The sequence below is a fragment of the Pseudoalteromonas sp. bablab_jr010 genome (assembly GCF_016464105.1).
Classification (GTDB): domain Bacteria; phylum Pseudomonadota; class Gammaproteobacteria; order Enterobacterales; family Alteromonadaceae; genus Pseudoalteromonas; species Pseudoalteromonas simplex.
Map to the genome: position 1 here is coordinate 230,687 of NZ_JACDWV010000148.1, position 115,343 is coordinate 346,029.

General features: G+C 40.3%; 95 protein-coding genes and 2 tRNA genes (2 of these 97 running past the window's edge). 33 read left to right on the forward strand and 64 right to left on the reverse strand.

Going from position 1 to position 115,343, the window contains the following annotated elements; all coding sequences use genetic code 11:
* The 19 genes from JIG37_RS14490 to JIG37_RS14580 all read right to left on the reverse strand — a co-directional run.
* Positions 1–121 carry the 5' portion of a glutaredoxin family protein gene (locus tag JIG37_RS14490; RefSeq protein WP_054551385.1) on the reverse strand. It extends 113 nt beyond the left edge of the window, so the window shows 121 of its 234 coding nt (coding positions 1–121); its start codon is at positions 119–121; the stop codon falls past the left edge of the window.
* The gene (rlmKL, locus tag JIG37_RS14495) at positions 114–2,231 is read right to left on the reverse strand and encodes a bifunctional 23S rRNA (guanine(2069)-N(7))-methyltransferase RlmK/23S rRNA (guanine(2445)-N(2))-methyltransferase RlmL (protein WP_166340263.1); all 2,118 of its coding nucleotides are present in this window, start codon (positions 2,229–2,231) and stop codon (positions 114–116) included. The genes JIG37_RS14490 and rlmKL overlap by 8 nt, the downstream gene beginning before the upstream one ends.
* 178 nt (positions 2,232–2,409) lie before the next feature.
* Positions 2,410–2,940 carry a cell division protein ZapC domain-containing protein gene (locus tag JIG37_RS14500; protein WP_138600650.1) on the reverse strand — a complete coding sequence of 177 codons (531 nt, stop codon included), beginning with the start codon at positions 2,938–2,940 and terminating at the stop codon, positions 2,410–2,412.
* A gap of 120 nt (positions 2,941–3,060) precedes the next feature.
* Positions 3,061–4,071: a quinone-dependent dihydroorotate dehydrogenase gene (pyrD, locus tag JIG37_RS14505; RefSeq protein WP_199529676.1), complete on the reverse strand. Its 1,011-nt coding sequence runs from the start codon at positions 4,069–4,071 to the stop codon at positions 3,061–3,063.
* Positions 4,072–4,185: 114 nt separating this feature from the next.
* Positions 4,186–9,024, reverse strand: a complete 4,839-nt coding sequence (locus JIG37_RS14510) for an NAD-glutamate dehydrogenase (protein ID WP_187489256.1) — start codon at positions 9,022–9,024, stop codon at positions 4,186–4,188.
* Between the two features lie 212 nt (positions 9,025–9,236).
* Positions 9,237–11,561 carry an MMPL family transporter gene (locus JIG37_RS14515; protein ID WP_166340267.1) on the reverse strand — a complete coding sequence of 775 codons (2,325 nt, stop codon included), beginning with the start codon at positions 11,559–11,561 and terminating at the stop codon, positions 9,237–9,239.
* A complete protein-coding gene (locus JIG37_RS14520; protein WP_199529677.1) occupies positions 11,561–12,565 on the reverse strand; it encodes a YCF48-related protein in 1,005 nt (334 codons plus the stop codon). Before JIG37_RS14520 ends, JIG37_RS14515 begins: the two co-directional genes overlap by 1 nt.
* A gap of 123 nt (positions 12,566–12,688) precedes the next feature.
* Positions 12,689–14,053 carry a DUF1329 domain-containing protein gene (locus JIG37_RS14525; protein WP_138600718.1) on the reverse strand — a complete coding sequence of 455 codons (1,365 nt, stop codon included), beginning with the start codon at positions 14,051–14,053 and terminating at the stop codon, positions 12,689–12,691.
* A gap of 12 nt (positions 14,054–14,065) precedes the next feature.
* Complete coding sequence (locus tag JIG37_RS14530; RefSeq protein ID WP_054551392.1) at positions 14,066–16,150, reverse strand: DUF1302 domain-containing protein; 2,085 nt, start codon at positions 16,148–16,150, stop codon at positions 14,066–14,068.
* A gap of 298 nt (positions 16,151–16,448) precedes the next feature.
* Positions 16,449–16,670 carry a DUF2835 domain-containing protein gene (locus JIG37_RS14535; RefSeq protein WP_082389168.1) on the reverse strand — a complete coding sequence of 74 codons (222 nt, stop codon included), beginning with the start codon at positions 16,668–16,670 and terminating at the stop codon, positions 16,449–16,451.
* Positions 16,670–19,264, reverse strand: coding sequence for an aminopeptidase N (gene pepN / locus JIG37_RS14540; RefSeq protein ID WP_199529678.1), 2,595 nt, complete (start codon positions 19,262–19,264; stop codon positions 16,670–16,672). Before pepN ends, JIG37_RS14535 begins: the two co-directional genes overlap by 1 nt.
* Before the next feature lie 41 nt (positions 19,265–19,305).
* A complete protein-coding gene (gene nhaC / locus JIG37_RS14545; protein WP_054551394.1) occupies positions 19,306–20,787 on the reverse strand; it encodes a Na+/H+ antiporter NhaC in 1,482 nt (493 codons plus the stop codon).
* Positions 20,788–20,965: 178 nt separating this feature from the next.
* Positions 20,966–22,990: a carboxy terminal-processing peptidase gene (gene prc, locus JIG37_RS14550; RefSeq protein ID WP_199529679.1), complete on the reverse strand. Its 2,025-nt coding sequence runs from the start codon at positions 22,988–22,990 to the stop codon at positions 20,966–20,968.
* Positions 22,991–23,017: 27 nt separating this feature from the next.
* Positions 23,018–23,668 carry an RNA chaperone ProQ gene (gene proQ, locus JIG37_RS14555; RefSeq protein WP_054551396.1) on the reverse strand — a complete coding sequence of 217 codons (651 nt, stop codon included), beginning with the start codon at positions 23,666–23,668 and terminating at the stop codon, positions 23,018–23,020.
* Positions 23,669–23,682: 14 nt separating this feature from the next.
* Positions 23,683–23,961: a hypothetical protein gene (locus tag JIG37_RS14560; RefSeq protein WP_054551397.1), complete on the reverse strand. Its 279-nt coding sequence runs from the start codon at positions 23,959–23,961 to the stop codon at positions 23,683–23,685.
* Positions 23,958–24,419: a GAF domain-containing protein gene (locus JIG37_RS14565; protein ID WP_138600640.1), complete on the reverse strand. Its 462-nt coding sequence runs from the start codon at positions 24,417–24,419 to the stop codon at positions 23,958–23,960. The genes JIG37_RS14560 and JIG37_RS14565 overlap by 4 nt, the downstream gene beginning before the upstream one ends.
* A gap of 125 nt (positions 24,420–24,544) precedes the next feature.
* On the reverse strand, positions 24,545–24,940 hold the full coding sequence (locus JIG37_RS14570) for a hypothetical protein (RefSeq protein WP_054551399.1): 396 nt from the start codon (positions 24,938–24,940) through the stop codon (positions 24,545–24,547).
* A 152-nt stretch (positions 24,941–25,092) separates the two neighbouring features.
* Positions 25,093–25,183 (reverse strand) — tRNA-Ser (locus JIG37_RS14575).
* 41 nt (positions 25,184–25,224) lie between these two features.
* Positions 25,225–25,315, reverse strand: a tRNA-Ser gene (locus JIG37_RS14580).
* 259 nt (positions 25,316–25,574) lie between these two features.
* On the opposite strand from JIG37_RS14580, the gene JIG37_RS14585 reads away from it, so the two are divergent.
* From JIG37_RS14585 to JIG37_RS14640, 12 genes are all read left to right on the forward strand, one after another.
* Complete coding sequence (locus tag JIG37_RS14585) at positions 25,575–26,240, forward strand: Bax inhibitor-1/YccA family protein (RefSeq protein ID WP_199529680.1); 666 nt, start codon at positions 25,575–25,577, stop codon at positions 26,238–26,240.
* Positions 26,241–26,295: 55 nt separating this feature from the next.
* Positions 26,296–26,649 carry a sulfurtransferase complex subunit TusD gene (gene tusD, locus JIG37_RS14590; protein WP_199529681.1) on the forward strand — a complete coding sequence of 118 codons (354 nt, stop codon included), beginning with the start codon at positions 26,296–26,298 and terminating at the stop codon, positions 26,647–26,649.
* Positions 26,646–27,002, forward strand: coding sequence for a sulfurtransferase complex subunit TusC (gene tusC, locus JIG37_RS14595; RefSeq protein WP_138600636.1), 357 nt, complete (start codon positions 26,646–26,648; stop codon positions 27,000–27,002). The genes tusD and tusC overlap by 4 nt, the downstream gene beginning before the upstream one ends.
* Positions 26,999–27,265, forward strand: a complete 267-nt coding sequence (locus JIG37_RS14600; protein WP_199529682.1) for a DsrH/TusB family sulfur metabolism protein — start codon at positions 26,999–27,001, stop codon at positions 27,263–27,265. The genes tusC and JIG37_RS14600 overlap by 4 nt, the downstream gene beginning before the upstream one ends.
* Positions 27,266–27,268: 3 nt before the next feature.
* A complete protein-coding gene (locus JIG37_RS14605) occupies positions 27,269–27,598 on the forward strand; it encodes a TusE/DsrC/DsvC family sulfur relay protein (protein ID WP_054561599.1) in 330 nt (109 codons plus the stop codon).
* Positions 27,598–28,245 (forward strand): rRNA large subunit pseudouridine synthase E, encoded by a 648-nt coding sequence (locus JIG37_RS14610; RefSeq protein ID WP_199529683.1) that lies wholly within the window; start codon positions 27,598–27,600, stop codon positions 28,243–28,245. The genes JIG37_RS14605 and JIG37_RS14610 overlap by 1 nt, the downstream gene beginning before the upstream one ends.
* Positions 28,238–28,672: an NUDIX hydrolase gene (locus tag JIG37_RS14615; protein ID WP_199529684.1), complete on the forward strand. Its 435-nt coding sequence runs from the start codon at positions 28,238–28,240 to the stop codon at positions 28,670–28,672. Before JIG37_RS14610 ends, JIG37_RS14615 begins: the two co-directional genes overlap by 8 nt.
* An 87-nt stretch (positions 28,673–28,759) precedes the next feature.
* A complete protein-coding gene (mnmA, locus tag JIG37_RS14620) occupies positions 28,760–29,860 on the forward strand; it encodes a tRNA 2-thiouridine(34) synthase MnmA (protein ID WP_058585134.1) in 1,101 nt (366 codons plus the stop codon).
* Complete coding sequence (hflD, locus tag JIG37_RS14625; RefSeq protein WP_054561602.1) at positions 29,860–30,462, forward strand: high frequency lysogenization protein HflD; 603 nt, start codon at positions 29,860–29,862, stop codon at positions 30,460–30,462. Before mnmA ends, hflD begins: the two co-directional genes overlap by 1 nt.
* Positions 30,463–30,495: 33 nt before the next feature.
* Positions 30,496–31,866: an adenylosuccinate lyase gene (purB, locus tag JIG37_RS14630; RefSeq protein WP_054561603.1), complete on the forward strand. Its 1,371-nt coding sequence runs from the start codon at positions 30,496–30,498 to the stop codon at positions 31,864–31,866.
* Positions 31,867–31,939: 73 nt separating this feature from the next.
* Complete coding sequence (locus JIG37_RS14635) at positions 31,940–33,085, forward strand: cupin domain-containing protein (RefSeq protein WP_199529685.1); 1,146 nt, start codon at positions 31,940–31,942, stop codon at positions 33,083–33,085.
* Between the two features lie 12 nt (positions 33,086–33,097).
* A complete protein-coding gene (locus tag JIG37_RS14640) occupies positions 33,098–33,556 on the forward strand; it encodes a GNAT family N-acetyltransferase (protein ID WP_199529686.1) in 459 nt (152 codons plus the stop codon).
* Positions 33,557–33,623: 67 nt separating this feature from the next.
* Here JIG37_RS14640 and JIG37_RS14645 read toward each other — a convergent pair whose 3' ends face one another.
* The 6 genes from JIG37_RS14645 to JIG37_RS14670 all read right to left on the reverse strand — a co-directional run bounded on the left by JIG37_RS14645 (position 33,624) and on the right by JIG37_RS14670 (position 38,837).
* The gene (locus JIG37_RS14645; RefSeq protein ID WP_054551411.1) at positions 33,624–34,070 is read right to left on the reverse strand and encodes a DUF4826 family protein; all 447 of its coding nucleotides are present in this window, start codon (positions 34,068–34,070) and stop codon (positions 33,624–33,626) included.
* Positions 34,071–34,183: 113 nt separating this feature from the next.
* Positions 34,184–34,714: a DUF924 family protein gene (locus JIG37_RS14650; protein WP_199529687.1), complete on the reverse strand. Its 531-nt coding sequence runs from the start codon at positions 34,712–34,714 to the stop codon at positions 34,184–34,186.
* Positions 34,715–34,723: 9 nt separating this feature from the next.
* Entirely contained in the window at positions 34,724–35,968 is a 1,245-nt protein-coding gene (locus tag JIG37_RS14655; protein WP_199529688.1) for a lipoprotein-releasing ABC transporter permease subunit, read from the reverse strand.
* On the reverse strand, positions 35,958–36,656 hold the full coding sequence (lolD, locus tag JIG37_RS14660) for a lipoprotein-releasing ABC transporter ATP-binding protein LolD (RefSeq protein ID WP_199529689.1): 699 nt from the start codon (positions 36,654–36,656) through the stop codon (positions 35,958–35,960). The genes JIG37_RS14655 and lolD overlap by 11 nt, the downstream gene beginning before the upstream one ends.
* Positions 36,649–37,866: a lipoprotein-releasing ABC transporter permease subunit gene (locus JIG37_RS14665; RefSeq protein WP_199529690.1), complete on the reverse strand. Its 1,218-nt coding sequence runs from the start codon at positions 37,864–37,866 to the stop codon at positions 36,649–36,651. The genes lolD and JIG37_RS14665 overlap by 8 nt, the downstream gene beginning before the upstream one ends.
* An 89-nt stretch (positions 37,867–37,955) precedes the next feature.
* On the reverse strand, positions 37,956–38,837 hold the full coding sequence (locus JIG37_RS14670) for a LysR family transcriptional regulator (protein ID WP_082389169.1): 882 nt from the start codon (positions 38,835–38,837) through the stop codon (positions 37,956–37,958).
* A 110-nt stretch (positions 38,838–38,947) separates the two neighbouring features.
* Between JIG37_RS14670 and JIG37_RS14675 the strand changes: the two genes are divergently transcribed.
* Both JIG37_RS14675 and fghA read left to right on the forward strand, forming a co-directional pair.
* Positions 38,948–40,069, forward strand: a complete 1,122-nt coding sequence (locus tag JIG37_RS14675; RefSeq protein ID WP_054561612.1) for an S-(hydroxymethyl)glutathione dehydrogenase/class III alcohol dehydrogenase — start codon at positions 38,948–38,950, stop codon at positions 40,067–40,069.
* 54 nt (positions 40,070–40,123) lie between these two features.
* Positions 40,124–40,960, forward strand: coding sequence for an S-formylglutathione hydrolase (gene fghA, locus JIG37_RS14680; RefSeq protein WP_199529691.1), 837 nt, complete (start codon positions 40,124–40,126; stop codon positions 40,958–40,960).
* An 8-nt stretch (positions 40,961–40,968) separates the two neighbouring features.
* On the opposite strand, the gene JIG37_RS14685 is transcribed toward fghA, so the two are convergent.
* The 3 genes from JIG37_RS14685 to JIG37_RS14695 form a co-directional block, all read right to left on the reverse strand.
* Positions 40,969–41,283: a hypothetical protein gene (locus tag JIG37_RS14685; RefSeq protein WP_199529692.1), complete on the reverse strand. Its 315-nt coding sequence runs from the start codon at positions 41,281–41,283 to the stop codon at positions 40,969–40,971.
* Positions 41,273–41,614 (reverse strand): hypothetical protein, encoded by a 342-nt coding sequence (locus JIG37_RS14690; RefSeq protein ID WP_138600610.1) that lies wholly within the window; start codon positions 41,612–41,614, stop codon positions 41,273–41,275. The genes JIG37_RS14685 and JIG37_RS14690 overlap by 11 nt, the downstream gene beginning before the upstream one ends.
* A 74-nt stretch (positions 41,615–41,688) precedes the next feature.
* A complete protein-coding gene (locus tag JIG37_RS14695; protein ID WP_244664393.1) occupies positions 41,689–43,182 on the reverse strand; it encodes a BCCT family transporter in 1,494 nt (497 codons plus the stop codon).
* A 227-nt stretch (positions 43,183–43,409) separates the two neighbouring features.
* Between JIG37_RS14695 and JIG37_RS14700 the strand changes: the two genes are divergently transcribed.
* On the forward strand, positions 43,410–43,826 hold the full coding sequence (locus tag JIG37_RS14700) for an MgtC/SapB family protein (RefSeq protein WP_199529693.1): 417 nt from the start codon (positions 43,410–43,412) through the stop codon (positions 43,824–43,826).
* Positions 43,827–43,830: 4 nt separating this feature from the next.
* On the opposite strand, the gene JIG37_RS14705 is transcribed toward JIG37_RS14700, so the two are convergent.
* Both JIG37_RS14705 and JIG37_RS14710 read right to left on the reverse strand, forming a co-directional pair.
* Complete coding sequence (locus JIG37_RS14705; protein ID WP_199529694.1) at positions 43,831–44,907, reverse strand: energy transducer TonB; 1,077 nt, start codon at positions 44,905–44,907, stop codon at positions 43,831–43,833.
* Between the two features lie 101 nt (positions 44,908–45,008).
* Positions 45,009–46,907, reverse strand: a complete 1,899-nt coding sequence (locus JIG37_RS14710; RefSeq protein WP_199529695.1) for a beta-ketoacyl synthase — start codon at positions 46,905–46,907, stop codon at positions 45,009–45,011.
* Between the two features lie 127 nt (positions 46,908–47,034).
* Between JIG37_RS14710 and JIG37_RS14715 the strand changes: the two genes are divergently transcribed.
* Positions 47,035–48,045, forward strand: a complete 1,011-nt coding sequence (locus JIG37_RS14715) for a helix-turn-helix domain-containing protein (protein ID WP_166340305.1) — start codon at positions 47,035–47,037, stop codon at positions 48,043–48,045.
* Between the two features lie 117 nt (positions 48,046–48,162).
* Positions 48,163–49,362 (forward strand): ATP-binding protein, encoded by a 1,200-nt coding sequence (locus tag JIG37_RS14720; protein WP_194441537.1) that lies wholly within the window; start codon positions 48,163–48,165, stop codon positions 49,360–49,362.
* Positions 49,363–49,372: 10 nt separating this feature from the next.
* On the opposite strand, the gene JIG37_RS14725 is transcribed toward JIG37_RS14720, so the two are convergent.
* The 9 genes from JIG37_RS14725 to JIG37_RS14765 all read right to left on the reverse strand — a co-directional run bounded on the left by JIG37_RS14725 (position 49,373) and on the right by JIG37_RS14765 (position 58,076).
* Positions 49,373–49,813 (reverse strand): GNAT family N-acetyltransferase, encoded by a 441-nt coding sequence (locus tag JIG37_RS14725; RefSeq protein ID WP_138600714.1) that lies wholly within the window; start codon positions 49,811–49,813, stop codon positions 49,373–49,375.
* Positions 49,814–49,839: 26 nt separating this feature from the next.
* Positions 49,840–50,334, reverse strand: a complete 495-nt coding sequence (locus JIG37_RS14730) for an MgtC/SapB family protein (RefSeq protein WP_054551426.1) — start codon at positions 50,332–50,334, stop codon at positions 49,840–49,842.
* Positions 50,335–50,364: 30 nt separating this feature from the next.
* Complete coding sequence (locus JIG37_RS14735; protein ID WP_199529696.1) at positions 50,365–51,468, reverse strand: GNAT family N-acetyltransferase/peptidase C39 family protein; 1,104 nt, start codon at positions 51,466–51,468, stop codon at positions 50,365–50,367.
* Positions 51,468–52,862, reverse strand: coding sequence for a RimK family protein (locus tag JIG37_RS14740; protein ID WP_199529697.1), 1,395 nt, complete (start codon positions 52,860–52,862; stop codon positions 51,468–51,470). The genes JIG37_RS14735 and JIG37_RS14740 overlap by 1 nt, the downstream gene beginning before the upstream one ends.
* A gap of 240 nt (positions 52,863–53,102) precedes the next feature.
* Positions 53,103–53,579: a transcription elongation factor GreAB gene (locus JIG37_RS14745; protein WP_199529698.1), complete on the reverse strand. Its 477-nt coding sequence runs from the start codon at positions 53,577–53,579 to the stop codon at positions 53,103–53,105.
* Positions 53,580–53,655: 76 nt separating this feature from the next.
* Positions 53,656–54,576, reverse strand: coding sequence for a protein translocase subunit SecF (secF, locus tag JIG37_RS14750; RefSeq protein ID WP_199529699.1), 921 nt, complete (start codon positions 54,574–54,576; stop codon positions 53,656–53,658).
* A complete protein-coding gene (gene secD / locus JIG37_RS14755; RefSeq protein ID WP_199529700.1) occupies positions 54,573–56,384 on the reverse strand; it encodes a protein translocase subunit SecD in 1,812 nt (603 codons plus the stop codon). Before secD ends, secF begins: the two co-directional genes overlap by 4 nt.
* Positions 56,385–56,458: 74 nt before the next feature.
* Complete coding sequence (locus JIG37_RS14760) at positions 56,459–56,836, reverse strand: hypothetical protein (RefSeq protein ID WP_199529701.1); 378 nt, start codon at positions 56,834–56,836, stop codon at positions 56,459–56,461.
* 193 nt (positions 56,837–57,029) lie between these two features.
* Positions 57,030–58,076 (reverse strand): NAD(P)-dependent alcohol dehydrogenase, encoded by a 1,047-nt coding sequence (locus tag JIG37_RS14765; protein ID WP_199529702.1) that lies wholly within the window; start codon positions 58,074–58,076, stop codon positions 57,030–57,032.
* Positions 58,077–58,247: 171 nt separating this feature from the next.
* Between JIG37_RS14765 and JIG37_RS14770 the strand changes: the two genes are divergently transcribed.
* The 3 genes from JIG37_RS14770 (at position 58,248) to JIG37_RS14780 (ending at position 62,151) form a co-directional block, all read left to right on the forward strand.
* Positions 58,248–60,029 (forward strand): ABC transporter ATP-binding protein/permease, encoded by a 1,782-nt coding sequence (locus JIG37_RS14770; RefSeq protein WP_244664394.1) that lies wholly within the window; start codon positions 58,248–58,250, stop codon positions 60,027–60,029.
* Between the two features lie 74 nt (positions 60,030–60,103).
* Entirely contained in the window at positions 60,104–60,817 is a 714-nt protein-coding gene (locus JIG37_RS14775; protein WP_054561631.1) for a YebC/PmpR family DNA-binding transcriptional regulator, read from the forward strand.
* Between the two features lie 53 nt (positions 60,818–60,870).
* A complete protein-coding gene (locus JIG37_RS14780; RefSeq protein WP_199529703.1) occupies positions 60,871–62,151 on the forward strand; it encodes a leucine-rich repeat-containing protein kinase family protein in 1,281 nt (426 codons plus the stop codon).
* A gap of 29 nt (positions 62,152–62,180) precedes the next feature.
* Here JIG37_RS14780 and JIG37_RS14785 read toward each other — a convergent pair whose 3' ends face one another.
* On the reverse strand, positions 62,181–63,302 hold the full coding sequence (locus JIG37_RS14785) for a sterol desaturase family protein (RefSeq protein WP_199529704.1): 1,122 nt from the start codon (positions 63,300–63,302) through the stop codon (positions 62,181–62,183).
* 662 nt (positions 63,303–63,964) lie between these two features.
* Between JIG37_RS14785 and JIG37_RS14790 the strand changes: the two genes are divergently transcribed.
* The 3 genes from JIG37_RS14790 to JIG37_RS14800 are packed head-to-tail and all read left to right on the forward strand — an operon-like array spanning position 63,965 to position 65,885.
* Positions 63,965–64,531, forward strand: a complete 567-nt coding sequence (locus JIG37_RS14790) for a sulfotransferase family 2 domain-containing protein (protein WP_199529705.1) — start codon at positions 63,965–63,967, stop codon at positions 64,529–64,531.
* Positions 64,532–64,549: 18 nt separating this feature from the next.
* Positions 64,550–65,188: a hypothetical protein gene (locus JIG37_RS14795; RefSeq protein WP_119851923.1), complete on the forward strand. Its 639-nt coding sequence runs from the start codon at positions 64,550–64,552 to the stop codon at positions 65,186–65,188.
* The gene (locus JIG37_RS14800) at positions 65,178–65,885 is read left to right on the forward strand and encodes a class I SAM-dependent methyltransferase (RefSeq protein WP_175079559.1); all 708 of its coding nucleotides are present in this window, start codon (positions 65,178–65,180) and stop codon (positions 65,883–65,885) included. The genes JIG37_RS14795 and JIG37_RS14800 overlap by 11 nt, the downstream gene beginning before the upstream one ends.
* Positions 65,886–66,002: 117 nt before the next feature.
* Here JIG37_RS14800 and JIG37_RS14805 read toward each other — a convergent pair whose 3' ends face one another.
* From JIG37_RS14805 to glk, 6 genes are all read right to left on the reverse strand, one after another.
* Positions 66,003–66,452 (reverse strand): hypothetical protein, encoded by a 450-nt coding sequence (locus JIG37_RS14805; protein ID WP_199529706.1) that lies wholly within the window; start codon positions 66,450–66,452, stop codon positions 66,003–66,005.
* A 125-nt stretch (positions 66,453–66,577) separates the two neighbouring features.
* Entirely contained in the window at positions 66,578–67,582 is a 1,005-nt protein-coding gene (gap, locus tag JIG37_RS14810) for a type I glyceraldehyde-3-phosphate dehydrogenase (protein WP_054551438.1), read from the reverse strand.
* An 18-nt stretch (positions 67,583–67,600) separates the two neighbouring features.
* Positions 67,601–68,221 (reverse strand): bifunctional 4-hydroxy-2-oxoglutarate aldolase/2-dehydro-3-deoxy-phosphogluconate aldolase, encoded by a 621-nt coding sequence (locus JIG37_RS14815; protein ID WP_054551439.1) that lies wholly within the window; start codon positions 68,219–68,221, stop codon positions 67,601–67,603.
* A 34-nt stretch (positions 68,222–68,255) separates the two neighbouring features.
* Positions 68,256–70,106: a phosphogluconate dehydratase gene (gene edd, locus JIG37_RS14820; RefSeq protein WP_138600580.1), complete on the reverse strand. Its 1,851-nt coding sequence runs from the start codon at positions 70,104–70,106 to the stop codon at positions 68,256–68,258.
* Positions 70,107–70,538: 432 nt separating this feature from the next.
* On the reverse strand, positions 70,539–71,552 hold the full coding sequence (locus JIG37_RS14825; protein ID WP_054551441.1) for a LacI family DNA-binding transcriptional regulator: 1,014 nt from the start codon (positions 71,550–71,552) through the stop codon (positions 70,539–70,541).
* Positions 71,553–71,574: 22 nt separating this feature from the next.
* Entirely contained in the window at positions 71,575–72,573 is a 999-nt protein-coding gene (gene glk, locus JIG37_RS14830; protein ID WP_199529707.1) for a glucokinase, read from the reverse strand.
* 415 nt (positions 72,574–72,988) lie between these two features.
* On the opposite strand from glk, the gene JIG37_RS14835 reads away from it, so the two are divergent.
* Positions 72,989–74,008, forward strand: a complete 1,020-nt coding sequence (locus tag JIG37_RS14835; RefSeq protein WP_138600573.1) for a LacI family DNA-binding transcriptional regulator — start codon at positions 72,989–72,991, stop codon at positions 74,006–74,008.
* 193 nt (positions 74,009–74,201) lie between these two features.
* A complete protein-coding gene (locus JIG37_RS14840; protein WP_199529708.1) occupies positions 74,202–76,388 on the forward strand; it encodes an OsmC domain/YcaO domain-containing protein in 2,187 nt (728 codons plus the stop codon).
* A gap of 66 nt (positions 76,389–76,454) precedes the next feature.
* Here the strand turns inward: JIG37_RS14840 and JIG37_RS14845 are convergent, their stop codons facing one another.
* The 11 genes from JIG37_RS14845 to JIG37_RS14895 form a co-directional block, all read right to left on the reverse strand.
* Positions 76,455–77,375 (reverse strand): hypothetical protein, encoded by a 921-nt coding sequence (locus tag JIG37_RS14845; protein ID WP_199529709.1) that lies wholly within the window; start codon positions 77,373–77,375, stop codon positions 76,455–76,457.
* A 101-nt stretch (positions 77,376–77,476) separates the two neighbouring features.
* Positions 77,477–78,058, reverse strand: coding sequence for a DUF1287 domain-containing protein (locus JIG37_RS14850; RefSeq protein WP_138600565.1), 582 nt, complete (start codon positions 78,056–78,058; stop codon positions 77,477–77,479).
* Positions 78,059–78,129: 71 nt separating this feature from the next.
* Positions 78,130–78,567, reverse strand: a complete 438-nt coding sequence (locus JIG37_RS14855) for a hypothetical protein (protein ID WP_206769752.1) — start codon at positions 78,565–78,567, stop codon at positions 78,130–78,132.
* 95 nt (positions 78,568–78,662) lie between these two features.
* A complete protein-coding gene (locus JIG37_RS14860; protein WP_199529710.1) occupies positions 78,663–79,556 on the reverse strand; it encodes a sialate O-acetylesterase in 894 nt (297 codons plus the stop codon).
* A 149-nt stretch (positions 79,557–79,705) separates the two neighbouring features.
* Positions 79,706–80,644, reverse strand: a complete 939-nt coding sequence (locus tag JIG37_RS14865; protein WP_194441549.1) for an alpha/beta hydrolase-fold protein — start codon at positions 80,642–80,644, stop codon at positions 79,706–79,708.
* A gap of 60 nt (positions 80,645–80,704) precedes the next feature.
* Positions 80,705–83,104 (reverse strand): glucan 1,4-alpha-glucosidase, encoded by a 2,400-nt coding sequence (locus tag JIG37_RS14870; protein WP_194441550.1) that lies wholly within the window; start codon positions 83,102–83,104, stop codon positions 80,705–80,707.
* A gap of 12 nt (positions 83,105–83,116) precedes the next feature.
* A complete protein-coding gene (locus JIG37_RS14875) occupies positions 83,117–84,601 on the reverse strand; it encodes an MFS transporter (RefSeq protein ID WP_194441551.1) in 1,485 nt (494 codons plus the stop codon).
* On the reverse strand, positions 84,594–86,471 hold the full coding sequence (locus JIG37_RS14880; RefSeq protein ID WP_199529711.1) for an alpha-amylase family glycosyl hydrolase: 1,878 nt from the start codon (positions 86,469–86,471) through the stop codon (positions 84,594–84,596). Before JIG37_RS14880 ends, JIG37_RS14875 begins: the two co-directional genes overlap by 8 nt.
* A gap of 91 nt (positions 86,472–86,562) precedes the next feature.
* Complete coding sequence (locus JIG37_RS14885; protein ID WP_199529712.1) at positions 86,563–88,413, reverse strand: glycoside hydrolase family 13 protein; 1,851 nt, start codon at positions 88,411–88,413, stop codon at positions 86,563–86,565.
* Between the two features lie 2 nt (positions 88,414–88,415).
* The gene (locus JIG37_RS14890) at positions 88,416–89,912 is read right to left on the reverse strand and encodes a tryptophan halogenase family protein (protein WP_199529713.1); all 1,497 of its coding nucleotides are present in this window, start codon (positions 89,910–89,912) and stop codon (positions 88,416–88,418) included.
* A 105-nt stretch (positions 89,913–90,017) separates the two neighbouring features.
* Positions 90,018–92,825, reverse strand: coding sequence for a TonB-dependent receptor (locus JIG37_RS14895; RefSeq protein WP_199529714.1), 2,808 nt, complete (start codon positions 92,823–92,825; stop codon positions 90,018–90,020).
* 683 nt (positions 92,826–93,508) lie between these two features.
* On the opposite strand from JIG37_RS14895, the gene JIG37_RS14900 reads away from it, so the two are divergent.
* Positions 93,509–95,134 (forward strand): alpha-glucosidase family protein, encoded by a 1,626-nt coding sequence (locus JIG37_RS14900; protein WP_199529715.1) that lies wholly within the window; start codon positions 93,509–93,511, stop codon positions 95,132–95,134.
* A gap of 59 nt (positions 95,135–95,193) precedes the next feature.
* Here the strand turns inward: JIG37_RS14900 and JIG37_RS14905 are convergent, their stop codons facing one another.
* Positions 95,194–95,742, reverse strand: coding sequence for a TIGR00645 family protein (locus tag JIG37_RS14905; RefSeq protein ID WP_054551457.1), 549 nt, complete (start codon positions 95,740–95,742; stop codon positions 95,194–95,196).
* Positions 95,743–95,978: 236 nt separating this feature from the next.
* On the opposite strand from JIG37_RS14905, the gene JIG37_RS14910 reads away from it, so the two are divergent.
* Positions 95,979–96,221: a hypothetical protein gene (locus tag JIG37_RS14910; protein WP_054551458.1), complete on the forward strand. Its 243-nt coding sequence runs from the start codon at positions 95,979–95,981 to the stop codon at positions 96,219–96,221.
* A gap of 133 nt (positions 96,222–96,354) precedes the next feature.
* Here the strand turns inward: JIG37_RS14910 and topA are convergent, their stop codons facing one another.
* Together topA and JIG37_RS14920 are read right to left on the reverse strand one after the other, a co-directional pair.
* Complete coding sequence (gene topA, locus JIG37_RS14915; protein ID WP_199529716.1) at positions 96,355–99,015, reverse strand: type I DNA topoisomerase; 2,661 nt, start codon at positions 99,013–99,015, stop codon at positions 96,355–96,357.
* 296 nt (positions 99,016–99,311) lie between these two features.
* The gene (locus JIG37_RS14920; RefSeq protein ID WP_199529717.1) at positions 99,312–103,289 is read right to left on the reverse strand and encodes an Ig-like domain-containing protein; all 3,978 of its coding nucleotides are present in this window, start codon (positions 103,287–103,289) and stop codon (positions 99,312–99,314) included.
* A gap of 192 nt (positions 103,290–103,481) precedes the next feature.
* On the opposite strand from JIG37_RS14920, the gene JIG37_RS14925 reads away from it, so the two are divergent.
* Complete coding sequence (locus tag JIG37_RS14925) at positions 103,482–104,813, forward strand: dicarboxylate/amino acid:cation symporter (protein WP_199529718.1); 1,332 nt, start codon at positions 103,482–103,484, stop codon at positions 104,811–104,813.
* A gap of 76 nt (positions 104,814–104,889) precedes the next feature.
* Here JIG37_RS14925 and sohB read toward each other — a convergent pair whose 3' ends face one another.
* On the reverse strand, positions 104,890–105,906 hold the full coding sequence (gene sohB, locus JIG37_RS14930) for a protease SohB (protein ID WP_199529719.1): 1,017 nt from the start codon (positions 105,904–105,906) through the stop codon (positions 104,890–104,892).
* A 114-nt stretch (positions 105,907–106,020) separates the two neighbouring features.
* Positions 106,021–108,453 (reverse strand): VolA/Pla-1 family phospholipase, encoded by a 2,433-nt coding sequence (locus JIG37_RS14935; RefSeq protein WP_199529720.1) that lies wholly within the window; start codon positions 108,451–108,453, stop codon positions 106,021–106,023.
* Positions 108,454–108,681: 228 nt separating this feature from the next.
* Between JIG37_RS14935 and JIG37_RS14940 the strand changes: the two genes are divergently transcribed.
* Positions 108,682–109,425 (forward strand): YciK family oxidoreductase, encoded by a 744-nt coding sequence (locus JIG37_RS14940; RefSeq protein ID WP_054562005.1) that lies wholly within the window; start codon positions 108,682–108,684, stop codon positions 109,423–109,425.
* A 60-nt stretch (positions 109,426–109,485) separates the two neighbouring features.
* On the opposite strand, the gene pssA is transcribed toward JIG37_RS14940, so the two are convergent.
* The gene (gene pssA / locus JIG37_RS14945; protein WP_199529721.1) at positions 109,486–110,811 is read right to left on the reverse strand and encodes a CDP-diacylglycerol--serine O-phosphatidyltransferase; all 1,326 of its coding nucleotides are present in this window, start codon (positions 110,809–110,811) and stop codon (positions 109,486–109,488) included.
* Positions 110,812–111,099: 288 nt separating this feature from the next.
* On the opposite strand from pssA, the gene trxB reads away from it, so the two are divergent.
* The 4 genes from trxB to infA all read left to right on the forward strand — a co-directional run bounded on the left by trxB (position 111,100) and on the right by infA (position 113,878).
* Complete coding sequence (trxB, locus tag JIG37_RS14950) at positions 111,100–112,050, forward strand: thioredoxin-disulfide reductase (protein ID WP_054551466.1); 951 nt, start codon at positions 111,100–111,102, stop codon at positions 112,048–112,050.
* A 105-nt stretch (positions 112,051–112,155) separates the two neighbouring features.
* A complete protein-coding gene (aat, locus tag JIG37_RS14955) occupies positions 112,156–112,872 on the forward strand; it encodes a leucyl/phenylalanyl-tRNA--protein transferase (protein ID WP_199529722.1) in 717 nt (238 codons plus the stop codon).
* The gene (locus JIG37_RS14960) at positions 112,865–113,569 is read left to right on the forward strand and encodes an arginyltransferase (protein WP_054551468.1); all 705 of its coding nucleotides are present in this window, start codon (positions 112,865–112,867) and stop codon (positions 113,567–113,569) included. Before aat ends, JIG37_RS14960 begins: the two co-directional genes overlap by 8 nt.
* Positions 113,570–113,659: 90 nt before the next feature.
* Complete coding sequence (gene infA, locus JIG37_RS14965) at positions 113,660–113,878, forward strand: translation initiation factor IF-1 (protein ID WP_002962494.1); 219 nt, start codon at positions 113,660–113,662, stop codon at positions 113,876–113,878.
* A 171-nt stretch (positions 113,879–114,049) separates the two neighbouring features.
* Here the strand turns inward: infA and clpA are convergent, their stop codons facing one another.
* On the reverse strand, positions 114,050–115,343 hold the 3' portion of the coding sequence (clpA, locus tag JIG37_RS14970) for an ATP-dependent Clp protease ATP-binding subunit ClpA (protein ID WP_054561665.1). 971 nt of this gene lie beyond the right edge of the window; the window shows 1,294 of its 2,265 coding nt (coding positions 972–2,265); its start codon lies beyond the right edge, outside the window — the gene reads right to left on this strand; its stop codon occupies positions 114,050–114,052.

A 115,343-nucleotide genomic window follows, 5' to 3' on the forward strand; every position in this document is an offset into this window, starting at 1 on the left:
TCAGCTGTTCACTGTCCATAATGTCTTTTGCTACAAACGAAGCGTTTGCAGCAATTAATAATTCATCGGCCATTTCACACAGATGACAGCCATCAGTGTGGTACAGGGTAAAATTAGCCATGAGTAATAAGCCAGCTATTATGAATTTGCTTATTACGTTTAAAATCTGGTGATAAAGTCTTGTCAGAAATGTTTTCTGCTTTTAAACCCAGACCCATTAGCCCTACTTCATCCATGTTAAAGCCACGCTTATTGTTTGAGAATATAAGCGTACCGTTCGGGCTTAAAATCTTCTTAACCCAGGTAAGAAGTTTGATGTGGTCGCGCTGAACATCAAACGCATCTTTCATACGTTTTGAGTTTGAGAACGTCGGTGGATCTAAGAAAATTAAATCATATTGGCCTTGTGCATACTCAAGCCACTTCAAGCAATCTGCTTGCTCAAAACGATAGCGTGTATTACTGATATCATTCAGGGCAAAGTTTTCTTGCGCCCACTTTAAGTAGGTTTTTGACATATCAACGGTGGTAATGGCTTTAGCACCACCCACAGCAGCATGCACAGATGCACTGCCCGTATAAGCAAACAAGTTTAAGAAACGTTTACCTTGTGCGTTTTGTTGGATATAACGACGAGCTAAACGGTGATCTAAGAACAAACCAGTGTCTAGATAATCAAATAGATTTACTTTGAATTTAGCGCCAAACTCTTCAACGACTTGCGTACGATTTTGTTTTGCTACCTTGGTATATTGTTCTTCACCTTTTTGTTTTTTACGAACTTTAACTGCGATATTTTCTGGTGCGATATTTAACTGCTCTGCAGTCAGGCTGATCACATCTTGCAAACGTTTTTGAGCCGTATTATCGTCGATTTCTTTCGGTGCAGCATATTCAAAAATAACCGCTGAATCATCGTATACATCAACAGCTACGTTATATTCTGGAATATCCGCATCATAAACACGGTAGCAGCTCACTTCATTTTGCTTTAACCAGTTCTTTAAATTTTGCTTATTTTTCTTTAAACGGTTTGCAAAGGCGGTTGAACCTTCAAAGTTAAGAGCTGGCTTATCTTCTTTGCTAAGTTCTACTTGTTTATCGTCTAGTTGGTAAAGATTTAATACAACATCTAACGGGCCATTTTTAAACTTATAGCGTTTTAACTTAACTAACTTTAATAACTTAAATAAGCTTTCGTCAGTGCCAAGTAAAGCAAGTTTCCAATGATTAAAGTGCTTTTTGAAGCCAACACCTAAGCTACGGTGTAAGTTAACCAGCTCAGCCATTGAGCCTAAACGTTCACCATAAGGTAAGTTTGAAATCACCACACCAGGTAGTTTCGCAACGGAGGTTAACTTAGTGGCATCGCTTTGTTTAAACTTAATCACATTAGCAAGGTCTGCACGCTCTGCGTTTTCTTGCGCTTTTGCAATCACACTTCCGTCAATATCATGGCCAATAAGCCAAAGTTTAGGATCTGTAATTTGTGCAGTTAGTTCTGCTTTTAATTCTTTGTACTTTTGAATACGGAAACTAGGCAGGCGCTCAAAGGCAAAACCTTCACGGAATAAGCCCGGTGCTTCATTGCGAGCCATGCTTGCGGCTTCAATTAAAATGGTACCCGAACCACAACATGGATCGAATAAAGGTTGTTGCACGTTTTCAAGCCAACCACTTCTTTTTACAAGAGCAGCAGCTAAATGCTCCTTAATCGGCGCTTTACCTTGATCTTGACGATAACCACGCTCAGATAAACGCGGGCCAGAATAATCGATATAAAGCGCAACACCTTGACGGTTCAATCTTGCTACAACTCGAACGTTGGCATTGTATTTATCAACATCTGGACGTTGTTCGAATAAATCCGCGAAGTAATCAACAATCGCATCTTTTACAACTAGACCTGAAAATTGCGTATTTTTTAAATCGTTATTTGTACCACTAAAATCAACAGCAAAGGTTTGCTTAGGGCCAAACCACTCCTGCCAAGGCTGTAAGCGTGCAAATTGATAAAGGCTGTCTTTGTCTTTTACGCCTTCTTTTTCTTCTATCAGCATCATGATACGAGTCGCAAAACGGCTCGATAAACAAATCTTTTGTGCTAATAAGCTATCTGCTTCAAAACGTACAGAGCCCACGGTTTGTTTTGAGACTTCGGCACCGAGTGCTGTAAGCTCATCAACAAGTAAATTTTCTATTCCGATAGAAGTAAGTGCGATAAATTGCAAAGTAAAAACCCTTAAATGCTAATTGCGCAGGATTATAGCATAGCTTGGCGAACAAAAACGCCAACATTTGCAGGGATATTAGCTGGATTTTTACTTAGCCCACTAGGTTACAAATCTCGCGCCGCGATTAAATCGCCCCTAGAGTGAACAAATTTTAATTCACAAAGGTCAACACGCCCTAGGCTGATTTGAACTGTTTTTGTTGAATATAAACAGGATGGATACGGTTATTTAAAACCTTAATAGCTTCAAACTGTTCAAGAGAAAGGTTTTCGTCTAATTGAAAGTGTTGGCTTAGGTTAATACACACTGAGGCTTCGCTCGAGTGGTCAACAATTAAAAACTCACCTTCTTGTGCCTGCGAGCACAATTTAACCACTGCTTCAACACTTGGCTGGCTGCCATGATACTCATGAAAGAACCAACTTTTTGCAAGTACAGGCTTTAAATGAAATTTGACCGCAGTGGCATTTAGCGCGATTTGGCAAAGCTGTGCAGGGTTCCACAGTGAGAATGTTTCGAGGTATTGATAAACTTGCTGATAAAATGCAGCATCTTCAAGGCTAAAGTTTGGCTCTTGTAAAACAGCATCAGTAAGTTGGCGAAGTTTGTAAGGCGTGCACAGTTGCATATCTTGGTCAAGGTCAACCAAAAGACGATTATTTTTCGCACAAGCAAGCCATTTCCATTGCTTAGATGCTTGTAACATGTCTCCTCCCTAACGAATAAATACTGTGCGCTTAATCATAAATTATAACTAAAGCAGACCATTAATAAAATGATTTCTTAGAACATTTTATTAATGATCAATTGCTTAGATAACTGATCCTTATAAGCTATTTAGGATCGTTTTTACCAATTCTGGGCCTTTATAAATGAATCCAGTGTAAACTTGTACAAGGTCTGCACCAGCTGCAAATTTCTCTTTTGCAGAATCCGCATCATCAATACCACCCACACCAATGATAGGTAGTTTACCTTCGGTTAAACGCTTAAGCTCACTAACCACGTGGGTTGAACGCTGACGAACTGGTTGGCCAGATAAACCGCCCGCTTCGTTTGCGTATTGTTGACCTTGTACCATCGCGCGCTCAAGCGTGGTATTTGTAGCAATAACACCATCGATCTTATTGTTGATCAATGACTCACTAACTTGGCCAATTTGTACTTCATCAAGATCAGGGGCGATCTTAACTAGCATAGGTACTTGTTTGTTATGTTTAGCAACTAGATCAAGTTGTTCATTCTTTAAGCTTTGCAATAAGTCATCAAGCGCTTCACCATATTGTAAGTCACGAAGACCCGGGGTATTCGGTGAAGAAATATTTACTGTGATATACGATGCATGCTCAAATACTTTACGCATACAGTGAATGTAATCATCTTTACCCTGCTCGTTTGGTGTATCTTTATTTTTACCAATATTAATACCTAGAATACCGTCGTATTTCGCTGCTTTAACATTGTTAACTAGGTTATCAACGCCCTTATTGTTAAAGCCCATGCGGTTAATAATCGCATTTGATTCAGGTAAGCGGAAAATACGTGGCTTGTCATTACCCGCTTGAGCACGTGGTGTAACAGTACCTACTTCAACAAAACCAAAACCCATTTGCGAAAATGCATCAATACACTCGGCATTTTTATCTAAGCCTGCCGCTAAACCTACTGGGTTTTTAAACTCTAAACCTAAAAAGTTAACGGGTTTATTAGGGACAGATTGAGACCACGCAGCACTCAATGGCGTATGAGCAAATCGGCGTAAATTATTAAGTGCAAATTCATGAGCCCACTCCGCATCACGGGTAAACATAAAACGGCGAGCTAGATCATAAAACATGGTTTGTTCCTTAGGTAAAAATAAACAAGGTAGCCGTTTATAAACGGACCATTGCAAATTAAGGGCAAAAAAATACCCCAGCGAGCTGGGGTATGTATTTTAACGACTTTTCACTTATTTGGAAGTGTCACAGTTGTGGCTTAACAACATTAGTTCACGAAGTGCCACTGAGAACTTCGCAAAATCATGGCTTTGCGATGTTTTGAACTCAGATAGCATCTGCTTCCAACGTTGTAATAGTAGATCTTGGTTATCCATCCACTCATCAATTTGTGCATCAATGTCTTTGCTGTCTGCAGCAAAGCTATTAAGTACCACAGCTGATAATGTGCGTTGTTGCCAATCCAACTCTTCACGGTATGAAGCACGAGCAAGTGCTTGCCAGTGGTTTGCAACTGGTTGGTTGGTGATTTGGTCAAGGAACCAATGTAAGCCCATACGCGCACCAAGCTTAAAGTAGGTATTAGAAACCATATCAATACTACGCTCTGAATTATCTGCGATTTCAGCTAAGTCCATTACAGAGAATAGGCTTGATAGTGACACAATACGTGTTGCAAGTGCTTTTGGTACATTGCTGTCAATTAGCTTCTCAGCCGCTTTAACTAGGCGATCGCTTTCTTTTTCAACCATGTAGCTGTTTAAGTTTTCACTTAAATCAGCAAATGTTGGTGCAAAGAATTCAATTGCTTGCTCAATCGTTTGAGCTTTATTGCGATGACGTAAGAACCAACGTGTTGCACGACGAACCGTACGACGTAATTGATATAGCATTTCTGTTTGTACAGCTGCTGGGATCTTATTATCAAGTGCAACAATTGATGACCATGTTTCTGGCATCTGGAACACTTCTTTTGCAATTGAGTAGCAAAGTGCGATTTCAGCTTCGTTAGCACCTGTTTCTTCGTGCATACGAATCATGAAGTTAAGACCCATATCGTTAACGATGTTATTTGCAAGTTTCGTTGCGATAATCTCTTTACGAAGTGGGTGGTTATCCATTGCATCGTTGAACTTCTCACGAAGTGGCACTGGGAACGACTTAACTAATAACTGACGGTAATAAGGGTTTTCAGTGATTTCATCAACCACTAGAGACTCTTTTAATACCATCTTCGCGTAAGAAACAAGTACAGAAAGCTCTGGACGAGTTAAATCTTTACCCGCTGCTGCGCGCTCTGCAAGTTCTTCATCCGTTGGGATGAACTCGATTGCACGGTTAAGCTTGCCATCTTTTTCAAGGGCATGGATGAAACGTACTTTTTCTTTAAGCGTTGACGTACCTTTTGATTGAGTAATCGATAAGGTATGCGTTTGACGGTAACAGTCTTTTAATACTAACTCAGACACTTCATCTGTCATTGAATAAAGTAACTCATCACGCTGTTTACGTGTTAAGTCACCTTCAGCAACTAGGCCATTAAGTAAGATTTTGATGTTTACTTCGTTATCTGAACACGCAACACCACCTACGTTATCGATGAAGTCAGTGTTAACACGACCGCCTTTAGCCGCAAATTCGATACGACCTAATTGAGTTGCACCTAAGTTACCGCCCTCACCTAAGATCTTCGCACCAAGCTCAGAACCGTTAATACGTAGCGCATCATTCGCGCGGTCACCCACATCAGCATCAGTCTCTTTAGAGTTCTTGATGTAAGTACCGATACCACCATTCCAAAGTAAATCAAACTCCATCATTAGAGCCGCTTTGATTAACTCGTTAGGTGTCATGCTTGCTTTCTTAGTGCCAAGCATTTTCTTCATTTCTGGGCTTAAGCTAATTGATTTAGCCGCACGAGAGAAAATGCCACCACCTTGTGAAATAAGGTCTTTGTTGTAATCTTCCCAAGAAGAACGCGGTAGATTAAATAAACGCTCACGCTCTGGGTAAGATGTCGCTGCATCTGGGTTTGGATCAACAAAGATATGCATGTGGTTAAACGCTACTTGTAAGCGAATGTGCTTAGAAAGCAACATACCATTACCAAATACGTCACCCGCCATATCGCCGATTGCTACAACAGTGAAATCAGTTGTTTGACAGTCAATATCCATTTCACGGAAATGACGTTTAACAGATTCCCACGCACCTTTAGCAGTGATACCCATTTTCTTGTGGTCGTAACCTACTGAGCCACCTGATGCGAATGCATCACCTAGCCAGAAGTTATATTCATTTGCGATGCCGTTTGCGATATCAGAGAAAGTCGCAGTACCCTTATCGGCAGCAACAACTAAGTACGGGTCATCTTCATCATGACGAACAACATCAACTGGTGGCACAATCTCACCACGTTCAATGTTATCTGTGATATCTAATAAACCACGGATGAAAATCTTGTAGCACTCTTGGCCTTCTTTGAAGAATGCTTCACGGTCTGTCGGTAGCTGTTTACATACGAAGCCACCTTTCGAACCGACTGGCACGATAACCGTATTTTTAACTTGTTGCGCTTTAACAAGACCCAGTACTTCAGTACGGAAGTCTTCACGACGGTCTGACCAACGTAAACCACCACGAGCAACTTTACCACCACGTAAATGCACACCTTCAACGCGCGGCGAGTATACAAAGATCTCAAACGCAGGCAGTGGTAATGGCATTTCAGGGATCATAGAAGGCTGAACCTTGAACGATACATATGACTTAAATTGGCCATCCGCTTCTTTTTGGAAGAAGTTCGTTCTAAGAGTTGCATTGATCATATCAACGTATAAACGAATGATACGGTCATCATCTAGGTTTGCTACGTTTTCAAGCTCAAGATTAACTTGTGCAACTAGCTTCTCAAGTGTCTTTTCACTACCTGGGTTCTTAACTGAGAACTTTTTAGTGAATAAGTTAACGATTTGCGATGCAATGTGTGGGTAATTTGCAAATGTGCTTTCGATGTAAGTTTGCGAGAAAGTTACACCAATTTGACGCATGTATTTAGCGTAGGCACGAAGAATAGACGCTTCACGACCTGTTAAGCCACCCATTAATACTAAACGGTTGAAACCATCGTTTTCTAAACGGTTATTCCACACGTTCGTTAACGCTGCACGGAAACGCGCTGACACTTTATCAAAATCAGCAATGCCCTTGTTGTCAATTAGCATGGTGAAATCCATGATCCAATTAACTTTACCGTCAGTCGTTTTCACTGAGTAAGGTGTTTCACCAACTACGCGTAAACCAAAGTTTTCTAACATTGGCATAACGTCAGACAGGTGGATTGGCTCATCTTTATGGAATAAGCTTAAACGAACAACATTAGTGTTTGCTTCTTCTTGTGGACGGTAGAACAACATTTCTAGTTTGTTCTCGTCATTCAGAAGTTCTAGCTTTTCAATATCAACAACCGCTGCACTTGGTAAAACCTGATCTTTATACGCACTTGCAAACGCTTGTGCATATTTACGGTTTAATTCTTTACCGCGTGCTTCACCTGCGCTTTCAAGTAGTGCAGATTGGAGTCTATCTTCCCAAGTACGGGCTGCTTCAATTAGGTTGTTTTCGATGTCTTTCACGTTATATTCAATATTATTGTCAGTCACACGCACCGTGTAATGTGTACGGGCTAATGTTGACTCAGAGAAGAAAGTAGTAAATTCGACTTTATCGTCAGAATTAAATGCATTGGCTAAGATACGTTGCGTTTCACGACGTAGTGCTGTGTTATAGCGTTCACGCGGTACATAAACCATGCAAGAGAAGAAACGGCCATATGCGTCTTTACGCACAAAAATACGGCACATATCACGCTCTTGTACTTGTAATACGCCCATGGCAACTTCAAGTAGTTCAGCTTCACGTGCTTGCACAAGTTCATCACGTGGATACGTTTCTAAAATATTTAATACCGCTTTGTATGCATGGGTGCCTTTTGCAAAGTCACACATTTCCATAATGCGGTTAATCTTACTTTTCAGTACAGGTACATCAGCGGCGCTGTTGTTGTAAAAGCTTGATGAGAATAAACCAAGGAAGCGGTCTTCACCAATTACATTGCCCTCATCATCAAAACGCTTAATACCTACATAATCGATATACGCTGGACGATGTACACGAGACACTGAATTTGTTTTCGTTAAAATTAATAAGTTACTGCTACGCGCTTCTTGGCGCGCTACTTCAGGTAACTCAGAAAGTAAACGGCTATGCTCTTCGTCTGTGTTTTTCATCAGACCAAGGCTAGTACCTTTTTTACCTTTTAACTGGTAATCACCCTGCACTGGCGAAAGTTCATACTCACGGTAACCCATTAGCGTAAAGTTATCTTTAGCTAACCAGTCTAAAAACTCTACCGTTTCTGCAACTTCGCTTTCGTTATTGTTATGGTGGCGTTTAGGTAAGTCTTTCGTTACCGCAATAAGCTTTTCACGAATTGGCTGCCAATCTTCTACAGCGATAGATACGTCAACTAACACAGACTCAAGTTCTTTTTTGAAAGACTCAATTACTTTTGCATCTGTTTGACGATCAATCTCGATAAAGAACACAGTTTTTGTCGACGTTGATTCTTGCTCTGCTTTTAAGCTTGAAATACCGGTGATTTTAGCATTTTTATCACGTTGGATTTTCAGCGGAGAGTGAAGTAATAAGTGAGAAGCGATGTTTGCGCGGGTCATGGCCATACGCACAGAATCAACGAGGAAAGGCATGTCTTTCGCGATGATTTCAACAATGGTGTGCGATGACTGCCAGCCATCTTTTGCCACTTCAGGATTGAAAACACGGACAACCGCGTCATCAGAATTATTTTTTTCTAGCGAGTTCCATAGGCTTAGTGCAGCGCCATATAAGTCACTATCGTTGCGATGAGCCAAATCCTCTTTAGACATATTGCTGTACAAGGCTTTGGCGAATTTCTCAACGAGTAACACATTATCAGCGTGAACTTTTTTCTGGATCAGCTTACAGACATTATCTAAGATAACCGAGGCTTGCCCTTCATTTCGTGTCATTGTATGTTCCTTAATCTATACTACTTATCGATTAGTAGAATATTTGTACAGCCATTTATTAGCGTGGAGTCAGGTAAATTCTAACTCTTTTACAGCTAATAAACAGCCTTTTCGATGAAATCATTTTAAGCTTTTCAGCTATTTGGTCATCTATTCACAAAATATAGATATAAATGGCCATTACTGGCCATATCGGAGCACAATTATTCACATTATTTTTTCTGGTCAGTCCAGAGGAAGCTACCAATTGCAGGTAAAAGTAGTACTGCACCCAACATGTTAACCAAAAACATGAAGGTTAAAAGAATACCCATATCCACTTGGAACTTCAGATCAGAGAAAATCCATGTGCTAACACCAATGGCTAAGGTAATACCTGTGAACAGCACTGCACTACCTCGCTCTGCTAATGCATTACGATAAGCGACTTCCAGTGCCACACCTTGTTTTAGCTGCCCCATCATTGATGAAAGTATGTAAATCCCGTAATCGACACCAATACCAACACCTAAAGCGATAACTGGTAATGTCGACACTGTTAAACCTATTTCAAGTTGTACCATCAACGCTTGTGCTAAGGTTGATACGATGTACAGAGGTAATACAACCGCGACCGTTGCCTTCACACTTCTAAAGCTAATTAAGCATAGCAGGATTACGGCGCCGTAAACGTAAAGCATCATAGGTAGCTGTGCAGCTGATACCGATTCGTTCGTTGCGGCCATAACACCGACAGGGCCTGACGCTAGCTTAAACTTTAATTCATCGGTTTCTTCTGCCTTAGCAAACTCTTTAACTTTCGCTACCACATGATCAATCGTTTCTGCTTTGTGGTCATTTAAGAAAATAATCACTGGCATTACTGAGCAGTTACCATCGAGTAAACCTGAGCTTGTTTCAACCCGTGAAGTAGCTTGCACTAAACTTGCCGTATTGCGCGGCAGGCTTTGCCATTTTAAGTTCCCTTCGTTAAAGCCGGCATTAACTGACTGTGCAACTGAGCTTAAGCTCACAGCCGATTGTACCCCGGCAACGTTTTCCATCTGCCATTGGAAACGACTAATACGCTCCATAACATCATGCTCCGTACACGCAGCAGGATACGCTTCTACAATCACTTTTAGGATATCTGAAGAAATAGTGTATTTATCAGAAATCAAAAAGGTGTCTTGGTTATAGCGGGCATCTTGGTGCAAAGATGGCGCACCAGCATGTAAGTCACCAATACGCATTTTGTCAGCTTGCCAGTATCCCACTGCAAATAACACAGCCGTAAAGGCGATAATAAAACCCGCCGTTTTACGGTCTGTCGCTTTTACTAATAGCTCGCGTAACTTGTCTAGTAGATTTGGTTTGTCTGTGTGAGTACCTGCTTGAATATGCACAGAGCCTTCAAAGCGCATGTACGATGCCCATACAGGTAATAAAATTAAATTAGTGAAAATAATTACCGCTACACCCAAACTTGCTGTGATAGCAAGTTCACGAATAATACCAATATCAATGGTGAGTAAAGTTAAAAAACCAATTGTGTCTGATAGCAGTGCAATACCACCCGGGATCAGAAGTGCTCTAAAGCTTGCCTGACAGCAAACCCGAGTTGAACTACCCGTAGACACTTTTTTGCCGATGTCATTGATCATTTGCACGCCATGGCTTACACCAATCGCAAACACTAAAAACGGCACTAAAATTGACATAGGATCTAAACCGAAGCCTAAGCTTGAAAGCAAGCCTAACTGCCAAACAACGGCAATGATTGAACAGGCAATCGGTAAAATTGTCAGTTTTAAAGAGTGGCAGAACAGCCAAACCATCACAAATGTGAAAGCAATGGCAATAGCAAAGAATAGCAGTACGCCCTTAGCGCCCTCTGCGACATCCCCTGCCATTTTGGCAAAACCGATAATATGAATACTAACCTTGTCCGTACTGAGCGGTTCACGAACTTGCGTTTCTAGCTTTTCTGCAAATGCTAAAGTGTCGAGTTTTTCTTGCGTTTGTGGATCAGTCTCAAGTAGCTGAGCGGTTACCATTGCACACGAATAGTCACTGGCAATCATACGGCCAACGACTTTTGCTTTTTCGATGTTTTCTTTTACAACCGCAAGACCACGTTTATCAGCAGTGAAGTTTGCCGGAATAATTGGACCGCCAGCAAAACCATCTTCAACTACTTCAACAAAACGCGCACTCGGTGCAAAGATTGAATTAACTAACGGGCGATTTACACCTGGAATAAAGTAAAGCTGATCATGAACTGCTTTAAGTTGGGTGAAAAATTCCTCATTAAAAATATCACCATCTGCATCACAGACTGAAATTAAAATGCTGTTAGCTCCGCCAAACTGTTTTTCATGTTTGGTGTAAACTTTCATGTAGTCATGATTAAGCGGAATATTTTTATTAAACGACGCGTCTAATTGAATTTGTGTTGCTTTGAATAATAAGAAACAAGTGATCAAAGCAAAGGAAATAATTGCGAATAAGCGATGACGAAACACCGCTCTTTCTAAAATATCTAAAAAACCACGCATTACGGATTCAACTCCTTCACTTTAATGCCATTTTCTGAAGCCATAATTAGTTTGTCTTGAAACACAACACCATCAAGTAACGATTTACCATCGGCCATTTGTTGTTCTGATAATTGGCCATCCTCAATTTGGAATATCACCCCGCTATTGGCAAATAATAACCACTGGTTGTTGTATTTAATCGCGCTATTTACGGTTGCATAATTGTCGTGTGGTATTTGTTGCCACTGTTCGCTGCCTGCTTGGCGAGTGAAAATGTTGCCTCGAAGGCCTGCAACTAGGTCTTCCCCACCTTGATCCGCAGTTGACGCAAACGTAAAGAAAGAGCCCATATATATCTCCTCAAGACGCTGCCAGGTTTGACCATTGTCGACACTTTGTGCCATTAAACCCATTTCACCGGCTAGAAATAGACTCTCATCGGTTTTAACGATGCGATTAAAGTGCGGCAGTATTGAAGCAGTTTCAATTTCATAGCCTTCTGGGTCACTGTCTTTTAAATCATTGAGGTATTCACGGTCTTCTTCAAATAACAGGCTATCTAAAAAACGTTTCTGCCAAGTTTGGCCACCATCGTTAGTTTCATAAAACATTCCATATGCACCGACTGCATACCCTTGTTTGTCTGTAGTAAATAAAATGTCTAAACATGGCTTATCCATGTTTGGTAATGATTGCTGTAATTGCCACGTTTTACCTGCATCTACGGTATTGATGATGGTAGCATCATGGCCGCATGCCCAACCTAAATCGCTATTATAAAAATCAACGGCTGTTAGCAGCACTTGAGTAGGCACACTGGCTTGTTGCCAGGTTTGAGCGTCTGTACTTGTGATAACCACACCGTGTTTGCCAACTGCAATGAGATTTGGGCCAGCTAGTTCAATGTCGGTGAGAAGAGTTTTGTTTGCGTTAACAGCGCTAATGGCTTGTTGTGGCATAGGCATGTCTTGAGCAAAACATGAAGCACTATAAGCAAGACAGGCATAAAGCAAATACTTCATAAAGATAAATCGCCTTCGAAAAAATAAAAAGAGAAGTCAAAAAAGTCACTGGGAAACCTAATGCGTGTACTGATGACTTACGCGAATTGCAAAAGGCACCTGGAGTCAGGTGCCTTAAATGGATTAACGACCTTCGCGGCGTAATGCGCTTGAAGTAAACTCGTTATCGTTGAATGATTGTGAGAAATCATACATTTTTTCTTGGTTGTCTAAACCAATTGCTAAATAACGACGAGAGTTAAGGTCATGATAAACTTCTAACGTACTCCAATGAGTTGGTACTTCATAGTAGTTAAGACCATGCGCCATCGCTACACGATACATTTGATCACGGTTATCATAGATATCCGCTACATGTACTTGCCAGCTATCCTCGTCAATATAAAAGACACGTTTCTTATAAATATGACGCGTGCCCTCTTTTAGGTTCGCTTCAACCACCCAAACACGGTGTTTTTCATAACGAACATGCTCAGGGTTGATATGACCTGCTTGTAGAATATCATCGTAGCTTAGTTTGTCGCTGTGAAGCTTGTAGCTGTTATAAGGAATATAAAGCTCTTGCTTACCTTTTAATGTCCAGTTGTAACGATTCGGAGAACCATTGAACATATCAAAGTCATCAGTCGTACGTAAGCTATCAGCGGCTGTTCCCGGTGCATCGTAGGCAACATTTGGAGCACGACGAACACGACGCTGGCCTGAATTGTATGTCCATGCTTGGCGTGGTGTTAAAATTTGGTCCATCGTTTCATGTACTAATAACGCAGTACCGGCAAGACGAGCAGGCTCAGTTACCTTTTGCTTAAACTTAAACAAGATATTAGATTCTTGAAGCTTCTCAGGTGTTGCTTCAGGTGATGAGTACTCAACTAAAAGTTGCTCATCAAAACCTACATAGTTATATGAACCAGAGGCTGTCGGTGCAGCTTGACCACCAGAACGTTCAATTGATAGGCCACGGAATCGCAACAAGTGGTTCCAAATAGCTTCTAAACCATCTTTAGGAATTGGGAAAGGTACACCCACAGCGGTATTTTTAATACCGTTACCACCTTCAACTAATTCAGCTGTCGTCGCATATTTTTTAGTTGCATCATATACAAACTGTGGATATGACGCACTACGACGGGTTGGGTAAATGTTCATTTTGAACGTATCAGGATAGGTATTGAATAATTCAATTTGACCTGGGCTCAAGTAGTCTTTGTACTGGGCAACGTTCGATTTATCAATCGTGAATAAAATTTTATCATCAGCATATGGATCTGGATGGTGCATACCCGGTTTGTAACCTGCTGGCGGTGTTGTGATACCACCATCCCAAGCTGGAATAGAACCGTCTTTATTCGCTGCTTTTTCAGCGCCAATTGGCGTTAAATCACTGCCTAAACGTGCCGCTTCATCAGCGGTAATTTTTGCAAGTACACTTGAGCTTGCGAAAACGCCGCAAAACGCTGCAGCAATGAGGGTAGGTTTTCTAATAATCATAATTTACCCTTAGATTGAATATTTAATATTAAATGAAACATAATCGCGATCAGAGAAAGTATTCGTCGCGCCACCACCCCAGAATGAGTTGTAGCTAAAGTCGAATGACCACGCATTTTGATAATTGAAGTTCATAGTAACACCGAGTGATTTACGGTCTTCAATAAATAAATACATTGGATCTGGTGTAATACCATTCACATCGTGTGAGAAAACAAAACGAGGTGAGAAGTTTACGCCACTAAAAATATTGTAGTAATCACCCTTAGCGATAAGGCGATAGCCCCATGCAGACGCTGTTGGGAATGGGTTTGTTTCAGGACCATTAGACAGACCTAGGTGAAGTGTTGAATAATCATCACTTAATGGGCCTTGCATAATGCCGCTTCGACCAGTACCGGAAACGTTTAAACGGAGCTCGTCATAATCCGGCATATCGTTAATTCTAACGCCACCAACTTCACCAACTACCGCCCAGCTATCAGCACCTAATGATGGACCAAATAAGTGTGTTGCAGTAAATTGTAATTGAGCAGTGTTACGAAGAATAAATCCTTGTGCTACTTCACCAGGACCTACAACGCTAGTTGCATCACCCGGACTCATTTGCGAAATACCTGCAAAATCAGGGCGAATACCTGCAACAGCCAATTGCTCTGGCATACCCGCGTAAAGTAACTCTACGTCATCAATTTGCAGAGGCTCATCTTGACGGAAAGCAAATTCACCAGAAAAAGCCGTTTCACCAATTGATGTATTGAAGCTCAAGCCATAAAGCTTAATGTCTTCTGGGTATTCTAGCTGGCCTTTGGTAAATGCTTGTAAACTAGTTACATTATCTTCAGTGATATCTGTTGTTAATAACATACCGATATCAGCAGCGATTGCCGCATCAGTGAAGTTTGATACCTGGCCTGAAATCACAGGACGACGGCTATGGTAGTTAATGTGGTATAACGCTACTTCAGTATCGTTTAACTCAGGTAAAAACATACCCAAGCGTAAACCGTATTGACCACCATCATCAGGTTCATTTTTACCTGCACCGCCCTTACCTTTCAACGCAACTTTGGTTGGGTAAGCGAGATACATTTGCGACATCATCGCTATGCCTTGTGCTGATGTAGGGTCAACACCTTGCGAGCGAACAATATCATCTAAATTATTTAAGCTTTCTGTTAAGAATGCTAAATCGATATCTGGGTTAGACGTGAAGCCTAATTGAATATTCTGCTGATAGCCATTTTCCGACGCGAAATCGTTCGTCGAAAAGTAAGTACCAGCCGCTGGAAGGCGTGTTTCATGCCATTCATATTGGTAGAAACCTTCTAGCGTTAAGTTATCTGTGATGCCTAGTGATGCCCAAAGCATACCAACAGGTATGAAAGCTTCTTTTAACTCTGCACCTGGCGCTTTTAATCGATCGATATCAACAGGGTTAACGTTAATACCATGAGAAATCAAAGTACTCTCACCCCAGTTCACAACTTGTTGGCCTAAACGAATAGACAGCGGGTTACGGCCTTCATTTAAATCAAAATTTGCCCAAACATAAGCGTCAAGTAAACGTAAATCAGCACATACTTGTTCTTTAGTGTCGTCATCATCACAAGGGTCAACTTTTTTACCCGACGTTGGATTGGTATAAGCAAAGTCACCATCCATTAAGGCAAAATCATAAAAATACATAAAGCGAGTGAAGAAACCAAAGTTATCTTTACTGATAGAAAGCTCATGAGTGCCTTTTAATAACTTTGAAAATGAATCTCCACTATCAAAGTTTAAGTTTCCGGCATCACCATTATTTGAGTAAGCACCTGGTTGGTTCCAAACATCAGCTGAAGAATAAATAGGGTTTAGAGCTGAGTGATAACCCGTCCAATCAAATGATGGATTATTACTTTTACCTATGTGTTGAAAGTCTCGGTCTTCAACACGAATGCTTTGACCATAAGAGAAGTTAGAGTCAAAACGTATGTCAAAGTCACCTAACTCGAAATTAGCCGCGTGCAAAGATGTGCTTGAGAGACCTAGAGTTGCTGCTGCAAGCCCCAAAGCTATTTTGTTTTTAACAAAAAGCGATCGTTTTATCATTGTGTTCATCCCCCTGTAACGGGTTGTTTTGTGATCAAATTGTTGTTTTTAGTATCTTTCTAACGATAGAAGCGAAACAGTAAAATTACAATATAGAACGCGTCTAATCGGTTAATATTTATTTAAAAATGTGACGTTTACGTATTGGTAAGACGTCATACCAGATAATTTATACACGTAAATTAACAATAGAACAAATCGAATTAACAAAAATATAATAAATTTAGCGAATTGGGGATAGATAAAATTAGTGTTTTTTATGAAAAATCATCAAAAAAAAGCAGCCGTAGCTGCTTTTTTAACTAATTTTCTCGAGTTTTAAAAACTGATTTTCAGACGTTAATGTCAGCCTAAAGCGCCCTCTTATTCCTAGCGAAGAAATAAAAGGACGCAAATGGTGAGCATCAAAGCGAACTGTCTTGCCACCATCCTCTGTGACTTGCACTGATTTATATTTACCATGGTAATAATCAAGACATTCCGAGTAACTCAGATACAAGGCAAAATAATATTCTGTCATTAACTTTCGAGTGCTTTCTCTACTTTTTCAAACAGATCATCACTAAGGCCATCTAAATCAGCTAAACGTTGCAATTGTGCTTTCATTGCCGCTGAACGATTTTCATCATAGCGTTTCCATGACATAAAAGGTGTCAGCATGCGCGATGCATTTTGCGGGTTAATATCATTTAGTTTCACTAATAAGTCACCTAATAGCTGGTACCCTTCACCATCAGCTCGGTGGAACTGAGTGATATTAAAGTGACTAAAGCTACCAACCAAAGCACGCACACGGTTAGGGTTACCAAAGTCAAAACTTGGATGATCATAAAGCGCTTTGATATCACTGATACTCGTTGCTGAATCTTTCATCGCTTGCAGTGCAAACCATTTATCCATAACGAGTACATCATGACGCCATTTAGCATCAAACTCTGTTAAAAGCGTATCACATAGTGAGTGATTTGCTTTTACAACAGCACTTAATGCAGCAAGGGCATTGGTCATATTATTACTGTGGACTGACTCTCTGATGCGGCTATTAACATCGCTGTGATTTGTTTTCGCTAAATAGTATAAACAAAGTTGCTTAAGAGCACGTACTGCAACGGCTGTAGCGGATGTTGAACCATCATCTTCAAGCACGTTATAACAATTAACCAATGATTCTGTTAGGAAGTTGGCAATTTGCGATTCAAATGCATTTTGTACAGCAATAATGTCATCAACAGGGATGACAGCATATTCTGCTGCAAGAGTATCGTAGCTAGGCAGTTTTAACAGCTCCGCAATCAATGCAAGGTCACCTTCACGATTATCAACTAGTAGCTTTAATGCCGACAAGATATCATCAGATAAGCAAGCTTCACCACTGGCAATCGCTGCTTTCATTTCATTAGTAAATAAACGCTGCTGAGCATCCCAACGTGAAAAGTCACTGCGAGCAAAACGCATAATATGTAACAGATCAGCGGCAGATGTATTTTGATTAACAATGCATGGCGCAGAGAAATCTTCGAGTAGCACTGCTACTGGGCGCTGTTTAATACCTTCGAAAACAAACTGCTGCGTTTTTTCAGTGACATTCAATACAGAATCTTGCGGCTGATTATCAATCACAAGAGGTAATGACTGCCCTTCACTATCTAAAAGCTCAATAGCAAAAGGAATGTGCAGTAAGGCATTGTTAGGCTGATTATCAGGTGCAAACTGCTCAATGCTTAATGTGAAAGTCTGGTTTTGTTCATCATACGCCTGCTCTACATTGAGCTTAGGTGTACCCGCTTGACTATACCAACGCTTAAATTGTGTTAAATCAATGCCAGACGCATCACTCATGGCTGCAACAAAATCATCACAAGTAACTGCTTGTCCGTCATGGCGCTCGAAATACAATGCCATGCCTTGTTGGAACTTTTCTTCTCCAAGTAAGGTGTGCATCATACGAATAACTTCAGCTCCTTTGTCATACACAGTCACTGTATAAAAGTTATTCATTTCAATGACTTTTTCTGGGCGAATTGGGTGCGCCATCGGCCCTGCATCTTCACTAAACTGGTGAGTACGCATGACTTTAACGGCATCAATACGATTAAGCGCACGTGAACCTAAGTCGCTACTAAACTCTTGGTCACGGAAAACCGTTAAGCCTTCTTTTAACGACAGTTGGAACCAGTCACGGCAAGTCACACGGTTGCCGGTCCAGTTATGGAAGTACTCGTGCCCTACAATAGATTCAATCGTATGGTAATCTTTGTCTGTGGCTGTTTCTTGATTCGCCAGAACACATTTAGAGTTAAAGATATTCAGGCCTTTATTTTCCATTGCGCCCATGTTGAAGAAATCAACGGCAACAATCATGTAAATATCTAAATCGTATTCAAGGTTAAAGCGCTCTTCATCCCATTGCATTGATTTCTTTAAAGAGGTCATGGCATGAGGCGTTTTTGATAAATTACCTTTATCAACAAACAAAGCTAATTCAACTTTTCGTCCAGACTGCGTCGTGTAATGGTCACGTAATACGTCAAAATCACCGGCGACTAATGCAAATAAGTAGCTAGGCTTTTTAAATGGGTCTTGCCATTTTACAAAATGACGACCGTCATCTAAGTTACCTGATTCAATTTGGTTACCATTAGACAGCAAGTGAGTGTACTTTTTGTCGGCAATAATTGTGACATCAAAGCTGGCAAGTACGTCTGGGCGGTCAAGGTAGTAAGTAATCTTTCTAAACCCTTCAGCCTCACATTGTGTACAGTAAGCACCACCCGACAAGTACAAACCTTCTAACGAAGTATTCGTTTGGGGAACAATATGGTTTTCAATTTTCAGAATAAAGCTTTCAGGTAAGTTATGAATGATCAGCTTTTCATCTTCAAGCGTGTAATCATCATACGCTTTGTCATCAACCATCAATGAAATTAGCGTTAAATCAACACCATCAAGCAAAAGATCTGCATTGCTTTCATCGGTACGATTGATTGTCATGGTTGACTGCACTGATGTTTTTAAAGGGGCTAATTCGAAGCGTAAATCGATGTGTTTGATTGAGAATTGTGGGGCTTGGTAATCTTTTAAATATTGAGCTTGAGGTTTACTCGTAGCAGACATTACTGACTCCAAATGGCCCTGCTTAGCAGGGCCTAAATAGTTTATTCGGCGTTAGCTTCTTGTTTAAGATGTTTTGGGGTAATACGTAAAATTTTAATACCAAAATAGGCATAAACAACCGCTAAGAATGGATTAATTAAATTAAAGAACGCGTACATTGCATAGTCAAATGGATTGATTAGTAAAACACTTTGCATATAGGCACCACAGGTATTCCAAGGAATAAGTGGGCTAGTAATTGTGCCACCATCTTCTAATGTGCGAGATAAATTTACAGGCTTTAAACCACGTTTTTCATATTCGTCTTTAAACATACGTCCAGGAACAACAATCGCGATATATTGGTCAGCTGCAACCGCATTGGTACCAATACACGTTGCAATCGTTGCTGTGATAAGAGAGCCCGTGCTTTTAGCAATTTTTAAGATGCTCTTAACGAACATATCAAGTAAGCCAGTTTTTTCCATGATAGCGCCAAACATCAAGGCCGTCATAATCAGCCAAGTGGTTGTTAACATGCCAGCCATACCACCACCGCTCAATAATGAATCCATTTTTTCATCGCCAGTGTCGATGCTGAAACCATCAAAGAACGTTGTCCAAACTAATTTGAAGTAACCAATTGCTTGGCCTTGTGATGCATCAATTTGGCTATTGATTAAATCAGATTGAAATAACATAGCCCAAATCGCGCCTAGCACCGCACCAATTGAAATAGCTGGGAAAGCTGGCATCTTACGAATTGCTAAAAACAACAACACCACCAGTGGCACTAGCATTTCAAAACCAATATTAAAGTTTTGCTCTAATAAATTAACGATTTCATCAATACGGCCCGCTTCTGTTGAACCACCGGCATTAAAGCCCATAAAGATAAAAATAATTAACGCAATAATGAAGCTTGGCACCGTAGTCCAAAGCATGTGATGAATATGCTCAAATAAATCAGCCCCAGCCACTGCTGGCGCTAGGTTTGTTGTTTCAGAAAGCGGGCTTAATTTATCACCAAAGTAGGCACCAGAAATGACCGCGCCTGCTGTAACAACTTGTTCAAGACCAAGACCAGTTGCAACACCTAATAACGCCACACCGATAGTCGCAGCTGTGGTCCAAGAGCTACCAATACTCATAGCCACAATGCCACAAATCAAGCAGCTAGCGGCATAGAACCAGCTAGGATTGATAATTTGTAAGCCATAGTAAATTAGAGTGGGTACAGTTCCTGATAACAGCCAAGTACCGATTAAGGCACCCACCATTAACAGTATAATGATTGCTCCAAGGGATAAGGTGATCCCCTCAATCATGGCTTGTTCTAGTTTCTTCCAGGTGTAACCATTTTTTAAGCCAATTAATGCCGCGGTAAATGTAGCGAATAATAAAGCGATTTGGTTAGGACCAGATGATGAGTTATCACCGAATAAATAAACAGCAGCGCCTAGTAGGCACACGAGCACAGTAATTGGGATTAAGGCATCTAAAAAACTGGCCTGTTTAATTGGCTTCTCTTCAATTGAATTCAAAAGATAGTCTCCTACACGTCTTATGTGGCGTGTTTAATTATTATTGTAAGCTTTGAAGCAAAACTTCAGTGGCCTTATGCAGCCAGATTTTGTGATTATACCAATCTAACCTGTTTTAGGTAGCAAAAAAGGCGCTTAAGCGCCTTTTTATTAATCAATATTGCTAATTAATTGCTAATTATTTCTTAGCGATACGACCATATTTTATATAATCTTGGGTGATTAATGCCGCTTCTTCTAAGAAAGGGTCTAGCTCGTCAAGGCTATCAGGTAAATCGTCAAGCTTCTCAACTGGCTTTTCACCAAGGCGAACAAGTCGTTCATTAGCACGTTCTAACGCGCGTTCTTCACCTTCGTCTTTCTCTTTTAGACGCGTCGCTTCAACCAATGAGATAGTCTTACGGTCTTTCTCTTCTTGATAGCGTTTAATGTCAGCAAATACATAGCCAAACTCAGGCTCGTCTGCAATACGGGCATCATGAAGCTTATTAACGTAAGCAATCGCTGGTTTGAGGTTATCAACAGAGTTGTACTTAGCACGTATGATGCTATCCCAAGGTAGCGCGTTGTCTTGTTGACTCTCACCCCACTCTGATGGCTCAATTGCCGATGGGAATGACACATCTGGGATCACGCCTTTGTGCTGTGTGCTTCCGCCGTTAATTCGGTAGAATTTTGCAATGGTATACTGCACGCTACCTAATGGGTGGTCGTATAGGTCATAAGCACGGCCAAGTGGTTTATGCTGCTGTACAGTTCCCTTACCAAAGGTTTGCTCACCAATCACAATTGCACGGCCATAATCTTGCATTGCTGCTGCAAAAATTTCTGAGGCAGACGCACTGTAGCGATCAACTAACACTGTCAGTGGGCCATCGTAAAAAGTGACACCATCACGGTCTTTTTGCTCTTCAATACGATTATTTAGCGTATGAATTTGTACTACAGGACCTTGATCGATAAATAAGCCAGAAAGTTGCGTCGCTTCGTAAAGTGAGCCACCGCCGTTTTGACGTAAATCAATGATGATACCGTCAACTTTGGCTTCTTTTAATTTTGCAATTTCAACTTTTACGTCTTGCGATAAATTGTTATAGAAACCAGGGATTTCAATCACACCAATTTTGCTGGTTAAGTCTGAATATTTTGCTTCAAATACTTCAGATTTTGCAGCACGGTCTTCTAAGCGAATTTTATCACGCGTGATTTCAACCACTTTTGGTGTACCGTGAGCATCCGCCCCTTTTAAGTATTGCAGGCGAACTTTTGTCCCTTTCGGGCCTTTGATTAAATCAACGACGTCATCTAAACGCCAGCCAATCACATCAACAAACTCTTCACCTTCTTGCGCAACACCAATAATACGGTCATCTGCCTTTATTTGTTCAGACTTATCAGCCGGTCCGCCTGGGACTAAGCTACGGATTACCGTGTAATCTTCGTCATAGCTAAGCACCGCACCAATACCTTCTAACTCAAGATCCATGTCCATCTTGAATTGCTCAGCGCGACGAGGTGATAAATAAGAGGTATGCGCTTCAATGCTTCGTGCGAATGAGTTCATCACAATTTGAAAAGCATCTTCACTGTTCGTTTGTACTAAACGCTTTTGCGCGTTGTGGTAGCGCTTGGTCAAGACTTCTTTAATGCCTTGCCAATCTTTACCAGTCATTTTTAATCGTAAAGCATCGTATTTAACGCGCTGACGCCAAAGTTCATCAAGCTCAGCTTGGCTTGTTGCCCACTCAGCGTCTTCACGGTCAAACAGGTACTCATCTTCTTTATCGAACTTCATTTCGTTTTCAAGTAACGATAAAGAATAGTCATAGCGTTCAAAACGACGTTTTAAACTTAAATTAAAAATATCAAAAGCAAATCCCAATTTACCTGTCGACAATGCATTATCAAACTGGTCTTTATATTGCTCAAACGAGGCAATATCAGAGGCTAAAAACACATTTTTATTGTAGTCGAGAGATTCAATGTAACGATCAAAAACCTTCTCAGATAATTCATCGTTAAATTTAATTGGTTTGTAGTGTGCACGAGTAAATAAGTTTGTCACCCGTTTGCTTGCCGTACTATGTTGGCTTTCTTGCTTGAGTACTGGCAGGTCTTTTTCAGTCAAATTGTCTGAAGATGCCAATAATGAACCTGAAAACAGGGCAGCGACTAACGGAATGAGCGTAAACTTTTTACTCATACACAACTCCTTTATTTTTTACAGCTATTAAATGATATACAGGCTGTCTGCTTTGGTCTTAACTTGCATCCCTGTTACTAACTCAACGTGAACTTCATCTTTATTCACTTCAGTAATAACCGCGTTTACAAGTGCTTGGCCAAGTTTAACTTTAACTTTGCTATTAACCTTGACCTCTGAGGCAGGTAAAGGTTCAACTTTTCCTGAACGTTTTGCAGGAGCAGCTTTAGCAGGCTTATTATTTACTTTAGCGCCTTTTTCGCCAGATTTAGCGTGGTGGCCACTATTCTTTTTGTAAGATTTTGTGTCACCGTCTTTACGTGGACGTTGTGGCTTCTTACGCTTTGCCATTTTAGCGCGGCTTTCTTCTAACGCTTTTTGTGCGTGCTCAATGTGCTCTTGTTCTACTTTTTCATCTTGATTACCATCAAGATCGATACGGAACTCAGACTTAGTCACAGCTTCTAAATAGCGCCAGTTTGAGGTGTACTTTCTTAGTGCTTGACGAACCTGAGTTTTACTTACTTTCTCAGAACCTTCAATACGCTCAGCGATATCTTTAAAGATACCTACTTTAAGCGGCTGAATACCGTCTTTTTGTTTAAAACATTGTGGAAATTCTTGGTATAAGAAATCCAATACTTCATTAATATCTTTTAGCTTGTTTGTGGTTTCCATGTTAGAACCTTTTGTTACATCTTTTCATCAAGTGATGAATCGACATAGTGTGTTACCCAGTCGGTCAACTCTTCGAAGTCCGCTTCAATAAGCGCTAAATCACCACGAAGGTGTTCCCAAATACCATTTATAATTTCATCAATTGATTCACAGTCAAGGTCATCTGGTAGACGCTCCCATGCCATGTGAATCAAGTCGTTGAGCCTTTCGGCAACAACTTCTTCTTCCCCTTCCCAATCACCAACATCATGGATTGCAAAGAGGTAATCTTGCACATTTAGCAGATCTTTCATTTTAGATTTGCCTCAAAGCATTTTACCAATGCTTCTAAACCAGCTTGATCATCAGTATCGAATCGCGCAATGCTTGGGCTGTCGATATCAAGTACAGCAAATACTTTACCGTCTTTGAAAATCGGCACAACTACTTCTGAGTTAGATGCAGCATCACAGGCAATATGACCAGCAAATGCATGCACGTCTTCAATGAGTTGTGTTTGTTGTGTTTGCGCGGCAGTTCCACATACCCCTTTACCTACTGGAATACGGATACATGCAGGATTACCTTGAAACGGCCCTAGCACTAATTCTTCAGGTGAATCCATTAAATAAAAGCCCGCCCAATTGATATCCTCTAAAGAGGTAAATAACAGCGCACTAATATTTGCCATGTTGGCAATAACATTTGATTCACCAGCGATTAGCGACTCAGTTTGTTTAACTAATGACTGGTAAAAATCTTGCTTTTGCATACCAAACTACTTCTTATTAAACATACAGTAGCTAAAGGTACTCTTTGTAGACGACAAATGAAACCTTTTAAGGGCAAAAAAAAACATTTTGCCCTCAATTTCAGTCAGCTTGATTAAATATTCTGCTATTGATGAGAAGATTGTGTTGTAAGGCCCTGTCTTAAACCAAATAAAAACAGTCCAGCTGCCAGAGCAGACATCATAGCATTGACTACAAAAGCCATACCTGTTGTAGCGCTCAGTAAGTAGCTAAAAATAGCGCCACCTAGTAAGCCAAGTGTCAGAACACCTGAATAATTAACCTTTGCATATTTAAACATAAGTAAATAACCAGGCACTACAAATGCTGCCATAGTTAAGCCTACTATGTGTGCATTGGCAATTGCGCTAACAAGTAAATTAAAGAAAATGCTAAAACCATTTCCTTCAAGTGTGAATGCATAATAAAGGCCTAAGATACAACCGATGATCACAGGCGATAATAAAGAAAGTCCTACACTCTTTGCTAAACGATGTTTCATAAATTCCCTAATGTCACAAAGATAATACGAGAAGTGTTAAGCATGGACTAACTAGTTAAAATGCGAAATATCGACAATAGTCGTAATTTGCAGAACAAATGAGAAGCTTAAGAAACAAAAAAGCCGCTGAATAAATTCAGCGGCTTCAATGATGGTGGAGAGATAGGGATTTGAACCCTAGAGGGGCTACAAACCCCTGCCGGTTTTCAAGACCGGTGCATTCGACCACTCTGCCATCTCTCCGAATGCGAGAACCTACCCGCTTACGCCAGTAGTAAAAATAATGGTGGAGAGATAGGGATTTGAACCCTAGAGGGGCTACAAACCCCTGCCGGTTTTCAAGACCGGTGCATTCGACCACTCTGCCATCTCTCCGACGGCGTGCATAATAGATAAGGCAGCCGTGTTTGTGAAGCTTTTTTTCAAAAAAACTGTTTAAGTGATTAAAAAACAATTAATTTGCTCAGCATTAGTACAATAATGTTTAGATTGTGCGCAACATTGAACTTTTCAATTATTTATCTTGTCTATTGATCCACAATAGTTTGCCCAAATATATAACTCTTGATAGGCTTAGTTCAGTTTAATAATTGGAACTAACGAACGTATAAGTTCATTTAAAGGAGCTCTAACAATGGCGTTTAATCAATCGTACAATACTGCAAGACCAGTAATGTCGACTATTGAAACCAATAAAGTTTTAAAAAATACCTATTTCTTACTGGCAATGACACTGGCATTTAGCGCAGTGACGGCAGGTATTTCAATGGCAATGAATCTACCTTATTTTATGGGGATAGTATTTAGTTTGATTGCATTCGGTGTACTTTTTGTTGTTAACAAAAAGGCTGACAGTGCATCAGGTGTTGCTTGGGTATTTGTTTTCACAGGTTTGATGGGCGCAGGACTCGGTCCAATGCTTAACTACTATGCTGCAATGCCAAATGGCCCTATGCTCATTATGCAAGCGTTAGGCTCTACTGCGTTAATCTTCTTTGGTTTGTCTGCTTATGCACTTACCACGAAAAAAGACTTCTCATTTATGGGTGGCTTTTTAACTGTGGGTTTAATCGTAGTGATTATTGCAAGCCTAGTTAACTTATTCATCGGCAGCTCAATCACCTTTATGGTTATTAATGCTGCAGTTGTACTTATTATGTCTGGTTTAATCTTATTTGACACTAGCCGTATTATTAATGGCGGTGAGACCAACTACATCCGCGCAACTGTTGCTTTATACCTTAACGTATATAATTTATTTACGTCTCTTCTTCACCTACTTGGTGCAAGTGATGACTAATTAAATAGTTCTGCTAAAATAGCCCCTTTCTAGGGGCTTTTTTATTGGATGCGTTTTGGCACAATTTGTACTTTCTCTTCATACCGCGCCGACCGATCACGACACAACTCAACGGCTAATTAAATTTGCACAGGCCTGTCTTGACTCTGGTCACTCAATTGCAGCTATCTTTCTTTATCAAGCAGGTGTATACCACGCAAGTAACCATTTAGAACTTGCCAGTGACGAGCTGCCAATTAATCGTTTGTGGCAGTCGTTGAGTCAGCAAGAGGTCCCCCTACTGCTATGTGTCACTGCTGCTGAAAAACGAGGCTTAGATATCGATAACGCAAGCGTGTTTACCGTCGCTGGGCTTGCAGAATTTGCGATGCTTGTCAGTGAAGCGGATAAATGGGTGCAATTTAAATGAAAAACATTTTAGTGATCAGCCAGCATGGCCCATTTGATGATCAACATATTCGTGAATCACTCGACACCACACTAATTTTTGCTGCTATTGAACAAAACATTAGTTGGCTACTCAGTGGTGAAGCTGTTTTAGCTTTGAAGAAAAACCAGCAGCCAGAGCAACTTGGCATTAAAAACTATTTTAAAACCATTAAAACGCTTGAATTATACGATGTTGAAAATATATATGTATGTGAAAAGTCGTTGATGGATTTTAACCTCACACAAGAAAGCTTAATTATTGATGTTAAAGTAGCTAACTTTGAGCAACAGCGTGAATTAATTAGCCAGCAACATCAGGTGGTGACACTATGAGTACCTTGCATATTTTTTCAAAACCTTTATCGCACTACTGCAATAATATGTTGGCCAATTTAATTTCTTCAGAAGATATAGTGCTACTTGTTAGTGATGCTTGTTATAACAACATGCAGTTTAAACAGTTCTCTTCAGCAATTCATTTACTTGAAGAAGATGCTGCAGCTCGTGATATTTCATTCAATCAAGGCGATATCGCAATAAACTACTCGCAGTTTGTAGAAATGACTTTAAACGCAAAAAACACGATTACTTGGTAAACCATGCTTGAATTTAATAACAAACAGATTGAAACAGACAAACAAGGCTATTTACTTGATTCAAATGATTGGTGTGAAGAGCTTGCACCCATTATTGCTGAGCAAGAGAACATTACCTTAAGTGAGCAGCACTGGGAAGTTGTGCATTTTGTGCGTGATTTTTACGTAGAGTACAACACCAGCCCTGCAATACGCATGCTGGTCAAAGCAATGGCCCAAAAGCTAGGTGAAGAAAAAGGTAATAGCATGTATTTGTATAAGCTATTCCCTAAAGGTCCAGCAAAGCAAGCGACTAAAATTGCAGGTTTACCTAAACCGGCTAGGTGTATTTAATGGTTAATAAAGCCAATAGCAAATCACGTCGCAGCAGCGGTCGAACTTATTCAAGGCCGACTCAAAAACGCCAAGTTAAAAAAGCAATTAGCCCTGAGCAGCGCAAAGTGGTGCTATTTAACAAACCATTTGATGTGCTTTGCCAATTTACCGATGACCAAAACCGCAAAACGCTTGCCGACTTTGTTACGATTAAAGACGTGTATGCAGCAGGACGCTTAGATAGAGATAGCGAAGGACTGTTGCTACTTACCAACTGCGGTAAATTACAACACACACTCACTGAACCCAATAAAAAAACAGCTAAAACTTATTGGGTGCAAGTAGAAGGTGATGTGACTGATGAGGCTATCTTTGCACTTAACAAAGGTGTAGAGCTTAAAGATGGCATGACCAAGCCTGCCAAAGTTAGACGTATTGACGAGCCGGCAATTTGGCCACGTACCCCGCCCGTTCGCGAGCGTAAAAACATACCAACCAGTTGGTTAGAAATATCTATCACTGAGGGGCGTAATCGCCAAGTTCGCCGTATGACAGCGCATGTTGGCTTCCCTACTTTGCGATTAATTCGTTACAGCATTGGTAACTATACCCTTGATGGATTAGAGAATGGCCAGTTTAAAGTAGTGAACAACCCTGATGCATAAACCCAATGTCACAGTGGCCGCCATCGTCACATGCCAAGACAAATTTTTACTTGTTAAAGAGCGCGATAAACACACAGGTGATATTTGCTATAACCAACCTGCCGGCCATTTAGAAGCCAATGAAACCTTAGCAGAAGCAGCTCACCGAGAACTTATTGAAGAAACAGGCATTAGCCTTCATGCCAATCACCTTGTAGGCATTTATAATTTGCATGCCGCAAATGGTGTTCACTACATGCGTTTTAGCTTTGCTTTTAATAGCCCAGAGCTATTTGAACCATCTCCCCAAGATGATGACATTCTCAGCGCAGATTGGTTTAGCCTTGAGCAAATTAAAAGCCTGCCGCTTAGAAGCCCTCTGGTTTTAAAATGCATTGAAGATCATTTAGCTGGTAAAGCCTACCCACTTAGTTTGATTTACCAATAACCGCTGTGATTTTGGCTGGTTTGGGCGTCTAAAAGCATGCTATAATATCGGCCTTTCCATAGCAGTTAAAAAATGACAGCGAATATTATGAGCGAAAATAGTCACATTAAAGTCATCGTGGGTATGTCCGGCGGTGTTGATTCTTCTGTATCAGCGTATTTATTAAAGCAACAAGGCTATCAAGTTGAAGGCCTGTTCATGAAAAACTGGGAAGAAGACGATAATGATGAATATTGCGCTGCAGCTGAAGACCTACAAGACGCACAAGCTGTGTGCGATAAGCTAGGTATTGAGCTTCACACTGTAAATTTTGCAGCCGAATACTGGGACAACGTGTTTGAATACTTTTTAGCAGAGTATAAAGCAGGTCGTACACCAAACCCAGACATCATGTGTAATAAAGAAATCAAATTCAAAGCATTTTTAGAATTTGCAGCACAAGCACTGGGTGCTGATTACATCGCGACTGGCCACTATGTTCGCCGTGAAAAGCGCGGTGATAAATTTGTAATGTGTCGTGGCCTTGATGACAACAAAGATCAAAGCTATTTCTTATACACTCTAAGCCATGAGCATATTGCGCAAACACTTTTCCCTGTTGGCGATATTGCTAAGCCTGAAGTACGCCGCATCGCTGAAGAGCAAGACTTAATCACTCACGATAAAAAAGACAGTACCGGTATCTGTTTTATTGGTGAGCGTAAATTTAAAGACTTCTTACAAAAATTCTTACCAGCACAGCCAGGTAAAATTGAAGATACCGATGGCAATGAAGTGGGTGAGCACGAAGGCTTGATGTACCACACACTTGGTCAACGTAAAGGTCTATTAATTGGTGGCATGAAAGAAGGTTCGGGTGAACCTTGGTATGTAGTTGATAAAGACGTTGATCGTAACGTATTAGTGGTTGGTCAAGGTAAAGACCACCCTCGCCTGTACAGCAATGGTTTAAATGCAAACCAGCTTCACTGGGTTGACCGCGAAGGCCCTAAAGGGACCACACGCTGTACTGTTAAAACTCGTTATCGCCAAGAAGATATCAGCTGTACTTTACTTGTTGGTGAAGATGGTATGGCACGCGTATTATTTGATGAGCCACAAAAAGCAGTGACACCGGGCCAATCAGCCGTATTCTACGCTGACGAAGTATGTTTAGGTGGTGGTATTATTGATTCGGTGATCAAATAATGACAGAGCACCAAGTCATGGCTTTAGCTGCCATGTGTCAAGTTGCTAAACAAGTACAAAAAGTTGCGCAATATGGCCAAGGCAGTGATCACGAATTAGAAAAATTACTAAACTGTATTGTCGAAACATCACCAAATAGCCCTGAAGACGTGTATCAGGGTAAACATAATTTACGTGAAGGCTATCGCATTTTGATTGCACAGCTTTCTGCCGGCGCAGACAAAGACGTCGAAATCGTAAAATATGTGGGTGGTTTAATGCAATTAGAACGTGCATTAAGTTCAAAACAAAACAGCTTAAATGAATTAGGTCGTCGCATTGATGATGTTAAACGTCGCCTCGACCACTTTGCTATCACAGATGATACTGTAGTAGCAGCGCTTGCTGATATTTACTCATCGGTGCTAAGCCCCCTTGGGCATCGTATTCAAGTGTATGGCAAGCCAGAGTTATTAAAACAGCAGCTCACGCAAAACAAAATTCGTGCCCTCTTATTGGCCGGAATTCGTAGTGCCGTGTTATGGCGACAAATGGGCGGTAAACGCCGTCACTTTTTCTTTGCAAAAAGAAAAATCCTCGCTATTGCTAAACAATCAATTTAATTATCGTTCAAACTAGACAATTTAGGAGTCATTATGGAGCTTTCAGCGTTAACCGCTATCTCTCCGGTAGATGGTCGCTATGGCAGCAAGACCACGGAACTACGCAGTATTTTCAGCGAATTTGGTTTAATCAAATACCGTGTAACTGTTGAAGTTCGTTGGTTACAAGCTTTATCTGCAGCTAGCGCAATCAAAGAAGTACCGGCATTTAGCGACGAGGCTAATGCTTTACTTAATGCCATTGTTGATAACTTTAGCGAAGCTGATGCAGCACGCGTTAAAGAGATCGAGCGCACAACTAACCATGACGTAAAAGCAGTTGAATACCTACTTAAAGAAAAAGTAGCTGATAACGCAGAGCTTAACGCAGTTAACGAATTCATTCACTTTGCATGTACTTCAGAAGACATCAATAACCTGTCTCACGGTTTAATGCTTACCGAAGCGCGTGACAAAGTATTACTTCCATACTGTGACCAACTTCTAAATGCATTAAAAGAAAAAGCAGTTGAGTACAAGTCAGTTGCAATGATGACACGTACCCACGGTCAACCAGCTACTCCTTCTACAATGGGTAAAGAGTTTGCAAACGTCTACATGCGCTTAAAGCGTCAACGTGACCAAATTGCTAACGTAGAAATGTTAGGTAAAATCAACGGTGCTGTAGGTAACTACAACGCTCACCTAAGTGCATACCCAGATTACGATTGGCACAGCCACGCTGAGCAGTTCGTAACGAGCCTAGGTTTAACATTCAACCCGTTCACAACACAAATCGAGCCACACGATTACATTGCTGAGTTATTCGATGCAGTTGCACGTTTCAACACTGTATTACTTGATTTTGACCGTGACGTTTGGGGCTACATTGCACTTAACCACTTCAAACAAAAAACAATCGCAGGTGAGATTGGTTCATCAACTATGCCTCACAAAGTAAACCCGATTGATTTTGAAAACTCTGAAGGTAACTTAGGTATTGCTAACGCTATCTTTACTCACCTTGCGCAAAAACTACCTGTTTCTCGCTGGCAACGTGACTTAACTGACTCAACAGTGTTACGTAACCTAGGTGTTGGTATGGGCTACACACTTATCGCTTACCAAGCGACATTAAAAGGTGTTAGCAAGCTTGAAGTAAACGAAGAGCGTTTATTAGCAGAACTAGACCAAAACTGGGAATTACTAGCAGAGCCAATCCAAACGGTTATGCGTAAATATGGTATCGAAAAGCCATATGAAAAACTTAAAGACCTTACTCGTGGTAAGCGCGTAAACCAAGAAATCATGGCTGATTTCATCGATGGTCTTGAGTTACCTGAAGAAGCAAAAGTAGAAATGAAAAAATTAACTCCGGCTAATTACATTGGTCGTGCTGTTGAGTTCATCGACAACTTAGCTTAAATTCAAATTAAGACTTAAAAAAGCGAAAGGCCTTCCTTTCGCTTTTTTTATATCAATTCGCTTAGGTCATGTTATGTATCAATTAACCATCAATTCATTAACCCAAGAGCAATTTTTAGCTGAGTATTGGCAGAAAAAACCATTACTTATAAAGCAAGGCTTCAAGGATTTTGCAGATCCGATCGAGCCCGAAGAATTGGCCGGTCTTGCCATGGAAGAAAGCATTGAATCACGTATTGTGACCAATCACTCAGATGATTGGCAAGCATACCATGGTCCTTTTGAAGGCTTTAGCTTGCTAACTGAAAAGCACTCAACATTACTGGTGCAAGCAGTTGACCATTGGCATAGCGATGCAGCGCAACTATTGGAGCCATTTCGCTTTATTCCCAACTGGCGTATCGATGACTTGATGATCAGCTACTCTACCCCGGGTGGTGGCGTGGGCCCGCATTTAGATCAATACGACGTGTTTATTATTCAAGGTGAAGGTAAACGCCACTGGCGAGTTGGTTTACCTGATGCGAACTTAAAGCAATTTGCACAAAATAAGAGCCTGTTACAAGTTGAGCAATTTCCTGCCGTGATCGACTGTGTGTTAGAGCCGGGAGATATTCTCTATATTCCACCAGGTTGCCCACATGAAGGTTACGCAGTTGAAAATGCACTTAATTACTCTGTGGGTTTTAGAGCGCCAAACCAACGCGATTTATTATCACAATTTGCCGATCACCTTATCGATACTGAGCTTGGTAATCAACGATACGGTGATGCAGAGCTTAAGTTGCGCTCATCTAAAGGTGAGCTTAACCAAACTGAAGCAGAAAAAGTAAAGCAACTTATGATTGCTGCAATTAATGATGACGCAGTATTCAAGACTTGGCTTGGTAACAGTATGAGTCAGCCAAAGCATGACATGGATTTAGCGCCTTTAGAAGAGCCATATACTTTAGATGAAGTAAATGACTTACTCAATGATGAAGACGTTGTTTTTGAGCGTTTAGGTGGTACCCGCGCTATCTATCAAGTAATTGACGATAAAATACTTTTAAGTATTAATGGTGTTAATTACATGCATGATTTAACTGACCTTGAATTAATAACAAAGCTCACCGATCAGACATGGGTGACCGCTGCTGACATAAATAGTTCAAAAAATAATCACATTTTCTTGAAAACCTTTACTACACTTTTAAATGAGGGTATTTGGTTTTGTTAGGAGTGTGTGTTTATGGGCTATAAAATAGATGAAGTTGAATGGAGTATCGACAAGGAACTCTTACAACAAATCCGAGAGCGGGTATTTGTATATGAACTACATATCCCAAGACACATTGAGTTTGACCATCTAGATAAAATAGCACATCACGTGCTCGTTACAGATGAAGGTAAACGCCCAGTTGCTACTGGGCGTTTATGTAATGATGGCCTTATCGGCCGTATTGCAGTTTTACCAGAACACCGTAATCGTTCGGTTTATAAATCATTATTGAATTACTTAGTTAATTTGGCTGAAAAGCAAGGCTGTGATTGTGTCAGCATTAATTGCATATTGAATGAAGTAGATAGATTCAAACAAAATGGTTTTTCGGCTGATGGTTTAGTGTTTATGGAAGCTGGTATTCCAAGGCAACGAATGCTCTGCCCGATTAAGCAATTTGATACGCGGCCATTCACTTTGGTGCATTAAGGTACATGTAAAACAAAAAAGCTGAATAACATTATTCAGCTTTTTCTTAGAAGGTATGCAGAGTTAGTTATGCTGGCTCATTTTGCCACATTTCTTCTTTTTCAAATAACTCATATAAGCCATGGGCACGGTTGATTAACAGATTAGCAAAATCAGCTTTGGTTTTATCTACCGCACCTGATTGCATTAGCTGATCAGCCTTCATTTGCCACTGCATTGAGAAATAACGTAATACTTCACGTGCATTGTTTGCTGCACTTGCTTCAGCGTGATCGGTTGGTAAACGACCTGTGATCACCCAATAGCTCTTACCGTTTTGTGCTTTAAATTTCCAAATAGCTACTAATGGCGCAATAAAACGGCTTTCTTTTTCTACAACAGTTTGCGGAATAACGCCTTTTTCAGCTAAATGCTTTTGTGCATTTTCGAAACATTCTCTTTGCCAAATAACACTTTGTTTTTGCGCTTCAGCTTGTTCTTCTGGTGTTAATGGTCTTGCTTGTTTTTGTTCCATGGTGGTTACTCTTTTACAACATTTCTGACACTTTAAGGTTTAAAATGGCGCTGTGCAAGTATTTACAGGCAATCAAAGAGCATTTAAATTTACTTGCGTACTATTCAATCAACCTAGAAAGAAGAGTTAGGCTCAGTTAAAAATTGCAGTTCTTCAGGAGTTGATTCGCGACCTAAAATCCTATTGCGATGTGGGTAGCGACCAAACCTATCAATAATCACTTTGTGCTTTAGTTCAAATTCAGAATTACTCATGCCTTTAAACAATTGCTCAGCCTGCTGGTGAATGATTTTAGATTCACTGTGCATAAACGGCATATAAATAAACGCAGCTTGATGGCTAGGTAATTTTTTATCAAATCCAAGTTCAATTGCTCTTTGCGCTAAGCTTAGTGCTTGTGGATCTTGGCTAAAAGCCTGCGCCGTATTACGGTAAATATTGCGTGAAAACTGATCTAACACGATAATTTCAGCTAAAGAGCCAAGGGCGTCAACTCGCCAATTAGCATGCTCGCCAGCGATAACCTGTAAAAGGCATTGTGAAAACTTAACCGTAATCAAGGCATCAACTTCATCAGATTGCTGATACCAAGCTTCTGGTCCTAATTCATTAAACCAAAAATCGATAATCCTTTGCTTATCCATAAACTTTCCTTAATTTCCAAGAACTTTTGCAGGATCGACACGGGTTGCTTGCCACGCAGGATATAAGGTTGCCAAAATAGCGAGAACAAATGTAACAATCACCGTTATAACAATATCTTGCCAAACTAGTTTACTGGGTAAAAACTCAATAAAATAAACCCCTTGTAACGGGTTATCGCCAAATAAGTTACTTGCCCAAGTGAACAGTTCACTGATGTTTAACGCTAGCATCACACCGATAACTGTGCCTAAGATCACACCAATTAAAGCTTGTGTAAAACCTTGCATTACGAAGGTTGCTAAAATGGTGCTATCTTGTGCGCCCATGGTTTTTAAAATTGCGATATTTGCCTGTTTTTCACGTACTTCCATCACTAATGACGAAACAATATTAAAACTCGCTACGGCAATTATTAAAAACACCACGATATACACAATAGTGCGAACCATTTGAATATCTTGATATAAGCTACCCTGGGTTCTAAACCAACTCGAGACATAGACATAATCAGGAATAACTTGCCCCACACGCATCGCCGTTTGATGGGCTGCGAACACATCAGCTACTTGTAATCGTAAGCCGGTTACTTGGTTTTGCTCAAAACTCAACACACTTTGCGCTTTATCAAGGCGAATGAAAGCCGCCGTTTCATCAATTGGGCCGCCCATTTTTATAATACCCGCCAAATTCAAACTCACGCGTTTAGGTGCAAGCAAGCTTGTACTTTGCTGGTTTATCTGTGGAATTAATAAGGTAACTGGGTCGCCAATTTTAAGACCTAATCGGTTGACTATTTGTTGTCCTAATAGCACATCTTCTTGTTGTAATTGACTAACTAAGCGCCCTTCTGTGAATTGGTTTAACGCTGACACTTGGTTTTCAAATTCAGGACTAACACCACGCACTTCAACTGCTTTTAACTCACTTTTATATTGCGCCATGCCGTTGACACTTATAAACGGCGCAGCACCTGTTACACCGGCTTGAGAGCGTAGTAGAGCAACTTTTGACTGCCAATTATTGATTGGTCTGTTAGGGGCAACATATTCAACCTGAGGTACAACCGATAAAAGCCGATGTACTAGCTGCTGCTCAAAACCATTAATAACTGATAAAGCAACAATTAGCACAGCGACACCTAAAAGTATGCCGATTGTCGATGCTTTAGCGATAAAACTAACAAAACCGTTTTGTCCGTCTTTTTGGCCACTATGGGCACGAAAGCGTTTTGAAATAAAGGCACTAAGCAACATGCTGAGACTCTTTTATTGCGAGCTTACCATCATCTAAATAGGCAATTTTGCCTAGTTTATCTGCAAGTTCTAAATCATGGGTTACCACAACAAAACTGGTTTTTAAGCTAGTATTTAATTCTTTAATTAAATCGTAAATCTTAATTGCGTTTTGTTTATCTAGGTTACCGGTTGGTTCATCGGCAAGCACCAAAGCAGGCTCAGTTACTAATGCACGTGCTATTGCAACCCGCTGCCTCTCACCACCTGATAACGCCGAAGGTTTATGTTCACTACGATGAGATAACCCTACTTTATCTAGCATGTTATGGGCTTTTTCGGTTGCCGCTTTTGCGCTTAAGCCTTTAATTAATAATGGCATTGCAACATTTTCAATGGCAGTAAATTCCATTAATAGATGATGGAATTGATATATGAAACCTAAATTTTCATTTCTGAAACTGGCTTGTTGTTTACGGTTTAATTTGGAAACTTGCTGACCTTTAATTTCAACCTTGCCTGAGCTTTCGTTATCTAAGGTACCTAATATATGCAATAAGGTACTTTTTCCTGATCCAGAGCTCCCTACAACAGCTAACATTTCGCCTTGATTAAGTGCTAAATCAACCCCTTTTAATACCGCAACCTCGTTATCGCCATCTTGATAGACTTTATTTAGCTGCTGACAATTGATAACTAAATCACTCATAACGTAATACCTCTGCTGGATTCACTTTTGCAGCTTTTCTGGCAGGATACAAGGTAGCTAAAAAGCTCATCGCAATACTCCCTGCGGCAATTAAACTCAAACTCATCACATCAAATTTAACGGGTAAACTCACGCCCGCTAGTAAATTGATGCCTAACATATTCAATAATTCATTAATGTAGCTACTCAATAGCACACCAAGTAACGCACCAATACTGGTACCGATAAGGCCGTTATATAAGCCTTGGATCATAAACACGTGCTGCACTTGTAACGGAGTTAAGCCCAGTGTTTGTAAAATAGCGACTTCACTTTGCTTCTCACTGACCATCATGGTTAATGCTGAAATGATATTAAACACTGCCACGAGCACGATTAAGCCAAGTAACATCGACATAATGCGCTTTTCCATTGCCACAGCTGCAAATAGTGTGCCTTGGCTAGCTCGCCAATCAGTCACTGTGTAATCGTTTAAAATAGCTAACTGAGATTGCAATACTTGCTCAACAGCAAATGGTTCATGCAGCGACACACTCAAATTGGGTGCTGCTGATTTTGCTAGTTTTAAAACTCTGCCTAACGAATAGCCACTGGTAAATGCCAATGACATATCAATTTCTGACTGTGTTTCATACAGTGCAGCAACAGTAAACAAGCGCTGACTAGGTACTCGACCAAGGGGAGTATACGAACTGGCATTAGGCATGATCACCCGTACTTTATCCCCAAGCGAAATACCCAATTTTCTGCTCAAATAGCGGCTAATCGCAATATGGTAGTTGCTGTCCATTACTTGTGACCAATTGCCGGCAACAATTTTATCTTTTACGTTATAGATGGAGCTTCCTTCATCATAAAGGCCTTGTAACAATACGCCGTGCAAATCTTGGTTAGTTTGTAAAATGGCTTCGCCATGGCGGTATAGGTTAACTTGTTTAACATCTTGAGAATTTGCTAGTTGCTGCTTTAACTGCAACATAGTTTCTTTCGAATTATCTTCGGCTGATACTTCAATATGGGGAATTAAACCAAGCATGTTGGTTTTAAGGTTATTTTCAAAGCCATTCATTACTGAACTAACTGTAAACAAGGCCATTAAACCAATAGCAATGCCCGCAATAGAGAAAAATGAAATAAATGAGATAAAGGCATTGCCCTTTGAGGAGCGACTATATCTCAGCCCTATAAAAAGGCTAACAGGTTGAAACATAATAAATTATGGGTATTCCAAGGGCTAAATATGCGCTCATGTTAGCATAGATTTAGCTAGCATGGGATGCGCGAAATTGTAAAAAATAATTATAAATCTGATACTTGAACAGTAGCAACCAAATGGTCAAGTAATGCTTTTACATTGGTTGCGATAAACTGCCTTGGTGGATACACCCCCCATACCCCTTCAGGTTCAGGAGCAACATTCGAAAGAACAGCAGTCAACCTGCCATCGGCTAAGTGTTCATTGACATAGTAATCTGGTAATTGCACGATGCCTAACCCTTTGATAGCAGCGTCAACCAATGCCCAACCACTGTTACAGGCCAAACGCCCTGCCACTTTGATGTGCTTGTCTTGGCCCTGCTCTTTTACCCGCCAGTAACTGTTATTACCAATCAGGCAATTGTGCTGATGTAATTCACTGACACTGTGTGGTTGGCCGAATTTATTGATATATTCAGGGCTACAACAAATAACAAGCCTGCGCTGACTGATGCGCCGTGCTTTTAATGATGAATCTTTTAAATGACCAAGGCGAATAGCGAGATCATACCCATCTTCTAGTAGATTGACTTGCTCATTGCTTAAATGGCTGATCACTTCAATATCTGGGTGCTTTTGCATAAACGAATGTACCGCAGGCATGATGAAACTTTCACCATACATCACAGGAGCTGTTAGTTTTATACTACCTTTTGGTGTCAGTTGCTGCTCTGCAAGCAGTGCCGTGGCATCATCCATGGCATGCTGTAATTGTTTAGTTTGATGCGCAAACACCTGCCCTTCTTGCGTTAGCACCACTTTACGGGTTGTTCGGGTTAACAATTGTGTGTTTAATCGCTCTTCTAATTGACTGACATAGCGGCTTACATGGGCCACTGACATACCCAGTAGTTTACTTGCTTTTGTAAAACTGCCTGTTTCTGCTACCGCTAAAAACTCATCAATTCCGTGCCAACGATTCATTATTACCATACTGTAAAAGTGTTTTAATAAAACGAAGATTATCATTCATTGAGAAACAAATAAAATAGACTAAGTTTAATACTTACTTCCAACAACTATAAGGGAACGTTATGACTGATTTTATCAAATCAAAAGCGGCTATCGCTTGGGGTCCAAATCAACCACTATCAATTGAAGAAGTGGATGTAATGATGCCTAAAAAAGGCGAAGTGCTTGTAAAGATTGTTGCTACAGGTGTTTGTCATACCGATGCATTTACTTTATCTGGTGAAGACCCTGAAGGTATTTTCCCAGCAATCCTTGGCCATGAAGGTGGCGGTATTGTTGAAGCCGTAGGTGAAGGTGTAACACATGTTGAAGTAGGCGATCATGTTATTCCTCTTTACACTGCTGAATGTGGCGAGTGTAAAATGTGTAAATCGGGCAAAACAAATTTATGCTCTGCGGTACGTGAAACGCAAGGTAAAGGTTTAATGCCTGATGGCACAACCCGTTTCTATAAAGATGGTCAACCAATTTATCACTACATGGGTTGCTCTACCTTCTCTGAGTACACTGTATTACCAGAGATTTCACTTGCTAAAGTAAGCAAAGAAGCGCCTCTTGAAGAAATTTGTTTACTTGGTTGTGGTGTAACAACCGGCATGGGTGCTGTTACTAAAACAGCAAAAGTTCAAAAAGGCGATACAGTGGCTATTTTTGGCTTAGGTGGTATCGGTTTATCGGCGATTATCGGTGCGAAAATGGCAGGCGCTGGCCGTATCATTGGTGTTGATATCAACACCAGTAAGTTTGATCTTGCTACTAAACTAGGTGCAACTGATTTAATCAATCCAAATGACTTCGACAAACCAATCCAAGAAGTTATCGTTGAAATGACTGACGGCGGTGTTGATTTCTCATTTGAATGTATCGGTAACGTTAATGTAATGCGCTCTGCTCTTGAATGTTGTCACAAAGGTTGGGGTGAATCGGTAATCATTGGTGTTGCAGGTGCAGGCCAAGAGATCTCTACTCGTCCTTTCCAGCTAGTAACAGGTCGTGTATGGCGCGGTAGTGCATTTGGTGGCGTTAAAGGTCGCTCTGAATTACCAGAGATTGTTGAGCGCTATATGAACGGTGAGTTTGCGTTAAACGATTTCATCACACACACCATGAAACTTGAAGATATCAATGAAGCTTTCGACTTAATGCACGAAGGTAAGAGCATCCGCTCAGTTATTCATTATTAATCTTTAATTTAGCGCTAGGTTGATACCTAGCGCCTTTGTTTCAAGGATTTGGTTATGCTAGAAAACATAAGCTCAACAAAAGTCAGCGGTGGCTGGCATAAACAATATACCCACCACGCTAGCAGCACACATTGTGCTATGCGCTTTGCGATTTTTTTACCACCTGGTGCCAGCGAAACCAATAAAGTACCCGTCATGTATTGGTTGTCAGGTTTAACCTGTACTGATGAAAACTTTATGCAAAAAGCCGGGGCATTTAAGAAAGCGGCTGAACTGGGTATTGCGATTGTCGCTCCGGATACTAGCCCGCGCGGTGAAAATGTTCCTGACGATGAAAACTACGATTTTGGTCAAGGTGCTGGCTTTTATGTCAATGCGACTCAAGCACCTTACAATGTGCACTACAATATGTACGACTATGTGGTTTCTGAGTTACCTGCACTTATCGAGGCACACTTCCCTGTGACGACTAAAAAAGCCATTGCCGGTCACTCTATGGGTGGTCACGGCGCATTGATGATTGCACTTAAAAACCCTAAACAATACGTCAGCGCCAGTGCTTTTAGCCCGATTGTGAACCCGATTAATTGCCCTTGGGGTGAAAAAGCATTTAGTAATTACCTTGGTAGTGATAAAGCAAGTTGGCTTGAATACGACAGCTGTGAATTAATGAAAAAAGCCGTCGCTGAAGATTATTTACCCATGCGTATTGATCAAGGTGAGGCCGATAATTTCTTAGCTGAGCAACTCAAAACCGAGCACTTATTTGCTGTCGTAAACGAGAAAGATTACCCAGCCGAAATTAACATGCACGCGGGTTATGATCATAGTTACTTCTTTATCAGCAGCTTTATTGATGAACACCTAATGTTTCATCAAAAATATCTGTGATTAATATCTCATTTTAAGTGTGAGGGCTTAGCTTCCTCACACTCTTTAATACTGCGTGTGATTTGCCTACAAACTAACTGTGGTTGTTGTTCTTCTGGTTTGAGTAAACCAATAACAGCGCTATCAATTTCAAAGCCTAATTTTGCGAATGAGAAACCCTTTGGATCTTTTACAAAATTTTTAGTTTGATTAGAATTCGTAGTTCCAATATTAGCTGATTGTGAGTTTTGTGCAGAGCCGTCAAGAAAGACTCCTGCTGCCGTACACCCCGTTAATTTGTAGCTAAGTAAGCAAATAACAAGTTTTGAAAAGTTAATCTTCATTAAAACTATCCATTAATGTAGGTCTTTTTTTCGGCTCAGCTTTAACCTCAACACATTCTTTTACTGCGCGACTAATTTGACGGCATTTAAGCTCAACATCTTTGTCTTTGCTACCACTCTCCAAGCCTTCAATAATCGCTTTGTCGATTTCATAACCTAGCATCGTCATGGTCATACCATAGTTCACTCGGTCATTATCTTTTTTATCTGCATAGGCACTGGCAGGCTGTGCTTGGCTAGCACGCCCACCAATACCATCAGCAACTAGGCCAATTACAGTACAGCCACTGAGCAAACTAACAGAAAGTAATAGATACAGAGATTTAAGCATTGGTCCTCCAATACACTTAAGCTTATTTTTAAGCATAATAACAAACGCGTAGTTTAACTGTAAAAAACTGTTGATTAATCACAAATATCGCGAATAAACTCTTTTAAAAACCCAACCAACTGCAATAGAAATATTAATAAGAAAGGTAAAGCGCCTAAAATTGCAACGCTACGATTTAACGGCTCATCTTGTAACATTAATAATGCAAAGCTGCATAGGAATAATGCTAAACACCATGCATAGAGGGTTACGCGGTTATTTTGCTCAGAGCTAACCAGTTCTCTTATGACTAATATTGCAGAGTCAGCGGATGTGGCAACAAATATCAACAGTAATAATAAGCTGGCCCAAATAAACACGGTTCCTTGCCAGTCTAGTTGATTAAAAAATACAAATAAGCCTTGGCTGTAATCTTGTTTTATTGCGACTAAAATACCTGCTTGGTTAAGTCTATCCCATTCAATTGCTGCCCCCGAAAAGGTCGCAAACCAAATTATAGTGACTAAAGTTGGAATACACACAACCGCCAAAATAAATTGCCAAACCTTGCGCCCCTGACTAATTTTGACTAGGAACACACCAACAAATGGCCCCCACGCTAACCACCAAAAGTAATAATTATATGTCCAATGAGTGGCCCAGTCAGGCGTTTTTAACTGGCTATCAAATTGCCAAGTGCCGGTTGCAAGCAACTGTAAATAGTAGCCAGTTCCATCAAATGCAATCTTTATAATAGGCTCAATTGGCACCACTATTAGCAACCAAACAAGCAGACTAAATGCTAAAAGTACGTTAAATAGACTCAGTGACTGTACACCGCGACGTAATCCAAATTTAACCGACAGCGAATAAATAACGGCTAACAAACAAACGATTAATGAACCTACTAATAAAGTTGAAGTAACCCCCAACTCAATTTCTACGCCTTTACTTATCAATAAAGTTGAATTAGCTATGGTGCCGACGACCCCAAAAAAAATAGCGATTACCGCAATTAACTTAACAATAAACGACACAGTAAATTTTGCAGACTTATCAAAGCGATTACCAAGCGCCGTTAAAACAGGGGCACAAATATCTCCTGATTTACCACTGTATTGCGTTAATCCCCCAAGCACGAGCGCAAATACTGCATAAAGTGCCCAAGCATGGGCGCCCCAATTAACCAAGGTTAAAGCGAGGCTACTAGCTAGTCTATCTGGGTATAAGCTTTGTTTAAGTGGAGGGTCGAGAGAATGTAATGCAGGCTCTGCTACGCCCCAAAAAACCAAACCAGATCCCATTCCAGCTGCAAACAACATGGCAAACCAACCAAAGTTTGAATACTCAACAACAGCGTGTTCGCCACCTACTTTACGGCTACCGAGTGGGCTAATGGCTAAAATAATGATGGCAAACAATAAAAAATTCACCAATAAGAAAAAGCTACTACCAGTCCATTTTAAAATCATTTGTATAAACGGCTGAACTTGCTCAGTGATAACATCAGGCAAAATCACAGCAATCAGTGCACCAAACATACACAGTGCAAGTGCGGTTTTTTCAAGAGAGGAGATGGAATGTTTCAATGTGAAGCCTATTTTGTCAGCGTGTTTAGGATACTGTTAGCATGACTGAAATTCAAACAGCCAAAAGGCTGAAAAAATGACATAGCACTGCGTAAAAATCGCAAATTATAGCAAGGCATGCTTTTAAAAACCCGGCTACATGTCCCTAGTTTCATCATTTTATGTAATTTGTTGATCGGGTATTGAAATTGCAAAGCTATCATAATCTTTATAGCAAGGAACAAAGCATGGACTTTAATATTGATTGGTATGAAATTCTCGATAATTTAATTCACCTAGGCATTGCCTACTTACTTGCCCTTCCTATGGCATTTGATCGAGAAAAAACCAGTAATGGTGCAGGTCTTAGAACATTTCCATTAGTCGCTGTTGCATCTTGTGGTTATGCATTAGTGGGTATGTCTGTTTTAACAAGTTCAGAGGCAGAATCAAAAGTACTCGAAGGGATCATCACGGGTATTGGTTTTATTGGCGGTGGTGCAATTTTGAAGAACAAGAATTCAACGTATGGAACAGCCACAGCAGCCAGTATTTGGAACATGGGACTCATCGGCATTGCTGTGGCATTTAGTCGTTACGAAATCGCCTTTTTAATGGCGTTGATTAATTTCATAACGCTAAGGTATGTTAAGCGCTTAAAGTAAACAATTAACTAGCGTCATATTTTGAGTTAACGATGGCATAGCCAGTTTGTTTCACTTTAATCTCAGCAGGATTTGCAGATTTAACTAATAAACCGCATCGTCTGCTTTGCTCATCAATAACGTAGTTAACTGATTCACTCGCTTCAAGGTCAATGACTTGATCAGCACAGCGGATCTGTAATTTAGAAACATCGCTCGCGCCTTCAATTTTGATTGAACCGCGAGATAAAGATAAATATGACAGCTTATCTTTTGAAACATTAATTTGTGAATTAATCTGCGGTGTGCGCGCCAATAGGTCATCAATTTGCTTGATGGTGGCAAGTTTGTTTTCTTCTGAAAACTGTTTACCCTCGATATTATCTAACGCATAAATAGCATTGTAAGCAAGATTAAAATCGCCCTTAAAGCTGTACCATTGTAGCGCACTTTTAGCGACTAAATATTGTATATCCGTTGGCAACTTAGCTCGCAGTAAATAGGCTACAGACAACTGCTCATCAAAGCCAAACCATTGTTGTTGATGATAATAATATTGGCTTTTCAACCAAGCAAACAATGCCTGCTCAGAGGTGTTTTTAGTATGGTCTTTGTATAACTCAGCCAATGCTTGCTCACCTTTATTAAACTCTTTTGCTTGTAGCATTTTATTGATTTCATCGTATTCATTAATGAAACCACGGCTCGCTTTATCATTTGAGTAACCATTAAAATACTTACCTACTTCAAATGAAAATAGGTAACCCCCTTCTACGGTTTTACCTTCTTTTGTAGCGGGTGCAAACTCTAAGTTGGTTAAGTATTTCTCTGCGTTTTCTTCGCTGCCGCGAGTATCAGATGCCATGATCACTTCAATATCTTTTGCCTTACCATGTGTATCAACCACATAAGACATTAATGCCCAACCTTCAAGGCGAGAGCCGTTATAACTACCTGGGTAACGTTTGTTTGAATTTTTAACAATGTAAGCTGATGTGGCGGCCTGTAAATCAACACCTAAGTCGTTGACATCTCGTGCTAAAGCCTGTGTTGGTAATGCGGTAAGTGAACAAAGTGCTGCGAGTTTAGTGAATTTAATCATGATAATGGCTCCAATTCCCTTTGATAGGAACATTTATAGCACTAAAAAAGGCGCTTTAAAAGCGCCTTGCTGTCAAGAATGTGCTTAAACATGCCTTGATCTTAAAACATATCCTGGTAAGGGTTTGGTTTTGATAATAAAACTTTTTTATCAAAACCAGGGATTGTCATTGAATCTTCACTAATCTCAATGTCACTTTCATCAATTAAGCCATCACCAAAACGATAAATTAGCTCATATTGACCTAAATCTGCCTGTTGCTGATAGTCAGTTTGTGCTTGGAATACCTGAGTATGACGGTCTTGATATTGCGCCATAACCTCATCACCATGACGCTTTGCAAGCATCTTTAATGTAATTGCCGGTGATAACACAGTCGCTGTAGCATTGTTACCGCCAAACCCTTTTGAATTTATAAAGGCAATATCCATGGCATCACATTGATAATGTTCAGTGCGAATATCTAAATGCTCGCTATAAACATCATCTGCCACTTTATCAATTGTGGTTATACCCGGCATAATATTGTGACTAAACACACCTAATGCCATAGCTAATTGGTCACCACTGGCAGGAGCTATAGTATGGCCAACATACGCTTTAGGTGCAGCAACCTTCCAATTATCAATTGCAAAAGTCTCTGCCACTTTATGATAGATCAGTGATTCTGTTACGCGGTTTTGTGGTGTACTTGAGCCGTGAGCTAAAATGAAACTACGCTTTTGTACTGCTTCTTGGCCAACAATACTGCTCGCTAGTGCAACAGATTTGGCCATCGTAATGTAGTTACCAGGGCCCGGTGCTGTTATTGATTTTTTAATGCCATCGGCATTTACAAACACATCTGCAACACTGCCTAACACATCTGCACCTAACTCTAATGCCAATGCATCATCCATTAAAATAGCAACTTGTGCACCTTCACCAATTGTAAAACCACAGTTTTCACCAAATGGACGACTGGTACGACGGTGATCAACCACATCTGTATTATCAAGACGCTTAAGGCCCTCTTCATTAGCAAGTGCGCTCATATTGCCAAAACCTTCAACGATTTCAGGTGTAATAGCACACTCAACAGACGCCACAATAGCTACACGCGTACGTCCTGCTTGAATATCGTTTACTGCTGCACGTAGGTTATATAAAAACGTTGCACAAGCACCTGATGTAGTAAAGGTTGTTCCCACATTGCCTGTTACATAAGCATTGATAAAGTCAGTCGACATGGTGTTTAAGCCAAGTGCAAGCTGTTTTGTACTCACACGGTCGCCCTGCTGACGCGCACGAATAAGTCCACCAAATCCTTCATCATCAACTTGACCAGCCACAGAAGCTGAGTAAGTGCCAATTTGATCAGGCTCAACGCTATTCATTACCTGCTGCCACGCCAGACCTGTCGAACGAATCGCATCAGTTGCGGCAAAGATAGTCGCTTGCAAGCCTCTTGGTTGATAACGGCTGTTATACATAGCCGAAGGTTCAAAACCTGTTGGTAATTGACCGGCCGCTTTAATTGGATTATCGCGCGTACTGTCATGTTTAATAGCAAGATCAGCACTAATTGTAACTTTCACTTTTTTATCAGTTAATTCTTCAACCTGCCAAGCACTTGGTACTGGAGTTGGTAAATCACGGCGGCGCGTTTCAAAAACAATCTGCTGTTCATCAGACGCTGTTAACGTCATTTTTTGCTGCCATGGCGTTGCATCAACATCGAAGTGATTTTTTTCAATTTTACGAATAAGTGTACCAGCTAAAATTTGTTCACCGAACTTAGCTTCGATGTCTGATTCGGCAATGGTATTGCCGTCAGCATCTTTTAGTAAACCTTCAGTAAGGGTGACTAAGTTCATTAATGTCGCTAAGCCTAAGAATGTCTCCTGACGGGCTTTAGCGTCCAAGCTGTCTAACACGATACGACGATAACCTTGATGAAAAGAAGTGCGGCCAGCGGCATTAATACCACCCATACCGACAATAACGGGTAATGCTGTCATAAAAAACCTTGAGAAAACGTGTTATGAGAATTAAGCCAAGTTTAAATGGATTAATTAACACGCTTTATGCTTAAATAGCCAAATAACCTGCATAACAGGCCAAAAATAACTGGTCGGAGCAATTAGAGTGACGAAACTTCAACAAGTAAAAGCTATTGAAATTAGTATTTTGGTTTATCCCCATTTATTAATAACCAGTTTAACCCTGCCTATCGAAATGCTCAGAGCTGGCGAGGCCTTTGCTAAAAGCCATCGTCAGCAAAACGAATTTAAACCCTTAAACATCAATTTAGTTGCAAGTAGTCTAAAAGCGATCCCCAATCGTACTGGGCTTTCGATTATGCCCGATTGTGAAACCGTCACAGCGCCTGTAAGTGACTTAATTATCGTTCCCGGGATTTGGCGAAACCCACGTCCAGTAGTAAGCAAACAAAAGAGTTTGGTGAACTGGCTTGGTGATTCTTGGCAGCAAGGCAGCCATATCATTGGTGTTGGCACAGGTAATTGTTTAGTTGCCGAAGCGGGATTACTAGATGGCCACCCTGCTACCACTCACTGGCACTACGCAGAACAATTTAAACGTGACTACCCTAAAGTACAGCTTAAGCCTGACTTTTTCATCACACAATCTGAGCGCATGTACACCGTTGCGAGTTTAAATGCCCTTGCCGATGTTATTGTGCATATTATTAGTCAATATTACGGCCGAGAAGCGGCGCAACATGTTGAGCGTAATTTCTCCCATGAAATTCGTAAACCTTACGAAGATCAGCGCTACCTTGAAGGTGCCGTTGATAAACACCCAGATGAGCTCATTGCACAAATTCAATTTTGGCTGAAAAATAATTTAACCTCAGAATTAACCCTGCAAGAAATTGCAGCGCAATTTAGTTTAAGCTACCGCACCTTTACGCGCCGATTTCGTCAAGCCACCAGCCAAACTCCTGTTGAGTATTGGCAACAGCTTAGAGTACAAACTGCAAAAGAGTTATTAGCGTCTTCAAATTTATCTATTCAAGAAGTTGCCCTGGAAGTAGGTTATAACGACCAAGGTCACTTAACACGAGTTTTTAAGAAAGTGCTTTCGCAAACACCCAGTGAATATCGCACAGTTGTTAGACGGAAACTATTTGGCTAAAACTAAAGTATCTAAATATATTTCAGGCTAAGTCAGATAAATCATATTTAAGTTGCTGAATTCAAGATTATTACTATCCTTTGACTTGTTGTATTAGTAATTGAGTAAATTTGATAAATGTATCAGCCAAATTATGATGAGTTAGTACAAAGTTGGAATAAAACGCTCGCTGTTTTAGCCCTGATTGCTGAAGTGCCCGTCGCATTAGTAATGAAAATAGAAAACAATATTATTAGTGTGTTTTCAAAAAACGATAACCAAGCAAATCCTTATGAAATTGGTGACAGCGAAGAGTTAGAAGATTCAGGCCTCTATTGCGAGCATGTCATAAAAACGCAGAACTTACTGAATATTCCAAACGCACTTATTGATGATGATTGGAAAGAAAACCCTGATATCAAGTTGAATATGATTTCTTATTTGGGTTTACCAATCTGTGCTGGAGATACTACCCCATTTGGTACTATTTGTATCCTTGATAGTAAACCCCATGAATATAATGAGCCAATAATAAAGCTACTCGAAACCATTAAACAAAGCTTCGAGACGCAACTAAAATTGTTACATCAGCAAAAACAAGCGTTTGAGCAGCAACAGTTTACTGAACTCGCGACCTTAATTCGAGGCATTGCTCATGAGATTAATACTCCTTTAGGTAACTGTATTACAACCGTTGATGTAACCAAACTTGCCTTAAATGACACTAAATCCCTACTAATAAAAAAACAATTAAGCCAACAAGCACTACAAAACACATTAGATACATTAGAGAACACTAATGAACTGCTAGATAGAAATTTAACCGCATGTGCACATAAAATACGAATTTTACAAGATTTGCTGTATACCAAATCACAATCTAGTAAAACTGTCATTACCTTAGCTCAGCTTTCAGAATCACTTCAAGAACACTTAAAAGAGCAAATAAAATATCGTGCAATTAAATTAGACATTAATTATCAAAACCCACATAGCCAATTTGAAGTTGAAATAGAGCTACTCAAGCAAGTACTCATTATTTTGCTACAAAACTCAATGGAGCATGCGTTCAACAATATTGCAGACCCTGCTATAGAAATTAATATTTTTAATTTTGATGAGGTGTTAAAAATTCACTATAAAGATAACGGCAACGGTATCAGCAGCAATGAACTAAGCTCAATTTTCACCCCTTTTTTTAAAGGTAGCAGCAATCAATCAGGTTTAGGGCTAGGCCTGAGTATTGCGAAGAAAATAGTTAGCCAACAACTGCAAGGCGATATTTGTGTACAAGAAAGTGATGCAGGCGCCCATTTTTTAATTAGTTTGCCTAAGTAAGTTGATAAGTTTAAATGTCTTTCGTAAATAAAATCTTACTAGTTTGTAGGCTGCCTCTGTCTTCATAACCTACAATTGAATAGCCATTTTTGATAAGCAGACTCAGCATTGCAGGAAAACGGTTCATCGACTTAACCTTTATAGTTAGGTAATTGTTGGCTTTAACCCATGCTTCTTGCGCGTTTAATAGAGCCTGTGCAATGCCCTGCCCTCTACATTTTGGTGCAACCGCACCAAGCCAGCTATAGAAAGTGTTTGAATCTAACGCATAACCCAGTTTGTAGGCCACAGGCTCATTATCGATATAAGCAACTAAAGCTAGGTGGTCAACATCTGCACACTGTGCCTGTAATTTACTGAGGGTATTTCGGCCATCAAACTCTGGTATTTGACTATCTATAAACAACAAATCTTCTAATCTAGCTGGCTTTATTACGTAAAGAGGCTCCATGAATAACTCTTATCTGATATCTAGTGTCACTTTTCTTTTCGATAATACAACTTTGAGTAGCGTTTTACACGGGCATGCACACCACGACCTAGGCTCTTAAATTTAGCTTCAAGAACATCTACGCCATATAAAATCCCCACCACTAGCACTGATAGCTTTATCGCAGCGAGTAAGTTGTCAGTGGCAATGACAACACCAATTGATGCTAATACCCAAATCGTTGCAGCGGATGTTACACCAACAACCGCACCATCTTTTGCAAGCATCACCCCGGCACCCAAAAAGCCGATACCAGTAATGATCTGGCCAACGACACGTGAATGATCAATATCTTCACCATGTAACATAAACGCTGTTGATAGAAACAAATAAGTACCCAACACAATGAGCGCTGAAGTACGAATGCCCACAGGTTTGCCGCGTAATTGACGCTCCATACCAATAATTGCGCCGCAAAATGCGGCGCTACCTATTGCTGACCAAGAATAAGGAGCAATATCAAATAAACTACTTAGTGTCACTGCACTTCCAAATCAAACTAACAATCAAAATTATAAATAAAAGGCCATCGCAGTACTGAGACGCGATGAACCAAAACTAGCCATTTTAGTAAAATCGGCTTTAGCTATTGGCACATGCTGACAATCAATCGCCAATTGCTTTTCGTTCTCACAAAACGGGTCATGCACGTACAAGCAATGCTCATCAATATGAGTTACACATACCCAGTGCGGTGACTTTTTACCATCAAACCGATAAGTGCTGATCAATAACACCACCGCTTTACCCTCAGCAAGCCAATCTTCAATGGAGGCCAAGGTTAACTCTTGATACCTCACTGGCAGCTTTGCAGCTATTGCTTCGGCTACAAATTGATTGTGTACGGTATGCAAAATGGCTTTTTTCTTTTCGCTTCTGACACCATCAATAAACAAGGTATCACGGGTATTTAAAACAACATCGGCTTTAAAACCACGTTTCATTGCAGCAAGTGCTAACCCTAGAGGATGACAACCGCCATGCCCTGAAGTCATGAAGATAGTCGTGGCTTCACGCCAGATATCCAACTCTTTGTGTTGGCTCATTGCGGTATCATTCAAGGATGACATTGCCATTAATAACGCCGCTGGGCCACAGGTAAATTCGGTAGTTTGCTGGTACCAAGGTGTGTGTTTATCGGCATTAAATTCGCTATTACGACGAATGTTTTTTTGCATTCGATGCGCGTCACTGTGGTCATCATAGTAATCACTGTAATGACCAAAAACTTGGTAGCCCAGTTTTTCATATAAACGAATTGCTGATTGGTTGTTTACCGCAACTTCTAAGCGCATGTATAAACGGCCCCGTTTAGCCGTTTCACTTTCAAGCGCAAGCAGTAACTGCGCAGCAATACCTTTACCTTGCTGAGATTGCAAAACCGCCAGTGAATATAACCGAGCAAGGCGTGTCCCTTTGTGACACCACACTAAGCCATATCCAACTAGTTGATTATCTATCTCGGCCACCATCAGTAAGCCGTGAGTTGCGCTGATCCAGCGTTTTAAACTACGGCTACTTAATCTATCTCGGCTAAAGCTTTGCTCTTCAATGGCAACAAGAGCCGTCAAATCCGTGGCCTGTGCAAAGCGGATTTGACAAACAGATGCGTTCATTAACCGCGGCCTCTTGCTTCTAGGCGTTGTTTAAACTCATCCATAATGATCATATAAAGCTCATCACCTAAATAGGCATCTTCGACTTTATGGTCGATACTTGGGTTGTCATTCACTTCTAACACGTATGCTTTACCTTGATGCTCTTTAACATCAACACCATACAAACCTTTACCCACCGTTTTACAGGCTTTTAATGCTGCATCGAGGACCACTTTAGGTAGCTCAAAGGTAGGCAAGGTTTCAAAACCACCTGAGAAGAATCGTTTTGCATCATGGTTGTAAATTTGCCAGTGATTACGCGCCATTAAATAACGACATGCATAAATTGCACGACCATTTAACACCCCGACACGCCAGTCGTATTCGGTATACATGTACTCTTGCGCAAGCACAAGTGCACTGAACTCAAACAGCTCTGTTAACTTAGCAACTAACTCATCACGATTAGCGACTTTAAATACGCCTTTCGAAAAAGAGCCTTCTGGCATTTTTAATACCAGCGGATAGCTAAAGTTTGCTTCTAAATTGTCAATTGTCTCTTCACTTGTATCAGCAACAACATGCGTTTTTAAACTCGGCACTTTTTGATAATTAAAGGCATCGTGCAAAAACACTTTATTACAACAGCGTAGTATTGACTCAGCATCATCAATGACCACTAACCCTAAGCTTTGTGCTTTACTTGCTAAGCGATAAGTTGGATGGTCGATAGCCGTTGTTTGACGAATAAATAACGCATCAAATTGTGCAATATTGGTTATTTCATCAAATGTCAGTGCTTGAGCATAAATACCATGTTTAGCGGCTGCTTTGATGAATTTAGCAATGGCATCTTTATCACTTGGTGGCACTTTTTCTTGGTGATCAACCAAAATAGCCATATCCCAACGGTAACGACGTTTTTTATCGTGAATACGCCATACTGACTCTGTAAAACTACTGAGCTGTTTTACAAATTCTGTAAAGGCTGTGTCATCTAATGATGCAATCGTACCTTGCTTAACAACTCCTTGCTCATCACACACTAAAATAGGTGCGGGATATTGTGAGAATAGTGCTTTGGTTGCTTTACTATGCTGCTCTTGATCTGTATGGCCAAAAAATACAGTGCCACCAGCAAGTTCTTTATGACGCGAGCTGTGCTCATCGCTACGTAGCGCATTAATTGTTTTTACACTCGGTAATACCTGATGCTTTCTCGCTTCAGCAAGCAAAGAACAATAATAACCTTTACTTAAATACTGCCCTGTATCACACAAGTTTAAAATGCGCGTTTTTGGCTCATTATGTTTTGGATAATCACGTAAGTAGGTGTCAAAGGTAATGACATTTTCGAAATTTTGAGCAATACGTTGCTCATTGTTATCAACCACTATCAAGGTTTTAAACACGACTTTTCCTAAATTAAGTCTTATGAGAAAAATGAAAACACCCAACCAATTAAGTGAACGCATGAGGCTAAACTTCACTTAACTAGATGGGTGCTTGAAATACCAAAACACAATAATTGGTAATTAAGCGTATTGGTATAAGCCTTAAGCTTGATGTGATTTATAGAGGTTTTTTTGCTTTGTGACCAACGAGATATTTTTTACTTGAAGATGAAATTTACTGATTAAAAATACCAATAATTAAATTAACTGATCTATGCTGTACAGTTGTTTATTGCCAGCTATTGAGAGTTCAGCTTCATCATCAAGGCTCTTTCCAATCAATTGCTTACCTAACGGCGCTTCTCGGGTTACAACATAAATAGGCTGCTCTTTTACGGTAACCACTAAGCCACCTGCACTTGGGCCCATAAAAAACCACTTTGCGTTATCTTGCTCATCGATAAGACACACTAATGCACCTTCACGAACCTTATTAAACTCGCTTTCTTTAAACACCGCATTGAATGCCTGAATATCACGGTAGCATTCATTAACTCGCTCAGCTTGCCCTTGGGCTAAATAAGCGGCTTCTAAACCCAAGGTATCGTATTGAGTTTCAGCAACACTTTCTTCGTGAGTTGCTGCATCATGGGCCGCTTTTGCCGCTGCTTTGGCGTTTTGCAGTTGTGCCTCTAGCGCAAAGCGTAAATGTTCAATTACGTGTGTTTTATTCATATCAAAGTAGCTAAAACAGAAAAGCCGCTATTCTATGGAAAAATAGCGGCTGATGAAAGTAAGTTATAAAACTGGCTTACGGCAACTCCATATAGGCTTTAGTTTTATCATCCAGTGTTTGGGTGTAATTTTCTGAACTTAACCCCAATAACTGCGGCAAGGTCGCGGCGATACAAATCGATGAGAAGGTCCCTACCACAATACCCACAAATAACGCGATAGCAAAACCCGTTAATGCAGCCCCTGCAAGCAGCCAAATACAAGCAATGGTCGCAAGTGTTGTGCCTGAGGTGATCAATGTACGTGTTAAGGTAGAACCAATTGCATCGTTAATCACAACATGGGTATTTATGCGTTGATTGTCTGGCTGAATACGTAAAAGCTCTCTAACTCTGTCGCCAACAATAATTGAGTCATTCAATGAATAACCAATAATAGCCAGTAAACTCGCCAGCACGGTTAAATTAAACTCAAGACCAAGTAAGGAAAATAAACCGAGCACTAAGATTAAATCATGTAACAGTGCAACCACTGAACCTACCGCGAGTCGCCATTCAAAGCGCACAGCAAGATAAACCATAATTGCAATCAGCGCTGCAAATAAAGCTAAACAGCCCTGTTCAAAAAGCTCATCACCCACTTGTGAGCCTAAAAATGAGCTAGATAAAACGGTATAGTCTACCCCTTGCTCATTCAGCTCTGCTTGCCAAGTACTGGCTTTACTAACCTCTGGTGCTTCTCTTAAAACAAAGTGATATTCACCCGCTTTACTTATAGTTAATTTACTCGCAACCTCAGGGCTTAACTTTGCCTTTAAATCTGTAATTGTTGTGACTGACGCTGTGTTAATTTCCGTGATGTAGCCACCTGTAAAATCAAGACCAAAGTTTAGCCCTTTTACAGATAAAACACCTAAGCTCGTAATGACTAAAACACAACTAAGCAATAATCCTAAAACGCGCGCTTTACTAGCTGCAGTTAATGTTGACCAACTCATGCTTTAGCCCCCGTTAAATTAGTTAGTTTAATGTAGAGTGTTTGGCTAAGCGCTTTCGAAATATAAACGCCAGTAAAGACACTAGTTAATAGCCCAAGCGCCAATGTGATTGCAAAGCCTTTCACCGGCCCATAACCAATGGCATATAAAATAATTGCCGTGATCATCGTAGTCACATTGGCATCAAAAATGGTCGAAAATGCTTGGTTATAACCTTGCTCTATCGCTTGATAAGTAGGCCGGCCTTTACGCTTCTCTTCTTTTATTCGCTCAAAGATAATCACATTGGTATCAACTGCCATCCCTATCGTCAGTACAAGCCCAGCAATACCCGGTAAGGTCAGCACAACCCCCGGTAATAACGACATTAAACCAACTAAAGCCGTTAGATTAAGCAATAAAGCAATATTGGCAATCAGCCCTAAGCGACGATACCAAAGCGCCATAAAGGCAAGGGTAATTCCGATACCCAGCATTAACGCTGCTAAACCGTGTTCAATGTTTTCACTGCCTAAGCTTGGGCCTATGGTTTGTTCTTGAACAATTGTCACTGGCGCTGTGAGCGACCCAGCGCGTAGTAAAAGCGCTAGATCATAGGCTGCTTGCGGGCTTTTCATATTAGTAATGCTAAAACGTGAACTTAAATGCTGGGCAATGTTTGCTACATTGATCACTTCGCTTTTTTTCACAACGTCGCCATTTGCATCCCGCGAGTATTCAGAATACACCGTGGCCATAGGCTTACCTATGTTGTGCTTAGAAAATGCAGACATGGCATCGCCACCTTGCGAATCTAAACTAAGCTGCACTAAAGGCTTGCCCCATTCATCTTTGCCAACACTGGCATTATTAATGTGATCACCTGAAAAAATCGCAACAGGATTTAAATTAACAACGCCACCACCTTGCACATTAAACGCTTTACCACCTACTTCGACGACTTGGTAAAAATCAAGAGTCGCAGTTGCACCAATAATACGTTTCGCTTCTGATGGGTCTTGCACACCGGGTAACTCAATGCGAATACGCTGCTTACCTTGTCTTTGCGTTACCGCTTCAGTGATACCAAGCTCTTCAATACGACCACGCAGTGTTGTTAAGCTTTGCGCCATAACTTGTTTATTAAATTCGCTTTGGCTTTGCTCATTAAAATGCAGTAATACCGTGGTTAGGTTATTCGTTGTTGATTTAGTTTGCATCAGGCCTTTAAATTGACCTTGTAACGTTGAAACAAGCCCTGCGAGTTGCTCCTCGCCGCTTGGTAAAATTTGTAGCTCAACCCCTTCTTTTACAACACTTGCCCGAATACCACGAATTTTGTCTTTACGAAGCGTTAATTTAGTTTGTTGATAGACACTGTTTAAGTGCTCTTGCATTGCTTTATCTAGATCAACATCAAGCACAAATAACACCCCACCATTTAAGTCGAGTCCCAACTTAATCGGTGAAAGCCCAAGCTGTTGAAGCCATTGTGGGCTTGTCGCATGCTCAACAATTTTAGTCTCTAGCTGTGGGTATTGCGTTTTTATAAAGCTCAACGCATTGGCACTTTGAGTCGGTTCAGCTAATAAAATAGCCAGTTGTGCTTGGCTATCATTGGCTTCAGTCACTTCAAAACCATGTTGATTTAGTGCCGTTGTCACACTTTGCAGCGTCACAGTCTGATCTGGCAAGCTAATGTGCAACCAAGATTTGTTAGGGTAAAGGTTAGGTAGTGCGCTAACCGCTAATAAAATACACGCCGCTATCATAGCGACATAACTCATTTTTAGACGACGCCATAGCGCCGGCTTTGATTTATGTGACATACATGACTTCCTTCCGGCATTGTCAGCCGGTAAAAATTTAATTCCAAAAAATAAAAAGTAACGAAGGAAGTCGTTTAGCTATGGTAGGTGGTATTGGCTTTGTACAAGAGATTAGCGTCTTTCCAGCCACTAATGCGGGATTTACGTTGAGAGGCTAATGCAAACCATGGGATCACACGCACAGCACCTGGCGGCGCTAAAAAGTGCTCTTTCCCCCAATCTTCAGCAAAGAATTCAATTAATAGTTCGTAATCAGGATCAACCTGACTATGATAAAGAAATAATGATGAATTACTGGCAGTTAAACGCGGCATAAGGGTATCAAACCCCGATGGTTCATCCGGTTTAGGATGCTCAGCTGTATGAGTTTGGGAAATAACTGGTGTTTTAGTCAGCTCGACTTGGAACAATTTAGTTGCAGAAAAGTGTGACTGAGTGTCAGGCATAGCCATGCTCTGTGCACTAAAGAACACAGTAAAGAGCAAGATAATGACTGAGAAAAACCGTAACAAGAACTGACCAATAAATTAAGCGGATGACAGGGATATAATGAGGGTAAAAAAATAAAACACAAGGTATTACTTAAATAAAAGTGACTAAAACAAAAAGCGGGCCTAATTAGGCCCGCTTAGTCATTTAACTTTGTTAAACTTCTAATGATGACATGTCGATAACAAAGCGTGAGGCCATATCACCTTGCTTTAATTTATCGAATGCGTCGTTAATTTGGTCCATTTTGATCATTTCAACTTCAGGTAAAATATTATGTAACGCACAGAAATCGAGGATTTCTTGAGTTTGCGCAATACCGCCAATCAATGAGCCAGCAACACGGCGACGCCCCATTAATAATGGCACTGAGTTAGTCTCTTCAAGTTCACCCACTTGACCAACCAATACTTGCGTACCATCAATATCTAAAAGCGGAATATACGGCGTAAAATCGTGTTTTACAGGAATGGTATTAATGATCACATCAAATTGATTTGCATGCGCTTGCATGGCGTCTTCATCGCTCGATACCAATAAATCTTTTGCGCCATAAGATAAAACCTGTTGTTTTTTCTTATCACTACGGCTGATTGCCGTAACATGTGCGCCCATTGCAGCTGCGATTTTAATTGCCATGTGGCCTAAACCACCTAACCCAATCACACCAACACGGCTACCAGGGCCAACATTCCACGTACGTAGTGGCGAATACGTTGTGATACCCGCACATAAAATTGGTGCACATTTAGCAAGGTCTAAGCCTTCAGGCACGCTCAATACAAACTCTTCACGCACCACAATGTGTTTTGAATAACCACCTTGAGTGAGTTCACCACTAATGCGGTCTTGTCCTGAGTAGGTCCCTACCATACCTTCGCGACAAAACTGCTCTTCGCCGTGATGACATTGGTCACAGCTTAAACAGCTATCAACCATACAACCCACAGCAACATTATCGCCCACTTTATATTTAGTAACGCCGCTGCCTACTTCAAGGACGCGACCAACGATTTCATGGCCTGGTACCACTGGGTACTGAGTCCAGCCCCAGTCGTTTTCTGCGGTGTGTAAGTCTGAATGGCACACGCCACAATATAGAATTTCAATTGATACATCTTCATCACGAAGTGCACGGCGTTCAAAATGGTACGGCTCTAATGGTTTTTCAGAATCATGTGCTGCATAACCGACGGTTTTCATGCTTACTCCTTAGTTTTCTTCGTGTTTTACTCATGCATTTAACTAATTTGCTAATGCGCTTGTGTATAATGCATTCAGTATAGAGGTAAATTAACAAATTACACTTGCCTAAAACACGAAAGCTTTTGCCTATTTTTATCAAATTGATTCAAGAGACTCCCAATGCGTGGAATGAGCCGCAAAGAACAGGTAACGAGATCGCCTGATGCAATGAACCTATCACAAAGCATCAAAACACTTTGGCCCTATTTAATGACCTTTAAAGGCCGCGTTATTTTAGCCGTCTTAGCGCTTATTGCTGCAAAAGGCGCCACATTGCTGATGCCTTGGGCACTAAAAGAAATAATTGACGCGGTTGATGCGAGTATCAACCCGCTATTAAGTGTTCCTATTGCCTTGCTGATCGCCTATGGTTTACTGCGCTTTGCCAGTGTATTTTTTGGTGAAGTACGCGATGCATTATTTGGCCGTGTTACAGAGCACGCTATGCGCCATATTGGCCTAAAAGTTTTTAAACACTTGCATAGTTTAGAGCTTGCTTTTCACCTGGATAGGCAAACAGGTGGTATCAGTCGCGATATAGAGCGTGGTACAAGTGGCCTCAGCTTTTTAATGCGCTTTTTGATGTTTAACATCGTGCCAACCCTATTTGAAATAATCACTGTAGCGATTATTTTTGCGACCTTGTTTTCACCTTGGTTTGCACTGGTCACATTAATTGCCGTCACTACTTACATTGCTTTTACTGTGATAGTAACTCAGTGGCGTAACCGATTTATTCGTGAAGCAAATGCTGCCGATAACAACTCAAACACCCGTGCAATCGACAGCTTACTAAATTACGAAACCGTTAAGTACTTCAACAATGAACAGTATGAAGCGAGCACCTACGACGGCTTTTTAGCTAAATGGGAGCAAGCGAGGCTTAAAAATCGTTTATCGTTACTGGCACTTAATTCAGGGCAAGCACTTATTATAGCCACGGCTATAACAGCGCTAATGTGGCTCGGTGCCAGCTCAGTGGTCAATAAAGAGCTGACAATAGGTGAGCTTGTGATGATCAATGCTTATATGATCCAGTTATTTTTACCACTTAACTTTTTAGGTTTTGTTTATCGTGAGATACGCCGTGCGCTGACTGACCTTGAAAATATGCTGGGGCTGTTAAATCGCAAAGCCGCCATTAGCGATGACAAAGATGCAAAACCATTAAATGCAACCAAAGCAGTTATTCGATTTGAAAATGTGTCGTTTAGTTACGACAAACAACGGCCAATTTTAAATAACTTAAGCTTTGAGGTTACTTCTGGCAGCAAAGTGGCGATTGTGGGTGCCAGTGGCGCAGGTAAAAGCACTCTAAGCCGCCTGCTCTACCGTTTTTATGATGTGGATGCGGGTAAAATTTATATCGATGAGCAAGCAATCAACACAGTGACACTTGAAAGTTTGCGCCAAGCAATTGCCATCGTACCGCAAGATACCGTGCTATTTAACACCAGCATTCGCGAAAACATCGCTTACGGAAATCCAACGGCAAGCGAAGATGAAATTGATAAAGCCATAAGCCTTGCCCATTTAGATGGATTTATTGCCAGCCTAGATAAAGGCGATAAAACCCTTGTTGGTGAGCGCGGTTTAAAAGTGTCGGGCGGTGAAAAGCAGCGCATTGCAATTGCTAGAGCCATTTTAAAAGGTTCACCCATTTTATTATTTGATGAGGCAACATCGGCGCTAGATTCGCATTCAGAGCAAGCCATTCTCAGCGCGATGCGTGAAGTCGCACAAAGTCATACCAGCTTGGTTATTGCACATCGTTTATCAACAATTACTGACGCAGACAAAATTATTGTTATGAAACAAGGACAGGTTGTTGAGCAAGGTCAGCACCATCAACTGCTTGCAGCGAATGGTGAATACGCACGAATGTGGCAGTTACAGCAAAGCGAAGAATAAACACTGTTAACTAGTAGGTTAAATGATTAGAATAACCGCTTTATTTTTATCTATAACAAAAAGGCAACACGCAGATGGGCAGAGCTTATCAAAACAAAAAAGACTCAATGGCAAAAACTGCGGGTGCAAAAACCAAAGTTTATTCAAAGTACGGAAAAGAAATTTATATCTGCGCTAAGAATGGTGGTGTTGATCCCGATGGCAACTTAGCGCTTCGTCGCTTAATTGAGCGTGCAAAGAAAGACCAAGTACCTACGCATGTAATTGAGCGTGCAATCGATAAAGCCAAAGGCGGTGGCGGCGAAGATTATGTAGCAACTCGCTATGAAGGTTACGGCCCGGGTAACTGTATGATCATTGTTGACTGTTTAACCGACAACAACAAACGTACATTCGCTGACGTACGTGTTTGTTTTACTAAAGCAAATGCAAAAATTGGCGCGCAAAACTCAGTATCACACTTATTTGATCACCTCGCTATTTTTGTATTTGATGGTGATGATGACGAAGCTGTTTTAGAAGCTCTAATGATGGCTGATGTAGATGTAACAGATGTAGAAGTTGAAGACGGTAAAGTGACGGTATTCGCGCCACACACTGAATACAACAACACCCGTACAGCACTTGAAGAAATGGGAATTACTGATTTCCACGAAGATCTAATTGCTTTTGTGCCGCAAGTAGAAGCACCCATTGAAGGTGAAGACGTTGAAGTCATGGAACGCTTTTTAGCCATGCTAGAAGACTGTGACGACGTACAAAACGTTTACCATAACGCACAGTTTTAATTAAAAAGGCCAACCAAGTTGGCCTTTTACCTTTTAGCCCAAAGGAATCAACATTGAATACCCTCGAAGAGTTAAAAGCCGGTTCTCTACAAGGTTGTACACGGCTTCAGCTTGTTGCAAAACTAACCGAGTTCCCAAAAGAAATTTATACTCTAGCCGATACGTTAGAAATCCTCGATTTATCTAATAACCAGCTAAGTGATTTACCTGACGATTTTTACAAATTAAAAAATCTCAAACGGCTGTTTTTATCATTTAATCAGTTTAAACATATTCCAGACGTGCTAAGAGAATGCCCTAACTTAATCATGGTGGCATTTAAAGGTAATCAAATTACTGAATTTAAAGCGCACTGTTTGCCAACGCAGATTGAATGGCTGATCTTAACGGATAATCAAATCCCCGCTTTACCTGATTCATTTGGTGAGTACAGCAAGCTTAAAAAGCTCGCACTGGCAGGTAATCAATTAACTCATTTACCAGCTTCAATGGCTAATTGTAACGAGCTTGAGCTAATACGTTTAAGTGCCAATAAGCTTACAAAAGTTGAATATTGGCTTTTAGCTTTACCGAAACTTGCTTGGCTTGCCTTCTCTGGTAACGATTTAAATCGCTCAACTAGCTTACACTGTGAGCAGTTTAGCAAAATCACACTGAATGAAATCCAAGTTAAAAAGCAGATTGGCCAAGGTGCGTCTGGGGTTATTCATTTGGCCAATTGGCATCAACGTCCTGTTGCCCTTAAGTTATTTAAAGGCGAGATCACCAGTGATGGCTATCCACTCGATGAGCTAAATTGTTGTTTAAAAGCCAGTGAGCATCCAAATCTCATTAAAGCATTGGGCTATGTCGATGAAGAGGAACAACTTGGTTTAGTGATGGAGCTTATCAGTAAAGAGTTTACGAATCTTGGTTTGCCACCCTCCCTTGCAAGCTGTACCCGTGATACCTTCGAAGACAACTGCCAGTACGCGGCAGAAATGGTGCTAAAAATTGTTAAGCAAATGGCCAGTACCCTCGCTCATTTGCATCAAAAGCAAGTAAGCCATGGTGACATTTATGCCCATAACAGCATGATCAATTCACAGGGCGATTTATTATTCGGTGACTTTGGTGCAGCAACAGACTTATCAATGCTGACGCCTGATCAACAGCGGCGATTAGAAGGCATTGAAGTGCGCGCCCTTGGTTATTTCATTGATGATCTACTGACCGTAGTGAGTGAACAAAACGACATTACTAAGATGCTTTCTGACATCGCTCAAGAGTGCTTGGTACTAAACTCAGACGAACGCCCTCGCCTTTCTGAGCTAGTTTCGCGATTACGAGTGTAGGTAATTATAAATAAAGCCTCTGTGAGGCTTTATTTTTGCTTTTTAAACGGGAACACCTGCTGCTTTAACATACCTTCTGGCATGTAATCCCCAACCACTCCATATTTATCGGGCCACTCTGCTTGACCTTTGACTGCCGTGCCAAATAGATAATCTAAAAATGAAAAATGCGCAGCATAGTTACGGTCAATGGCCGCTTTATCAGATGAATGATGCCAATGATGAAACTGAGGGGTAACCAGCAAATACTTTAACCATCCAAATTTTACCCGAACATTAGCGTGGTTAAACACAGCCTGAAAGCCAACAATAATGACATATAAGCTAATGACATCCGATGGAAAGCCGAGCACAAAAATTGGCGTAAGCACTAAGCTGCGCGTCACGAGTATTTCTAAAATATGTTGACGAGAGCCAGCAAGCCAATCCATCTCTTTTGCACTATGATGCACGGCATGAAAACGCCAAAGCAATGGCACTTCGTGATAAGCCCTATGCACAAAGTACTGCATTAAATCAGCAACTAAAATGATTAAAAATAATTGGAGTAAAAATGGCAGTTGAATAATAAAGCCTTGCACTGTATCAGACACAGCCCAGCCAAAAGCATGATGCACGAACTGATTGGTTGCCAGCAACACAAAACCAATAATTAAGTGATTAACAAAGAAATGATTTAAATCACCCTGCCACTCAGAGCGGAGAATTTTTTGTTCTTTACGGTGCGGCAGTAGCTTCTCAATTAGAATAAAAATCAGTGTGGAGCCAAGTAAGTCAAGAATGAACCAATCAAGCCCCAAGTACGGCGTATTATCTCTAAAATCGCCCACTTCAACATTCGGCCCGCCAAATGCAATTGCCACAACTATAAATACCCAAGCCGTTGCACCCAGCCGTTTATTAGTATTACGAACAAAATTCAAAAGCCCTAAACTGCCCGAAATAATTAATGCCACAAACATTAGCTGACGTAAAAACTCAACACTGTAGTTTTGCCTGAGCTCTGGGGTCGTTAAGTACTCTGGAAAATGAAAAGCTAATACCCCTAAACAGGATAATACCGCTAAGAAGCAAGCAATATAACCACTGATATTGCCTTCACCCACTTGAAACTGCTCAGCTCTAAATAGCCGATGATAAAGACGTGTCATGATATAAAAATCCATTTATCAATTTTTTTGCAGCATAACACAGAAGAATTTAGGAACAAATATACGTTAAGCCATCACGAACATGTGTATACAACAAATTGATATTAATATCAGAAAACCCAAAACGATGCTGCGTTCAGGTAGGTAATGAATAATCAACGCAGGCATTGCAATAATATGTGAAACCTTTGGCCTATAGCACAAACTATGTTTTTCAAAGTTCAAGAAAGCGTTTTTAGCCTTAACAGATAAAGCTTTATTCCAGCCAAATGACTAAAACCAATGCAATTGACCTATACAGCTTATTAACGAATAAAAGTTTAATTTTATTAAACATTCTTACCCTCATGAAATTTTAAGTTGACTAAGTTATTAACTTTAAATTTTATTTTACAATACAGCTTTAAATAGATTAATAATATAAATAAGAATTTTTATAAGAACTAACTCACCTTTAAGAAAAAGAGAAATTCTTACCAAGGAATATAAAAAGGAAATTTCATATGTTATTAGTTAAAAATCCCCTCTACAGTAACTATTGAATAAACATATTTTTCCAAGATCATCAATAATAAATCTTATTGGATGATAAAAAAGGAAATACAAATTGGCTCTCTAAGAGCTTTATGAATTAAGCCAATACAATTGCTTCAGAGGGAATAATGCTTATATCTAATACTCACAAGTTTATTTTTGTTCACATTTGGAAAGCGGGTGGTACAAGTGTTCGAAAATCACTTTCCAATTACACTAACAATGATAAAACCCAAATCCCAAAGCATGCATCACTGAAAGAAATAATCAATTACATCGGGAATGAGAATTTTAGTAAGTACTTTAGCTTTTCGTTTGTACGTAACCCTTGGGATATTCAGGTGTCAAACTACTTTTATATTCGTCAAAGACCAGAACATTATGCATATGAATGGATGTCAAAATTTGAGTGCTTTGATGAATATATAGAATGGAGAGTATCTGAGGAAAGAATTTTACAATTTGATATGATTTGTGATTCTTCTGAAAAGATTGCAGTTAATTTTGTAGGAAAATTTGAAAAATTAAATGAAGACTTTCGTATCATATGCAATAAAATTGGGGTTAATGCAAAATTACCACATACAAACAGGTCAACTCATCAAAATTATAGAAAGTATTATACGCCTTTTAGTAAAAAGCTTATTGAAGTTGCCTATGAGAAAGATATAGAACATTTTGGTTATAAATACTAATACTTAGGAGAAAAGTTAATGCAGGCTCTAGTAAGGAGAACTCTTTATTTATTTTTGTCTATTACTGGTCTTACAGCTCTAATGGCTATTATTGGTATAGCATATGTATGGTTTTTTTCTAACCAGAATGAATTACCTCATCTCGAACTTTTAATAGGTTCTGTAATCTTAGAAATAGTAGCGGTAGTATTGGTTCTAGCAAAGAAAGGTCTTAAATACCTTCCTGACAGCCAAATAGATAAAGAGCCAAATGACACTATTAAATTTATGGAGAGCTTTATATCAACTGGAACAAGCGCTACGATAGTCAGTAATAGAGTATCTTGGTTGGCGGGAGATCAGAAATTATTAAAGATTCTCCAAGAGAAAATCGATAATGGTATTAGAATTGAAATCATCACACCCAAGGAAGTTAATACACCTCTAGTAGATAATTTAAAGGGAGCTACTTTTATTGTCACAAATGAAAAGTTTTCTCCAGAAGCTAGATTTACTTTAGTTAATGGGGAACGCAGTGGGGCTGAAAAATTAGCAATAGCACGAGGTGTTCATCCGGATCATGAAATTACAATTTTTGACAATAACTCAGGCCCTCAAATTATAGCGATGGCAAAAGATATAATAAGAAAGTCAAAGGAGTTATCACATGCCTCATAGATGGTGTAATTCTGCACAAATACGAAAAGAACAGATTGAATCTGGATTAGATTTAACTTTCAATGAAGTATTTAAGCCTCTCCTAATAAATCAAATTAAAATGCTTTCACCGGCTGAGATCCTAGAAGTCGGAGCTGGGACTGGTCATCTATCTAAAGAATTATTCACTATAGGCCTGAGTGTAACAGCAATTGAACCATCATTAGGAATGTATAATGTAGCAAAGGATGTCTTATCAGATACAAATATAAGGCTTTTTAACTGTACTTCCTTTGACTTGAAAAGAGATAAGGTTTATGAGCTTGCATTTTCTCATCTTGTTGCACACGTGGTTGATGATATTTTTAGTTTCTTTGAATCAATAAAAGTCCACTTAAAAAAAGGTGCTAGTTTTATTTTTTCGATTCCACACCCTTGCTTTTATAATTCATATAAAGGTTTTTTTGGAAATGAATATAATTACATAACTCCAATTACAAAAAATGTTTCTTTTAAAATTACTAAAGATCAAGAAAATACAATTTATGATGTTCCATATCACCACAGACCTTTGTCGGACTACTTTAACAAATTGATTGAGTCAGGTTTTATAATTGAAAGATTTGATGAGATTTATCCTAATGATGATATACAAGAGAAATATGGTGCAAGATGGGAATTCCCTCGATACTGTCTATTCACATGTAGAAAAACCTGAAAAATAATATTTTTTGCAAAATTGCTAGAGCAAACTAAAGTAACGAATACAAAAGGATAATTCTACCATTTGAAGAATTGCAACCTTTTGAATCTGATATGCTCGTATGCAATTTTATTAGTACTCCTGAAATGCTTTATCAAACTTATCTTGATTAAGGTATTTATCAAATGCACCTAAAGCATTACCAACACTTGGCTCAGTCATTAACTCTTGCATTGCAACTTCACCGACAATACCGAATGCATTTTCCATTGCCTCCTGTCCGCCGACTTCGATCGCCGCCTTAGCTTGCTTTGGACAGTCTTCTGTTAATAAACGCGTAACTAACGCACCAACATAGCGATTAGTTTCATCTATATCTTGCTCTGTCACGTTCGAGAAAGGTTTAATTATACTGTGCGTAGACATACCCAGATAAATCCATTTAGCGAGGTTCTTTCGTTCTTTGCCATTTAGTGAATCAGTTAAACATACTGCAAGTTGCTCAGCTTCTTCTGATGCTGAAACATAACTAGGCAGTAACGACATTACAAAGAGTGAAGTAGTTAATAAGATTTTTTTCATTATCTTTCCTTGAAAATAATTACGCACAATAAAGTAATGTGAATCCAAATCAATTTTCAGCAAAAACCAAAAAAGCCACGATAAACGTGGCTTTGTTGGATAAAGCTTAAACTTTTACTGTTCTATTATAAGAACTGACCTAGCGCTTTAACTTGGTCTAACATGCGGTTTGAGAAACCCCACTCGTTATCGTACCAAGCCATCACTTTAACAAGCTTACCATCTACTTTAGTTTGGGTAGAATCGAAGATTGAAGACGCTGGGTTGTGGTTAAAGTCGATAGAAACAAGTGGTAGTTCGTTGTATTCAAGAATACCTTGCATTGCACCTTCTGATGCTGCTTTAACTACTTCGTTGATTTCTGCTGCAGTTGTTTCGCGCTTAGCAACAAACGTTAAGTCTACTAAAGAAACGTTGATTGTTGGTACACGTACTGCCATGCCGTCAAGTTTACCCGCAAGTTCAGGAAGTACTAAACCAACTGCTTTAGCTGCACCTGTTTTCGTTGGGATCATTGACTGAGTTGCGCTACGTGCACGGTATAAGTCTGGGTGATAAACGTCAGATAAGTTTTGATCGTTTGTGTAAGCATGAATTGTTGTCATGCTACCTTGCTCGATACCGACTGTGTCGTTGATTGCTTTTGCAATCGGTGCTAAACAGTTTGTTGTACAAGATGCATTTGAAATGATGTTGCTGTCAGCGTTTAATACTTCGCTGTTAACACCATGAACAACTGTTGCATCCATGTCCGTGCCTGGTGCAGAAACGATTACTTTTTTTGCACCCGCTTCAATGTGTTTAGCCGCTGCGTCACGTGAAGTGAATAAACCAGTACATTCTAAAACGATATCTACGTTTAGTGCTTTCCAAGGAAGGTTTGCTGGATCACGCTCTTGTGTAAGGGTAATTTCGTCATTACCAATTAGCATGGTGTTTTCAGCAAGTGTTACTTTTTGAGAAAATTGACCGTGTACTGAGTCAAATTGAGTTAAATGCGCGTTAACATTTGCTGGTGCTAAATCGTTGATTGCAACGATTTTGATTTCGTTGTTTTGAGCTGACTCATAAAGGGCACGTAATACGTTACGACCGATACGTCCATAGCCATTAATTGCAACATTAATCATTCTAATATCTCCCGTTAATTATTTTACTTCACTTGCTTGGCGAGCAAGCGCTTCAATGGCTTGCCAGTCTTTGTTTTCAATAAGTTGTTTATCTAGCATCCAAGTACCACCTACACAGATTACGTTTTTAAGTGCCAGGTAGTTAGGTGCTGTTTCAAGGCTAATGCCGCCTGTAGGGCAAAAAGTTACTTGTGGTAAAGGGCCACCAATTGATTTAAGCATTGCTGTGCCACCCGCTGCTTCTGCAGGGAAGAACTTTAAGAACTTAAAGCCATGGCTTGCTAATTTCATTACTTCACTTGGTGTTGCTGCACCTGGTAAAAATGGAATATCAGTGTCTTTAGCCAGTGCTAATAATTCGTCGTTTACACCTGGGCTAACCATGAAGTCAGCACCGGCTTCAACAGATGCATTAAATGTCGCTTTATCAACCACGGTACCTGTGCCAACGTATGCTTCTGGTACGGCTTCTTTCATTAGCTTTACAGCTTCTGCCGCAATCGGCGTACGTAAAGTAATTTCTAGTGCTTTTAAGCCACCGTTATAAAGCGCACGTGCAAGGGGTGCTGCATCTTCAAGTTTTTCGATAACAACAACCGGTACCACAGGTGCCGATGATAAAATTTTCTCAATGCTCATTGTTTGTTCCTCATAGCCCAGTAACGGCGTATTATTATTCTAAACCAAAGGCACTTGCGCCAAGGTCTGCACTACTTACTATATTTCTGAAACCTGCAAATAACTCTCGGCCTGTACCATATGTTTGGCTTGGTTGGCTAAGTTGTAATTCACGTTTTGCTAATTCTTCATCGCTTACGTGTACTTTCAATACACCCGCTGGTGCATCAAGCGTCACTAAGTCACCTTCGTGAATTTTTGCGATTACACCACCTTCAACCGCTTCTGGTGCTAAGTGGATTGCAGCAGGAACTTTACCTGATGCACCCGACATACGACCGTCTGTCACAATCGCCACTTTGTAGCCTTGGTCTTGTAGTGTTGCCATTACTGGCGTTAATTTGTGAAGCTCAGGCATGCCTTTCGCCTTCGGACCTTGCTCTTTAATTACAGCAATAAAGTCTGTATTTAACTCACCGCGGCTATACGCTTCTTGTAACTCACCTTGTGAGCTAAATACTTTAGCTGGTGCAGAAACAACTTGGTGAGATTCAGCCACTGCAGATACTTTGATAACGGCTTTGCCAAGGTTACCTGTAAGAAGCTGTAAACCACCCTGCTTGCTAAACGGGTTATCAATCGGACGTAATACTTCTTCATCATGTGACTTTTCAGGACACGCTACCCATTTAACTTTGCTTGGGCCTGTGCTGTTAGTCATGATCACTGATGAATCTTTATCTAGCATTGGCTCTGTGGTGTATGCTTCTAAGCCATCACCTACAATCGTTTTCACGTCGTTATGTAAGTAACCTTTGCTCAGTAGTTGTTTCATTAAAAAGCCCATACCGCCGGCTGCTTGGAAGTGGTTTACATCTGCTGAGCCGTTCGGGTAAATACGTGTAAGAAGTGGCACAACTTCTGATAAGTCAGCCATGTCTTTCCAAGTAAGGATTACACCCGCTGCTTTCGCGATTGCTACTAGGTGGATTGCGTGGTTTGTTGAGCCGCCTGTTGATAACAAGCCAACTAAACCATTAATAATTGTTTTTTCACTTACTACGTCTGCAAGGCTGTTAGCATCTTTTGTTTCGATTAACTGCTTTAACATGGTTTCGACAGCATGACCTGTTAAACCATCACGAAGTTCTGTGTAAGGGTTAATGAAAGAGCTACCTGGTAAATGTAGACCCATGATTTCCATTAACATTTGATTCGAGTTAGCGGTACCGTAGAAAGTACACGTACCCGCACTGTGATACGATGCGCTTTCAGCTTCTAACAGCTCTTCGCGACTTACTAAGCCTTGTGCAAATTTTTGACGAACACGGGCTTTTTCTTTATTCGGGATACCCGATTGCATTGGACCTGCTGGTAAGAAATACGTTGGTAAATGACCAAATGATAAGGCACCAATTAAAAGTCCAGGGACAATCTTGTCACACACACCTAAACAGAAAACACCGTCGAACACGTCATGCGATAAAGAAACCGCTGTAGACATTGCAATCACATCACGTGAGAACAATGATAGTTCCATACCATCACGGCCTTGAGTAACACCGTCGCACATAGCAGGTACGCCGCCAGCAACTTGTGCTGTAGCATCGAACTTAGTGGCAAGGCTTTTGATGATTTCCGGATAATCTTTGTAAGGAACATGCGCTGAAAGCATGTCGTTATAAGCGTTGATGATAGCTAGGTTTGGTTGCTCGTCTGCTTTTAAGCGAGCTTTGTCATCGCTGCTACAAGCAGCCATAACGTGTGCAATATTACCACAGCCTAAACCTGCACGAACTCTTGTTTGTTTTTTTGCGTGCGCGATTCGCTCTAAATAAGCTTGGCGGGTCTCTTTACTGCGTTCGATAACGCGTTCGGTGACTTCTTGGATACGAGGATGCAACATATAAATTCGACTCATCTCTATAGTTAGAGGATAAAGGCTCAGTAACAATTACAGACTCCACGAAAATAATTGTACTGAGCAACTTTGATTTACCCGTTCAAAGGTACGCTGACAGGCTGTCTCTCACAACCAACCTGACACCGGTGTCACTGTATTAACTCATGACTGTGACACCGGTGTCAACCTTATCTGTTAAATTTAGTTTAATTTTTTTAAGTGACCAAATAATGAACAATTTTATTTTAGTAGAATATGAGTAGAATTCATGTGGAGTACCACTATCAAAGGCGTATAGACAAGACAAGCTTTGAGGTTGGTTTTAATTAAAAACAGTAACTTATAGCGTTATCATGAAAATTTTTAGCCTGAAATAAAAAAGCCCGAGAACGCGTCACTCATTCTCGGGCTACTGTGAAAAAAACAAGATGAAATTTATTTAATTGCTGCTGTCGACTCACGCGTAATGAGTTTTGCTTCAAGGGTTACTTGATAAGGCGACTCTTGTGGATCACCAATATGAGTGATCAATTGCTTAACTGCTTGCTGAGTCATCTCTTCAACCGGTTGTGCAATGGTCGTTAACCCTGGCCAAATATGACGTGCAATTGGTGCGTTATCAAACCCTGCAATAGAGATATCATCAGGCACTCTTAACTGCATTTGCGTAGCAAGTTTTAGTACTGCCGCTGCCATGTAATCATTTGAAGCAAAAACTGCTGTTGGGCGAGGGTTTAAATCTAAAATTGTACGGGCACTATCAACACCAGAGTGATAACTGAAGTTACCTTCTTCAACTAAGCGTTCATCAAACTCAATACCATTTGAGGCAAGTGCTCTTCGATAACCTTTAAAACGCTGCTCTGTGGCACTGTGATCAGGGTGACCTTTAATGAAGGCGATTTCTTTATGACCCAGCTTAATAAGATGCTCTGTTATTTCAAAAGCCCCTTGTTCGTCATTACTTCTTACCGAAATAGAGTCGTCTTCAAGTACCGCAGAGGCGACACGAGCATACGGGATCTTCTTCGACTTTAAAAAGCTTACAAGTTCAGGAAAATCTGAAAATGGCGGGGTCAATACAATACCGTCTAAACGAGAAGTTTGAATTAATTGCTCAATGTTACTAATTAATTCATCACCGCGTAATTCGCAAGGATGGATCAATAAGTTGTAGTTAAGTTCATGGCACGCCGCTAAGGCACCAGTTTGCACCCGGGTAATATAGCTTTTACTCGGATTATCGTACAAGCAACCAATAATAAAACTACGGTTTTGTGCTAAACCTCTAGCGATTGGGTTTGGCGTGTAATCGAGCTCTTTAAATACTTTAAGTACTTTTTCGCGCGTTGCATCACTCACGTTTGGCTCATTGTTAAGCACGCGAGATACTGTTTTTTTCGATACACCGGCATAGCTGGCGACACTGTTGATGGTTACTTTCTTCATCCGCTCTACATCCAACTGCTAATTACGCGTTACTTTTAACATGTATACACGCAGCAGCACCAATGAATGGAATGTTGTCTTGTGTTACAAGCGTAACAGGGATCTGTGAAGTATATTGCGACATAATGCCTTTGTCTGCAAAACGTTCAACAAATCGACTAGATAATAAACGTTGTTGCATACGAGGTAAAATACCACCACCAATAAATACGCCACCTAACGCACCAAATGTCAGGGCTAAGTCCCCTGCTACACTACCAATCCAATCACAAAATTGATTGAGTGTTGCATCACAGACTTCGCATTGACCAGTGGTTGCAAGCTCGCTAATTTGTGCTGCATCTAAATTCTTCGCTTCAACGCCTTTTACCGCTGCCATAGCGCCATATAAATGAGCAATACCAGGGCCTGAGAACACAGTCTCCACAGAAACATGATTTAATTGCTTTTTAAGCTCAGTAATTAGCCTACGGTCTAAGTCTGTGACAGCTGCAAGGGTAATGTGCCCTGCTTCACAGCTAAGAACAGCACTGCCTTGTGATGTGCGAACTAAACATGCAGCACCAAAACCTGTACCAGGCCCCATAACTGCGATATTCGCATTTTCATCCGCCTGACCTGCTTTAACAGCCATATTTTGCGAATCATCTAAATAAGGTGCCGCATAAGCAAATGCTGCAAAGTCGTTGATTACTTCAAGTTGCTCAAATAAAAACTCAGCTTTTAAATCGGCAACGTTAAAGTGCCAGCCAAGGTTAGTTAAATGAACTTGACCTGCTTTAATCGGGCCAGCTACTGCTAAACATGCACGGCTTGGCTTTGGAAACGAAATTTGACTAAAGTACTGGTTAATCGCACTTTCTAAAGAGCCAAAATCTGCACTTGGAAAAGTTAAATTGTGCTCGATAACAAACTGGTTAGTTTGTGCATTAAAGTCAGTGATTAAAGCGAAACGAGCGTTAGTGCCGCCGATATCGGCAACAAGAATAGGAGCGAATTCTGTGGTTGTCTGTGTGTTCATGATGTTTTCTCTATTTGTCTAAGCTAGTTGCCGCTTATTGTTCTAGTTTTCAATGGCAAAGCCACTGTGTCTGCTAAACTTTGGGTCATTGCCTCAAAGAAGCTATCTTTTGTATTAAAAAAATGCTGCCCAAATGAATGGGCAGCCAAATACGTTTTGACAACAAAATGATAAAACAGTGACATTATGACACCGGTGTCAGATTTGGATCAATAAAAATTTTCATTATTTGTGCATGCATACGTATTTAATGAGAAAACCTGCGTATTAAGTATCGAAAAGGCATTTATAAACACATAAAAAATACCTAACTGTGTACAGAACAGCCACACTCTCGCTGCTTGTCACAAATAGCTTGAAAAAAATATTAAATAGCCGAAAATGGCAATTACTAGTTCTGTTATTTGGTAACCATATGAAAGGTAAGGCGACATCTTTTGACATTGCACATTATGCGGGTGTGTCGCAGTCAACCGTGTCTCGCGCGCTGCGAAATAGCCCTTTGGTCAACGAAGAAACCCGTCGACGTGTTCATGAGGTAGCCAAGCAGCTCAACTACAAAGTTGATAAAAATGCCAGTAACTTAAGAACACAGCAAAGTAGCACCCTCGCCCTGTTATTATTTGAAGATCCCACTTCGGATGAATCACAAATAAACCCTTTCTTTTTGGCGATGCTAGGTAGTATAACCAGAGCCTGTGCAAAAGAAGGCTACGACTTACTGGTATCGTTTCAGTCAAGCAGCTCTGATTGGCAAGCCGATTACGAAGACAGCCATCGTGCAGATGGCTTAATACTGCTTGGTTATGGTGATTACCTTGATTATCAACCTAAATTTAAAACCCTAATAGATCAGCACACTAAATTTGTCTGTTGGGGTGCCAGTGTAGATAACCGCCCAGATTTAACTGTGAGCTGTGATAACTACGGCGGTGGTAAATTAGCGGCTGAACATTTACTCGCAACAGGAAGAACCGATTGTGCATTTATTGGTGATGCATCTGAGCATAGTCCAGAATTTTTTGCTCGCTACCAAGGCTTTAAAGATGCATTTCTAGCCAAGGGCGTGAATTTAAACGAACGTAAGATGGCAAATGCTATTTCAACAGAAGAATCAGGCTATCACGCGACTCGTTCACTCTTAGCAAATAACATTCGTTTTAACTCATTATTTGCTGCCAGTGACCTTATTGCGATTGGAGCTATTCGCGCCTTGAAAGAAGCAAAAATAAAGGTTCCTGATGATGTGCACGTTGTTGGCTTTGATAATATTGCGGTTGCCAGCTTTGTAAACCCACCACTTACCACTGTTCAGCAAGACACCACCCTCGCCGGACAAATGTTGGTCGATAACCTGCTCAAACTTATTCGTGGTGAAGATGTCGAGAATACCCTTTTACCACCCCGGTTAATTATTCGCGGTTCAAGTGTTTAATTTTTAGCGATAACAGCTTTGTTATCGCTTACTCCCTCCCTAACCAGACACTTATTGCATTAAAATTAGTTTTTTTTCGATTTACCCAAGACTATTACTTCGAAAAAGCAGATAATTACACCTATTATGTTGAAAATGCTTATCTGGCTAACAATGCTTTAGATAACAACGCGCACAAAGGTGGAATTTTTTAATGGAAATTAAAGTTAATTTTCTCGACAACCTCAGACTTGAAGCCAAGTTTGATGATTTCTCTGTCATTGCAGACCAACCTATTCGCTATAAAGGTGATGGCACTGCACCAAGTCCATTCGATTACTTTTTAGCATCTTCTGCATTGTGTGCGGCTTACTTTATTAAAGTGTATTGTAATTCACGCGATATCCCGACTGACGGTATTCGTGTTGCGCAAAACAATATCGTTGACCCTGAAGACCGCTATAACCAAATTTTTCAAATTCAGGTTGAGTTACCAGAAAGCCTTTCTGAGAAAGATCGCACAGGTATTTTACGCTCTGTTGAGCGCTGTACAGTTAAACGTGTTATTCAAACTGGCCCTGAATTTAAGATCGATACTGTTGAAAGCATCGAAGCTGATGCGCAAGCAATGCTGATGGCAAAACCCGGTGATGACAGTAATACCTTTATTTTAGGTAAAGACTTACCGCTTGAAGAAACCATCGCAAATATGACGGCCATCCTTGAAGAGTTAGGGATGAAAATCGAGATTTCTTCTTGGCGTAATATTGTGCCAAATGTATGGTCACTTCATATTCGTGATGCAGCTTCGCCTATGTGTTTTACCAATGGTAAAGGTGCAACGAAAGAAAGCGCACTATGCTCAGCTTTAGGCGAATTTATTGAGCGCTTAAACTGTAACTTCTTCTATAACGATCAATTCTTAGGTGAAGACATTGCCAATAGCGCGTTTGTTCATTACCCAAATGAAAAGTGGTTTGCACTGACTGACGATGACTCTTTACCTGAGGGCATTTTAGATGACTATACCCGTGAAATTTATAATCCAGATGGTGAGCTGTGTGGCTCACACCTAATAGATACCAACTCTGGTAATAAAGAACGTGGCATTTGTTCGATTCCTTATGTTCGCCAGTCAGACGGTGAAACGGTTTATTTCCCTTCAAACCTAATTGAAAACTTATTCTTAAGTAATGGGATGAGTGCAGGTAACAATTTTGCTGAGGCAAAAGTACAATGTTTATCTGAAATTTTCGAGCGTGCCGTTAAACGTCAAATCATTGAGCAAGAAATAGTTTTACCAGACGTACCAGAGGACGTTTTAAATAAATACCCAGGTATTGTTGCGGGTATTAATGGTCTTGAAGAACAAGGTTTCCCTGTTGTAGTAAAAGACGCCTCGCTAGGTGGTCAGTTCCCTGTGATGTGCGTAACACTCATGAACCCTAAAACAGGCGGTGTATTTGCCTCTTTTGGTGCGCACCCAAGCTTTGAAGTAGCTTTAGAGCGCAGCTTAACTGAGTTATTACAAGGCAGAAGCTTTGAAGGCTTAAACGATGTACCTAAGCCAACGTTCAATAGTATGGCAGTTTCTGAGCCGGAAAACTTTGTAGAGCACTTTATTGATTCAACGGGCGTGATCTCATGGCGTTTCTTCAGCGCTAAACACGATTATGATTTTGTAGAGTGGGATTTCTCTGGTAGCAATGAGGAAGAAACTGAGAGCTTATTCGGTATATTAGAAAGTTTAGGTAAAGAAGCTTACATTGCTGAATTCTCAGATCTTGGTACTGCATGTCGCATTTTAGTGCCTGATTACTCAGAAGTGTATCCAGTGGAAGACTTGATTTGGGACAATACCAATAAAGCACTTAACTTCCGTGAAGATATCTTAAACCTGCATCGTTTATCAGAAGATCAACTTGCTGATTTAGTTGAGCGCTTAGAAGAAAGTGAACTAGATAACTACATTGATATCATCACCTTAATCGGCATTGAGTTTGATGAAAACACAGTATGGGGTCAGTTAACGATTCTTGAGCTGAAGCTACTTATTTATCTAGCACTTGGTGATTTAGAAGCAGCAATGGAGCTTGTTGAAGCATTCTTACAGTATAACGACAATACCATTGTTGAACGCGGCCTATTCTACCAAGCAATGCATGCAACGTTAGAAGTCGCACTCAGCGATGACCTAGAGATTGAAGATTACATTCATAGCTTCACCCGTATGTTTGGTCAAGAAACGATGGATGCAGTCGTTGGCTCAATTAACGGCGATGTAATGTTCTATGGTTTAACAGAAACCAGCATGAAGCTTGAGGGTTTAGACAGGCACCTTCGTTTAATCGAAAGTTACAAAAAGCTACACGCTGCCCGCGCTAAAAAAGCAGGGCTGTAACCAAGAAATATCAAAGCCGCACGTTTTCGTAACCTGCGGCTTTTCTGCTTTACTTAAAACCGTTACTTAACGAAAACGAACACCTGTAATGTCGTATTCAGCAATAAAGCGGCCACCATATGTATCTACAAACATAAACTCCATCTCTATTTTTTCTCGTCGGCCTTTGTGCTCAAGCAATTCAACAATAAAGTGTGTATTAGAATTAAGGTCATAAGAGCGACCTTGTGTTTCTCGGGTAATATTGAACTTTGTAGGGTTACCTATGCTATCAAAATACTCAAACAGCACGTTTAAACCGCGTGCATAAATTCCCGAGTCTCGCTCTGAGGAATTTGGTTTTTGCTGAGCTAACAACCATGTTTTGTCTTTTTGATTTACAGCCTTAATAAACTCACTTATTAATTGTTGGTGTTCAACAAGAGGCGGCATCTTTATTTCTTTTAGTGATTCTGTGAGTTTATCGCCCGCTCCCCCGGTTCTTGCTATGTAATTCTCAAAACCGGCGTCTATCGACATATAATTTAAATTGTCAGCTAAGCCACCATTGTAAACCTGTTCAAATGTGCCATATTCTTCCGAGAGAATATTTTCAAGACGATTATATAAAGAAAAAGCATGCGCTGAGTCTATTTTTTTTAGTTCAGAAGTGTCTATCAATTGACCAAAGAGTAGTGCATTTAAGTCAATTACATTCGTTTTATCATCAAACGTAATGATTTCCTTGGCCCATTCTTTATCTGCTGTGGCAATATGCAAATAGTAACGTTGAAAAGGCGCACCATGCTCATCAGTGATGGTAATTTTATTTGTCGAAAAGTCATAAATTTTGGCATTTTTAGTAGGGCCAGTTCTAACACTTACCTTTAAGCCTTTTGACAGTTCGGTAAATTTATCTGACTTTTCAATCACAACTTCTTGAGCAGCAAAAATAGTCGTCGGAAGTAGCAACAAAATACTGGCAATGCATTTACTAACATTTTTCATATAAATCCCTTTAAGTTAAAAATCAGACCAAACCCAATAAAGGTACATGAATACCTTAAATGTATACTAAAGTGGTAACTAATTGAAGCCTAATGTGAATGTTAGGGTTTATATCGGTAATGCCCTGTAATTTTGTAAGTGAATAGCATATCTTCCATTTTAGGACCCCAGCCTATGTTATGAACAATCAGAGGTCTTAATTTATCTTTCGATAGTTCATCTGTAACGATACCTATATGAGGCCTATTATTAGGTAGAACCCAAGTCACAATATCACCTGCTTGATAGTCAGCAGCTGTTTTACTAATAACATGACTTTCACCATGTCTTTCAAAAAACACTTGTAGGTTAGGTACCCTGCGATGGTCAATATTGGTATCTGGTTTGGTTAAGCCCCAAATTCGTTTTGAAGGATATAAGCTAAAGTTGTCGCGCATATCCTCATATACAAGCGCCTGTAAATCAATTCCTAAAGCTCTGTAAGTACGTATAACCACGTCGGTACATACACCTATATTCTTAGGTACATCACCATTGGGATAGTCTATTTTTCGATAACTTCCGTTATAAACTACAAAGTGTTCAGTTCGCTCTTTGGCGGCCTCAACAAGTTTAGATTGAAAACTTTCCGCTTGAGAATTAAGAGCAAATAATAAAAGTAACATCCCGGCTGTTTTGATCATCTACAAACTCCATTTTAAATAATTATAAAAACTCGAATAGACTGCTCTCTGCCCATTCTCTTTATTAAGTATTAATGCTGTTCAGTATCAGCGTATTCTGCTAAACGGCTTTCAACTTGTAAGCGCTCTTGCTCAGTGAGTTCGCTATAAAACTTGGGGTATGGCCAGCCATAACCCCAGCGAAAGCTGGTAGGTAAAAAAGGTGTACCACCCACTCTAACACCAGCAAGCATCAATACCGCAATTTCTTGCTCACCCACTTGTGCAACACACGCTTTTAAATCTATATCAGCTTGCTCACGTTGCTTGAAAGTACCACCTTGCCAATAAGCGAGATCATGGGCAGTGCAGCAAGCTAACCATAAGTTTTTGTGTTCTATCGTTCCATCAGGAAAAGAGCTGCAACCATCTGTAGTGAAGGGTTTAAGTTCAGCTGCTTCAGCTTTAATTAAGCACACAGGTAAAGCAATGAGAATAAGTATAACAAGAATAAAATTTTGCTGATTCATGGTAAATTCCATTTCAAATTTGGCCCTATTATAAACAAAAAACCGCCGAGGTTAATTCGGCGGTTTAATTATTTAATTAGATATTTAAAAGAAACTTACTTAGCTAATGTTTCGGCTGCTTTCTCTGCAAAAAGGTTACCTAGTTTTATATAGTAATTACTTTTATAGTGCCATTTATCTTCAATGAATTCGACAGGCTCATCAAAGGCAACTAAATGAGCATTAGCATTTGATTTAACGTACTTTTTCTGAGCATCCCATACTCTCTCTATATATGGCATCATGCGTGTTTCAGGTGTTTTACCAGAGTCTTCGATTCTGCCAAGAATGATTGGTAACTCCTTATTGCCAAAAGTCATCTTCATATCATTCATCAGGCTTGTTAAATTAGCTAAATAAACCTTAGATGCTTGTTCATGATAGGCATCGGCCTCACCCTGCATCCAAATGATACCTGCTGGTACTAAAGTATCTGCTACACCATCACCATCTATATCATTGTTCGCTAACGCAGCTCTTACGGTAGTTTGAAAGTTATCCCATTGGTTGATCTTGGTGTTGTCAGCATAGTTCTGCCCCCATGTACCAAAACCAGATGCCCCAAGCGCAATAGATGAGCCACCACGCGCATATTTGATAATGGCTATTTTCTTACCCGTTAGCTCAGATAAGCGTTTACCAAAACTCAATTCAGGGCCAAATCTATCAGATAAAATAATTGAATGCTCTGTCGATCTTGCCCCTGTTCCAAAACCAGGCATTAAATTAGTCCAAACACCTTTGCCACCATTTAATGCATCATCAGCAACAGGGTTACCAAAAAAGAATAAGGTATTTTCAACTGGCTTTTCATACTGTGCAGGTAAGTCTTTATTAAAGCCAAAACCTTCCATATTTGATTGGCCCCCCATAAAGTAAAGCAAATAGTCATCCGCTTTACTTTGCGTGCTTATTGCTAACAAACCACATAAGGCTAGTTTTTTTAACATTATTTTTCCTTTTACCAAAAGCCATGCCCAATAAATATTAGGTATGTAATTAAGTTTTTACTTCATAGTTATAGCTTCGTGCTATAAATACTTTTAATACAGGCATTTAGCCTAGCAGAAGCAGTTCGATTCTTTTAATCAATTAATTATTACAGTGCTTGCGCGTTTACTCTGAACATAAACTCAAGTGGGATTTGCAATCGCTTAGCCCAATCAACTTCTGCATGCGTCGCACCTGGGAAATATTGACTCTGCCATAACGAAGCTGGATAACCGTGTTGCATAAATACATTATCAATTTGTTTTTGAAGATCAGGATACATGGAGTCTAATGTGCCATCTCCATAATCGAAGTAAACTTTTTGTGTTGTTAGTTTGCCAATATTGTCAGAAATATACTGCTTGAAAGCAGTAAATACTTGTTTGTCATAAGTAAAAATCCCTGGCCAATGCGTAGACATACAAATTGCGCCGGCAAACTCATTAGGATATTGAAGTAGTGTATACCAAGAAATAAGCCCTCCCATGCTTGATCCTGCGATATACCGATGTTCAAAACCTTTATTTACTGAATAGTTATTCTCAATAAAGGGAATGACTTCTTCAACAACAAAGCGAGCATAGTTGTCTGAATAAACCTTAGAGTAAAACAGCTTTTGCCCTGGATACCTCTCTAACTCATATAAATTTGCTTGTTTTTGCTTTGCTAAACTTTCAAATACTTTTTGCGGAAAATACTCGCTATGACGATTTTCTACCGCATTTGGAATGCCAACAACAATAAATGGCTTAACTTTACCGCTTTGAATTAACTTCGCTGCAACTTCATCAACTTGCCATTCTTGTTTATTCCATGTTGTTTTGGCATCAAACAACATTCGACCATCATGCATATATAAAACATCATACTTACGTGTGTTGCTATAACCTGGTGGTAACCAGATATTTAAAAAACGGCTCTCAACATACTTTGAACTAAAGTTTTTCTTAACATCAAGATGCCCTTCTGACACCTCAGGGATTATCACATTTGCAAAAGTGACACCTGAAAATAGCATCAAGGTTAAACAAATAAATTTCTTAAACATAATGTCTACTCAAATTTAAACTAAAAAGCCGCAAATGAATTGCGGCTTATTAATAAGGTATTACTTGAGGGCTTTTTCAACCACTGGGTAATGATCCCATACATGTTTATCACTCACTGAACGGAGTAACTTGATATATTCTGCATGAGTCCAAGCAAGTGGTGTCGCTGAGTTTGTCCCCTCACCTAACTGATAGCCTGCTTTATTATTGCCAACACCATCCCAAACTTGCTCAGGTAGCATCATGCCTTCATTGGCAAATGCTTCCATACCTTTTACATAGGTGTCTTTAATCGCTTGTTGCTTCATCGCATCAAGGCTATTAGTTGCGTTTGCCGCAGCGATTTCATAGTGACCACGTTCACCTGTGAAAAACGGCCATACACGACCACGTTGACCAGGGGTGTTGTTACCACCTTCGGCATAGTTGTTACCTGTCACTTCATCTTCACCGTAACCATCGTTACCATAGCGACGGTAACCAGGGAATGACCCTGAGCCATCAGCAAAATTAAAGGTGTAACGCACTTGCAAATTATCGACTAAGGTTTCGTCATCGTATTCTGGTAATGTTTTTACAATGCTTGGCGCAAGTGCATCACGAACACCGTAACGTACAAGCTCTAAGAAACCACCATCAAGGATTTGCTTTTTATCAAAGCCTTCACGCCCGTTATTAGCATTAAGTGTGGTTGATGAGTTTGGATCTTTGTCTTGACCAATACGAATGAAATATTCACCATCGCTATTTTCAGACTTAAGGTTACCTTGAGTCGTAAACATGGTGCTTTCAATTTCACTGTTGTAGCTTTTAGCCGTTGCTAGGTAACGCTCTGCATTTTTAGTGTCCCCTGCTTTTTTAGCAATATCAGCAGCTGTCACTAGGCCTGCAACAACCGCAGCCGTTGTTGATGGTGAAAAACCATTTTGTTCTTCCCAACGCTCTTGTTGTGTTGCTGGCGGTGTAATTTGCGTGTCGTTCCAAAGAATTTTCGCAAGACCACCATCAACCAAGAAGTCAGCAGCTGGCTTTAACATTTTGCCATACCAATCTGTCAGCTCTTGATCGCTAAGTACGCCAGCTTGGTGTAGTTTCCACGCTAACATTATCGGCATTGCTGTTTGGTCAAGCTGAACACCTACCCACTCAAGCTCACCATCAACATGCGTCTTTTGTAAGAACCAACCCGTGTCACCACCATTGCCTGGTGTGTTATCTGTTACTTGTACTTTTTCTAGATATTCAAACGCCGTTTTTGCGGTACGTGTATCACCCATGGCCATAAATGCCATTGCTACTTGATAGAAATCACGTACCCAAACCGCTTTATAACCGGTAGAACCTGTTTTGGCTGATACTGTTTCACCCCAAGGGTTAGAAAGTGACGCAATTAAAGCACCAGCATGAGTTTTATCTTCTTGCGCTTTTAACACCATGGCGCTGGTATAAAGCAACTTACCATTATCTGCGGTGCTGTTAGTTAATGTGCTCAAAGGTTCAAGGCTTGCTAAGTAGTCTTGCCAACCAATTGCAACACCTTCACCGTTATATGCAGCAAGCACTTTTTGGTAGCCTTGATTTAAACTTGCTTGACCTTCTTTTAAGCTTGCAGTTTCAGAGTTACCAAAGCTTAAAGCTAAATCAAAGGTGGTGTTTTTTGATACTTCACCAAGCTCTGCAAGTAAGCTTACATTACCCGACTTATCACCGGTATTTTGGTAAGTCGTTGATAATGATTGCGATGCTTTTAACTCTTTTAAGCCATCACTTACTCCCGTGAAGCCAACGCTTGCTTGCTTAAATGGTTGAGCGGCTTGTAAAGATAAAAAGTTATCATCTTGCCACGCAACTAGCCCCTTATCAGTTACTTTTGCAAAATCGTTTAAACCGTTGTTATCAATGTAAGGGTTCACATTAACGTAGGCTTTCACACCTTCAAGGTCGGTATTAAATACGCTACGAACAAACAATGTTTGGCCGTTTGGATCTGTAAAAATATGTTTTTCTAAAGTGAAACGACCTTGTTTATCTTTACTAACGACTTTATAAGCAAGCGATAATGGGCGACCAGCGTCGTCTTTGTATAAATAATCAATGCTTACATCGAGATCATCGTTCTCTGTAACGGTAAAGTCTTTACCGACTACAACAAATTGCATATCTTTGATTTGTGCTTGGTGAATTAAACCAAACATGGTTTCGGTGATCATGCCTTTCGCGATTGAAAACCAAACTTTTGATACTTTGCCAGTAGCAGCTGCGTCGCTATAGTGGCCGTCTTGGTATTGCTCGTAAGAGGTACCAATACCCGTTTTACCAGAGTATGCCCAAAAAGGCTCAACACCCGGTGCTCCTGGTGCAGACACCTGCTCAACTGCTGTATTAGCTGATTGTTCTGAACTACAAGCTGTTAAACCTAACGCTAACAAGCTTGCTGTAATGAGATTAAATTTTTTCATGGTGTGTCCTTATTATTGTTGCTTAACGCGCAGTACAGCGACCGCTGCTAGTACGAATGACACTGCACCTAGCACTAACGCATAAATCGGTTGATTATCAAAAAAGTGACGTAAAATTAGGCCTAATACGCTTGCCGCTAAAAGCTGCGGAATAACAATAAAGAAGTTAAAAATACCCATGTACACACCCATTTTTTTACTTGGTACTGAGGTACTTAACATTGCGTATGGTAAAGATAGAATTGACGCCCAAGCAAACCCTACTCCAATCATTGGCCAGATCAGTAAACTTGGATCTTTGATAATAATGAAGCTGACCAGACCCAATGCACCTAGCACTAGGTTGATAGCGTGAGCCACTTTTAGCCCTACTTTTTTAACGATAACCGGAATACACAGTGCTGCAATGGCAGCAAAACCATTGTAAGCGGCAAATAATACACCAACCCAATCCGCACCGTTATTGTAAGCAAGAGAGCTTGTATCACTGCTGCCGTAGTGGAAACTGGTTACTGCCGATGTGGTGTAAATCCACATTGCAAACAATGAGAACCAGCTAAAAAATTGTACCCAAGCCAATTGTTTCATCGTTTCTGGCATAGTGAATACATCATTCACAACTTGATAAAAGCCACCACTGGTTGCGTTTTTAGCCTTTAAAGCACCAGCAATAAATTGAATAACACCAAAGCTAATCAAACCACCAGCGAGTAAATAAAGCTCTTTTTCAAGCGATAGACCCGTTACAATACCAAGTACTACTAGACCAAGAACCGTAAAGATTGCAGCGCCTTTGTTAAAGTTTACATCACTTTGAACATCACTCGAGTCATCGCTTTGCTCTTGTTCATGAAAGCTTTCAAGTTCTTCTGGTGAATATTCTTTAGTAGTAAAGACAGTCCAAAACACAGCAACTAATAAAACTACTGCACCAAAGTAAAACGAAAATTTTACAGAATCTGGAATTTGCCCAGCAGGTGCCGTATTAGCAATATCGAACCAGTTAGTCATCATCCAAGGTAATGCTGACGCAACAACCGCACCAACACCAATGAAGAAGCTTTGCATCGCATAACCAGTTGCACGTTGTTTTTTCGGTAGGTTATCACTTACAAGAGCACGGAATGGCTCCATAGTCACGTTAATTGACGCATCCATGATCCATAACATACCCGCCGCAATCCAAAGGCTTGGTGAGTTAGGCATGATGAATAACGATAACGTCGTTAAAATAGCCCCATAGAAAAAGAACGGACGACGACGACCTAACTTATTCCAAGTTTTATCGCTCCAGTAACCGATGATCGGTTGTACAATTAGACCTGTTAATGGAGCTGCAACCCAAAGGATTGGAATATCATCAACATTGGCACCTAAAGTTTGAAAAATACGGCTTACATTACCGTTTTGTAATGCGAAGCCAAATTGGATACCAAGGAATCCAAAACACATATTCCATATTTGCCAAAAGCTCAGCGTTGGTTTGTTATTATTCATAGTCAGCCTTTAAGGTAAATACTGCACTGCTTAAGCCATTCATCTGTAGTTGAATTGGCGCATTCGTAGCTGCCTCAGAAATCACAATGTCGGCATGATTTTCTAGGTTATCAATTAACGTTAAGCCACTGTGATTAAGCTTAGGTAACAACGTTTGGTTAAGAGTAAGCTCAACATTTTGTGGGTTTTCTGAAAAGTTACTTACTACAAGCACTAGTTGTTGACCTAGCTTGCGCGTAAAAGCAATGACTTGTTCTGAGCCTGTCAATTCAACCGCTTGCATGTCACCACCAACAATGGCAGGCAGTGTGTTTAACGACATTAACTTGGTGTAGTAAGCGCGAAGATCAGCTTGCTGCTTTGAAAGCGCACCGCCATCGAATTTACCATTATTCATCCATGCTTGATGCGCAGGTACACCCATATAATCGAAAATGCTGGTACGCGTTGGGTCGCCAAAACCGCCGTCCTCAGAGCCATCTTCACCGACAGCTTGACCAAAATAAAGTAATGTTGGCGAGCGCGACATCAATGTAGATACCACCATCGCTGGCTTACCTTTTTCACTACTACCAGCGAAATCTGGGCTAGCAATACGTTGCTCATCATGGTTTTCTAAGAAGTGCAGCATATGCTCTTCAATATCCGCCACTTGGCTTTGGATATCGAAAATAGTATCCGCTGATTGCTTGCCTTGCATCACAGCTTTAACCGTGTCGTAAAAACCGACTTTGTCGTAAAGGTAATCCATCTTACCTTGTTGGATATATGGGCGGTAAAGCGTTGGGTTATATACCTCAGCCAAAATAAAGGCATCGCTTTTTTGCATCTTGATTGATGAATTTAAAAAGCTCCAAAACTCAACAGGCACCATCTCGGCCATATCATAACGGAAACCATCAACACCTTTATCTAACCAATAAAGCGCGATATCGCGGAATTTATACCAGCTATTTGGTAGGTCTTTATCTTGCCAAAATGCGTAGTGCGCACGGTAATCTTTATCAGCGTAATCATCCGGTAGCGTCGGGAAGTCGTAGCTACCATCTGGTTTCACACCGTAATTGATTTTAACTGTTTCGTACCAATCATTGATGTCGGGTTTAGCGGCACGGGCCCCATTACCCGTCCATTTTGCTGGGGTTTCGGCAAATTGATTATCAGCAAGAGGATGCGGGTTACCACCTAACACTTGGTAGCTATCGCTTGTTGGCACTTGAAATGACTGCCCTGTTACATAATAAAAGTTATTATCGCGAGCATAGGTTTTCGTCGTGTCATCTTCAGCACCAAAATCCTTAACGCCTTCAGGCTTTGCGACCGACTCATAGTTACGCGCTACGTGGTTTGGCACAATATCAATAACCACTTTCATACCGTGCTTATGAGTGCGATTGATTAGCTCGACAAACTCTTCTAAGCGGCGCTCAGGGTTAATTGCTAAATCAGGATTAACATCGTAATAGTCTTTCACTGCATAAGGCGAGCCTGCACGGCCTTTTACAACATCAGGGTCATCTTGAGACAAACCGTATTCGGTATAGTCAGTTACTAAAGCATGACGCGGTACACCAGTATACCAAACATGTGTTGTACCTAGTTCTTTAATGCCTTGTAATGCTGCATCATTAAAATCAGCGAATTTACCTACCCCATTTTCTTCTAATGTGCCCCACGGTTTATTGGTGGAGTTAGTGTTACCAAATAATCGAGTGAATACTTGGTATACCACAGGCTTAGAGATAGCTGCTTGGCTAGATTCTGATTGCTGCTTTTGCGTGTTCTGCTGTACTGGCGCATCGTTACCACAGGCAGTTAAACCTAAAACCGAAGCCACTACTAACGCAGTTAGTTTGTATGTTGTCATCATTACTTCATTTTTCTGTAAATATCAGTTCATACTAATGTTAAGGGCTGCATACGGACAGTAAATGCATACGTATTCAGCCTATTAGTTGCAATTATTCAAGCTCTATTAAGCGTGCTTGCATAGCTTTTAAGCGAATTGGCGCAGCAAGATCAACACGCTCTTCGCTGATTAAATCGCGTCCTTTATTATTGCCTTTCAGCACTTCTTGCATGTAGCTTAAATCCCAATCAATAGCTTGTTGGTTTTTGTTAAGAACAACCAATACAGTTTGGCCATTGTGCTCTCTCACATAGCTGTAAACGCCTTGCTTGGGTGAAAAATGCATTAAACGACCTTCGCTTAACGCTGGTTTTTCTTGACGAAGCTTAAGCAGTTTTTTCATGCTAGCTAACATCTCTTGCTGATCAGCTGAAAGCCCCTTACCTGTGAAGGCATTCGCTTTTTGACCTTTAAACCCACCTGGGAAGTCAATGCGAATATCACCGTGATCATTACTAGGTGTGTTATCGAGCAGCAGTTCAGTGCCGTAATAAATTTGTGGAATACCACGAGTTGTTAATAACAGCGTCATGGCTAATTTAGTTTTTGCAAGGTCTTGACCCAGCTCAGTGTAAACACGGCTCATGTCATGGTTATCTGCAAAGACTAAAATGTTATCTGTATCAGCATATAAAAAGTCATTCGCCAGCGATTGATACACTTTAACCCAACCTGTATTCCAGCTTTCTTCTTCGTTAAGTGCTTGGATCAACGCCTCTTGTAATGAAAAGTCCATTACACTTGGTAACTCAGAGGTATAACCATCTTGATTGACTTTGCCACGCTGCCAATAAGATGCAATTGCTGGGTTGGTTGTCCATTCTTCACCAACAATATTGAAGTTTGGATACTCGGTCATAATCGCTTTAGTCCAATCGGCTAAAAATGCTTTATCTGAGTATGAATAGGTATCAACACGAATGCCGCTTAAGTTGGCGTATTCAATCCACCAAATGGCATTTTGAATTAAATACGTTGATAGTAACGGCTGGCGCTGATTTAAATCAGGCATCGTCTCAACAAACCAACCATCATTAAATTGACGTTTGTCGTATTGGCTCGCATGAGGGTCTTGAATTGTTTGTCTGGCGTGACTGGTGGCATTTTTACCGTTTTCAAACTTACCATCAAAGTTAACCCAATCTGCCGTTGGCATGTCACTCATCCACTGATGCGATGAACCAAAGTGGTTAAGTACCATGTCCATCACTAAGCCGATACCATGCTCTTTCGCTTCTGCCGATAAGGTTTTATAAAGCGCATTACTGCCCATACGCGGATCAACTTTGTAAAAATCAGTAATAGCATAACCATGATAAGAATAACTTGGCATGTCATTTTCAAGCACCGGTGTTAACCAAAGTTGCGTTACACCGAGGTCCTCAAGGTAATCTAGGCTATTGATAACACCTTGAATATCACCGCCATGTCGGCCACCTTTAAAGCTTGGGTTTGCAGCCTCCTGCATACCTGCAACACTATCGTTACTTGGGTCACCATTTACAAAGCGATCAGGGTTTATTAAATAAAGCGTGTCTCTATTTGTAAAGCCATGACGATTGGCACTTTGCTTATCACGGTCATTTAACGGGTAAGTAAAGGTGGTGCCGTCTTCAGCTTTAAAAGTCAGTGTTCCCGCCTTTGCATTATCGCTGATGGTTAAATCTAAAAACGCGTAGTTAGGGTTATTTGTTGTTGTCACCCCTTTAAACTCAACGCCTTTGTAAGGCACTATTTGCCACGCTTTGTTAGCAATATTGTTATCGTAAAGCATGACTTGTAATGAGTCGTGTTGCATCCCTACCCACCAGTTTTCTGGTGACGCAGTAATTGCAAAACTTGCTGTTGAGTTAAAAAGTGTAAATGCGGTTGTTAACGCTAAAAATGTTTGTGTTTTTTTCATAATTAATTTTGTACTTTTTCTAAGAATTGATTGTGGGTCGGCAACTGCTCGACAGTGCTGTTAATCAAGGTTTTTAAATTGCTAAATAACTCATTTAATTGCTCATCAGATAACGCATCTGTTAAAGGATGGTGATCCTCTGCAATAAGCCCTTGCCCTATCATTACTTGCTGCCATGCGATTTCGGCAAAGAGCTCATCGTCTTCTCTAATTAGCTTGCCGCTGGTTTTAAATAGCTCAATTTTCTTTCTGAGGCTGCATGGAATATCCATGCCTTTACAAAAAAGCCAAAACGCACTGTCATCACGCTCAGTAAGCTTGTAATGAAGAATAATAAAGTCACGAATTCGCTCAAATTCTGTTTTACTTTGTTGATTAAATTCATCTACAAGGCTTTGTTTAATACCTTGATGAGGAAAAAACTTAATTAAACGAATGGCTGCACTTTGAATTAAATGAATACTGGTCGATTCTAATGGCTCTAAAAAGCCGCTTGATAAGCCGACCGATACCACATTTTTATGCCACTGCTTTAAACGGCGGCCTGTTTTAAACTTAATAACACGCGGCTCTGTCAGTGGTTTGGCAGGTAAATTATCCAAGAGCTGTTGCTTTGCCGCTTCGTCTGATAAGAAACGCGAAGAGTACACAAGCCCGTTGCCTACTCGATGCTGTAATGGTATTTGCCACTGCCAGCCTGAGTCTCTTGCAATTGAGCGTGTATAAGGAATTGCATCCGAAGCTGATTCACTTTGCACCGCAATCGCGCTATCACACGGTAACCAATGCGACCAATCTTCAAAGCCGGTATTAAGTGTTTGCTCTATTAATAAAGCACGCAAACCGGTGCAATCAATAAATAAGTCGCCGTCTATTTGCTCGCCATTTTTAAGTAACAAAGAACGAACATGCCCGCTTTGATAGCATTGATTAACCGATTCAATTTTGCCTTCAATGCGTTTAACGCCCCGTGATTGCGCCAACTCTTTCAAGAATTCGCCGTATCGAGTGGCATCAAAATGATAGGCATAATGTAAGCCCGCCAACTGAGTGTTAGGAATGTGCTTAAGGTGAGCAAATTTATGCGCTTTTGCTGCTTGGTAGTTAAGTGAAAAATCCCAAAAGTCAGGCGCGTTTTGTGTTTGATTTGCTTTTAGCCAAAAATGATAAAACTCACAAAACGGAAAATCTTTACCTATTTCACCAAAGGCATGCATGTAGCTGTGATCTTGGCTGCGCCAATTTTCAAACTCAATACCGAGCTTAATCGTTGCGCCAGTGGCTTTAATAAATTCTTTTTCAGAAATGCCAAGGGCACCATTTAGATGCAAAATAGGTGGAATACTCGCTTCGCCTACACCCACAGTGCCAATCTCTGCTGACTCTATCAAGGTGATATCAAGCACTTTGCCTAACACTTTATTAAGTAATGCAGCGGTTATCCACCCTGCTGTGCCACCACCGGCAATCACGACCTTGGTTATTTTTTTTGTTTCCATAGTACACCTAACGCCAATTTCTATTCATTGAGTGTAGCTCACTGATATAAAAAAGCCCTTGTAAAACAAATCACAAGGGCAATTTTCTATCGCTGTTTTAGCTAATTACAGCTTGTAGCTGAAGCCTAACAGGAATGTACGACCGTAGTCTTGGTAGTCACGTACTTGAAGTGAGTTATCACCTTGTAGTGATGTGAACGGCTCTTCTGTGATGTTCTGTACTTGGAAAGTAACAGATAAACCGTCAAGGCTCTCTACACCGCCTTCACTAAAGTCGTAACCAACTTGAGCATCCCAAATTGTTTCGCCTTCAATGTCAACTTGTGTAGTTGCAAAACCTAAACCGTATACGTCACCTTTAAAGTCGCTACGCTTACGCATGCTAGTACGCGCTTGGAAACCGTTACGCTCAAAGTAAACTGTTAAGCTATCAATTTGTTCTGATAAACCTGGTAGCTCATAATCGTTACCATTTTGGTCAGTTAAGTCTTGCTCAACACCTGTATGGCTTGCGATTAAACCAAAACCATCAAGTGATTCGCTGAACATAGTAAATGGTAGAGTTAATGAAAGCTCATAACCCCATAGGTCACCAGAGCCACCATTTACTTTACCTGAACCTGTACCCGTTGAATACTCTGGGATTTCACCAGTAGACGGGTCAGCTACACCGCTCATGTCGATTTCATAAGTACCGTCAAAAATCCACTGAGTGATATCTTTATAGAATACAGCTGCAGCGAAATAACCTTCTTCATGGAAATAGTTTTCGTAGCTTAAATCAAAACCAGTAGCTTCTTTAGGCTCAAGCTCTGGGTTACCACCTGATACACTCCAGTAGTTACCGTTGTTATCTGGCTGTTGATTATAAGAAGCCGTAACTGATGAGTTCATTTCGTCTAAACGAGCACGAGAAATCGTTTTTGCCGCACCAAAACGTACAGTTTGCTCTTCATCAATTGCAAACGATAAGTTGATGCTTGGTAAGAAATGGCTGTAGTCATGGCTAACATCTGTTGGTGAAACAACAACTAAATCATCCACAGTGTTAGCAGCAAAGCCTTGTGAAGACTGTTCAGTTTTCACATAACGCACACCAACGTTACCTGTTACAGGGATAGAGCCTAGCTCTGCATTAATGTCAGCTTGAGCGAAGAAGGCAATTACTTCTTCCTGAACTGTCCAAGACTGTGTCTTGTGTTTTGAATCAGTTAAGCTTTCTTGAAGCAGGCTATAGTAACCATCATTCACTAGGCCGTTGGTATCATAAGCAACCATATTGCCCATACCAATAAAATCAAGGCTAGCTGACCCTAAACGGTATTGCTCTGGGATAGATAACATACCAGGGTTTGATAAAGAGAAGTCTTTTAGTGTCATGAAGTAACCTTCAGACAACTTGCTCTTTTCACGGTCACGGTATGACATACCAAATGACACACGGCTAATGTAAGCGTTATCAACTACTTTGCTAGCCGCAAGTTTCAATGTGCTTAATTCATCATTGATTTCTGGCGCATTGATGAAACCATCTTGCGCAGTATTTTGATAAGCAGTATCGGTTAGGCCGTACTTATCGTTAAGTGCGGCACTTGCACCCCAAGATAATGGGCCACCAAGTTGAATTAAATCATAATCGCTGTAATCAAGGTTGTGGGTGAATTGTGCGCCTGTGTTACCACCGTCAAATTCATAACCGATTGTGTCAGCAACACCATTTGCATCACCACGACCTGTACCTGAGTAGCTTTCGATACTCCAGATTTGACGCTCAACTTCAGAGCGGCTTACGTCAAATTCTACTGACCAATCATCACTGATATCGTATTTTGCATTAAAACCAAACTGAGTTAGCTCAGCGTTACGCTCTTCGTAGTCATTACGAACAACAACGCGTTGGTCTTCTGTTATTGCACTAGTAATAAAGCCAGTACTTTCATCTATTACTAAGTTAGTCGCTGGAACTTCTGCAGCTGACATTGAGCCTTGACCCCAGCCAAATGGCACTTCGATACCACGTAAGATTTTCTCATCAGAGAAATCTACATATAAAGCATCAAAAGTCATGTTTAGGCGATCAGTCGGCGCAGCTTCAATAACAAGCATGGCTGTATCACGTTCAAGAGTCGATGAACGTACAAATGGCTTTGCACCACCTAACATTGAATAAGTGTCCGTGTAACCCTCAACCGCTTTATCAGGGTAACCCCAAGAGTTCCAACGTTTTTCCTGATTCGGAGAGCTCATCGTGTTATAAGCAAATGCAACACCGATTGTATCATCTGCAAATTGGTCAATGTAAGAAACCGTACCACGGAAACCTTGGTCGTCACCGTCTGGGTTTAATTTATCAAAACCCGTTTGTTCGTACTGGCCATTGAACATGATAACTTGCTCACCTTTGCTTAAAGGTTTAACAGTTTGCATGTCGATAACACCAGCGATACCTTCTGCTTCAATACCTGCGCTTGGGGTTTTGTATACCGTTACGCCACTCATAATTTCTGATGGGTAAAGGTCAAATTCAACGCCACGGTTGTCGCCGATTGAAACTTGCTCACGACCGTTGAATGTTGTTGCACTTTCGTTTTCACTGAAACCACGAACGCTAACACGACTAGCTCGACCGTCTAGACGTTGTGCTGTTAAACCAGGAAGGCGTGCAATTGATTCTGCAATTGATGAATCAGGTAATTTACCGATATCTTCAGCTGAGATTGACTCAACAACTTCAGGAGTGAAGCGTTTAGTATTAATAGATTCTACAACACTGCCACGAAAACCTTTTACTTCGATAACTTCAACGTTGTCGTTTTTTGTTTTTTGGTCTTCTTCTGCAGCATACACTACAAAGCTATTTAAACCTGCGGCTGTTAAAGCCAGAGTTAATATACTTGGTTTGAACATAGACATGATGTTTTCCCATTACCCAAATTGTAATGTCAACGTGTTGCAGTTATTCATGAACATAATAGCTGTTATTCGCTGACTGATTTTGTTGTCGAATTGAATATTAACGCCCTGGTTATTTTCTTAACAAATTTATGCATACGTATTCAGCGTAGCTCATCATTACAAATATTAACACCATCTTTACAAATTCACCCCGTAACCGATTGAATATAAATGATTTATCAATTTTACTGTGTAAATTTATAGTAATGAAACATTTTCGCTATATTTTCGCCCCCAATTTGGTTACAGAAATAGGTGCTAGGCCATTTATCCCGCTTAAATGGTGACTTAACGCAATAATAATAGGAACGCACATGGAACAATGATAATTGGTCTTACCAATAATCACATTGCACCATTCTGGTGTAAGCCAGCTATATTATGCACCACGCTGGCGTTTTGAGTTGGAATAAGACAATTACTTTACTAATTGGTAAATTTTACGGCGCTAAATTTATGCTGCTCAATTTTAAATCAAGTTAATAAGTTTTACTGAGGACAGAGGTGAATTTGGCGTGCATACGTATGCAGAGTTTTTACAGTATCACACCCTTCACGTATGCTTTTGACATTCCGGCAACATATACGACTAATGGTTGCCTTATAGTTTACACACTCTGAGTGTCACGATGGAGAAAAACATGGCTCAAAAGCAGTGGTATAAAGGTGCGGTTATTTATCAAGTGTATCCGCGCAGTTTCCAAGACACCAATGGCGATGGCATTGGTGATATCAAAGGTATCATTGATCGCATTGATTATATTAAAAGCCTAGGTGTTGATGCTATTTGGGTTTCACCTTTCTTTAAATCACCAATGAAAGACTTTGGTTATGACATCAGTGACTATCGTGATATCGACCCATTGTTTGGTAACCTTGATGATTTTGATGAACTCATTGCACAAGCTCACCAACGTGATATTAAGATCATTATTGATCAGGTATTGAGCCATACCTCAGATCAACATCAATGGTTCCTTGATAGCCGTGAAGATAAGATCAACGATAAAGCAGATTGGTACGTGTGGGCAGATGCCAAACCTGACGGTACACAACCAAATAACTGGTTATCTATTTTTGGTGGTCCTGCATGGCAGTGGGAACCGCGTCGTGGTCAATATTATTTACATAACTTTTTGACTGAACAACCTGATTTAAACTTCCATAATCCAGAGGTACGTAAAGCTGTATTAGACAATGTTGAGTTTTGGCTAAACAAAGGTGTTGATGGTTTCCGCTTAGATGCAATTAACTTTTGCTATCACGATGCGCAATTACGTGACAACCCGGCTAAGCCACCAGAAAAACGTCAAGGTCGTGGTTTTAGCGAAGACAACCCGTACGCTTTCCAATATCACTACTATAATAATACACAACCTGAAAACCTGACTTTTATGCAGGACATTCGTGCCCTACTAAACAAGTACCCTGGTACCGTTGCATTAGGCGAAATTTCATCTGAAGATTCACTCGCAACCATGGCTGAATACACATCAGGTGGTGACAAACTTCACATGGGTTATAGCTTTGAGCTACTGACTAACGACTATAGCGCTAAATATATCCGTACAACAGTGAGTACTCTTGAGCAACGCATGACTGAAGGTTGGCCATGTTGGGCATTTAGTAACCATGATGTAGAACGCGTTGCTAGCCGCTGGAGTAAAGGTGAAAAAATTGATCCTCAGCAATGTAAGATGCTAACAGCTTTACTTGCTTCGTTACGTGGTAGCGTGTGTATGTACCAAGGTGAAGAGCTTGGTTTAGGTGAAGCTGAAGTCGCATTTGAAGACTTACAAGACCCATACGGCATTACATTCTGGCCAAACTTTAAAGGCCGTGATGGTTGTCGTACACCGATGCCGTGGAATGCTGCAGATGTAGAGCAAGCAGGCTTCTCAACAGTAAAACCTTGGTTACCTGTAGGCGATGCGCACAAATCAGTTGCGGTGAGTACGCAAGATCAAGATAAAGATTCTATTTTGAATGCCTACCGTGAATTTATGGCATGGCGTAAAGATAAGAACGTACTGCTTGAAGGCGACATTGAATTTATCGATACACAAGAGCCAGTACTTGCTTTTTATAGAACGCTTAACGACACTAAAATGCTTTGTGCATTCAACTTAGGTGCTAAAAGTAGCGAACTGACACTCTCTGATACTGTGTCTTCACAGCATACTGAGCTTTCTCATCACACAGCTGAATTAAACAATAATACAGTCACTCTGCCCGGGTTTGGTTGCTTTTATGCAACTCTGAATTAAAAATCAGTTGTTAAAACCAAGCCCTGCAATGCAGGGCTTTTTTATAACTAATCGTGGTATTAATGGTTCATGGTTTTACTATTAATGTAATCTGTAAGAGCAAACAACACCCCCGACACCACAAACGTGACATGAATTAACACCTTCCAGAGTAACTCATCTGTTGAATGGTTGTTTGAGCTAATAAATACCTTTAAAAGCTCCACAGCCGAGATTGCAACAATTGCACTAATCAACTTCATCTTAAGGCCAGAGAAACCAACCTTGCCCATCCAAACTGGTCTATCTTCATGGTTTTCTATATTTAATTTTGAAACAAAGTTTTCATAACCACTAAAAATAATAATAAGCAAAAGCCCAGCTAGTAGCGCAGTGTCAACTAAAGTCAAAATACCTACCAAAAGCTCTTGGTTTGACGCAGTGAACGTATTTAAAGCCATGCTGTATAAATATTTAAAGAACTTTAGCAGCAGTAATACCACAGCGACTAATAAGCCAATAAAGAATGGCGCTAGTAACCAACGCGAGCGAAAAATAAAACTCTCTACAACTTGTTCTAGTTTGGTTGGTACTTTCTTTGTTTTTGAATGAGTCCCTTGTTCAGACATAAGTTAGTTCACTTTTCTTTTAAAATTAGCGCGATAATACGTGTTTTGACCTTACGATTACCAGCATTAGAGGCAAAATAGTGGTTATTTTTTGCTTATCTTTACGATAAAAAAATTTCGTTATCTTTTTTTGAAATTTAGTTTATAAATTCACTCAAGCAAAGTGACATACACATTGCGCACCATTACTGTGCATTTAGCCAGTGATAATTAATTTTTTGATTAGGAATAATTAAATGAAAAAAGCATTGCTAGCACTAATTTTGGCACCTGTTTTAAGCGTGTCAGCAACGAATGCAATCGCTAACGAAGCACCTGAAGCATCAGCTGAAATGATCAAAGAATACACTGAAATGTGTTTAAACTGGGCAAAAGATGATGACATCAGCAACGAAGAATTAAAGCCATACGTATTAAAATGTGTAAACGATGAGCTTGAAGCTGAAGGCTATAAAAAAGTAAAAGACGTACAAATCTAATTTTACGTTTACTTAGAATATGAAAAAACCGGAATGACACAATGATGTGCGTTCCGGTTTTTTATTTGCATCTCAAATTAACAATAAGTTTGCACGACATTACGCCGCGACTTCGATTATATAATCTGGCGATTTATTTTTTGGCTGCTGTTTTTTTCTTAGCAGGCGCTTTCTTTTTACTTTCTTCTACCCATTTACCATTTTGGTAGTGGGCGGTCCAACCTGTGGCTTTGCCATCTACTTCACTCATTACATACTGCTCTTTATTTTTGCGGCTGTAGCGAACGACTGAAGGATTTCCATCAGGATCTTGTGTAGGTGCGTCAGCAAGATAATAAAACTTTTCAGAAATACGATCTCTAAAACGCTTTAATTCTTCCACTTTAGGCGCACGCGTTTCACGTGATTTAGGGAAAGTATTAGCCGCTAAGAAAATACCTGACGCACCATCACGCAGTACAAAATAAGCTTCTGACTTTTCACATTCAAGTTCAGGTAAGTGAACTGGATCTTCTTTTGGTGGCGCAGCTTCACCATTTTTGAGTAACTTACGTGTATTTTTACACTCTTCATTACTACAACCGAAGTACTTACCAAAACGACCAGATTTTAACTGCATGTCTGAGCCACATTTATCACATTCGATAATAGGGCCGTCGTAGCCTTTAATTTTAAAGGTGCCTTGCTCAACGATATAACCCTTACATGCCGGGTTGTTACCACACACATGTAACTTACGTGTTTCGTCAATTAAGTATGAATCCATTGCCGTTTCACAAATTGGGCAACGCTTCATTTGCATTAGAGATTCAGTTTCTACGTCTTCGACATCCGCAGCAATAGCTTCATCGCCTGATACCAAATTCATGGTTGTAGTACAGCGCTCTTTAGGTGGCAAGTTGTAACCAGTACAACCTAAAAATACACCCGTTGATGCGGTACGAATCCCCATCTTACGACCACACGTAGGGCAATCAATATCAGTTTCGACCATTTGGTTTTGACGCATGCCCCCCTGCTCTTCGTCACCTGAGGCAATTTCAAGCTGTGTTGAAAAGTCTGCGTAAAATCTATCAAGTACTTGTGTCCAAACACGCTCACCCTCTGCGATATCATCGAGACGGCCTTCCATCTTAGCGGTAAAGTCAAAGTTCATCAGATCTTCGAAGTTCTCAACTAAGCGGTCTGTAACTATCTCGCCCATTTTTTCAGCGAAGAAGCGGCGATTTTCAACACGCACATAACCACGATCTTGAATCGTAGAGATGATAGATGCATACGTAGATGGACGACCAATGCCACGCTTTTCTAATTCTTTAACTAGGCTCGCTTCACTAAAGCGTGCAGGTGGCTTTGTAAAATGTTGTTTAGGATCTAGCTCAACAAGCGTTAAAACATCACCTTCTTTAACTGCTGGCAGTGATTGATCTTCTTCATTCTTTTTACGAACAGCCGGTTGGACTTTTGTCCAACCATCAAAGCGAAGAACGCGACCTTTAGCTTTTAACTGATATTCGCCAGCACCGACTGTTAAGGTTGTTAAATCGTATTCTGCAGGAACCATTTGACAGGCAACAAACTGGCGCCAAATTAATTCGTAAAGTTTTTTAGCATCTGCTTCAACACCGTCTAAATGACCAGATAGTATGGTAACACTAGAAGGACGGATCGCTTCGTGTGCCTCTTGTGCATTGCCTTTAGAGCTATAACTAATCGGTGCTTTCGGTAAATATTTTTCACCAAATTGTTCTGTCACGTAATCACGACACATTTCAACTGCATCTTTCGATAAGTTAGTTGAGTCGGTACGCATATAGGTAATGTGACCCGCTTCATATAAGCGCTGAGCAAGCATCATGGTTTTCTTAACACCATAACCTAAGCGCGTACTGGCAGCCTGTTGCATGGTTGAAGTAATAAAAGGTGCGCTCGGTTTACTCTTGCTAGGCTTTTCTTCAACGCTAATGACTTTGTAATCAGCTTTTTCGAGTTCACTAACAGCAGACATCGCCTGCTCTTCATTAACTGGCTTAAAAGGCTTGTCAGCGTGTTTAGTAACTTCTAAGCGTAAAGCAGCTTCTGTATTTTTAACATCAGCGTGGATATCCCAAAACTCTTCAGGAATAAATGCTTTGATTTCGCGTTCACGTTCAACAAGTAAACGTACTGCAACAGATTGCACACGACCGGCTGATAAGCCACGTGCTACTTTAGCCCACAGTAATGGCGACACCATAAAACCCACGACGCGGTCAAGAAAACGACGCGCTTGTTGCGCATAAACCATGTCTGTGTTTAGTTCACCGGGTGTTTCAAATGCCTGTTGAATTGCATTTTTAGTAATTTCGTTAAAAACAACTCGCTTATATTTTTCAGGCTCGCCACCAATAATTTGTTCGAGGTGCCATGCAATCGCTTCCCCTTCTCTATCCAAATCGGTTGCGAGATAGATTTTATCGGCGTTTTCAGCAAGTTTCTTTAATTCTTGAACAACTTTCTCTTTGCCCGGTAAGACTTCGTAATGTGGCTCCCAGCCTTTTTCAGGGTCAATACCCATACGAGCAACTAAATTTTTATAGTCGCGTTGCTTTTTATAGGCAGCTTTTTCTTCTGGTGACATTTTTCGAACTTCAGCAGGGGTTTTCGTCGCTGCAGTTTTTGTTTTGCCTGAACCTGAAGTTGGTAGATCACGCACATGCCCAACACTGGACTTTACGATGAAATCGTTACCTAAGTATTTATTAATTGTTTTTGCCTTTGCAGGAGACTCTACAATTACAAGTGATTTGCCCATAGTTGCCTATTTCTGACCGAGTATTTTAAAAGTTTTTTGCCCTTATAAATGTATATCAATCACATTAAACAAATAAGTATGATTTTTATCATTGGAGCACGAATATTTATAGGTATATCTACAAACACCAATTGTTACAAGCTTTTAATAGAAACTTTTCTTCATTGACTGAATAATTAAACAATTTTTGTTGCTAATTTAGTCAATGTGGTGTTTTAAGGTAATTTCAATGGGAATATATAGAACAGCAACAAAAATGCCAACCTTCTGGTTGGCATTTTTAATAAAAATCTTATTTATGGAGCTGCATCATCATATACACGAACTCCAATAGAAGACACTAATCCATTTGGTGCTTCAGCTCTAATTGTAATAAAACCTTGTGTTTTATCATTACGCTGATCGTCTGGCTCATCCAAAATAACAAACGACAAAGATACTGGCGTTACAGATGTTGTATTGGGGAAAGTATAGCCATCATCAGCCCCAGATAAAATACCGTTATCAGTTGTTATTGTAACTGCAGTACCTACAGGCATTGGGTTATTATATATATCAGCGATAAATACCGTTAGGCTTTGTGAATCCGTTAATCCATTCCTAAAATCAACACTTGTTACATTACACATATTATCACCCGCAGAGTTAGTTACAACATCACTCGTTGGATCACTATTCATACGAACAACTGAAGCAATAACTCCAGGAATGGCAGCACAGTCAGGCGCATAAGTCACAACTCGAAATTGAGCCGCGTCATCAGACATCACAATTTCTTGACTACTAAAAATATGAATCAAGCTACGATTGCACACACCCAAAGCATCATCTTCTTCGGTACAAAGTAAACCATCGTATACTCCATTTGCCGTTGTCCATATGCCATCACCATTATAATCAATAAACTCCTCAAACTCGTCACCATCGGAGTTCTCCCTTGAGCAAGGGCCTGCGCCAATTGTGCACTCTTCACCTCCAAAGGTACCATCTTCGTTATTATCAATAAAAGCTTCTGGTCTATCGTTTAAAATGCTAAAAAAGTCTGAAGTGTCGAATAAACCATTGCCATTTTTGTCATTGTAAGATTCTTCACCTTGAGCATAAGCAAGAATTGTTGCTCGACCACCTAGAGGCCTATCAATAGTGCCATCGTTATTAACAATCCCAAGCGGGCATGGCAAGCCACCATCACATTTTTGCAATATAGTGTTTTGATAATAATCATTTGTAAACGGTCTTGGTTCGCTGCTTTCCCATACTACAGAGCATTTACCAGCATCAGTTTGGCAATTTGACTCTATCATGCCCCCTTCTGCAATAAAACTTACAACTGTACCGTCTGGTACTGCATTACCAAAATGATCAGACAAGCGGGCTGTAACTTCCACCTGCGAACCATCAAAATCGAGTGCATGTATATTTGAAGATTCACGCGATATACTAAAACTATTTTGATCTGCAACTCCTGTGCTTATAGCTAGGTTGTCTGAGTGTTTCGTAACTTTTAAAACTTCACCATCAACCGTTTCTTCACTAGTTGCAATTACCTTTACGGGTTGAGGATAAAAGCCAGATTGTACAACAGTTTGCACAATACCTTCCGCATTAGTAAAGCCTGATTCTTGACTTAACTGAACACCACCAACCGTTGTGGAAAGCTCAAAATTAACCGTTCTAGCAGGGAGAGGGTTACCATTGTTATCAACTAACTTGAAGCGTAAAGTTGAAGTTTCTTTGCGATTTGCCCCCCCAGTTCCTTTAAGTGCAATAACGGATTCAGATGAATCTAAAAATTCTATAGAACCTATATTTGACTTCGAAACATTTACTGTAATATTAGCTGTTACAGTTGTACCACCTGTAATAACTGATGCAGTTACTAGGTCACCACCCACACATCCAGTTGCACGATAAGTTGATTGAGCAAGGCCACCAATACTAGTAACGCTTTCGTCTATAACAGCAAGGCCTGCATCAACACATCCAGAGCTGAATTCAACTGCAAGAGGTGAAGTAAATAATTCACCTTCTTTTGTAATTTCAACAGAAATTAATGCTGTAGAGCCCGCTGAAAGTAAGTCGCTATCAGCAAGGTTTGAAGATATTGCAATGTCAACATCAACAGCAGCAATCTGAAACGCCTTAGTTAGACTGCTAGATAATACTGATACTGTAATCTCACCTGCACCTACATCACGTCCAGGTATAATATCTAATAATGCGATACCATTTTCATCAGTAATCGCTGTGCCTGTGCTTGGTGAAATACTACCGATAGTTGAGGTTGCATTTACAAGTACCTGCTCCAATGGTGTAGTTGAACCGCTTTTTAATACTTCAACATACAAGATACCTGACTCTTCATTTGAAAAGCTGGTTACTTCGTCACATAAATTTAGATCACGGCTGTCTCTAAAACCATCTTGACAGTTATTTAATAGTTTAAATGTAATATCTGCAGTATCTTGAGCTGAATCAATTACATCACCACGTGTATAAAAACCAATTGTTACTTCTTGGTTATCATATTGAGCAGTAACAGTACCTGCACCTTCTACTGAACCTGCCGTTAAGTTTAAAGTCGCCACACCATTATCATCTGTTAAGGCAGTACCAAGACTTGGAATTAATCGACCTAATGTCGAAGAGAAACTAACTACCTGATTTGGTACGGCATTACCCTCAGAATCTACAACTAACGCGCGCACTTGTGCACTGTTATCCGCACTAATAGTACTCGTCTCTGTTAAAGTAACAGTTGAGATTAAACTTAATGACATAGAGTAGCTAGCATCACCAGTTTGGACAGGGGCATCTCCTTCCGTTTCATAAGTAAATGAAGGGGAAACAGTTGAATTTTGACTGTCATCTACATAAGTTGCACTAATACTGCCTGCACCTTTTACAGTACCAGCTAATAAATCAATTTCTGCAACCCCCTGAGCATCTGTCATTGCTGTACCATTTGATGGATTCAGTAAGCCCAAGTCGTTGGACAAATTAAATGTAACGAACTGAAATGCCGCAGGTTGCCCATCGAGCGTAACAGTAGCTTGCGCTCGTGCTGGGGAGGTATAACTAATATTTCGAGTAGATTGGTCCGAGCTATCTTTTAAATTGACGACAACCGATGTCTCAACAGGCTGGGCAACTCGCACAGAAAACGCAAAAGGATCGGATACAAAAGTAACATCCTCGACAGTATAACTAAATTCGACCTCGCCAGCCCCCTCATTTCCTCCTGCTAATAATGTTACCGATGCAACCCCATCACTATTCGTTAGAGCAGTTCCTGATGATGGATTCAATTGACCGATCTCATCCAGTAATTGAAATTTAACTCTGACATTAGGTATTGCCAGACCATCGAGAAGGACACTTCCTTGTAAAGTAAGTGGTTCATCCGAACTAACTTCATTTTTTTCTTCACCGTTCGATGCTGACACCCCTTTCAAACTCAAGGTATATTCACCTGAAGTAGTTTGATCTTGTTTACCGTCAGTACTGAAAGCAAATGAATCATTATAAGTAAAATCATTAACAGAGTAACTCGCTGTTAAAACTCCTGCACCAGCAGTTGAACCAGCAAGCAATTCTATTTTCGCTTGGCCATTATTATCCGTTAAAGCAGTTCCTGACTCAGGGTTCAATTCACCAATACCATCAATAAGAGAAAAACTTATTTGTTGGCCAGTAATAGGCTCTCCTTCTCTAAGAACAGTTGCTACGATGTCTAATGGTACATCCGCTGTGACAGCATTATTAGCAATATTAGTCCCCGAGCTAAATCCTTGCAAAGATACCGTATAAGCTTGCTCACTTGTCGAGTCACCATCTCCTTCGCTGCTAAATTCAAAAGTTCCTTCAAACTCAGTTCCTTCAGCTTGGCTATACGTGGCTGTAATTACACCAGCACCTACTTGCGTACCTGCATTCAAAACTACTTCAGCATTACCTTCACTATCAGTTAAAGCTGAAGCTTGGTTTAAAATACCAATATCATCAACGAGAGAAAAGGTGATGCGCTTTCCAGATACATTACCGACAGTACTTTCCAAAATCACTTTAATTGTTAGTGGATCAGCTCCACTTACATTGTTTGACTCTTCCCCTGTAAGACTTGAAAAGCCTTTTAGACTTAAAGTATAACTTGGATTTTCTGAAGAACTTCCATCACCAGAGTCATCACTACTTCCATCCAGTGACCCACCACCGCCACAGGCGGCTAACAATGAGCTGAAAAACAAAATACTTAGCCATCGTAATAAAGGCATCGCCCTCTCCCTAGTTAGCTATTTCTTATTTATATGTATGTTTACCTAATATTAACCTAAAATCAGTCCGAAAATAATCATTTTTTTATTCATTTCTTAACGAATTAATTTAATTATTTATCGAATTTTTCTGTATAAAAATCCTTATGCTGGTAGTCTATGACAAAATTTATAACAAGATAGATTAGGTGTATGTCAAAAGTACGGTCTTTAAGCCTTACATCTCGTATCATGGTTGGTATGGTACTTGGTGTAGTTGTTGGTTTTATCTTTCAAGCCATTTTAGCGGGTGAAGACGATTTCCTTATTCCATTAGGGTTATTCTCTTTACCTATTAAAGCTTTTTTTGTTGATGGTATTTTCCATGTTGGCGGGCAAATATTCATTGCAAGCTTAAAAATGCTTGTGGTGCCTTTAGTATTTGTATCACTTGTTTGTGGAACTTGTAGCTTGAGCGACCCAAAAAAGTTAGGTCGACTAGGTGGTAAGTCTATTTTGCTTTATTTAGCGACAACGGCAATCGCCATTACTGTTGCTATCACCTTGGCGTTATTAGTGAATCCAGGTGAGGGAATCAATTTACCTTCAGATGCTAACTATAGTGCGAAAGAAGCTCCCACCCTTGCGCAAGTCATTATTGGTATGTTCCCTACAAACCCTATTGATGCAATGGCAAGTGGCAACATGCTCCAAGTTATCGTTTTTGCCTTGTTATTTGGTGTTGCGATGGCACTCAGTGGAAAAGCAGGTAAACGTGTGGCCAGTGTTTTTGAAGATTTAAATACCGTAATTTTAAAGCTTGTAACACTGCTTATGAATATTGCACCGTATGGTGTATTTTTCTTAATGGCAAAATTATTTACAACCATTGACTTAAAGCTTATCACTAGCTTGGCCTTATATTTTGGTGTTGTTGTTTTTGCTTTATTATTTCACGGTTTTGTGAATTACAGCCTGTTACTTAAGCTGTTTACAGGTCTAAACCCTGTTACATTTCTAAAGAAAATGAAAAATGCCTGTTTATTTGCATTTAGTACATCAAGCTCAAGCGCAACTATGCCTATTACCCTTGAAACAGCAAATAAAAAGTTAGGTGCTCATAACTCTGTTGCTTCTTTTACCGTGCCCCTTGGCGCAACCATCAACATGGATGGTACGGCGATTATGCAAGGCGTTGCGACTGTTTTTATTTCGCAAGTTTTTGCAGTAGATTTAACGATTTCTGATTATCTGATGGTTATTTTAACCGCAACCCTTGCTTCTGTAGGTACTGCTGGTGTGCCGGGTGTAGGCCTTATTATGTTAGCTATGGTATTAAATCAAGTTGGATTGCCTGTAGAAGGTATTGCTATCATCATTGGTGTCGACCGCTTACTTGATATGACGCGAACCGCTGTTAACGTGACCGGTGACTGCATGGTGACCTGTGTGGTTGCAAAATCTGAAGGTGAGTTTGATGAGGACGTATTTAACGACCCAAATGCCGCTAAAGATTTAGAAGATTACCATAAATCTATTAATTAATTTCACACTAATTAACTCATAAAAAAACCCGCTAAATAATAAGCGGGTTTTTTATACTACTTTCATGTTTTTAAATTTAAGGGTTTAAGCCTTTTAAACGAGACATTAAAGTCACTCCCGCTTTACTTACCCCTGAACTTAATCCGACGGCGAGCTTATCGCTTAAATTCTTTTTAATACGGTATTTTACTTTAAAGATTTGACGTTCTTTAGCTTGACTCAATAAAATGTCATCACTTGTTTCAATCTTATCAACTAAACCTTTATCAAACGCTTGAGTAGCAAACCAATGTTCACCTGTTGCAACAGTATCAATATCTAGAGATGGACGTTGCTCACTCACAAAGGTTTTAAATAAACCGTGGGTTTGTTCAATTTCTTCTTTGAATTTTTCACGACCTTTATCGGTATTTTCACCAAAGATAGTTAGCGTACGCTTGTATTCACCTGCGGTGATTTGCTCAAAATCAACATCATTCTTTTTCAAGATTTTATTAAAGTTAGGAATTTGCGCAATAACACCTATCGAGCCAACAATTGCAAAAGGTGCTGCAACAATCTCATTGGCCACACAGGCCATCATATAACCACCACTTGCTGCTACTTTATCAATAGCAACAGTCAAATGAATTCCTGCATTACGTAAGCGTTGAAGTTGAGAAGCAGCAAGACCATAGCCGTGCACCACACCTCCACCACTTTCAAGGCGAACCAGTACGCGGTCTTTTTCTTTGTCAGCAATGGTTAAAATAGCGGTAATTTCTTCGCGAAGACTTTCGACTTCATGGGCATCAACACTGCCATTGAAATCAATAACATATAAACGCGATTTAGGCTCGTCGTTTTGCTGTTTTTTAGCCTCAGTTTTTTGCTGTTTTTGATGAGCCTTGAGCTCTTTTTTAGAAAGGGTATTTTCGATAAAGCTTTGTTTTAGATCATCAAGTTGCTCACTTAAATCATCAATTGTTATCTCCCCTTTCTTCGCTTTTGGTTTCACTGCTGCGCCCATGATAATGGCAACAATCACTGCAATTGCGATGACAAATGTCAGGGTCTTTGCAAAAAACAACCCGTATTCATATAAAAATTCCAATCAAACTCTCCATTTACTAATACTTCGGCACAATTTACCACGCTTTAAAGCAAAAAAAAGCCACATGATGTGGCTTTTTACTTAATTGGTTATTACGTAATTAATAGCATTTAATTATTCAGTAACAACTTCTGTATTTGTAACTTGAAGATACTGCCCACGACTTGCTAAGAAAGTCGCGATTTGTAATTGCATTTCTGTAGTTGCTGCTGCACTTTCTTCAGCAGTAGCACCTGAATCTTCTGTCGCTGCAGGTGATAATACAGAGCTGTGATGGCCTTTCGTGAATTTAACCACATAGCTCATTGCATCAGCAGTCGGGCCTTGAGTTTCTGCTACAGTTGATAAGCCCATTAGATTAGCAAGAGGTAAGCTACCAGCAATTGGGTTGCTCGCCACCATTGGTGGAATAACCATATCAGCATTGTTGTTAGCACCATCGCCAACCACTACACTCATGTACACTGGCGTGCCAAGCGCTGCAACAGAGGCTGCATAATTTGACGGGTCACCACTATCAAGTGCTGTTTGTGCAGCAAAAGCAAATTGAGTAACCACACTTTGAATGTTTGCTAGTTTTTCTGTTTCGCCTGCCACTGTTAGTGAACCAACATACTCTTTATAAGCACAAGTAACGAAAGCTGTTTGATTAGCTGCAAGTGCACCACAGTTTGATAACGCTTCATTTTGAGCATAAGCACCAAACTCAGCAGATTCAGCTGTACCGGCTGCAAGTAATACAGAGCCTTGAACAAATGGGCCAAATGTATTTGACTCAATTAAGAAACTTGCGATACCACCGCCGCCACTGGCAAGTGCTACGCTTTTAACGTTGAACATTGGATCAACTTGGTCAGCTAGCGGTGCATTAGTAACAGCAACAAATGCTGGGGCAACTACCGAGCCTAATGAATGACCTAAGAATGATACATCTTGCGCATTTAAATCAGCAGCACCGGTAAAGTTAAGACCCAAACGTAAACCAAGTAAATCAGCAACTGATTGACGTAAGCTATCACGGGCTACTAATAATGACTGTAAGTTCATATAGCTTAATACCGAACCAGTAGAGGCATTAAAGTCGTCAGTACCGTCGCCATCTACATCTACACCACGCTCACCATGCATAGGATGATCGATTGCAGCTGTTGCAAAGCCTTGCAGTGTTAATTGTGCAGTAATGGCTAACATATCTTCTTTTTTAGAAGTAATGCCGTGCTGAAGGATAACAACTGGCCAGCCTGTCTCAGGCATGCTCAATGCGTCTAAGCCGAGCTGAGCTCGCACTGCATTAATTACAGGTAAAATTGGTTTAGTAATTTGTACTGGCACATTAGCAATACTTTGTGTTTTTGGAATTGTGTTGTACTTAGTTAAGTGTTTAGTTTGGTCTAAACCTAAATCACGTAACTTGCCTTCACTTAACGCCATACACAGGCCATCAGTTTCGCTAATAGGGTCTGTTGGGAATGAATCACCCGCTGCGGCTGCATAACCTAGTACCGCAACACCGCTATCACATAAACCTTGCCAGTAAGTCGCAGATAAATCATCAACCGTTGTGCCAGTTGGTGTAGCTAAATACATAGGTAACATTACGCTACCTTTTTGATACTGCACACCACCAAACACAGGTGACACACCAGTAATACCTTGTGATGCAAATACTTGCTCAACGGTAATAACGGGTTGATCAGGAATTTGCACCATAGGCGTCGGTAGTGCATCTTGGGTTAAACTTGCAGCAAGAAGCTGCTTAACTGTTCCAAGCACTTGACCTGCTGATTGCATTGTCATCGCTGCTGAGTAAATGATTTCATCTTTTGTGATTGCACCACCTGATGTCACTGCGTTTTCATAGCTATTGATAACCGCTTGAAGTGACTTTTGTGAGTCGGTAATAAGTGTTGCTTCCTCGCTCACGAGTGCATAAGTTGAAGAAGGCTCAATTGAGCGCCCTTCTGAGTCCATTAATGACGTTGTCAAAACATTAATGTAAGTGCTGCCAGCTTTAAATGGCTTAAGTGGGATCACAGCAACCGCATCACCAGAACCTTGTGTGATAAAGTCAACACCGAAAGTAAGTTCAGACACTAATTTACAAGCGATACCAGCTGGTACTTGTGAACAGGTTTCGTCTGTTTGGCTTGCACCCATAACAACTTCAAAAATACGCACAGCGCCTGGTGAAGCAGCAGATGTCATATCAAGAGAGATACCCGAAGGAAAAGTTAAGTCAATTTTAAACGGAGTTTGCGTAGACCAACCATCAAGCGCACCAAGTGCAAGTTGTGGATCAGCATAGGCCGCACGGTCAACACTAACATTGTCGTCGTCTAATTCACCCGGCATATTTAAAGTACCATCAAGCGTACCACTCATAAGTAAATCATTCGGCACTGAGATAACACTATTCGCTGGGTCAAATTTTACTGTCGCGGTTGGGAGAACAGGAGGATTATCATTTTTTACATCTTCTAATGTTTCTCCTCCACCACAGCCAGTAATGGCTGACGCAATGGCTAGTGAGAGTAGCAGTTTTTTCATAATTTCGCTCCGCGCAAATCTTATTGTTATTGTGTGTTCAAAGTTAAAAGTAGTGGTTCTACTACCTTCATTCTAAGTTAATTTAATGTAATTAGGTTATTAATGAGACATTAGACCAGTTAAACTTAACGTAAAGTTTCAATTTTCGCCACCTTAATTTGCAATAAATTCGATAACTTGGCTTTTTGCTATGGTAAAATAGTAAAAAACTTAATCGATGGTACGTTTATGCATACTTATAAAGCCGCAGAGAATGCGCTAAAAGACAAAGTAATTTTAATAACAGGTGCTGGTGACGGCATTGGTCGTGTTGCCGCACTAACTTATGCTAAGCATGGTGCCACTGTTATTTTACTCGGAAAAACAACCAATAAGCTTGAATGTGTTTACGATGAAATTGTAAACGCTGGCTATCCACAACCGGCTATTGTGCCAATGGATTTAAAAGGTGCCACAAAGCAAAACTACCGTGACTTAGCTGCAACCATCGAAATGCAGTTCGGTAAGTTAGACGGCTTACTTAATAATGCAGGTATTTTAGGTTCATTAGGTCCACTTGAGCACTTCTGTGTATCAACATTTGAAAACATCATGAAAGTGAATGTAACTGCACAAGCTATGATCACTAAATTTATGTTCCCTCTGCTTCGAAAATCTGACAGTGCATCTGTTATTTTTACTTCATCTGGGGTGGGTCGACAAGGCCGCGAACACTGGGGTGCGTATGCTATCTCAAAGTTTGCTGTAGAGGGCATGATGCAAACGTGGGCTTGTGAAGTGGGTAAAACCAATATTCGCGTAAACTGTATCAATCCTGGCGCTACCCGCACATCAATGCGTGCATCTGCATACCCTGGTGAAGATAGGGATAAGTTAGCAACACCCGAAGATTTAATGCCAACTTATTTATACTTGATGAGCGACGACTCTAAAGAAGTGAATGGTCAGTCTTTAGATGCTCAACAAAAATAAGCCCGAAACTAATATCTAGACACAAAAAAAGCAGCTTTCGCTGCTTTTTTAATTTTTCGCTTAAATGAAGCGTTTGATAATAAAATCAACTTTTACACGTTTAGCCTGCCCCAATAGCTTTTTAACCGGCGCAGGATAGTCATTCATCGTTTCTAAGTCTTGTGGGCCTGTTAAACGTCGACAGTGCTTTAATATAGCTTGTTTTTCGTTTTCTATTTGTTCAAGGATATGCCGCTTAGGGTCGTCAATTAAAATACCATTTTCGATATCTAAGCCCCATGCCCGTGGATTTAAATTGTGACCACTTAATAAGTGTAATCGCTTATCCGAACAAATCCCCTTCAAGTGGAACGAGTTACTCTCGTGCTTCCAAAGGTAAACATTCAAATTACCATTACTGATGTGGCGTTTTTGTGACTTTAAAAACTTATACAAAATGGTTTCGTATAAATAAGGTAATGCACCAATCTTACTAAACGGCTCACTTGGCGGCAGATAAAAGTCATTGGCAGTTTTATCCCCTACCACAATAGTTACCTGCTTACCTTGCTTTAATAAACGGCGTAATGAACGCATTAATGGTGCAGGAAAGTTAAAGTAAGGGGTATAAAGAACGAGCTCTTGCTCAGTGGTATCGAATAACGATTTAATTAAACGGTTCAGCTTATTACTTCTTCGCCCTAAACCTAAAAATAAACGCACACCCAACTCACCGGCACTGGCTTCTGCAGCGCTTTCATAACTTGCAGATTTAAGTTCACGCATCAATTGCTTTTGCGCCACTTTAATATCATTAAATTGTATCAGTGGGCGCATATCAATTCGCGGTACGGCAACTGAGCTTAACAGATGTGTTTCTATAAATTCGATGACCGAATTACATAATCCAGCTTGGTGAACTAAGAAGTAACGGTCTAAACGATAACGGTCATCTTGCTGAAGATATACATTATTTAAGCTTGCGCCGCTGTATAATAATGTGTCGTCAATCACAAAACCTTTTAAATGCAGTACCCCGAAAAGCTCTTTGGCTTTTACCGGAACACCATGTACTTTCACATTTGATTGATACTGCTCTTGAAAATCACAATACATGCTGGCATTGCCATCAGACTTAGCTGCACCAATTAAACCACGTTGAGCTCGGTGAAAATCAACGAGTACTTTTACTTCTAACTCAGGATTAGCAAGTGATGCCTGATGTAAGGCAGTCAATATTTCTCGTCCTGCTTCATCATCTTGCAAATACAAAGCAGTAATATAAATTCTTTTTTTCGCTGAACCAATTAAACGCAATAGTTCAGTGCGATACTCTTTTGCATTGGTTAAGACCTGTACGTCTTCTGTAGTCAGCCCAAAAGCGGGCTTTTCCTGCCAAAATACCATAATTGCCTGTTAGTTTAGTTAGCTCATACCATGAGCTAATATCAAAATTAGCTAAAACATACCAAAAAAAAATTGCTTGGTCATGAATTACCGTACTTTGATCACAGAACAATTTGTAATTAGCCTATTTTATGAACAAAAATAGGTGTTTAAATTGCATTAAGTAAGGATTATTTGACAGCTTCGCAATTTGACTAAAAAAATAATCGGGGCTTTTGTTTACTTCCGCCTTGTTTTTCTTAGAATCGGGCGCATAGACATCGTATTGAAACGTTTTTAGGAAAAACCATGAGTGACGCAAAACACTGTAAACTATTAATCTTAGGTTCTGGCCCTGCGGGCTACACGGCAGCGGTATACGCAGCCCGTGCTAACCTTAACCCTGTTCTTATCACTGGTATTCAGCAAGGTGGTCAATTAACGACAACTACTGAAGTTGAAAACTGGCCTGGCGATGCACACGGTTTAACAGGTCCTGCATTAATGGACCGTATGAAAGAGCATGCTGAACGTTTCGAAACTGAAATCGTTTTTGATCACATTAATAAAGTTGATGTTTCAAAACGCCCTTTCACTTTAACTGGTGACTCTGGCACATATACATGTGATGCATTAATTATTGCAACTGGCGCGTCAGCTAAATACTTAGGTTTAGAATCAGAAACTAACTTCCAAGGTCGTGGTGTTTCTGCTTGCGCAACCTGTGATGGTTTCTTCTACCGTGGTCAAAAAGTAGCGGTTGTAGGCGGTGGTAACACTGCTGTTGAAGAAGCACTTTACTTATCAAATATTGCTGATGAAGTTCACGTTATCCACCGTCGTGACAGCTTCCGCAGTGAGAAGATCTTAGCTGATCGTTTAAAAGAAAAAGCTGAAAACGGTAACGTTGTTTTACATTACAACCGCACATTAGATGAAGTGCTTGGTGATGAAATGGGCGTTACTGGCATCCGTATTAAAGCAACTGATTCTGAAGAAACAGAAAACTTAGATCTTGCCGGTGTATTCATTGCAATTGGCCACAAGCCAAACACTGACATGTTTGAAGGTCAGCTAGAAATGAAAGACGGCTATTTAGTCGTTCAATCTGGTTTAAACGGTAACGCAACACAAACAAGTGTACCAGGTGTATTTGCTGCAGGTGACGTGTCTGATCACATTTATCGCCAAGCAATCACATCAGCTGGTACTGGCTGTATGGCTGCACTTGATGCTGAGCGCTTTTTAGATAACCTATAAATTAGTTGATCTAAAGCACTAAATACTGGGGGCTGTTGTAAAACAGCCCCTTTTTTATAGCTAAAATTTTGTTAAAATCAGAACAAAGAACAACGACAAGCTGATATGATCAAGCAACTGTACCAACTCTCGCCCGAGACTGTTGATTTTCCAGACCCAGAACTCGCTCTTGATGAGCCCGATGGCCTGCTAGCAATTGGCGGTGACTTATCAGTTGAACGCATTAAAAATGCCTATAACACAGGTGTTTTTCCTTGGTTTAGTGACTATGAGCCCATCATGTGGTGGTCACCTAGCATGCGCGGCGTTGTTGAGCTAAATGAATTTCATGTCAGTCGTAGCTTAAAAAAGCATTTAAAGCGTTTTCCTGTGCGTGTCACCATTAATCACGCATTTGCCCATGTTATCAATGCTTGCCGTGAGCAACGTATCGATGCTGAAGGTACCTGGATCACAGAGCAAATGATGCATGCCTATATTGAAGCGCACCATCAGGGGTTAGCACACAGTCTTGAGATTTGGCATGAAGATGAACTGGTAGCTGGCCTCTATGGCATTATGCAAAACGGTATTTTTTGTGGTGAATCAATGTTCCATCAAGTCAGTAATGGTTCGAAACTGGCGATGTGGGCATTAGTAAATTGGCTTAACAAACATCAAGCCCATTTTATTGATTGCCAACTAGAAAACCCTTATTTAATCACTTTAGGTGCAAAAGTTATCCCACGTAGAGAATTTTTAACTAGACTTAAATTAGCACACAGTTATGTGCCTAAAAAAGATATGTGGCAACCACAAGAGTTGATTAATATTTATGACTGAGCACTTACCCGCTAGGCTTGGTTTAAGCCAGCAATTTGATTGCAGTTATTTACCCGACCGTCAGGAACAACTACTTGTTATACTTGATCCGAGTTGTTATTGCCCTGATAAATTTGAACAATTATTAGCATTAGGCTTTAGACGCAGTGGCGACCAAATCTATCGTCCACATTGCCCTATTTGTAATGCTTGTAATTCAGTGCGCGTTTTAGCCCAACAATTTACTCCTTCAAAATCGCAAAAGCGCAAATTAAATAAAGCAAATAAGGTTTTCACGGTCAGTTATAGTGAGTACGAACGCGCAGAATACTACCCGTTATATTGCAAATACATCACGCAAAGACATCAAGATGGTTCAATGTTTCCGCCTGACCAAAGTCAGTACGAAAGCTTTTTGTTTTGCCAGTGGCTACCCGTTACATTTATAGAGTTAAGAGATGGCGATAAGTTAGTTGCCGTTGCGGTAACCGACTGTATGACCAATGCCCTATCAGCGATTTATACCTTTTTTGATCCCGACTATGAGCAATACAGTATCGGTAGCATCATGATCATGGAACAAATTAAATTTGCAAAACAACAAGCAAAACAATTTGTCTATTTAGGCTACCAAATCGACGAATGCACTAAAATGAAATATAAAACCCAATTTTTGCCTGCACAAAAGCACATTGGCGACGAGTGGTTGGCGATTTAATTTACAAAATTGAGCCCTGTAGCTTTACTTATTGCAGTATTTTCGGCAAAATCTGCAGCGTTTAACTATTAAAGAGGTGTTACGCTAAACATGGCGAAAGAAGACGTAATCGAAATGCAAGGTACGGTCCTTGATACTTTACCAAATACAATGTTCCGAGTTGAGCTAGAAAATGGTCACGTTGTTGTGGCTCATATCTCTGGTAAAATGCGCAAAAACTACATCCGCATCTTAACTGGTGACAAAGTAACCGTAGAAATGACTCCTTACGATTTATCGAAAGGTCGCATCGTATTCCGTGCTCGCTAAGTTAGTGCGTTAACGAGAGATTTAGCTTTTTGCTGCTTTGAATGAGCAGGTGTGTTTATTACAAAGAGCTAAAAGCGTTTGTTAAATGGTGTTCAAACTAACTTAGTTTTAATTCCATTTAATAAACAAAAAGCCCAGCAATTGCTGGGCTTTTTGTTTCAGCTTGATAAATTAAGCCGTTTCTAAGCTAGTCTCAAAGTCAAAGTGGATTTTCTTGTCCTTAACCGAAACCTTGACTGAACCACCATCGGCTAGCTCACCAAACAAGATTGCATTTGCCAGCGGCTTTTTAAGCTCATCTTGGATAACACGTGCCATCGGACGTGCCCCCATTGCTTTATCGTAACCTTTATCTGCCAACCACTCTCTTGCTTTGGATGTAAGCTCAAGATTAACCGACTTCTTATCAAGTTGCGCTTGTAACTCAACAATGAACTTATCAACCACTTGCAAGATAATCTCTTTCTCAAGGTGATTAAACCAAATGATGTTATCTAAACGGTTTCTAAACTCAGGTGAAAACACTTTGTTGATTTCACTCATCGCATCATGAGAATGGTCTTGCTCAGTAAAGCCAATTGACTTACGTACAGTCTCTTGAACACCCGCATTCGTCGTCATCACCAATACTACATTTCTGAAATCGGCTTTACGACCGTTATTATCAGTAAGTGTACCGTGATCCATTACTTGCAGTAGAATGTTGTAAATATCTGAATGTGCTTTTTCAATTTCGTCTAGTAGTACAACTGCATGCGGATTTTTAATTACCGCTTCAGTTAATAAACCACCTTGCTCAAAACCTACATAGCCAGGAGGTGCACCAATTAGACGACTGACCGCATGACGTTCAACATATTCAGACATATCAAAACGAATAAACTCAACACCCATACACTTAGCAAGCTGCTTAGTAACTTCTGTTTTACCAACTCCTGTTGGGCCTGCAAATAAGAACGAACCCACTGGTTTATCTTCGTTAGCAAGACCTGAGCGTGATAAGCGAATTGCTGAAGTCAACGCATCGATTGATTGGTCTTGACCAAACACTAGCATCTTCAGGTTACGATCAAGGTTTTTAAGTGTTTCTTTATCGCTTGACGAAACGCTTTGCTGAGGGATACGCGCCATCTTAGATACAATTAGCTCGATATCAGCCACGCCAATTGTTTTCTTACGTTTAGAAACTGGCTGTAAACGTTGATTAGCACCAGCCTCATCAATAACATCAATAGCCTTGTCTGGTAAGTGACGTTCATTTATGTATTTAGCACTAAGTTCTGCAGCTGCTTTCAATGCTTTTTGTGTGTAACGAATACCATGGTGCTCTTCGTAACGCTCTTTTAAGCCGTTAAGAATCTTCGTGGTATCAGCCACACTTGGTTCAAGCACATCAATTTTTTGGAAACGACGTACTAGCGCACGGTCTTTTTCAAAGATATTCTTGAACTCATTATAAGTAGTC

Coding starts and splice junctions, on each gene's coding strand:
- JIG37_RS14500 (WP_138600650.1), bottom strand. CDS start 2,940: ATGTTACAAGCATCTAAGCAATGGAAATGGCTTGCTTGTGCGAAAAAT.
- pyrD (WP_199529676.1), bottom strand. CDS start 4,071: ATGTTTTATGATCTAGCTCGCCGTTTTATGTTTACCCGTGATGCGGAG.
- JIG37_RS14510 (WP_187489256.1), bottom strand. CDS start 9,024: ATGACACGAAATGAAGGGCAAGCCTCGGTTATCTTAGATAATGTCTGT.
- JIG37_RS14515 (WP_166340267.1), bottom strand. CDS start 11,561: ATGCGTGGTTTTTTAGATATTTTAGAAAGAGCGGTGTTTCGTCATCGC.
- JIG37_RS14520 (WP_199529677.1), bottom strand. CDS start 12,565: ATGAAGTATTTGCTTTATGCCTGTCTTGCTTATAGTGCTTCATGTTTT.
- JIG37_RS14530 (WP_054551392.1), bottom strand. CDS start 16,150: ATGATAAAACGATCGCTTTTTGTTAAAAACAAAATAGCTTTGGGGCTT.
- JIG37_RS14535 (WP_082389168.1), bottom strand. CDS start 16,670: ATGACAGAATATTATTTTGCCTTGTATCTGAGTTACTCGGAATGTCTT.
- pepN (WP_199529678.1), bottom strand. CDS start 19,264: ATGTCTGCTACGAGTAAACCTCAAGCTCAATATTTAAAAGATTACCAA.
- prc (WP_199529679.1), bottom strand. CDS start 22,990: ATGAGTAAAAAGTTTACGCTCATTCCGTTAGTCGCTGCCCTGTTTTCA.
- proQ (WP_054551396.1), bottom strand. CDS start 23,668: ATGGAAACCACAAACAAGCTAAAAGATATTAATGAAGTATTGGATTTC.
- JIG37_RS14560 (WP_054551397.1), bottom strand. CDS start 23,961: ATGAAAGATCTGCTAAATGTGCAAGATTACCTCTTTGCAATCCATGAT.
- JIG37_RS14565 (WP_138600640.1), bottom strand. CDS start 24,419: ATGCAAAAGCAAGATTTTTACCAGTCATTAGTTAAACAAACTGAGTCG.
- JIG37_RS14570 (WP_054551399.1), bottom strand. CDS start 24,940: ATGAAACATCGTTTAGCAAAGAGTGTAGGACTTTCTTTATTATCGCCT.
- JIG37_RS14585 (WP_199529680.1), top strand. CDS start 25,575: ATGGCGTTTAATCAATCGTACAATACTGCAAGACCAGTAATGTCGACT.
- tusC (WP_138600636.1), top strand. CDS start 26,646: ATGAAAAACATTTTAGTGATCAGCCAGCATGGCCCATTTGATGATCAA.
- JIG37_RS14600 (WP_199529682.1), top strand. CDS start 26,999: ATGAGTACCTTGCATATTTTTTCAAAACCTTTATCGCACTACTGCAAT.
- JIG37_RS14605 (WP_054561599.1), top strand. CDS start 27,269: ATGCTTGAATTTAATAACAAACAGATTGAAACAGACAAACAAGGCTAT.
- JIG37_RS14610 (WP_199529683.1), top strand. CDS start 27,598: ATGGTTAATAAAGCCAATAGCAAATCACGTCGCAGCAGCGGTCGAACT.
- JIG37_RS14615 (WP_199529684.1), top strand. CDS start 28,238: ATGCATAAACCCAATGTCACAGTGGCCGCCATCGTCACATGCCAAGAC.
- mnmA (WP_058585134.1), top strand. CDS start 28,760: ATGAGCGAAAATAGTCACATTAAAGTCATCGTGGGTATGTCCGGCGGT.
- hflD (WP_054561602.1), top strand. CDS start 29,860: ATGACAGAGCACCAAGTCATGGCTTTAGCTGCCATGTGTCAAGTTGCT.
- purB (WP_054561603.1), top strand. CDS start 30,496: ATGGAGCTTTCAGCGTTAACCGCTATCTCTCCGGTAGATGGTCGCTAT.
- JIG37_RS14635 (WP_199529685.1), top strand. CDS start 31,940: ATGTATCAATTAACCATCAATTCATTAACCCAAGAGCAATTTTTAGCT.
- JIG37_RS14640 (WP_199529686.1), top strand. CDS start 33,098: ATGGGCTATAAAATAGATGAAGTTGAATGGAGTATCGACAAGGAACTC.
- JIG37_RS14645 (WP_054551411.1), bottom strand. CDS start 34,070: ATGGAACAAAAACAAGCAAGACCATTAACACCAGAAGAACAAGCTGAA.
- JIG37_RS14650 (WP_199529687.1), bottom strand. CDS start 34,714: ATGGATAAGCAAAGGATTATCGATTTTTGGTTTAATGAATTAGGACCA.
- JIG37_RS14655 (WP_199529688.1), bottom strand. CDS start 35,968: ATGTTGCTTAGTGCCTTTATTTCAAAACGCTTTCGTGCCCATAGTGGC.
- lolD (WP_199529689.1), bottom strand. CDS start 36,656: ATGAGTGATTTAGTTATCAATTGTCAGCAGCTAAATAAAGTCTATCAA.
- JIG37_RS14665 (WP_199529690.1), bottom strand. CDS start 37,866: ATGTTTCAACCTGTTAGCCTTTTTATAGGGCTGAGATATAGTCGCTCC.
- JIG37_RS14670 (WP_082389169.1), bottom strand. CDS start 38,837: ATGAATCGTTGGCACGGAATTGATGAGTTTTTAGCGGTAGCAGAAACA.
- JIG37_RS14675 (WP_054561612.1), top strand. CDS start 38,948: ATGACTGATTTTATCAAATCAAAAGCGGCTATCGCTTGGGGTCCAAAT.
- fghA (WP_199529691.1), top strand. CDS start 40,124: ATGCTAGAAAACATAAGCTCAACAAAAGTCAGCGGTGGCTGGCATAAA.
- JIG37_RS14685 (WP_199529692.1), bottom strand. CDS start 41,283: ATGAAGATTAACTTTTCAAAACTTGTTATTTGCTTACTTAGCTACAAA.
- JIG37_RS14690 (WP_138600610.1), bottom strand. CDS start 41,614: ATGCTTAAATCTCTGTATCTATTACTTTCTGTTAGTTTGCTCAGTGGC.
- JIG37_RS14700 (WP_199529693.1), top strand. CDS start 43,410: ATGGACTTTAATATTGATTGGTATGAAATTCTCGATAATTTAATTCAC.
- JIG37_RS14705 (WP_199529694.1), bottom strand. CDS start 44,907: ATGATTAAATTCACTAAACTCGCAGCACTTTGTTCACTTACCGCATTA.
- JIG37_RS14710 (WP_199529695.1), bottom strand. CDS start 46,907: ATGACAGCATTACCCGTTATTGTCGGTATGGGTGGTATTAATGCCGCT.
- JIG37_RS14720 (WP_194441537.1), top strand. CDS start 48,163: ATGTATCAGCCAAATTATGATGAGTTAGTACAAAGTTGGAATAAAACG.
- JIG37_RS14725 (WP_138600714.1), bottom strand. CDS start 49,813: ATGGAGCCTCTTTACGTAATAAAGCCAGCTAGATTAGAAGATTTGTTG.
- JIG37_RS14735 (WP_199529696.1), bottom strand. CDS start 51,468: ATGAACGCATCTGTTTGTCAAATCCGCTTTGCACAGGCCACGGATTTG.
- JIG37_RS14745 (WP_199529698.1), bottom strand. CDS start 53,579: ATGAATAAAACACACGTAATTGAACATTTACGCTTTGCGCTAGAGGCA.
- secF (WP_199529699.1), bottom strand. CDS start 54,576: ATGAGTTGGTCAACATTAACTGCAGCTAGTAAAGCGCGCGTTTTAGGA.
- secD (WP_199529700.1), bottom strand. CDS start 56,384: ATGTCACATAAATCAAAGCCGGCGCTATGGCGTCGTCTAAAAATGAGT.
- JIG37_RS14760 (WP_199529701.1), bottom strand. CDS start 56,836: ATGGCTATGCCTGACACTCAGTCACACTTTTCTGCAACTAAATTGTTC.
- JIG37_RS14765 (WP_199529702.1), bottom strand. CDS start 58,076: ATGAAAACCGTCGGTTATGCAGCACATGATTCTGAAAAACCATTAGAG.
- JIG37_RS14770 (WP_244664394.1), top strand. CDS start 58,248: ATGAGCCGCAAAGAACAGGTAACGAGATCGCCTGATGCAATGAACCTA.
- JIG37_RS14775 (WP_054561631.1), top strand. CDS start 60,104: ATGGGCAGAGCTTATCAAAACAAAAAAGACTCAATGGCAAAAACTGCG.
- JIG37_RS14785 (WP_199529704.1), bottom strand. CDS start 63,302: ATGACACGTCTTTATCATCGGCTATTTAGAGCTGAGCAGTTTCAAGTG.
- JIG37_RS14790 (WP_199529705.1), top strand. CDS start 63,965: ATGCTTATATCTAATACTCACAAGTTTATTTTTGTTCACATTTGGAAA.
- JIG37_RS14795 (WP_119851923.1), top strand. CDS start 64,550: ATGCAGGCTCTAGTAAGGAGAACTCTTTATTTATTTTTGTCTATTACT.
- JIG37_RS14800 (WP_175079559.1), top strand. CDS start 65,178: ATGCCTCATAGATGGTGTAATTCTGCACAAATACGAAAAGAACAGATT.
- JIG37_RS14805 (WP_199529706.1), bottom strand. CDS start 66,452: ATGAAAAAAATCTTATTAACTACTTCACTCTTTGTAATGTCGTTACTG.
- gap (WP_054551438.1), bottom strand. CDS start 67,582: ATGATTAATGTTGCAATTAATGGCTATGGACGTATCGGTCGTAACGTA.
- JIG37_RS14815 (WP_054551439.1), bottom strand. CDS start 68,221: ATGAGCATTGAGAAAATTTTATCATCGGCACCTGTGGTACCGGTTGTT.
- edd (WP_138600580.1), bottom strand. CDS start 70,106: ATGTTGCATCCTCGTATCCAAGAAGTCACCGAACGCGTTATCGAACGC.
- JIG37_RS14825 (WP_054551441.1), bottom strand. CDS start 71,552: ATGAAGAAAGTAACCATCAACAGTGTCGCCAGCTATGCCGGTGTATCG.
- glk (WP_199529707.1), bottom strand. CDS start 72,573: ATGAACACACAGACAACCACAGAATTCGCTCCTATTCTTGTTGCCGAT.
- JIG37_RS14835 (WP_138600573.1), top strand. CDS start 72,989: ATGAAAGGTAAGGCGACATCTTTTGACATTGCACATTATGCGGGTGTG.
- JIG37_RS14840 (WP_199529708.1), top strand. CDS start 74,202: ATGGAAATTAAAGTTAATTTTCTCGACAACCTCAGACTTGAAGCCAAG.
- JIG37_RS14845 (WP_199529709.1), bottom strand. CDS start 77,375: ATGAAAAATGTTAGTAAATGCATTGCCAGTATTTTGTTGCTACTTCCG.
- JIG37_RS14850 (WP_138600565.1), bottom strand. CDS start 78,058: ATGATCAAAACAGCCGGGATGTTACTTTTATTATTTGCTCTTAATTCT.
- JIG37_RS14855 (WP_206769752.1), bottom strand. CDS start 78,567: ATGAATCAGCAAAATTTTATTCTTGTTATACTTATTCTCATTGCTTTA.
- JIG37_RS14860 (WP_199529710.1), bottom strand. CDS start 79,556: ATGTTAAAAAAACTAGCCTTATGTGGTTTGTTAGCAATAAGCACGCAA.
- JIG37_RS14865 (WP_194441549.1), bottom strand. CDS start 80,644: ATGTTTAAGAAATTTATTTGTTTAACCTTGATGCTATTTTCAGGTGTC.
- JIG37_RS14870 (WP_194441550.1), bottom strand. CDS start 83,104: ATGAAAAAATTTAATCTCATTACAGCAAGCTTGTTAGCGTTAGGTTTA.
- JIG37_RS14875 (WP_194441551.1), bottom strand. CDS start 84,601: ATGAATAATAACAAACCAACGCTGAGCTTTTGGCAAATATGGAATATG.
- JIG37_RS14880 (WP_199529711.1), bottom strand. CDS start 86,471: ATGATGACAACATACAAACTAACTGCGTTAGTAGTGGCTTCGGTTTTA.
- JIG37_RS14885 (WP_199529712.1), bottom strand. CDS start 88,413: ATGAAAAAAACACAAACATTTTTAGCGTTAACAACCGCATTTACACTT.
- JIG37_RS14890 (WP_199529713.1), bottom strand. CDS start 89,912: ATGGAAACAAAAAAAATAACCAAGGTCGTGATTGCCGGTGGTGGCACA.
- JIG37_RS14895 (WP_199529714.1), bottom strand. CDS start 92,825: ATGTCTATGTTCAAACCAAGTATATTAACTCTGGCTTTAACAGCCGCA.
- JIG37_RS14900 (WP_199529715.1), top strand. CDS start 93,509: ATGGCTCAAAAGCAGTGGTATAAAGGTGCGGTTATTTATCAAGTGTAT.
- JIG37_RS14905 (WP_054551457.1), bottom strand. CDS start 95,742: ATGTCTGAACAAGGGACTCATTCAAAAACAAAGAAAGTACCAACCAAA.
- JIG37_RS14910 (WP_054551458.1), top strand. CDS start 95,979: ATGAAAAAAGCATTGCTAGCACTAATTTTGGCACCTGTTTTAAGCGTG.
- topA (WP_199529716.1), bottom strand. CDS start 99,015: ATGGGCAAATCACTTGTAATTGTAGAGTCTCCTGCAAAGGCAAAAACA.
- JIG37_RS14920 (WP_199529717.1), bottom strand. CDS start 103,289: ATGCCTTTATTACGATGGCTAAGTATTTTGTTTTTCAGCTCATTGTTA.
- JIG37_RS14925 (WP_199529718.1), top strand. CDS start 103,482: ATGTCAAAAGTACGGTCTTTAAGCCTTACATCTCGTATCATGGTTGGT.
- JIG37_RS14935 (WP_199529720.1), bottom strand. CDS start 108,453: ATGAAAAAACTGCTACTCTCACTAGCCATTGCGTCAGCCATTACTGGC.
- JIG37_RS14940 (WP_054562005.1), top strand. CDS start 108,682: ATGCATACTTATAAAGCCGCAGAGAATGCGCTAAAAGACAAAGTAATT.
- pssA (WP_199529721.1), bottom strand. CDS start 110,811: ATGGTATTTTGGCAGGAAAAGCCCGCTTTTGGGCTGACTACAGAAGAC.
- trxB (WP_054551466.1), top strand. CDS start 111,100: ATGAGTGACGCAAAACACTGTAAACTATTAATCTTAGGTTCTGGCCCT.
- aat (WP_199529722.1), top strand. CDS start 112,156: ATGATCAAGCAACTGTACCAACTCTCGCCCGAGACTGTTGATTTTCCA.
- JIG37_RS14960 (WP_054551468.1), top strand. CDS start 112,865: ATGACTGAGCACTTACCCGCTAGGCTTGGTTTAAGCCAGCAATTTGAT.
- infA (WP_002962494.1), top strand. CDS start 113,660: ATGGCGAAAGAAGACGTAATCGAAATGCAAGGTACGGTCCTTGATACT.